The following is a 112,899-nucleotide window of genomic DNA, read 5'->3' on the forward strand; positions in this document are numbered from 1 at the left end:
CCCCCCCCCCCCCCCCCCCCCCCCCCCCCCCCCCCCCCCCCCCCCCCCCCCCCCCCCCCCCCCCCCCCCCCCCCGCCACACTTTCCGGACAAGACCCATGAATGCGCCGGTGACACGGCGGGATGCCATCCTCGGCATCGCCGCCGCGGCCACATCATTCGCCGTCCCTTCGATCCTGCGCGCGCAATCGGCGGGCCGCGTCGTCGTGGTCGGCGGCGGTTTTGGCGGCGCCGCGTGCGCCCGCGCGCTGAAGCGCGCGCAGGCAAACTTGCAAATCATCCTGATCGAACCCAATGCGGTCTTCACCTCCTGCCCCTTCAGCAACGAGGTGATTGCCGGCCTGCGCGACATCGAATCTCAGCAATTTGGCTATGACAAGGTCGCCGCCGAGGGCGTCACGGTGATCAGCCAGGCCGTAACCACAATCGAGCCGCAACTGCGCAGCGTCGTGACGGCCGATGGCGTAGCGCTACCCTATGACCGTCTCGTCCTCTCTCCTGGCATCGACTTCCATTTCGAAGCCCTGCCCGGCTACGACGACGCGGCATCAGAAAAAATGCCGCACGCCTGGAAGGCCGGCGCACAGACGCTGCTGCTGCGTCGCCAATTGGAGGCAATGCCGGACGGCGGCACCGTCGCCATTGCGATCCCCGCCAATCCCTCGCGCTGTCCGCCGGCGCCTTACGAGCGCGCCAGCCTGATCGCGCATTACCTGAAAACGAAGAAGCCACGCTCAAAGGTCTTGATCCTCGACGCCAAGGACAGCTTCTCCCAGCAGCGACTGTTCGAGAGGGCGTGGAAAGAGCTGTACGGCGATATGATCGAACGCATCGGGCTGTCGCAAGGCGGCCGCGTGACCTCGATCGATCCCGCGACAAAGACCATCGTCACCGAGTTCGGCAATTACACGCCTGACGTCGCCAACGTCGTCCCGCCGCAGCGAGCGGGACGCATCGCCGAGATCGCGGGCGCTGCGGATGCCACCGGCTGGTGCCCGATCGATCCCGTTACCTTCGAATCGAAACTTGTCCAGAACATCCACGTCATCGGCGATGCCTGCCTCGGCGGGGGCATTCCCAAGTCGGCATCCGCGGCAAGCGCACAGGGCAAGGCCTGCGCTGCCGCGATCGTGAACCTCCTTGCCGGCCGCGCACCAGACACGCCGCGACTGACAGGCGTCTGCTACAACATCGTCGCACCCGGCTACGGCTTTTCACTCGCGGGCAAGTACCAGCCCAGGGGCGACATCTTCGCCGAGGTCGAGGGCGGAGCGACCAGCCCCGTCGATGCGCCGCGCGAATTGCGCGCCCGCGAGGCGGCTGAAGCCGAGCGCTGGTTTCAAACCATTACGGCGGACACCTTTGGCTAGAGCATTGGTCCATATCGCAGCGCTGATCGCCGCAAGTGTTGCCGGCGCTGCTAACGCGGACGAGCTTGTGCCCTACAACGTCGTCGGCGACGGCATCGCGGAATCGCTCACCGGCGCGCCCGGCGATGCCGCGCGCGGGCGCGCGCTCGTGCTCGCGCGCACGACGACCTGCATCCTCTGCCATTCCGGTCCCTTCCCCGAAACCCGGTTCCAGGGCGACCTCGCGCCAGACCTCTCGGGTGCGGGGAACCGCTGGACGGTGAGCCAGTTGCGGCTTCGACTGGTCGATGCGGCGCGCTTCAACCCTGAGACCATCATGCCGTCCTATTATCGCACCGACCACCTCGTGCGGGTCGGGCGAAATTTCGCCGGCAAACCGATCTTGTCCGCCGCCGAGATCGAGGACATCGTGGCTTTTCTTGCAACGCTTCGGGACTAGGACTGTTCATGCCAACCACGCGACGACGATTCGTGACTCTTGCCGGAAGCGTGACGTTCGCCGGGACGATCCCGATCCTCACGCTGCGGCCGCTCGAGGCGACACCGGCGATGCTCACCGCCGCGATCCGCAACGTCGTCGGCGAAGCACCTGTCCGCACCGGCAAGGTGAAGCTCGACATTCCGCCGCTGGTCGAGAACGGCAACACGGTGCCGCTGACCGTGAGCGTCGCGAGCCCAATGACGGCGGACGACTACGTCAAGAGCATTCACGTCTTCAACGAGAAGAACCCGCAGCCGAACATCGGCAACTTCCATCTCGGCCCCTCCTCCGGCCGCGCCCAAATCTCGACCCGGATTCGGCTCGCCGACACCCAGAAGGTGGTGGCGATCGCGCGCCTTTCCGACGACACGTTCTGGCAGGTCACGACCGAAATCGTCGTGACGCTGGCCGCCTGCACCGAGGAGATGAATTGATGGCTGCGCTCATCAACGTTCCCACGAAAGCCAGACGCGGCGAAATCATCGAGATCCGCACGTTGACCTCGCACATCATGGAGACCGGCTTCCGCCACACCGCGGATGGGGCGCTGGTACCGCGCGACATCATCACGAGCTTTACGTGCCGCTATAACGGCACCGAGATTTTTCGCGCCGATCTCTTTCCGGCGATTGCGGCCAATCCCTATCTGTCGTTCTTCACGGTCGCGAAGGAGAGCGGCAAGTTCGAGTTCGAGTGGATCGGCGATAACGGTTATTCGTCCAGCGCATCGGCGTCGATCACGGTCGAATGAGTTTTTGGCGCACGATATCGGCCGCGGCGCTCCTCGCCACCGGCCCTGCCCTGCTCGCCGGCGAGATTCTGCCGGACGCGCGCCGCTCCGGCTATTCGTTCATGGGGCCCGACACCCGCGCGATGCAGGATGACGACACCTCAAATCCCGGGATGCTGTTCGTGCTCGATGGTGAGGCGTTGTGGACGAAGAGGACCGGCAGCGCCGACAAGGCCTGTGCGGATTGCCATGGCGATGCACGCGGCAGCATGAAAGGCGTCGCCGCGCGCTATCCGGCTTTCGACAAGGCGCTGGCGCGCCCCGTCACGCTCGACCAGCGCATTAATCTGTGCCGCAGCAATCATCAGCAGGCATCGGCGCTCCCCTACGAGAGCCGCGACCTGCTGGCCCTGTCCGCCTTCGTCGCGCACCAATCGCGCGGCGCTGCGATCACGGCTGGCGACGACCCGCAACTGAAGCCATTCGTCGAACAGGGCCGCGACCTCTTCATGCAGCGCGAGGGCCAGCTCAACCTTGCCTGCACCAATTGCCACGACGACAATTTCGACAAGCGACTTGCCGGCGCGCCGATCACGCAGGGACAGCCGACCGGCTATCCGCTTTATCGCCTGGAATGGCAGACGCTGGGATCGCTGGAGCGCCGGCTACGCAGCTGCATGACAGGTGTCCGCGCCCAGGCCTATGATTTCGGCGCGCCCGAGCTGGTCGCGCTCGAACTCTATCTGATGTCGCGAGCGCATGGCTTGCCGATGGAAACGCCGGCCGTGCGGCCCTGAATTCCACAGATTAGGGCTAGGCAGACGCGGAACGGCCGCTAGTATCCGCCCAAATTGAGTCACAGGGAGGGACCTAAAGTGGTCAACCACAAAATCTCGCGTCGTACGCTCTTGACCGGCACGGCCGCAGCTGGAGCGCTCGGCCTGACGGGAATGCCGGCGCGCGCCGAGGTGAACTGGAAGAAATACGCAGGGACCAAGCTTGAGGTGATCCTCGCCAAGGGGCCCCGCGGCGACAACCTGCAAAAATACGTCAAGGAGTTCACCGAGCTCACCGGCATCCAGGTCGAAGCGGAGCAGATTCCCGAGCAGCAGCAGCGCCAGAAGGTGGTGATCGAGTTCACCTCGGGCCGTCCGAGCTTCGACGTCGTCCATCTCAGCTACCACGTGCAGAAGCGGCAGTTCGAGAAGGCCGGCTGGCTCGCCGACTTGACCCCCTTCATGAAGGACCCGGCGCTGACCGCCCCCGATCTCGTCGAGAGCGACTTCTCGGCCGCGGGCCTGCAATACGCCAGGAACGACAAGGGCCAGATGCTGTCGCTGCCGTGGTCGGTCGATTATTTCATCCTCTATTACAACAAGGAGCTGTTCGAGAAGAAGGGCGTCGCCGTTCCCAAGACCCTCGATGAGATGGCTGCGGCGGCCGAGAAGCTCACCGATACCAAGGAAGGCATCTACGGCTTTGTCGGGCGCGGCTTGCGCAACGCCAACATGGCGATGTGGAGCAACTTCTTCCTCAACTATGGCGGAGAATTCCTCGACGCCAAGGGCAACATCCTGACCGACGGTCCGGAAGCCATTGCCGCGACCAAGCTGTATCAGACGCTCCTGACCAAATCGGCACCTCCAGGCGTCGCCGGCTTTAACTGGATGGAGTCGATGGCCTCGTTCACGCAAGGCCGATCCGCGATGTGGATCGACGGCGTCGGCTGGGCGCCGCCGCTGGAAGATCCGGCTGCCTCGCGCGTTGTCGGCAAAGTCGGCTACACCGTCGTGCCCGCCGGCCCCAAGGGACAATATTCCTCGACCTATGGCGACGGCATCGGCGTTGCCGCTGCGAGCAAGAACAAGGAAGCCGCCTATCTGCTCTGCCAATGGGTGGTCTCGAAAACGCAAGGAGCGCGGCTGCTGCAGGCCGGCGGCGGCGTCCCGTTCCGCAACTCGATCCTTGGCGATGCCGAGGTCCAGAAGGGCGTCAAGACCAAGGAGTGGCTGCAATCGGTGATCGATTCCGGCAAGATCAGCAAGCTGGGCCTGCCCGTCGTGATCCCGGTCGCCGAATTCCGCGACATCGTCGGCGCGGCCGTCACTGCGACCTTGTCCGGCGCCGATCCTGCCGCCGAGCTGAAGAAGGCCAACGATCAGTACCGGCCGATCCTGGAGCGTAGCGAGAAGGCGTGAGTGCGTTGACACAATCGACTCCGGGCGCGGCACAGTCTGATGTCGCGCCGGAGAAAGAGTTGCGGCCGCCGTCGTACTGGCCGTTCGTGGTGCCGGCGCTGGTCGTCGTGATCGCGATCATCATCTTCCCGTGGGTCTTCACGATCTGGATGAGCCTGAACGAGTGGAAGGTCGGCTCCTCGACCACCTTCGTCGGGTTGTCCAATTATCTGCGGCTGACGAGCGATCCCCGCTTCATCGAGGCCGTCGGACATACACTGGTCTACACCATATTGTCCGTGCTGCTGCCGCTCGTGCTCGGCACGTTTGCGGCCGTGGTGTTTCACCAGAAATTTCCCGGCCGCGGCTTTCTGCGCGGCGTCTTCATCATGCCGATGATGGCGACGCCGGTGGCGATCGCGCTGGTCTGGACCATGATGTTCCACCCGCAACTCGGCGTGCTGAACTATCTGCTGTCACTGGTCGGAATCCCTGCGCAGCTCTGGGTATTCCATCCCGCGACCGTCATTCCTTCGCTGGTACTGGTCGAGACCTGGCAATGGACGCCGCTGGTCATGCTGATCGTGCTCGGCGGCCTCGCCGCGATCCCGACCGAGCCTTATGAAAGCGCACAGATCGACGGCGCCAGCATCTGGCAGGTGTTCCGCTTCATCACCCTGCCGCTGATCATGCCGTTCCTGTTCATCGCCGGCATGATCCGCATGATCGACGCCGTGAAGAGCTTCGACATCATTTTCGCAATCACCCAGGGCGGACCGGGATCGGCGTCGGAGACGATCAACATCTATCTCTACAGCGTCGCCTTCTCCTACTACGACCTCGGCTACGGCTCGGCGATTGCTGTCGTGTTCTTCCTGCTGATCGTCCTGCTTGCGGCGGTGATGCTCTACGCGCGCCAGCGCATGCTGTGGACCGAGATCGCGAGCGGCACATGACTCCAAGGCAAATCGTCGGCAAGATCGGCCTGTGGTTCTCGGTGTTCGTCATCGTGTCGCCGGCGATCCTGTTCTTTCTCTGGATGCTGTCGCTGTCGCTCAAATTCGAGATCGACAACGCCGCCTACCCGCCGGTGTTCTTCCCCGAGCATGTCGCCTGGAAGAACTATGCCGACGTGCTCGCCTCCAACCGCTTCCTGACCTATTTCATCAACAGCCTGATCGTGACCGGCAGCGCGACGTTGCTTGCGCTGCTCGTCGGCGTTCCCGCCGGCTACGGCATCGCGCGGATGGCCGCGCACAAATCTGCGATCGTGATCCTGATCGCCCGTATCACGCCGGGATTGTCCTATCTGATCCCGCTGTTTCTCATGTTTCAATGGCTGGGACTGCTCGGCACGCTGGTGCCGCAGATCATCATCCACCTCGTGGTCACGGTGCCGATCGTGATCTGGATCATGATCGGCTATTTCGAAACGACGCCGATGGAGCTGGAAGAAGCAGCCCTCATCGACGGCGCCACGCGCTGGCAGGTCTTTCGGCACGTTGCCCTGCCGATCGCCAAGCCCGGCATCGCCGTCGCCTTCATCCTGGCCGTGATCTTCTCCTGGAACAACTTTGTGTTCGGCATCGTGCTGGCCGGACGCGAGACCCGCACCCTGCCGGTCGCCGTCTACAACATGATTTCGTTCGACCAGTTGAGCTGGGGGCCGCTCGCGGCCGCCGCGCTGATCGTCACCCTCCCGGTGCTGCTGCTGACGGTGTTCGCCCAGCGACAGATCGTCGCCGGGCTCACCGCTGGTGCCGTCAAGGGCGGGTAGCTACTCCGCCGGTGCCGCGCGCATGTCCGCGTGCGGCATGTAAGGCTCGCTCGCGCCGAGCCTGCTGGCCGCGAACAGACCGGCGGCCATCACGGCATAGGCGAACGCGACCGCGGGCGTGACGCCAAATCCGCCGCCGACGCCGACGGCTTCGCCGTGCATGAAGCCGAAGTAAGTCAGGACCGCACCAACCAGCGCGAATGCCGAGGCTTTCTCGAAGTCGCGCTCGATGATGAAGACGCCGATCGCACCCAGGATCAGGCCGCCGAGGATGGAGCCGCCGCCCATCACTTCGAGTCCGTGATAGAACACGCCCTGCTGCGGCAACGCGGCGATCGCGGCAGCCTTGACCGCGTCGGCCTTGTCGGCGGCCATTCCGCCGACGGTCGCAGCCGCGTTCATGGTCGAGCCCAGCATGGTGTCGATCTGGAGCTTGGCCCAGGCGGCCAAATGCGGCGTCAGCGCCAGCACGATCGCGGGCGCGTGCTTGACCGGCGTGGTCTGGAACGCCTGCGCGCCAATGAGCATGCCGATATAGAGCAGGATCGGCGAGATCGCGACGACCGGGACCAGCGCCAGCAGCACCGAGATGATGCCGAACCAGGCCAGCACCACCACCATGATGCCGGTCGCGGCCGAATAGCCGATGCGGCCGCCCATCGCCTTCCAGCCGGGATGGCCGATATAGACGGCGTTGATAAAGGGGTTGCCCATCAGGCAGCCGATCAGGCTGACGATTCCGTCGGCGGTGAGCACGCGCGTGGTCGGATATTCGTCGCCGGCGGCTTCCGCGCTCTCGACATTGTCCATGGCCTCGACGAGATCATAGATGCCGAACGGAATGGCAGTGACCAGGATGACGCCAAGGAATTCGAATCCGGAGAAGACGTAGCCCACCGCCGGGATCGGCACCGAGAAGCCGAAATTCGCGAAGGCATCACTGACGCCCTTGACGCTGAGCCCGCCGAGACCAAGGCCGAACAGGTTCGAGCCCCAGGCGATAACCATGCCCACCGCGATCGCAACGAGACCGGCGGGAATGCCGCGCCAATATTTCACGCCGCCGAACCAGCTCACCAGGATGATGGCGAAGCAGACCAGGCCGATCTGTGGCGTCATGTACATTTCGAGCGCCGGTCGCATCGAGATGAAGGTGACGGAGACGCCGGCGAGCGTACCGAGCAGCGCCGCGCGCGGCGTGATTTTTCGAATGAAAGGCGCAATGAACCCGCCGATCATCAGGATGAAGCTCTGGAAGAACACCCAGACCAGGCCGGCCGACCAGCCCTTGAGCGGATCGCCGGTCTTGATCGTGATCGGCAGCATGATCACGAAGGTGACGATGAACATATGCGGCACGCTGACGCCTGACGGCAACGCACAGACGTCGTTGCGACCGGTCTTCTGCGCGAGACGATAGGCGAGGTACGCGTAGTAGAAGGTGGAAAGGCACATCATCAACCCGAGTGCGGGAAGGATGCGGCCGAACACGAGACTGTCAGGCATCTTCAGGACGAAGCGCAGCAGGCCCGTGAGCACCAGCATGTTGACGAGGATGTTGGTGCCGAAGCCGAAAAACGCGTTCCAGTCGCCCGGTGTCCATAGTGCCGGCTTGAACTCGAAGGTGCCGGCCGTCCCCGTCGTGCTTGTGCTCATGGTGATGCCCCTACGCTGATGTGGAAATCTTCATCGCCTCCAGAACCGCGGCTGAGCTTGCGACCCAGCCGAAGATGCCGCCCTGGGCCTTGATCATCTTCAGGCCCATCTCGTGAAATTCGGGGAAGTAGGACGCGCAGCCGTCCGAGATGACGACGCAGCGATAGCCGCGGTCGTTGGCCTCGCGCACGGTGGTGTTGACACACACTTCGGTGGTGACGCCGCACACCAGCAGATTTTCGATGCCGTATTTCTCCAGCACGTCGGTGAGCTCGGTGGCGTAGAATGCGCCCTTGCCGGGCTTGTCGATCACGATCTCGCTGTCGAGCGGATAGAGTTCCGGGATGATGTCGTGGCCGGCCTCGCCGCGAATGAGAATGCGTCCCATGGGACCGGGGTCGCCGATGCGAAGGGATGGCGCGCCGCGCTCGACTTTCGCCGGCGGCGCGTCGGAGAGATCGGGCAGATGGCCCTCGCGCGTGTGGATCACCAGCATGCCGGTATCCCGCGCGGCCTTCAGCACGGCACCGATCGGCTTCACCGCACGCGCGAGCTGGCTGACGTCGTTGCCCAGCGTCTCGCCGAAACCGCCGGGCTCCATGAAGTCGCGCTGCATGTCGATGATGAGAAGCGCGGTGGCCGGCCAGTCGAGCTTGACCGGCTCCGGTTCGGCGCTGATGACACCCAGTGTCGGCTTGGTTGAGTTCAACATGACTCAAGGCCCCCGCGAGAACTCTCTCTGCAGGAGTTCTGCAAGCGCCATGCCATTGTGTACAATTGCGATTAAGCCGACGGCGCAGGAAAATTTACTGCGCTGTCAGAATGTTATTAGGAAAGCCGGGGTCTGCTTATTCGCTGTGCGGCGGCTTTGCGGCGTGCATTTGCCCAAAGGATGAGCGCTCTCCGTCGTTATTCCGGGGCGATGCGTAACGTCGAACCCGGAATCCATCGGGCGGCTAAACACGCGCTGAAATCGATCCGGGCTCGCGCGACGCGCGCCCCGGAACGACGAAGGTGGCGCTAGCGACCCGCTCCATACAGCCCCCGATGCTCCTCCCCATGGTGCGCGCAAGAGGCCTTCAGCGTCGTCATGTAGAGCGACCTTCAGGTCTTGAGGATCATGGGGTCGCCAGCGGCATGAGTTCGCGAAGACGTCGAGGGCTGTCGGCGCAGCAACGATATCGGCCGTACCGCGCAATACCTCTGCTTGGAGCATCTGGCGCGGGTGGCGCCATGGCCCGATCGGAGCCTCAGCTGTCTCCGTGATCTCAGTGTCGAGCGCGCTTGCAGTCACGATGTCCTCCGCAAGCAAGCCATGACCAGCAGGAGCGCCACGGATGCGGCCAGCGATATTGACTTCGCCTGTGCATGCCTTTGACTGTCACAATTCGCGTCGCGCAGCCGCTCCTCCCTCCCGCAGCGCAAACCCCAAGTCGAAGAAAAGCCAAACAAGAGACGAGGACTTCCGAATGACGCTGATGCAGGTCGAGCTGGACGACAAATACCGGCTCGAATCGAAGCGGATCTTCCTGTCTGGCACGCAGGCGCTGGTCCGCCTGCCCATGTTGCAGCGCGAACGCGACCGGCTTCAGGGCCTCAACACCGGCGGCTTCATCTCGGGCTATCGCGGTTCCCCGCTCGGCATGTACGACCACGCATTGTGGCGCGCGAAGTCACACCTCCAGCAGCACGACATCGCCTTCGTTCCCGGCTTGAACGAGGACCTCGCGGCGACCGCCGTCTGGGGCAGCCAGCAGGTCGGCCTGTTTCCCGGCGCGAAGGTCGATGGCGTGTTCGGCATTTGGTACGGCAAGGGGCCGGGCGTTGATCGCTCGGTCGACGCGCTCAAGCATGCGAATGCCGCCGGCACCTCGCTCAACGGCGGCGTGCTCGCGCTCGCCGGCGACGACCACGGCTGCCAGTCCTCGACACTGGCGCACCAGAGCGAGCAGGTCTTCGCAGCGGCGCTGATCCCTGTGATCAACCCAGCGACACTGCAGGACTATCTTGACCTCGGCCTCTACGGCTTTGCGCTGTCGCGCTTCTCCGGCTGCTGGGTCGGCTTCAAGGCGATCAGCGAGACCGTGGAGAGTTCGGCCTCGATTGACAGCGATCCCGAACGCATCCAGATCAAGCTCCCCAACGATTTCGAGATGCCGCCCGGCGGCCTCAACATCCGCTGGCCCGATCCGCCGCTGGACGCCGAGAGGCGCCTGTTCGGCCCGAAGATGGCGGCGGTGCAGGCCTTTGCGCGTGCCAACCAGCTCGATCGCATCGTGCTCGACTCCAGGCCGGCACGGCTCGGCATCGTCGCGACCGGCAAGGCTTATCTCGATCTGCGGCAGGCGCTGGCCGATCTGGGCATCACCGACAAGGATGCGCAGGATTTGGGCCTGCGCATCTACAAGGTCGCACTGACCTGGCCGCTCGAGGAAACCGGCGCCAAGCGCTTCGCCGAAGGGCTTCAGGACGTGCTGGTGGTCGAGGAGAAGCGCGGTTTCATCGAAGACCAGCTGATGCGCATCCTCTACAACATCGATGCGTCCCGGCGCCCGACCGTGACGGGAAAACGCGACGAGCGAGGCGCGCCGCTATTGCCGAGCGAGGGCGAACTGACGCCGACCGTCGTTGCAGCCGCACTGGTGGCGCGGCTGCGCAAGCTCGGCCACCACAGCCCGGTGCTTGAGCAGCGCCTCGCCCGGCTCGAGGCCTTCGACACTCCTGTTCCGGCCTCCCAGCAAATCAAACTGGCGCGCACGCCATTCTTCTGCTCGGGCTGCCCGCACAACACCTCGACGCGCGTGCCCGAGGGAAGCCGCGCCATGGCCGGCATCGGCTGCCACGGCATGGCCCTGAGCATGCCGACCCGCCGCACCGATCTGATCTCGCATATGGGCGCCGAGGGCGTGAACTGGATCGGACAAGCGCCCTTCACCACCGAGCAGCACATCTTCCAGAACCTCGGCGACGGCACCTACACCCATTCCGGACTGCTTGCCCTTCGCGCGGCATCGGCCGCCGGCATCAGCATCACCTACAAGATCCTCTACAACGACGCCGTCGCGATGACCGGCGGCCAGCCGGCCGAGGGCGGCTTCAACGTTGCCCAGATCGCTCAACAGGTCTGGGCCGAGGGCGTCAAGCGCCTCGCGATCGTCTCCGACGATCCCACCAAGTACCCTGACGGCAATTACTTCCCGCAAGGCGCGACCATCCATCATCGCCGCGAGCTTGACGCCGTTCAGCGCGAGCTGCGCGACATCAAGGGCCTTACGGTCATCGTCTACGACCAGACCTGCGCCGCGGAAAAGCGCCGCCGCCGCAAGCGCGGGCTGTATCCGGATCCCGCCAAGCGCGCCTTCATCAACGAGCTGGTCTGCGAAGGCTGCGGCGACTGCTCGCAAGCCTCGAACTGTGTCTCGGTGCAGCCGCTGGAGACCGAGTTCGGCCGCAAGCGCCAGATCGACCAGTCGAACTGCAACAAGGACTTTTCCTGCGTCGAGGGCTTTTGTCCGAGTTTTGTCACCGTGCATGGCGGCACGCTCAAGCGGATCAAGACATCGACAGTCGACTCAGGTCAGCTGTTTGTCGACCTGCCGCTGCCACCCGCGCGTGAGCTGGACGCCCCCTACAACATCCTTGTCACCGGCATCGGCGGCACCGGTGTCATCACCATCGGCGCGCTGCTCGGCATGGCCGCCCATGTTGACGGCCGCGGCTGCTCGGCGCTGGATTTCACCGGTCTGTCGCAGAAGAACGGCGCGGTGATGAGCCATGTGCGCATCGCCGCGAAGCCGGAAGACATCTCCGCGGTCCGGATCACCACCGGCGGCGCGGACGTCATCCTCGGCTGCGACATGATCGTCTCGGCAGGTCCCTCGGCGCTCAGCCGCGCCGAACGCGGAACCACGAAAGCGTATATCAATGCCGATCTCCAGCCGACCGCGAGCTTCGTGCAAAACCCCGATCTCGATTTCGAGATGGGCACGATGCAGACCGTGCTGCGCGACGCCGTCGGCGACAACAACCTCGACATCATCGACGCCACAGGTATTGCCTCCGCGCTGATGGGCGATTCGATCGCGACAAATCCCTTCATGCTCGGCTTCGCCTTCCAGAAGGGCGCGATCCCGCTGTCGCTGGAAGCGCTGCTCCGCGCCATCGAGATCAACGGCGCCGCGATCGAGATGAACAAGCTCGCCTTCACCTGGGGACGTCTCGCCGCCCACGACATGTCGCGGGTGCGCAGCGTTCTGCAGTTCAGGAGCCGGGCCTCCACGCCGGCGAAGTCGCTCGACGACATCATCGCGACGCGCGCCGAGTTTTTGACCGGCTATCAGGACAAGGCCTACGCGGACCGCTACCTCGCGGCCGTTGCCAAGGTGCGGAAGGCGGAGAAGGCGGTCTCGCCGTCATCCACGGAGTTGACCGAAGCTGTCGCGAAAAACCTGTTCAAGCTGATGTCCTACAAGGACGAGTACGAGGTCGCGCGGCTCTACACCGACGGCAGCTTCTCCAAGAAGGTCTCGGAGAAATTCGACGGCGACTTCAAGCTGAAGTTCTATCTGGCCCCGCCGATCTTCGCACAGCGCGACAAGACCACCGGACATCTCCAGAAGAAGGAATTCGGCGGCTGGATGATCCACGCCTTCCGCGTGCTGGCCAAACTGAAATTCCTCCGCGGCGGCGCGTTCGATCCGTTCGGCCGCACCGAGGAGCGCCGGACCGAGCGGAAGCTGGTCGCGGATTATCTCGACATGATCGATCAGCGGATCGCCGGGCTGAAAGCGGAGCAGATCCCGCTATTGGCGAGGCTCGCGCGGCTGCCGGAGACGATCCGCGGCTTCGGGCATATCAAAGAAGCCAACATCAAGGTGGCGGCGGCGGAGAAGGCGCGGCTGGAAGCGGAACTGGAGAACAGCCGCTTTGCGGTGGCGGCGGAGTAGCGGAAGACTGGTGCTACATTCTCGGTGTCATCGCCCGCGAAGGCGGGCGATCCAGTACTCCGAGGCGGTTGTGATTAGTCCGATGGGCTGCGGCGTACTGGATGCCCCGCCTTCGCGGGGCATGACAGCGGTGGGGATGGTTAAACTGAGGCTGTGGCCGTGCCCATCGCTGCCACACTCCCCTCCGCCAGATGCCTTCCCGCGATGTAGCCGAATGTCAGCGCCGGCCCGAGCGCGATGCCCGGCCCGGGGCAATTGCCGTTCATGATCGAGCCCATGTCGTTGCCGCAGGCGTAGAGGCCCGTAACCGGCGTGCCATCCTCGCGCAACACGCGCGCCTGGGCATCGACCTTCATGCCGATCGCCGTGCCGAGATCGGCTGGATAGATGCGCATCGCAAAGAACGGCGCGCAGAGGATGGGCGCGACGCAGGGGTTCGGCTTATGGCTGATATCGCCGAGATATCGCTGATAGATGGTGCTGCCGCGACCGAATTCCGGATCTCGGCCGTCCTTCGCATCGGAATTGTAGTTTGCGATCGTCGCCGCGAGTGTCGACGGCTTGATGCCGATCCTCGCTGCGAGCTGCGCGATATCAGCGGCCTCGATTAACTCGCCGCCCGCCGCATAGCGCCTGATATTGCGCGTGAACGGCCTGATACGGCCTAGGCCGTAGCTCCACAGGAACGGACGGTCGCAGATCAGATAGAACGGCCGGTCCGGGTCGCCATTGCCATCGCGCAGCATGGCGAGCACGAACTCGTGGTACGACAGCGCCTCGTTGACGAAGCGCCGGCCGGCTGCATTGACCGCGATCACGCCGGGCTTGGCGCGGTCGGTCACAATGTGCGGGAAAACGCCTCGGCTCCCATCGGCGCGCCGGAACAGCGAGGCCGGCACCCAATAGGCCGGGCTCGTCGCATCCGTATTGAGCGCGGCGCCGGTTGCAGTCGCAAGGCGGAGCCCGTCGCCAGTAGCGGACGTGTGGGTCGCCGAGATGAATCCGGCCGCGGGTGGGAAGAAGTGTTTTCGCAAGGTCGCGTCGTGCGAAAAGCCGCCGGTCGCGAGCACCACACCGCGCCGCGCGGCGATCAGGCGATCGCGCGAGCCATGACGGATAATTACACCGCCGACGCGCTCGCCCTGCATAGACAGGCCTTCGACGTCCGCGCTAAAGAGGATCTCAACCTGCCGCGCCAGCAGCGAGGCATACAGCCGTGCGGCGAGCGCATTGCCGAGATGCAGCGTCGTGCCGCGCGAGCTCCGCAGCCGCTGCCACGCATACTCCGAAACCAGCCGCATCGCGCGAACAGTCGAGCGCAGCGATCTTCCGGCCCGGCGCAGATGCGGGATGTCGAGGCGGTTGACCATCATCCCGCCGAATCGCGTGAACTCCGGCAGCGGTGCGCGCAGCCGCGCGAAATGCGCGCCCAGCCGCGTGCCGTCGAAGACGACCGGCTCGAGCACGCGCCCGCCCGCGGTCGCGCCCAGCCGCTCCAGATAATAGTCCGGACAGGCTTTCACCGGCTGGAGGCGCACTTGCGTGTTGGCTTCGAGATAGGCGACCGCCTCCGGTCCGCGCGCGAGGAAGGCGGCGCGCAGGCCCGCATGGGCGAGCTCGGGCACTGTGCTCGACAAATATTGCACGGCGTCCGTGACGCTGTCGGCGAGCCCCGCCTCTTTCATCTTGGCATTGGCGGGAATCCAGACCATGCCATCGGACCACGCGGTGGTGCCGCCGACGAAGGCGGTCTTCTCGATCACCAACACGCGCAGGCCTTCGGCGGCGGCGACGGCCGCGGCCGGTATGCCCCCGGCGCCGGCGCCGACGACAATGACATCGTAGGTCTCATGCGCCGGCATCATGCGGCGGGGTTCCCGAAGCGAGCCATGACACCGTCATACCCCGCTTGGGCGCCCGCACGCTAGCGCGCCGGCTTGCGCTCGACCGGGTCGATCTCGATCGCCCGCAGGCGGCCGAGCCGCAGCACGTCCATAGCCAGCCGCCGGCCGATCCGGTCGCGGTCGAGCACACGGATCAGATCGTCCACGCCGTTGATCTCGACGCCGTCGAGGCCGATCACGACATCGCCGGACAACAGGCCCGCCTTCGCCGCCGGCCCGTCCGGCTCGATCTGCGCCAGCAGCGCGCCCATTTTGTTCTCGACGCCGGCCAGCACCGCGTGCCGCCGCGGGATCGGCGCGGTCTGGCCGGCCACGCCGATATAGGCGCGACGGACATAGCCGTGGCGGATGATCTCCGACAGCACGAACTGCGCGGTGTTGCTGGCGACCGCAAAGCAGATCCCTTGCGCGCCATTGATGATCGCGGTGTTGATGCCGATCACCTCGGCATTCGACGACACCAGCGGCCCGCCCGAATTTCCGGGATTGAGCGCAGCATCGGTCTGGATCACGTCCTCGATGGTGCGGCCACTGACCGAGCGGATCGAGCGCCCGAGCGCCGAGACCACGCCGGCAGTGACGGTCGATTCAAAGCCGAGCGGATTGCCGATCGCGATGACGAGCTGGCCGCGCCGCAAGGTCTTGGAGTTGCCGAGCGCCGCATAGGGCAAGTCCCGCACACCGTTGGCGCGAAGCAACGCAAGATCAGTGTCGGGATCGACGCCGAGCACCCGGGCGTCGCCGACATGGCCCTCAACGTCGCGTAGCCGGATCTCCTTCGACGAGCCGACCACGTGGCTATTGGTGAGAACGAGCCCGTCCGGCGAGATCACGATGCCCGAGCCGAGCCCGCCGCGCTCGCGGCCGTTCGGCACTTTTGGTCCCGTCTCGACGCGCACGACGGCTGGACCGACGCGCTCGGTCACGTCGATTACGGCATTGGAATAGGCGTCCAGCAGGGCCCGGTCATCGACCGGAGCGGCCGCTTCCGTTCGCGATGACGCGGCGCCATCGACGATATCTGAGGTGAAATCCAGCATGATAGGAGTCCTTGAGGCTCACACAGATGGTGGCCTGCTCCGTCAGGCGCAAGGGACCCGTCCGGGGCGCAAGGCTGGACTGCCCAGGTGGCTAGGGCACTCGCCGCAGCGTGCCTGCCCTTGCCTTGACCGGATCGAGCAGCGACCAGTCGCCGTCCGGGAGCACGTAGCCCTTGGGAAAAGGTGCGCGCAGTTCGAGACCGAGCGAGCGCAGCACCCGATCGTCGCGGTAGTAGCATTGCAGCACCACGCGGACGAGCGTGGCCGCAGCCGCACCGCCGGAACTGCGAAACTCCTGCGCCACCGCATCGCGCTTCGCCGCATCGAGCTCAGTCAACGGCTGGCCCGCGAGCCGCGCCAGATAGTCCAGCGCCGCCACCACCAATTTGGCGTCACGTCCGAGCGTCGCCAGCATGTCGGCCTGGATCGCGGGGTCGTCGGCGCCCGGCACCTTGTACTCATCGCTCGCGGGAACGATCATCGCGGCGATGGTGCGGAGGTCGTCGCGCTGGGCGCGTGTCAGTTGATTGTCTGCGGACATGACGGCCTCAGTCAAAGAGGTTGGCGAGGCGCTGCTTCATCTGGTCGGCGATGTAGAGCGCGAGGGCCTGAATGGTGGACGTTGGATTCACGCCGCCCGAGGTGACGAAGATGCTGCCGTCGACGATGAAGAGGTTCTTCACGTCGTGCGTGCGGCCCCATTCGTTGACGACGGAGCGTTCGGGATCGGTGCCCATGCGTGCCGTGCCGAGCAGGTGCCAGCCGCCCCAGGGGATCGGCGAGTTGACGCAGATGTCGGTCGCTCCCGCCGTTTCGAGAATCTCGCGGCCGCGCGCCAGCGCATGCTCCATCATCTTGCGGCTGTTCTCGCTGATCGTGTAATTGATCTTCGGCGCGGGAATGCCGTGGCCATCCTTCAAGACCGGATCGAGCGTGACTTGGTTGTGCTCCTCCGGCAGGTCCTCGCAAATCGCGGAAAAGCCGAGCCGGTGGCCGTTGAGCTTGCGGAAGATGCGGTGATGATCGGCGCCCCACGGCAAAATGCCCTTCTGCTCGCTGACGACAGCCTCGAACACCGGCCCGGCGCCGCGCACGAACTGGACGCCGTAGCCGCGCACGAAGCCGCGCGAGAGGTCCGTGTCATACCATTCCTTGCTCCACAGGCAGGTCGGCGGCGCGCGGTTGCTATCGGTCGGCTCCTTCACATAGCCGTAGATCTGCGCATAGGGATGGAACATCAGGTTCTTGCCGACGAGGCCCGACGAATTGGCAAGCCCGTTCGGAAAGCGGTTCGACGCCGAGTTCAGCAGCAGTCGCGGCGTGCCGACGCCGTTGCAGGCGATGATGACGACATGCGCCGGCTGGAACTGCTCGACGCCGTCCTTGTCGTAGTAGACCACGCCGGTGGCCATGCCGTTCTCGTCCGTGGTGATCTCGCGCACCCGGCAGTGCGTACGCAGCTCGACGCCAGCGCGGACCGCGTGCGGCCAATAGGTGATGTCCGTCGAGGATTTAGCGCCTTGCGCGCAGGCCGGCGTGCAATGGCCGAGATTGATGCAGCGCGCGCGGCCCTCGTAGTCCATGGTCGCGACCGTCGTGTCCGAGGGCCACCAGTGCCAGCCGAGCTTGTTCATGGCCTTGCCGATGATCGCACCGGACAATCCGAGCGGCTGTTGCGGCATCGGCGGATGCGTCAGCGGTGACAGCGGGTCACCCGACAGGCCGGACGTGCCCATCATCCGGTCGTTCTCTTCGAAGAACGGGGTCAGTGCGTCGTAGTCGATCGGCCAGTCGTCCGCGACGCCGTCGAGCGTCCTCACCTTGAAATCGGAAGGATGCAACCGCGGCCAGTGCGCGGTGTACATCACCGTCGAGCCGCCGACCGCATTGTAGTTGACGACCTTGATCGGCGAATTGTCGTCGTTGATCGGATAGTCCTCGGGCCGGCCGCGGACGTTGGGGCTGGACGACCACTCGCCGTAGAACTTGGCCTCCCAGTCCCGGCCCGTGCTGGGATATTCCGCCGGGTTCATCCAGCCGCCCTGCTCCAGGCAGAGAATGTGCATCTTGGTCTCGGCCAGTGACCACGCCACCGCCGCGCCTGAAGCGCCGGCGCCGATGATCAGGACGTCCACGGGGTCTTTCATCGCGAAATTTTCCTCCCTTCGCCGCTTCCCGGGCGATTCGGCCTCCGCTCTGCAAGGCCGGCGAACGATAGGATCAGAGCTACGGCCGAGTAAAGCCACGAGGCCGGAATGTCGCACTTCGCGGGGCGCAGACCATTGGTATCGCCACATCCGGATGCTAGGAACAAGGCGCACGAGCCATCGATAGCGAGACCTTATGTCCTTCCGAAACTCCTTTGCCAGCGCCCGCGCTTTTGCGTTCGTTTCCTTTCTCGCCCTGTCCGGATTTCTGGGCACCACCGGCCCCGCCTCCGCGCTGACCGCCGCAGCGACGGTCCGCGACGGCAACGCCATTCAGCTCGGCGACGTCACCTATCGTCTCGACGGCGTCGACGCACCCGAGCTGGACCAGGTCTGCATCGACGATCACGCCGATCCCTGGACCTGCGGCATCGAGGCCCGAGATCAGCTCGCCAAGCTGATTGGCAAGCGATCGGTGCGTTGCGACGATGTCGGACCGGAAAAGAGTTTCGGCAAGCGGCACCGCGCGATCTGCACGGCCGAAGGCGACAAGACCAGCTTGAACGAGCAGCTGGTCAAGCTCGGCTATGCCATTGCCCGCGAGCCGGTCAAGGCGAACGTCAAGTCGGCCGCGGCCGACGCAAAATCGACCTCGGCCGGAATTTGGAAGGGCTGCTTTGTCGCACCGCAAGAATTCCGCACCGGCAAGAAGGATGGCGCGCTGCTGGGCGCCGCCTGCCGCGCCGACCGCGACAAGGAGATTCGCGCGGCGTTATTTCCCGAGGATCTGACGATGCCGCCGAGCTGTGGCATCAAGGGCAAGCTTGCGGTGCGCGCGCGCGTGACCGGCAATATCGGCATCTACCATTTACGGGGCTGCCCGAGCTACCCCGCGACCACCAAGCCGGATCGCTGGTTCTGCTCGGAAGACGACGCCCAGGCTGCGGGCTTCCGCAAGGCCTACAATTGCCGACGGCCGAAATGACGAAGCTCATCACGCAGCCGTGAGCGCAAGCCGGAGACAGTATTCATCCGGAATTGAACTCCATCGAGAGTTTCTGCATTTGTAAGCGTACGCGAGCGCTTTGCGCGAGCGTTTCCTTGGCGGCAATCCGGCTCTGGCCCGATTGCTTTGCTCGGGCGTTTCCTCCCTAGACTTGGGCCGCTTGTCACAACAAGCGGCTCTTCTTTTTTGCATAATGCGCTAGCGGCGCATTGGCATGATCTGATCCATGGCTGGCATGTTCGCATTCAGATGCGCCATGATCCAGACGGTGCCACCGACCACCAGGAACACGACCAGCAGCCCGAAGGCGAGCGCCAGCACGTTGTTGGTGTTATCGGGGCCGGTGGTGATGTGCAGGAAGAACACAAGGTGCACGCCCATTTGCGCGATCGCCAGCACGATCAGCGCGACGGGAATGGAAGGCTGCCAGACCAGATCCGTGCCGGCGATGAAGAACGAGGTCGCCGTCAGCAGCAGCGCAAGCACGAGACCGACCACATAGCCGAGAATCCTGGTGCCGACACTGTGTTGCTCTTCCTCGCCCGGCGCGAGGTCGTGTTCGGTCCGCATATGTGCCTGATCGCTCATACGCCACTCCCAAGCAAATAGACGACGGAGAAGACCCCGACCCAGACAATGTCGAGTGCATGCCAGAACAACGCAAAGCACATCATCCGGCGCAGCACGTCGGCACGAAAACCCTTTGCGAAGACCTGGGCCATCATGGTGAGGAGCCACAATATGCCGGCCGAGACGTGGAGGCCGTGGCAGCCGACCAGGGAGAAAAACGCAGTCAGGAACGCGCTGCGCGATGGGCCATAGCCTCGCGCGACGAGATCGGCGAACTCGCGAAACTCGATGACCAGAAAGATGAGGCCGAGCAAACACGTCACGGCCATCCCGAGATAGAACCAGAGCCGGTTGCGCACATCGGCCGCGATACTTGCCATGCCACAGGTGAAGCTCGACAGCAGCAGGCAGACCGTCTCGATCGCGACGTTTCGCTGCTCGAATATCTCCGAACCCTTCGGGCCGCCGGCGGTCTGGTCGGCCAGCACCGCATAGGCCGCGAAAAAGCAGGAGAACATCACGATGTCGGAGAGCAGGAAGACCCAGAAGCCATAGGCGGTCACGATGCGCTTCGGCGCCGGGCCGGGATGCTCGATGACGAGCCCGATGTGGTGGGGATCGGCGTGCGCACGGCCGGCGGTCGCGGTCATTGACATCAGACTGTCCCCGCCATGCTGACAAGACTGCGCCGCTCCTCGAGATTGACGCGGTCTATCGCTGCGACTTCCTCGGCCGGAATGACGTATTCGTCATGGTCGCGCCAGGCGAACACGACGAAGGTCGCGAACGCTCCGATACCGCCCAAAATCACCATCCACCAGATGTGCCAGATCAGCGCAAAGCCCATGACCGTGGCGAAGAACGCGCAGACGAACCCGGTCGGCGAGTTCCTGGGCATCTCGATGTCATGATACTCGGGCGCATCATGCTGGAGCGATTGCTGCTTGGCATGGGCCTTCAGATCCCAATAGGCATCCTCGCCGCGCACATCGGGATTGAAAGCGAAGTTGAAGACCGGCGGCGGCGACGACGTCGCCCATTCCAGCGAGCGGCCGTCCCAGGGATCGCCAGTGTGGTCGCGCAGGGCCTCGCGGTTGCGGATGCTGACCACGAGCTGCATGATCTGGCAGATCACGCCGATCGTCAGCACGGCCATGCCAACGGCTGCAACCAGCATCCAGGGCCGCCACGCCGCGACGTCATAGTGCTGCATGCGCCGCGTCATGCCCAGCATGCCGGCGACGTAGAGCGGGATGAAGGTGACATAGAAGCCGAGGAAAGTGAACCAGAACGCGAGCTTGCCCCAGCGGTCGTTGAGGCGAAAGCCGAACGCCTTCGGAAACCAGTATTCGAAGCCGGCGAAAGCGCCGAACAGCACGCCGCCGATGATGACGTTGTGGAAGTGCGCGACCAGGAACATGCTGTTGTGGAGGATGAAATCGGCCGGCGGCACCGCGACCAGCACGCCCGTCAATCCGCCGATAATGAAGGTGACCATGAAGCCTATCGACCACAGCATCGGCGTCTCGAAGCGGATGCGGCCGCCATACATCGTGAACAGCCAGTTGTAGATCTTCACCCCGGTCGGTATCGCGATGATCATGCTGGCGATGCCGAAGATGGCGTTGACGTCGGGGCCCGCGCCCATCGTGAAGAAGTGATGCAGCCAGACCATGAAGGAGATGACGCAGATCGCCATGGTCGCCAGCACCATCGAACGATAGCCGAACAGCGCCTTGCCGGAGAAGGTCGAAACCACCTCGGAGAAGATGCCGAAGGCCGGCAACACCAGGATATAGACCTCGGGATGTCCCCAGGCCCAGATCAGGTTCATGAACATCATGACATTGCCGCCGGCCTCGTTGGTGAAGAAGTGGAAGCCGAGATAGCGGTCGAGCAGCAGCATCGCGAGGGTGGCGGTCAAAATCGGGAAGGCCGCGACGATGAGAAGATTCGAGGCCAACGTGGTCCAGCAAAACATCGGCATGCGCAGATAGTTCATGCCTTTGGTGCGCAGCTTCAGCACCGTCGTCACGAGATTGATACCGGCCACCAGCGTGCCGACGCCGGATATCTGCAGCGACCACGCGTAATAGTCGACACCGACGCCCGGCGAGTAGGACAGTTCCGACAGCGGTGGAAACGCGAGCCAGCCGGTGCGGGCGAACTCGCCAATCACGAGCGAGAGATTGACCAGCAGCGCACCGGTCGCTGTCAGCCAGAAGCCGACCGAATTGAGCGTCGGGAAAGCGACATCCCGCACGCCAAGCTGGAGCGGCACGATGAGATTCATCAGCCCGATGACGAACGGCATCGCCACGAAGAAGATCATGATGGTGCCGTGCGCGGAGAATATCTGGTTGTAGTGCTCCGGCGGCAGATAGCCCTGTGACTGGTACGCGACAGCCTGCTGAATCCGCATCATGATGGCGTCGCTGCCGCCGCGCAGCAGCATCACCGAGGCCAGCAGGATGTACATCACGCCGATTCGCTTGTGATCGACGCTGGTGATCCACTCGTGCCAGAGATAGGGCAGATGCCCCTTCACCACGACCCAGGCCAGCACCGCGAGAATCCCGACCAACACCACCGCGCCAGCGATCAGGGGGATCGGCTGATCGAACGGAATGGCCGACCAATCGAGCTTACCGAGCATCATGGCCTCCACTTTGCGACCGGCCTGCTTCGGATGCGAGCTCTGGGCCCGGCCCCGGCGGAATGTGCTGGGTCGCGATCAGGTCGAACAGCCGGGGATCGTCGAGCCGGTAGGTCGGCCTGCCCTTCTCGACGCCCTGCTGCATCAGCTTCTTGTAGCTGTCCTCATTGAGGACGGCATCGCTTTTCGCCGTGGTCGCCACCCAATCCGGAAAGGCGAGCGGCGAGATCACGTTGACGTCGAACATCATGTCCGGAAACCCGTCGCCGGAGAAATGGGCCGACAGGCCCTGCAGCTTGCCCTCGTTGTCGGCGCGCAGGTTCAGCTTCGTCACCATTCCGTTCATGGTGTAGATCATGCTGCCGAGCTGCGGGATGAAGAACGTGTTCATCACGCTTGACGACGTCAGCTGGAAATTCAGTTCGGCGCCCGCCGGCACCGTCAGGGTGTTGACGGTGGCGATGCGCTGGTCCGGATAGATGAACAACCATTTCCAGTCGAGCGAGACGGCCTGAATGCGGACCGGGCTGCCGGTGCCAGGCACGGGTGCTGCGGGATCGAGCTGATGCGAGCCGATCCAGGCGACGCCGCCGAGCAGGATCACGGTGAGCGCGGGGATCGCCCACACCACCATTTCCACCCGCCCGGAATAGACGAAGTCCGGCTGAAATTTTGCTTTCGGATTCGAGGCGCGAAACCAGAATGCAAAAGCCAGGATCGCGAAAATGGTCGGCACCACGATCGCGAGCATGATGAAGACGGAATCGACCAGGATGGTGCTGTTGGCCGCAGCCACAGGCCCTTGTGGATCGAGCAGATTCATCGGCAAGCCACTGGCGGTTGGGAAGCCCCGGGACAGAGCCTAACGTGGGAACGGCTCCGGCAGCAAACGCGATCGTGTGAGGTCGGTTCCTAACGGGGCAGGTCGATCGTTCGCCCTTCTCGCGCGGCGGCATGCAATTCCATGCGATGTCAATGACATGAAAGCTGGAGCCCGGCCCTTCTCTCCGCTCGGGGCGATTGCTAGAGTGCACGAAAATATTCGGGATGAACGACATGCAGGGGCTCGAGGACGATCCCGGTCTCGCCGGCAAGGTGGCGCTGGTCACCGGCGGCGGCGCTGCGGGCGACGGCATTGGCAACGGCCGCGCGGCCGCAATTCTGCTGGCCCGCGCCGGCGCCAAAGTTCTGGTGGCCGATCGCGAGCTCAAGCTCGCTGAACGAACCGTCGAGATGATCGCAGCCGAAGGCGGCACGGCCGCGGCGCATGGCGGTGACGTCACCAGCGAGAGCGATTGCAGGACGCTGGTCGAAGCCACGCTTGACCATTGGGGCCGGCTCGATTTCCTCGACAACAATGTGGGCATCGGCAGCCGCGGCAGCGTGGTGGACGAAGCGCCCGAGCAGTATCGCCGCGTCATGCAGGTCAATGTCGAGAGCATGTTCCTGCTCTCCAAACACGCTATCCCTGCGATGATCAAGACCGCGCGGGGCGGCGCGATCGTCAACATCTCGTCGATCTCGGCGCTGCGGCCGCGCGGGCTCACGAGCTACACGACATCGAAGGCCGCCATCATCGGTCTCACCCGCGCGATGGCGGTCGATCACGGCCGCGACAACATCCGCGTCAACTGCATCTGCCCCGGGCCGATGTACACGCCGATGGTCTATGGCCGCGGCATGAGCGAACAGGCGCGCGCTCAGCGGGCCAAGGCGTCTTTGCTGAAAACGGAAGGCACCGGCTGGGACGTCGGCCACGCCGTCAAATTCCTGCTCAGCAATTTTGCGCGCTATATCACCGGACAGGTGCTGGTGGTGGACGGCGGGGTGACGCTGCAAGCGCCCGAACGCGAGTCACAAGAACACTAGCAAGGAAGGAAACACAGGGATGGCCCGCCTGCCCTATCTCGAGGCCGACCAGGTCGCGCCCGAATATCGCGACATGCTCAAGCGCAACACCAATTTGCACAAGCTGTTGGTCAACTCGCCGGAGATGGCGCGCGCCTTCAACGGCATCGGCGGATACATTCGCTTCAAGAGCAAGCTCGACCCGCGCCTGCGGGAGCTTGCGATCCTCCAGGTCGGCTGGATGGAGAAATCGGAATACGAGTTCACTCACCACGTGAAGATCGGCAAGGAGTTCGGCGTCACCGACGATGACATCGCCGGCCTGATGGCTGAGACCGACGGCAAACCCTCGACGCTCGAGCCACAGGCGAAGGCGATCCTGAAAGGTGCCCGCGAGATGGTACGCGAGCTCGCGATGTCGGACGCAACCTTTACCGAGATCAGGCAGCATCTCTCGGACGAGCACATGGTCGACCTCGTGCTGACCATCGCCTTCTATTGCGGCGTGGTGCGCGTGCTCGCCACCATGAAGATCGACAACGAGCCATATTACAAAGAGGTACTCCAGCAGTACCCGATCCCGGGAGTGAACTGACATGCGCGTGAAGGACAAGGTTGCGATCATCGTCGGCGCCGGCCAGAGCCCCGGCGAAGGCATGGGCAACGGCCGCGCCACCGCACTGACCTTCGCGCGCGAGGGCGCCAAGGTGCTGTGCGTCGATCATCATCTGGAATCGGCACAGGAAACCGCCGCCATGATCGCCGCGAAGCATGGCACCGCCGCGGCGTTCAAGGCCGACGTGACCAAGATCGCCGACATCGAGGCGATGGTCGCGGACGCGCAGGCGCGCTGGGGCCGGATCGACGTGCTGCACAACAACGTCGGCGTCGGCCTGTCCGGCGGCGACGCCGAGTTGCTTCAGATCACCGAGGAAGCCTTCGACCGTATCGTCGCGATCAATCTGAAGAGCTGCATTTGGGCGGCGAAAGAGGTGATCCCGATCATGCGCGCGCAAGGAAGCGGCGCGATTATCAACATCTCCTCGATGGCGGCGATCACCACCTATCCCTATGTCGCCTACAAGGCGACGAAGTCGGCGATGATCGCCTTCACCGAACAGCTCGCCTACCAGAACGCGGAACACGGCATCCGCGCCAACGTCATCCTGCCGGGCCTGATGAACACGCCGATGGCCGTCGACACCCGCGCCCGCGAATGGCACAAGACCCGCGCCGAAGTCGAAGCCGAGCGCGACAGCAAGGTGCCGCTGCGCAGGAAGATGGGCACGGGGTGGGACGTCGCGAATGCCGCGCTGTTCCTGGCGTCGGACGAGGCCAATTTCATCACGGGCGTGACATTGCCGGTGGATGGCGGGGCGAGTGTGAGACGGGGGTAGGCGCCGCAAGCGCAGTGCCTCTTCCTTCTCCCCTTGCGGGAGAAGGTGGCGCGAAGCGCCGGATGAGGGGTTCTCTCCGCACATGCACAAGGAGTTCGCGGATAGAACCCCTCACTCGTCTCGCCGCTATGCGGCGAGCCACCCTCTTCCCGCAAGGGGCGAGGGTACACCTCCACCGCGGCTCAGCGCACGCTTGTCACCCGCCAGATTGTCCCGTTGCCATCCTCCGACACCAGCAGCGATCCATCCTTCGCCACAGCAACACCGACCGGCCGCCCCCACACCTCGGTGTCGCTCACCACGAATCCCGTGACGAAATCCTCGTACTCGCCGGTCGGCTTGCCGTCCTTCATCCGGATGCGGATCACCTTGTAGCCGGTGCGCTTCGACCGGTTCCAGGAGCCGTGCTCGGCCGCGAAAGCATCGCCCTGGTATTCGGATGGAAACTGCGTGCCCTGATAAAAGGTCATGCCGAGCGAGGCCGAGTGCGGTTGCACCAGCACATCGGGTATCGTCACCTTGTCCTTGAGGTCCGGCCGCGCGCCGGCATGGCGCGGGTCTTCGTTGCCGCCGATATAGAACCACGGCCAGCCGTAGAACGCGCCTTCCTTCACGCTGGTCACATAGTCAGGCACGAGATCGTCGCCGAGCCCGTCGCGTTCGTTGGTCGAGCACCACGGCAGCCCGGTCTGTGGCTGGACCGCGAGTCCGACGCAGTTGCGGATACCAGTGGCGTAGATCTTCCGCTCCTTGCCATCAGGATTGAAGGCCAGCACGGCGGCGCGCTCGGTCTCGCTCGCCCACGCCGCACCAAGCGGATGGGTTTTCGACCACACATCCAATCCGCCCGGCGGCGTACCCATGCCCTCGGCGACGTTGCTGAGCGAGCCGACCGACACCAGCATGCGCTTGTTGTCAGGTGTGAAGACGATGTCGCGGGTGGAATGACCGCCGTCATGCGGCAGGCCCGCCACGATCGTCTCCGCCTTGCCGCGCGCCTTGAGATCGCCGGCCTGGTACGGAAAGCGGACCACGCTGTCGGTGTTGGCGACATAGACCCATTGCGGATTATCGCCGTTCGGAAAGAAGGCGATGCCGAAGGGCTGCCGCAGTCCGGCAGCGAACACCTCATTGGTCGCGGCCTTGCCGTTTTCGCCGGCGCGCATCACGCGGATGTTGCCCGCGCGCGTCTCGGCGACGAAGATATCGCCTTTCGGCGCCACGCGCACGATGCGCGGAGCCCGCAGGCCCTCGGCGAACAGCTCGATCTTGAAGCCGGTTGGCACCTGAAGCGCACCCTCCGGTGGGCGCGGCACCACGCGCGACGACCTCGCAACCGACCGCGTGGCCCCGGGCCTGACCAGATCCTGCGGCCGGATCAACCTGACCGTGCCGGGCTTGTCGGCCTGCCAATCGCCGTAGGCGTCCTTGCCCTGCAGCACCGGCTCAGCCTGTGCGCAGGTCACGACCGCGATCAGCCACCCGGCGGACATCGCTACGAACGAAATCCTGTTCCTCACGTCGTTTCCTCCCGGCCGTCACGTCTGGCGCATCAACGACGCGCAAACGTTCTGCGACAGGACAAATGCCTGCCGAATCCCACGTCAGCTCATGCCCGCACGATGTGCATCAGCCGCAGCCCATCGTACTGGAAAATGCGGCTGATCGGTGCGACACATTGTAAGGGCGGGCCGCCGGTTGCGGTCATCAAGGCTGCGGCATTGGGGTCGCATCTGTTGGGGTGATCATGTGGGGATCCATCATATCGGAATGGGCTAGCCTGCTGCTCCGCTGGCTCCACGTGGTCGCAGCGATCGCCTGGATCGGAAGCTCCTTCTATTTCATCGCCCTCGACCTCAGCCTCAAGCCTGACAGCGATCTGCCGGACGGCGTGCAGGGCGAGGCCTGGCAGGTCCATGGCGGCGGGTTCTATCGGATCATGAAATATCTGGTCGCGCCGGCCCAGATGCCGGACGAGCTGACCTGGTTCAAATGGGAGGCCTACACCACCTGGCTGTCCGGCTTCGCGCTGATGGTTGTGGTGTATTATCTCGAGGCCGATTTGTTCCTGGTCGACAAGTCGATCCTCGACCTCACGCCATTCCAGGCCGGCCTATTCAGCCTCTGCAGCCTCGCGCTGGCATGGCTGCTCTATGAAGGCGCCTGCCGTACCGGGCTCGCGCAGCGCGAGCTCCCCTTCGCCATCGGCGGCTATCTGTTCCTGGTGGCATTGACCTATGCTTTCACCCACGTGCTGAGCGGGCGCGGCGCCTTCAACCAGATCGGGGCGATCATCGGCACCATCATGGTCGCCAACGTCTTCACGCTGATCATCCCGAACCAGAAGAAGATCGTGGCCGCCCTGCTCGCGGGCCAGGCGCCCGATCCAAAGCTCGGCAAGGCCAGCAAGGAACGCTCGGTCCACAACAACTATTTGACGCTGCCTGTCGTCGTGCTGATGATCAGCAACCACTATCCCCTACTCTATGCCACCCGCTACAACTGGATCATCGTCGCCATCATCCTGGCGCTCGGCCCCGTGATCCGGCACTTCTTCAACGAGGGGCATGCCGGGCGCAAATCGCCATGGTGGGTGTGGGGCGTTGCAGCGGCCGGCGTGATCGCAATCCTCTTTCTCTCGGCGGCCGGCCCGCGCGAGGTCAAGACAAGCGCGCTGTCAGCGCAGCCGACCCTCGCCAATGTCGAGGAGATCGTGATGTCCCGCTGCAGCATGTGCCACGCCGCCGAGCCGGTCTGGGCCGGCATCGTCACCGCGCCGAAGGGCATCTTGCTCGACGCGCCCGAGCACATCCATCGCAACATCCGCTTGATCGGCCGCGTCGCCGCCTGGTCCAATGCCATGCCGCCGGGCAACATCACCGAAATGACCAGCGAGGAGCGCGCCATTCTCGCCGCCTATATCGAGCAGGCGCGCTGACGCCGTCGCGCGTCGATATCGCCTTTCGCGGAATGAAATTTCCGCATGTCCCGCCGATTTGAAAATGACTTGACCGCCTATCCAGCGTAGACAGGATTTGTGGCTGCCAACGGCGGTCCAGTCAGTTTGCATTCGGGGAAAGAACAGTGGCTCTCAAGAACGTCATCGGCATCGACCACGCCGTGGTCATGGTTCAGGACCTCGACAAAGCCGCCGAGAATTACCGGCAGCTCGGCTTCACCCTCTCGCCGCGCGGCACTCACAGCGCACATATGGGCACCGGCAACTACACCATCATGTTCGACCCGGATTATATGGAGCTGCTCGGCGTGCTCGCCGCGACCGAGCACAATGCACCCGCGCGTGCTTTCCTGGACCAGCGCGGCGAAGGCATCGAGCGCATCGCCTTCACTGCGGTCGATTCCGCTGCCGGCGCAGAGGAAATCCGCGCACGCGGCCTGGAGCCGATCGGCCCGACCGATTTCGAAAGGCCCGTGACGCTGCCCGATGGCACGATCTCGGCGGCGAAATTCCGCACCTTCATGTGGCCGACCGCGGAAGCGCCCGGCGGCGTGCGCATTTTCGCTTGCCAGCACAAGACGCGGGAGACGGTGTGGATTCCCGAGCTGATGAAGCACGCCAATGCGGCCAAGCGGATCAAGCAGACATTGATCGCGACGCCCGAACCCGCGAAGGAGGCCGCGCATCTGGGACGGCTGATCGACCGCGAGCCGAAGAATGAAACCGACGACGCTGTGACCGTGGCCTCCGGTGGCGATCGGGCCGATTTCGTTTACTTGACGCTGGAGCAGCTCGGCAAACGCTATCCCGGCGTGCCGCTCGCGGGTCTTTCCGAACGCGGAGGCGCTGCCCTGGTGCTCGTGAGCGGCGATCTCGCGGCCACCGAGAAGGCGCTTGGTTCGGCAGCGGTGCGCAGCGGGTCTGCGATCTGCGTGCCGCCGGCCAAGGCGAACGGCACTCTGCTCGCCTTTGTTGCCGGCTGATTTGAACTAATTCTTTAACAAGCGTTTTACCGGGCCGCCCTAGGCTTCTGGGCTACCCGCGCCTTCAGGGGCCAAGCGCATGTTCAAAGAGAAATCGCCGATCGCCTATGACGCGCCGGCCGAACTGAAGAAGTGGCCGTCGCTGAAAGGCGAGAGGCAGAAGGATCGAGGTCCGCCCTATCTCGTCTACGACGGCACGCTCGCCGACTGCGTCCGCGAGCTCATGGGCAAGCCGATCAAAGGCATCTCGCTTTACGACATCATGACGAGGCCGCAAGCAGCGTTCGACCAGACCGTGCTATCGCCCGGCGATGCCGCCGAGATCGCGATGCGCAAGGACTTTCCCAAAGACTAGTTCGAGGCGCGCCTGCCGACGGACTTCCGCCGCTGCTCGGACGAGGAGTCCGTCGGCGCATCCAGGAAGACCACCGGTGTGCCGCGCTTGACGTGCTCGCCCAGCGCGCGCACGTCCCAATTGGTCAGCCTGACGCAGCCATGCGACGCCGACTTGCTGACCCTGTCGGGCTCCGCCGTTCCGTGGATGCCGTAACCCTGCGCGGACAAGCCGATCCAGTATGCTCCTACCGGATTGTTCGGGCCCGGCTGAACGTCGAACGGCTTTTTCGATTTGACGCTTCTGAACTTGTAGTCGGGGTTGTAGTGATAGACCGGATTCTCGTGGGCGCTGGTGACCTTGAGCGTACCGCTCGGCGTCGGACGATCCGGACTTCCGATTGACGCAGGATAGAATGCGATGAGGGTGCCGCCCTCGTCGAATGCTTTCAGCGTGCCGTTTTCTTGTCGATGTCGAGCCGCGCGATGTGCGGCAGCTCTCGCCGCGCCGGAACGTTTGCAACGACGATGGTCACTCCGGCCTGTCGAAGGCCTTGTCCGGGTTGAGCGCCCTGAGCAGATCTGCGCTCATGTGGAATTTCTCGGCAAGCCCTTCGAGCGGACTGGTGTAGCTCAGCGCCTTCAGCGGCTTCATGTCATCAAGCTTGCCGGGCAGCTCCTTCAGAAACGGCCCCTTCACATCCGCATCCGTGATCTTGTATTCGATCAGGACCGGGCCTTCGCTCGCGGCGTTCAACTTATCCCAAAGCTCCGGTGCGATCGTTTTGTCGGATGCAACGCCGTTCTGCTCGGCGAATGCCTCCAGCGCCTTCTGCGCGTTCTCCCCGAGCTTGCCGTCGATCTCCCCCGGCGAGAACCGCGCACGGTCGAGCAAAATCTCAAGCTTCACGATCGATGCGTTGAGCTTATCGGCAGCAATTTGCTTTGCGGGACGCGCAGCGTCGTTCACCGCTGCTGGATCAAGATTGCCTGCAAGCGCCGCAGAGATCACCGACAGCGAAATCACCGCGCCAAGCATCCATCGCATCATCTTGCTCGTCCCAATTCGCCATGCCCGCAAATTCGCGGAGAAAAGAGTTTCCTGGCGGGAACACCGTAGTAATACCGGCGGAACCGGTGAGACCGCAGCTTTGCCGCAATCGCACGGTTAAGAACTCCTTATCGCCGGCGCACCGCTGGCCGTTCACCCACAGTTCGAGGTTGCTCCAGCAAATGCGATTTGTCGTCGCGGCTTGCGCCGCGTTCATGATTCTGATGTGCGACTTCGATCCGTCGGTGTCCCGCCAAACGTCAGCCTTCGATCACACCGTTCTTCAAAACACTCAGGCCTCGCCACTTGTTCCGGTGGTCGAACTGTTCCTCGCAAGCGTGCAGGCGCTTGAGCTCGCCAATGCGCGTGCGTCCTATGAGGAGACGTCCGAGCCGCCGGATACGGTCGAACCCGTCGCGCAGGCGCCGGTTTCGCCGACGGAGCGCTTCTGCCACGCGCTTCGTGGAGCGGCCGAGGCCAGCGGGATTCCAGTCCCGTTCTTTGCGCGCCTGATCTGGCAGGAGAGCCGCTTCAAGTCGAACGAGGTCAGCCAGGCCGGCGCGCAAGGCGTCGCACAGTTCATGCCGCAAACGGCAGCGGAGGTCGGGCTGGATGATCCGTTCGATGCGATGAAGGCGCTGCCGGCGTCGGCCAAATTCCTGCGCAAGCTACGCGACGATTTCGGCAATCTCGGACTTGCCGCAGCCGCCTACAACGCAGGCCCCGGCCGGATCCAGAAATGGCTTGCCAAAGAGAGCGAGCTGCCGCGTGAGACACGCGACTATGTCCGCACCATCACCGGCACCAGGGCCGAGGACTGGACCGAGCGCGCGGAAGCCCTCGCGATCCGGATCGACCTGCCGCGCGAAGCTCCCTGCGAGGGCATCGGCAGCCTGTCCAAGACGAAAGACGTCGCCTGGGTTCCGGTGAACCTGACGCCCTCGGTCACGACCATCATTCGCAAGGCGGAGCAGCTGGCGGCGCGATTGACGGCCAGCCGCGCACGCAAGCGGCTCGCGTCCCTGATCCGGAAGAGCACCCACGGTAAGGCACGCAACATGATCGCCGCGCGCGCGGCGGGAAAGAGCGCGAGGGCCCGCGCCATCCGTTTTGCGGCGCGCGAACGATCTTCGGGCTGATGCGAAATCCGGAAGCTGCTCGATGGAGCGGCTTCCGGTGGTCCGCGAACTAGTCGATCTCCTCGATGATGCGGCGTTCGCTGGGCTCGACGACATAGGTCCGCGTATCGCGGTGGATGTAGCGGTACTCGCGCAGGTCGGGCGCGTCCCGGTAGACGCTGCTCGGGAATTCCTCGACCTCGACACTCTCGGGAACGCGGTCACCAACATGGATTTCGGACCGCGCAGTGCTGCCGGTGGTCTGTCGTTCGCTCCGTCCCTCGGTGCGGGTCTTCGCATGCTTGCGGATCACTTCGCGATCGCGATCCGAAAACTTGCTGGCGCTGCGCTCGCGCGTGGTCGTCGTTGTCGCGGTGGATTGTCCCGAGTAAGGCAGCACCGTCACGATCTTGTATGTCGCCGGATCGACCACCACGATCTCATCCTTCACCAGCGCAAAGCTGTAGCCGCGATATTGCGGCACGATCTCGACCACGTCGGGCGGCAGCGTCGACAGCTGGACATCGCGCGGCACCACCGTGCCGACGTTGAGCGAGAAATTGACGCTGGTCAGCGGCCGCACGTTGAGATGGGAGATGGACGCGCTGATCTTGGTCTCCTGCTGCTTGTCGAGGTTGACGTTAGTGCGGGCGGCGGTCTGTGAATTGGCGCCGGTCCGCTCGCCCTGCGCCTGATTGCTGCTCGGCGCGTTTGGCGATTGCTGGGCCTGGTTGGTTCCAGATGCACCGGGCGCCTGCTGTGCCTGATTGGTATTGTTCGACGGAGGATTGGAGCGATCCTGCGTCTGGTTCGCGTTCGCCGCCGGCGGATTGGCGCTCTGCTGCGAGGCGGGCTGGTTGCCGGCCGCGTTCGAGTTTGCCGTACCGCTGGATGGCCGGGACGACGTGTCCGCGCTGTTGGTGGCATTGGTCCCGGAGCCGGAATTGGCAGACCCGGAAGACGGTGTGGTCGCCTGGGTATTCTGCGTCGACGCTGCCGGCGTTGATGATTGCTGCGGCTGCGACGTGGTCTGTTGCGTTTGTGCCGCGCCAGAGGGCGACGTGTTGGACGGAGCTGCGGAATTCGACTGGGATTGCGGCGTCTGCTCGGATTTGGTGTTCGTGCTTGGCGATTGCGCAAAGGCGGCGTTCGCCAGCACCAGCCCTAAGGCTGTCGTTGCCAACAGGCGGATCATGGTTCACTCCCTTGTTCGGTCAAAGCGTTGGCTATTAACCTGCGCTAAAACCGTCTGTTCCACTTTTTCCCGAGCGAATGCGCCGCCTGCAGGGAACCTGCGATGCCATCGAAAAGCGCCGGGATCATTGCCTATCGGGAACGCGGGGAGCTCGAGGTCCTGCTCGTTCATCCCGGAGGACCGTTCTGGCGCAACAAGGACCTCGGTGCATGGTCGATCCCGAAGGGCGAGTATGCGGACGGAGAAGACGCAGATATCGCCGCGCGACGGGAGTTTGCCGAGGAGCTTGGACTTGAGCTGTCCACGCCGCTGACTTCGCTTGGTCAGGTCAAGCAGCGCGGCGGCAAGATCGTCACCGCGTTCGCAGCCGAGTTCGACATCGATTTGCGCAGCATTCGCAGCAACAGTTTCGAGATGGAATGGCCGCCGCGCAGCGGCAAACGTCAGACCTTCCCGGAGGTCGATCGTGCCGAATGGTTCACGCTCGCAGCAGCGCACGGGAAGATCAACACAGGACAGCGCCCGCTGCTCGAGCGGCTGGCTGAGGTGGTCGGCAGCACACCAAGCAGACGCCCTACTCCGCCTTGATGTTTGCCGCCGCCACGACTTCGGCAAGCTCCTTGGTCTCCTTCGCGATCTTGGCGGCATACTCGGCCGGACTGAGCACGCTGACGACGCCCTGCGTCTCCAGCCGCTCACGTAACACGGGATCGTTGGCGGCGGCGACGATCTCCCGGTGCAGCATCTCGAGCGTCGGCGCGGGCGTTGCCTTCGGCATGAAGAAGCCGACCCAGAACGAGATGTCGAAGCCGGGATAGCCGGCTTCCGCGACGGTCGGCACATCAGGCAGCGCCGGCAGCCGCTCGGCTGAGGACACCGCGAGCGCGCGCAGCTTACCGGCCTTCACCAGCGGCACGGCGGACAAGGGATCGAACACCGCCAGGACCTCCTGCGCGAGGATGCCGACCTCGGACGCCGCACCACCGCGATAAGGCACGTGGATCATCCTGACGCCGGCTTTCTGGCTGAGCAGCTCCATGGCGAGATGGGCGAGGTTGCCGTTGCCGCCCGAGCCGTAGGCAAGCGCGCCGGGCGCAGCCTTTGCCGCGGCGACGAGATCAGCGACGGTGTTGATGTTGGCCGTCTTGGGATTCTCCGGGTTGACCACGAGCACGAGCGGCGCCGACACGACGGTGGTGAGCGGCGCAAAATCCTTTTCCGGGTCGTAGCGGATATCCCTAAACAGCATCTTGTTGAGCGTGATGGTGGAAGAGTTGCAGGCCAGCATCGTGTAGCCGTCGCCTTCCGCATGCGCGACGCCTTCGGCCGCGATCATGCCGTTGGCGCCGGCGCGGTTCTCGACCACGAAGGCTTGTCCGAGCTTGTTACTCAGCCGATCGGCGACGATGCGCGCGACGACGTCGACCGGGCCGCCCGCGCTGAAGCCGACCATGATCTTGACCGGCCGCACCGGATATTTTTGCGCGAGGGCCTCCGTCGTCACGCACAATCCGGCGACGATCGCCAGCAGGCGAAGCGTTCGTTGCATTCGTTCTCTCCCCAGACAAATCGCAGCCGCTTTGCATGATGCGGCGCATTCGCGGATCATGATGAGCGGCGGCGGCGGATTTCGCAATCGCGTTTGCACGCTGGCATTCCGTCGCGCGGCAGGTTGGAGCCGCTTCGAAACAAAAAACGCGAAAACAACCCCATGCACAGTAGCCGGCACCTGCAAGAACAAGGACTTGCACGAACGAGGATTTGTACGAACGAGGATTGCGCGCTTCGCAATCTTCGTTTGACTCGTCGGGCAAAACACCGGCAGAATGCCATCATCGCAACAATCGTCAGCGTCCACGCCGCCCGTCCACGGGGCACCTCGCGGCGATTGCGCGTAAGCCCTTCATCAACATCCTGAAAATCCCACAGGCGCGCGAGCCGAGCGATCGATGTCGCGCGCAATGAGCCCGCACGGGCAGAGGACACAGCACATGACGACATCTGCGAAACGCCACAGCACGCTGCCAGTTGCGGCAAACGATCGCAGCGGCCCGCCGCGAGCCCGCGGGTCAAGCTCTACAAGCGGCGGATTGCGATCCTCCATGCCGACCGCCAAGCCGGCGAACGGCTGCTGGCCGAGGCGCTCGGCGCCGCCGACTGCGACGCGCTGCATGGTCTCCTCAAGCAATTGGTGAAGGCCAGCATGACCGGACGGAAGCCCGATGAAGCCAATCTCGCCTTCATGATCTCGCTGGTGAAGAGCATCGCGCCGAAGGATTCGATCGAGGCCATGCTCGCCGTGCAGATGGTGTCCGTTCACGCCGCAGCGATGCGCTCTGCCTGCCGCCTCGCTCTCACCGACGACATTCCGCAGCAGGAGAGCCTCACGCGCGCATTGACGCGGCTGAGCCGCACCTTCGCAGCCCAGATCGAGGCACTCAGCCGTCACCGCAACAACGGCGAGCGTGCGATCACGGTCCGGAATTTGTCGGTGCAGGATGGCGGCAGGGCGATCGTGGGCAACGTCACGCAACACGCCAGCATGATCGTCGCGGAGCCGAACGTTGACGTAGAGGACGGCGCCATCGCATGAGCAGCGATCACGTTCGCAACACCAGCCCGATGCAAGCGAGCCGCCGCTGCGGCGCAAGGGCTCGTAGTGGTACCCCCTGTTGCGCGCCGGCGGTGCGCGGCAAGAGTCGATGTCGCATGCATGGCGGCGCCGCAAGGACAGGCGCGCCGCCCGGCAACCGCAATGCGCGGAAGCATGGGATGTTCACGGGGGAAGCGGTCGCGGAGCGGAACAACGTTCGGACACTGCTGGATCAGGCAGGCGAACTGCTTCGCGAACTAAGCCGCGCCAGTCCGTCGGCGGAATGACAGCGAACGGCTGTTGCGCGTAGCGTCGATTGCGACCGTGGATATCCGGAGGTCACGGCGACCATCGATCGTGCTCCTCGCGGTAGGCATGCTCGTTGAGACGGTCGGCGATCTCCTCCGCCACCGGCTCGCTTTCGGCGTCCGCAAGCGGTTCGCCCTTGTTGGTCTTGACGGTCGTCTTGCTGGTCTCAACCGGGAAGTCATCTGGATGGATCGCGGGCTTTTTCAGGGCTCGTCCTTCGGTGGCGGTTCGTCAACCAATTCAAACATCGGCTCGAGATCGTCTCTCGCCTGCCTCAAGACGCTGGCCGCGCGCTGCACATCGGCGCCGCCGCTGTCGACGAGATTCGCGTGCCAAGTCCTTCCCACGCCGGTGATCTCAACCGGCGTGATCGCGATCTCCTTCACGAGCTTCGCAGTCTGGATGCGCATGGACAATGGCAAGCACCCCGGCCGTGAGGTCTCGAACGGTGATCGCGGTTCTGGACATCGACGTATTTGCTCTCCGGTCAATCGCTGCGGCAAGCCTGGCTCTCGGCAGGATCCGCCCGGCTCAATCCGACGCCGTCCTTGCCGAATCCGCGCGACTGGTACGGGTTCCTTCGCCGGTATCCAGACGATAAAGCGCAGCAGCACCGCCAGCGAGGATGAGCACGATGATCAGGATCGCAATTGCGTTCGTTCGCCTCAAGGCTGCCTCCTTCAATCGTGGTGCTGCTCCTCAATCGAGCACGCCGGCGCCGGGTTCCGTGAAGTTTCCATGACTTGCGGCGCCCCTAATCGCCAGCCGCTTTGAAATGCTCGCAGCATCGGAACTTCCCGCGGGTGCGCCACTTTGAATGGGCAACGGAAAGATCCAGCCATGAATGCAGAAACGGAACTGAAATTCCGGATTTCACCGCACAAACTGTCGTCGATTTTGCGGAGCGGCGCTGCGGGCCAGCGCCGCGACAAATCCGAGCAGACGCTGGTGTCGACCTACTACGATACGAACAGGCACAAGCTGAGGCGCCACGGCCTAACGCTACGCGTTCGCAAGATCGAGGACCGCTACGTGCAAACCGTCAAAGCAGGCAGCGCGGGCGGCGTAAGGCGCGGAGAATGGGAGCACGAGGTCTCCGGCGCAAATCCCGATCTTGCCAAGACCAGCCATACACCGCTCCGGCGCCTTGCTACGGGGAAACTTCCCCGCAAGCTGAAGCCGGTATTCCAGACCGACATCCGTCGGATGGCGCAGGCCCGCCGCGTACGAAAGAGCCAGATCGAACTCGCCGTCGACCGGGGCCGCATCAGCGCCGGGCGGCGGTCACGGCCCGTTGCCGAACTGGAGCTGGAACTCAAATCCGGACATGTCGCGGACCTGTTCCGCCTCGCGCGCCATCTCGAACGCCGAACGGGGGCCGAGCTTGATCTGCGCTCCAAGGCCGAGCGCGGTTACCAGCTCGTCGCGAACAGCGGCGGCGGCGCGCAACATGCCGAGGCGATCGAGCTCATTCCCGAGCAATCGCCGCACGAGGCATTCCGCGTGATCGCGCATTCGACGCTGCGTCACATCACGGCGAACGCCGATCCTGTGCGTGACCTCGATGCCGAGGGCGTTCATCAGATGCGCGTCGGGCTGCGGCGCCTGCGCGCGGCGATTTCGCTGTTCGGCGACATCCTGCCGCGAGCAAGCACGGCGCGGATCAAGGCCGAGCTGAAATGGCTCACCGACGAACTGGCGCCTGCGCGTGAAATCGACGTGTTTCTGAAGGAGAGCATACAGCCGATCACCAGGCACGGCGTCCCGGCACGCGGCGCACGGGCGATCCGCGAGAGGTTCTCAAGGCAAAGGATGGCGGCTTTCAAGCGCGCCCGCGACGCGGTCGCGGCGGCGCGTTACCGCCGCCTGCTGATCGATACGATCGAGTGGATCGAAGCCGGACGGCCTCGCGTCGATGACGACCGCTCGATCGCCGCCTACGCCGCGGAGGTGCTGGATCGGCGCATCAGGAAGGCGCGAAAGCAAGGCAAGCGACTGAATAATCTCGATCCGGTGCAACGCCACAAGCTGCGGATCAAGATCAAGAAGATTCGCTATGCAACCGACTTCTTCAGCAGCCTTTACGGCGATCGCGGCCAGAGGGAGCTTGCAGCTCTTTCCGGCCGGCTGAAGCAGATTCAATCGGCCCTGGGATCGCTGAACGACTTCATGACACACCGCAAACTGGCGACCGAGGCTGCGCTGGCGGCGCCGCCTGCACACCGCCGCGCCCAGGCTTTCACATCGGGGGTCATCGTCGGCCAGGAACGCGAGGCCGCCGATGGCCTGATGAAGGACGCGGCAAAGGAGCTGCACCGGTTGCGCCGGCTGCGCGCCGTGCCCAGCGGCTGAGCTGAGGCTCCCATGGATTTCCTGATCCGCCGGGATCATCGCTGACAGACTGACCGCCGAGCAATCCCCATGTCCGATCTCGCACTCAACGATGCACGTCCGGCCGCGCAAGCCGCCGCCAAACCCGACCTCCACAAGAAACCCCATGTCAGCATGGTGGCGGTCTTCCTGCTCTTCCTCGTCAGCGGCATCGGCTATGCCGCCTACGGCATCTTCACCGATACGCAAAGCGTCGGCGAGCCACTCGCGATCAGTGCGCTGCTGCTGCTGGGCGTCGCCCTCATGATCGCACTCGGCTTCGAATTCGTGAACGGCTTCCATGACACCGCCAATGCAGTCGCGACCGTCATCTACACCCACAGCCTGCCGCCGCTGACCGCGGTGATCTGGTCGGGCGTGTTCAACTTTCTCGGCGTGCTCGTTTCCACCGGCGCGGTGGCCTACAGCGTGATCACGCTGTTGCCGGTCGACCTGATCCTCCAGGTCGGCAGCGCCGCCGGCTACGCCATGATCTTCGCCCTGCTGATCGCGGCAATCATCTGGAATCTCGCGACCTGGTCGATGGGCATCCCGAACAGCTCGTCGCACTGTCTGATCGGATCGATCATGGGCGTCGGGCTTACCAACGAGCTTCTATTCGAGCACGCCGGCGTTCGTCGACATCACCAGCAAGGCGAAGTGGGTGTTCGCGGCGCATGCACAAGGCGCTCAGCAGGTCAGTCCGAACGATGCACGCGGCCTGATCGGGACCGCGCTCAAGACCCGGAACCTGAACCGGCCGGACGTGTTCGCAGCGCTCGCAAGCCTGTCCGACGAGGTCGCCAATGACGTGAAGAGCTACGGATCGATCAGCCGGGTTCCGGCGGCGGCGACGCCCAATATGCGCAACGACATGTACCTGGCGGCCGACGCCATCCGTCTGCTGCCCGAGGCGGGCGCCAAGCTCGAGCCGGGCGATGCCGCGATCCTGAAGAACTATCGCACCAGCCTGGAAGACGGCACGCGCTTCATTCCCACCTGGGTCAAGGTCTCGGTCGCGATCGCGCTTGGCCTCGGCACCATGGTCGGCTGGCGGCGGATCGTCGTGACGGTCGGTGAGCGCATCGGCAAGCAGCACCTGACCTACGCGCAAGGTGCTTCGGCCGAGCTGGTGGCCGCCGGCACCATCCTCGGGGCTGAGGTTTACGGCATGCCGGTGTCGACCACGCATATCTTGTCCAGCGGCGTCGCCGGTACCATGGCGGCCAACGGCTCGGGGCTGCAGACGGGCACGATCAGGAACATCGTGTTGGCATGGGTTCTGACATTGCCCGCGGCCATGCTGATCGCCGGCCTGCTGTATATGATGTTCCACGCCGTGATCTGACCGTTCGCCATCTGCAACGATGGTCTGTCGGCGCGCCACTTGGGCACGGGCCGCCCGATCGTGTAACGCCACCGAAAAGCTGATCGGGACGGGACGCTGATGGGGACCGCGCCACCAACGACGCGGGCGGTGCCCGCGCGCTGATCCTTGCGTTGCTCGCATTGGAGCGAGATCAAAATAGCTGTCTTCTCACCCGCCGTGCACGGCGAGTCTCGCTGCCGCATGCACGGCGGCGCACGGAGATCAGGCGCGCCGAAAGGAAATCAGAATGCGCAAACGCACGGCGCATTCACGCGTGATGCGGCCGCTGAACGAAGGCAGCTTCACGAGGTGCTGGATGATGCGTTGAAGCTACTTGGGGAGCTGTCGCGAGTTGCCGAATAGATTCTCAAGCCAGCGTAGATCGCAATTGTTGTTGACGAGGACGCTTGCAGAGACCCGCAACAGATGCCCTGCAGACTTGCACCGTGGGTCATTTTCTTAGAGTCCCTGAGGGCTTTGCTCGGCTACGCCGTCACGAGCGGACAAGCTCGGCGCCAGCCTCGAGATCGGCTAAGGGTTGAAAAGCAGCAGTGGGCGCCAAGCAAATGCTGTTGGTCCACGCCTGGGCGCGGGCTAACGCTGCGCTGGCGCGCCAGAAAGCCCTTGACGCAACAGAACACCATGGATTTGGATCGGTCGGAGGGCCTTGATTAGTCGATGGACGGAGCCGACCCTTGGGATTTTTGCTGAGAATTATGCTCGCAACCGCTTTCGTGAACCTTGCTCCAGCCGTTGTACAAGCGAAGAAAGCCGTCGCTTCTCCTGCCTTGCAGAAGGAATTCGATGCCTTCATCGAGAGGTTTCGCGCGGCGCTGAGGACAAACGATTCCGCCGCCGTCGCCGGTATGACACGATTGCCGTTCATGAACGACAGCGCAATTCGTGACGCCGCGCAATTTCGCGCCAAGACCTATCCGACCTCGTTCACGGCGAAAAACCGCGCGTGTATCCAGCGCGGCAAGGCCGTCTACGACCGCGATCAAGAGAACAATGACACTTACTTCGTCTTCTGCGGCGAGGTCATCTTCGTCTTTACCAAGACGCCGGCGGGGTTCCTTTTTACCGATGTCGGCGCGAATGACTGATCAGGCAACAATATAAAGCGCATCCGCGCGACCAGCGACGGAAGGCCCGCTCGCCCGCGGGTGCGGCAACTCCTGCTAACCACTCAACGGGAGTTCACTGGTGCCTGCGCCCGCTCGGCGTCGGCGGTCGCGGTGCCCATGTATTTCGATTGGAAATGAGCAACCCGCTCGCGCCACATTCCGACGAACGCCTCCGACGTCAGCTTCTCCACGGATTTCCACGCCTCTTTGACGGCCGGAAGCGTATTGCCCCAGATCGCGCGCCTGCACCATTTTTCGCCCTTCTCCCTGCCTTCGCCAGTGGCGCACATCGATTTCCAGGCGATGCGATTGGGTTGGCTGAGGTGCTCCGCGGCGCCTTCCCAGCCCTGCTGATGGATCAGGTAAAGATCGTTCAAGTCCGGCTTCCTGTGCGTCACCCACTGGAATAGAATGCCTTCCGTGATGACCTTGTAGGCTGCCGCAACGGCATTATCGCGGGGACTAAGAATGTCTCCGGAGCCGAATTTTCTGAACTCGTATTTGCTCAGCTGGAACAGCCCGATATATGACCCGGTGCGCTGCTTGGGATCGAAACCGGACTCGACCTTGGCCACGGCCTTCATGAAAGTGAAATCCAGACCGAAAGCGTCGGACGCGCGCTTGATCTCTTCCACCGGCGTTCCGACCGGGATGTCCTTGAACGAACGCAAGACGATCGCCGCCGGCTTCTCGGCAGGCGGCAGTTCGGACCAGACATAACAAATGAGATACCGGAAATCCTGCGGCCCCGTGCTGGAGGCACCGCCGGATGCACCGCACGTGGTCGGCGCCAGCTGGGCGACATCGTGGTGGCCCAAGTCCACCGAGTCCTGCGCAGGCGGTAAATCGGCCGACAGCGTTTGCGACGAATCGGGCAACGCGGCCACGACGATCGATTCCGATTTATCCGAGGCCGCCGTGGTGTCGGTGGCCGTCCCCGCCGCGGGCTCAGCGGCCGTCGCCACTTCGGCGCTAGCAACAGCGGCGTTCGCGGGTCCGGTGTTGCCCATTGCGATTGCCTGCGGTTCATCCGCGAGCATCGCGGTGGCGGCGAGAGATGCTGCGCGGTCCTGGATGGTCACTGCGCGGGCGTTCTCGGTGCCGGCCGGACCCAAGCCAGCCAGCCAGCCAGCGATCCACCCCGCGAGAACGACCGTTCCGCAAAACGTCGGCGCCACTATCGCAAATCGCCGCGGGTCCATGATGCCGTCGCCCCCATACGCTCCACCGGAGCCGTGTAGAAAAGCCAAGCATGCGAAGAGGCTCATTCTTGGGTTCAATGTGGGTCGCGCAATGGCGCAAACGGCCGCTCGTCAATTTTTCCGAAACGTGTTGCCCGATTGCAACGCGTCGATCACAAGCAATCGCGCCCGTCTCAGCGGCAACTCCCACGGTAATTGTGAGTACGGTCCAATTTTCGACCCACTGCGACCAGATTTGGAGGAGAGGCTTGGTGCGCTGTCAGGATGACGCATCAGGCTTCGGCTTCGCGCATCGTCTCGAAACGATGGAATCGCGCCTACGGGACCGGGCGATGCTCGTTAAGGAATTACCAGCAATGCAGCGCGCGATAACAACCGCTGTACTCGCCATTTTCATGCTCCCTGCGGGGATCGCACACGCTCAATTTCTGTTTGGACCCCAACACACGTTCTGGCGAAGCCCATACGCTCCGTACAAAGACAAGCACCACCACCGGCAGACAAACTCTGAAACGGCCAAGAGCGTTCGGCCCGAGCCCCTTCCGAAGGGCCCGCTCCAGATCATCATCTCGCTCGCAGACCAACGGGTCTCGCTTTTTGACAACGGGGCCCTGATTGCACGCTCTTCGGTGTCCACGGGAATGGAGGGGCATCCGACTCCCCTCGGCGTGTTCAGCGTCATCAGCAAAGAACGATGGCACCGTTCAAATATTTATAGCGCCGCCCCCATGCCCTACATGCAACGCATCACCTGGTCAGGGATAGCGTTGCACGCCGGTGTCGTGCCCGGGCATCCAGCGTCACACGGCTGCATCCGTTTGAAAAATGATTTTGCCGTTCGACTCTGGCATCTCACGAAGCGCGGCACGCGCGTGATCATTGCGCATGGTGATGTCCAGCCGGTCGAGATAACCAATCCGCATCTTTTTCAACCGAAAGCCGCGTCCGGTTCGTCCGAATTCCAGAGTGCCACCGTCGCAACCAAGAGCATCGGTGCAGCCGCGGCAACGCAGGGATCACTGGTGTCAAGCGCCGAGACTCCAGAAGCCGCCAGTCTCCAGGAGCCGGGCTCGGCTCCCGCTGCAAGCGTGCCTAAAAAGATCGTCCCGATCTCCATCTTCGTCAGTCGTAAGTTGAGCAAGCTGTTCGTGCGTCAGGGCTTCACGCCGTTGTTTGATGTCCCGGTCAAGATCGAAAATCCGGAGGAGCCGCTGGGAACGCACGTGTTTACCGCAATGGAATTCCAGAACGAGGGAACGGCTATTCGCTGGAGCGTCGTGTCGATTCCAGAGGAATTGCCCCGTATGTCCGAAGCTGCCACGAAACGGCGAGAAGCGCCCGCGAAGCAAACCGCGCCGGAACCGTTACCCGACAAAGCCAACGCGGCGCTCAACCGCATCGAAATGCCCCAGGATACGGTTGAGAAGATCTCTGAACTCCTGACGCCGGCCTCTTCGTTGATTGTTTCCGACAACGGAATTAGCCAGGAGACGGGAAAAGACACGGATTTCATCGTGGTAACGCATTGACGCGGCGGCGCACCCCACCAACACACGATGTCGCTGAGCAAGCCGGTGGAATTGTCCGATCGCAATTCTGGTGCAACTTGATGTCCGCACCTGAGCCAAAGCGGCGCGAGGTCGGCTAAGGGTCACAAACGGTCATGGACCGGCTGCGCGGGACAGGTCAGCTATGGGCCAGAAGGCGACATTACAGGCCACCGGCTATCAACTCGTCCGCGATTCTGACAAAATACCTACGCTTGGCTGAATACATCTGACGCAACGATGGGGCAGCAATGGTGCAATGCGTTTTAGGCCGGCCTGGCCCGGTAGGCGACCCTTCGGTCGTCCGATCGCTGGGTCTTGATCGGATAGCCGGCTGTGTTGCTGTGCACATGCGTGCCCTGTTTCTCGTGCTCGCACTACTGGTCGCGGGCACATCCGCCCAAGCGGATCCGCAGCGCTTTCGCGCTGGCATCACGCGCATCACCGTGCAGGACGCCGTCCCGTTCGATGCATTGGTTGCGTATCCGACAGACGCGGCCGAAGTCTCCTTTCAGGATGGGCCATTCACAATCACTGCCAGTCGCGATGCGCAGATCGCTTCCGGGACGCGCTCTCCAGTTATCCTCTTCTCGCATGGTGGTGGGGGAACGATCAAAGCGGGGGGCAGTCCGTTCCCTTATGCCGCTCTTCTCACGTCCTTGGCGCGCGAAGGTTTTGTGGTGATCGCGCCGTTTCATCCTGGATCCAAGCGCCCTCGCGAAGCTCTCGAAGATCGACCACGTCAGATCCACAAGGCTCTTGATGCTATGTTGGCCGATCCACGCTTCGCGACGCATGCCGATCCTAATCGTCTTGGCATGATGGGATTTTCTTACGGCGGAGCCGTCGCGCTGATCGTCGCGGGCGGGGCTCCTAGCCTAGCTCACCTAGCGGCCTATTGCCGAGACCGGACAGACGATCCGATGGCCTGCGACGGCGTGCCGACCGATGGCTCCTTGGCCAACGCGGTCGGCAAGAGATCGGCGGATGCGCTCGCCGTGAAAACTCTCGTCCTGTTGGAACCGTTTGGTTCCTTGTTCGGTCGGGACGGGTTAACATCGGTCGACATGCCGACGCTCCTCTATCGCGCGGAAAGCAGCGCTCTCAAAGCTGAGGGCAATATCATCGCTCTCGCGGCGGCATTGCCCCATCCGCCTCGACAGGAGACCGTACCGGGCGGCCATTTCATATTCTTCGGTCCATGCCCTCCCGCGGTGGAAGCTGAGGCGCCTGCGGCCTGCAAGGATGCTCCCCGCGTCGACCGTGCATCGGTCCATCGACGTATCGAGGGTGAGATTGGATACTTCCTGCGTCGGAATCTATAGCAGCGCAGTATAGACCCCGGTGTCCGCTTTGGATCACAAGCTGAACTGGTGCATTGAAAGCCAGGGGCCCGCTTCGTGTCGAAAAGCGGACGTCGGGTGGTTGAGTCTGCGGGTATGATTAGGGACAGGATTTGAACCTGCGACCTCAAGATCATGAGCCTAACGAGAGCGCGGTCGACCCAGCCCCGGTCAAACGCTGCATGCCGAGCTAGCACCACGCCACGCAAGCCGGCCAGCGCCACATCCGGCGCCGGCCGTCTCGCGCCCGCTACTGCGACCGGTCCGAGGTCCAGCCCTTGTACTCGCCGACATTGTCGCGCGTCACGAGTTTCGACGGCAGCAGCTCGACCGTGGACGCCGGCTTCTGGCCGTTGAGGATGTTGACGCCGACCTGCACGGCGCGGCGGGCCATGAAGAACGGGTCCTGCGAGGCGGAGGCCTGGATCTGCGCCGCCTGCGGATCCTTGAGGGCTGCTTCGATGTCCGGTGCGCCGTCGACCGCGGTGATGATGATGCCGGTGCGCTGCTGCTGGCGCGCGGCAAGGTCGGTGCCGATCGCCTGCGGATCGTTGATGGCGAAGATGGCGTCGATCTTGGCGAAGCGGGTCAGATAGCCCTGCGCCACCGTGAGGCCGCCTTCGCGCGAGCCCTTGCCGTCCTGGTCGTTGGACAGGACCTTGATGCCGGGGTTCTTGCCGAGCACGTTCTTGCAGCCGACGACGCGGTCGATCACCGCGGAGACCTGCGGGCCGTTCTCGATGATGACGTCGCCTTTGCCTCCCAGCTTGTCGACGATGTACTGGCAGGAGATCTCGCCGGCCTGGACGTTGTTGGTGGTCACCGTGGCGTCGGCGCCTTCGGCCGCGGTGTCGACGGCAACGACGACGATGCCGGCGGCCTGCGCCTTCTTGATCGCCGGGCCGACCGCCTTGGGATCGCCGGGGTTGAGCAGGATCAGGTCGACGCCGGCGGCGATGAAATTGTCGATCTGGGTGACCTGCTTGCCGAGGTCATATTCGAAGCCGACGGTGGTGATCTTCACGTTGGGGTTGGTCTTCTTGGCCTCGAATTCGGCGCCCTTCGACAATGCGACGAAGAACGGATTGCCGAGCGAGCCCAAGGAAACGCCGATCGACTTGAGCTCCTTCGCGAAAGACGGCGCGGAGCTCAGGACGAGCGCCATCGCGGCGCCGGCAAACGAGATCGACTTCAACATTGGCTTCCTCCCTGGTCTGTTTGAAGCTCCGGCACGGCGACCAGTTGCCGTGACGAAATGAACATGACGCTGCAGCGCCCACGGCATTTTTTCCGCGCTCACGTGCGGGCCGAGCCCTGCAGCCGATAGCGGTCCAGCGCGACCGCGCCGATGATCACCAGGCCCTTGATCACGTATTGCCAGACGTCGGATACGCCGATCAGGATCAGGCCGTTCGACAACACAGCAATGATCAGCGCGCCGACCAGCGTTCCCCAGATCGAGCCGATGCCGCCGACGAAGGAGGTGCCGCCCAGGATCACGGCGGTGATGGCGTCGAGCTCGTAGGACTGGCCGAGCTGCAGGCCATTGGCGGCGTAGAGCCGCGCCGCCTGCATCGCGCCGCCGAGGCCCGCGAGCAGGCCGGACACGCCATAGACGAAGATCAGCACGGCCCAGACCTTGATGCCGGCGAGTCGCGCCGCGCTCTCGTTGCCGCCGACCGCGTAGATGTGGACGCCGAGCACGGTGCGCTTGAGCACCAGCCACGACACCAGGATGACCAGCAACGCGATCACCCAGAGCCAGGGAATCGACAATACGCCGGGAATGAGGGTCAAGGCGCCGTTGCCGATGAAAGCATAGGGGATCGACGGATTGAACACCGTGGTGTCGGCGCCGAGCAGCCGCGCCGCGCCGCGCACGGCGGTCAACGACCCCAGCGTGACGATGAAGGGCGGCAGGCGCAACAGCGCAATCAAGCCGCCATTGAGAATGCCGAAGACGGCGCCGGTGAGCACCGCGGCCGGCAACCACAGCACCCCGAGATCGGGGAATTTGGAGATGATCAGCCCGGCCATCGCCGACGCCGCCAGGATGGAGCCGACCGACAGGTCGATGCCGCCGGTGAGGATGACGAAGGTCATGCCTGCGGCCAGTACGGTATTGACCGCGGACTGCTGCACCACGATGCCGATGTTCTGGCCGGTGAAGAAGCGGCCGTCCGACAGCACGTGAAAACCGATGCACAGCAGCAGCAGCACCGGCAGCATGCCGACCGCGCGAATGATCATCCGCGTCCGCTGCCGCTTCGTCTCCTGCGCGGCGGCAAGACCGGGCGCGACGGGGACGGCTTTGGCGGGGGCGGTGCTGGAGGAAGCGCCGTTCTCAGGCATCGAGCTGCTCCGTTCCGGTGGCGAGGGCCATGATGTCCTCCTGGCTGAGCGGCGATGTCGCGTTGCGCCGGATCTGCCCGGCGATATGTCCCGCGCGCATCACGATGACGCGGTCGCAGATGCCGATGATCTCGGGCAGGTCGGACGAGATGACGAGAACCGCGGTGCCCGACTTCGCGAGATTGTCGATGATCGAATAGATCTCGGACTTGGCGCCGACGTCGACGCCGCGCGTCGGCTCGTCGAGGATCAGGATTTTCGGGCCGATCGCGAGCAGCCGCGACAGCAGCACTTTCTGCTGGTTGCCGCCGGAGAGCCCGCCGGCGGGAACAGCGACATTCGCAGCACGGATGCCGAGCCCCGCAAACGCGCGTTTGGCGCGGTCGCGGGCCTTGTCGCGGTCGAGGATGCCGCCGAATTTCGCATCCCGGCCGAGCACCGCGAGATTGATGTTGTCGAGGCAGGACATGTCGAGGAACAGGCCGAGCGCCTTCCTGTCCTCGGTGAGATAGGCAATGCCGGCATCCAGCGCCTCACCGGGCGTGCGGATCGAGACCGTGCGCCCCTCGATCTCGACATGACCGGAGATCATCGGCGCGGCGCCGATGATGAGGTGCGCAAGCTCGGTGCGGCCGGCGCCGACCAGGCCGGCAAGGCCGACGACCTCGCCCGCATGCACCGTCAGCGAACATCCCTTGACGCGCCTGCCGTCGGCGATGTCGACGGCCGCGAGCACGGGAGCTCCCGACCGCGCATCATTCCTGGGATCATGCTCCTTCTTGTAGAAGGAGGAGACGTCGCGACCCACCATCATCCGGACGATGGTGTCGGCGCGGATGTCGCCCTTGTCGAGCGAACCGACCAGCGTGCCGTCACGCAGCACCGTGACGCGGTCGCCGAGCGCATAGACCTCATCCATGCGATGCGAGATGTAGATGATGGCGAGCCCTTCGGCACGCAGCTGGCGGATCAGCGCGAACAACCTTTCGCTCTCACCGGCTGACAGCGCGGTGGTCGGCTCGTCCATGATCAGGATCCTGGAGCGGGCGTGCAGCGCGCGCGCGATCTCGACCAGTTGGCGCTGGCCCATCGAGAGATTGGCGACCTGCGTCTGCGGCGTGAAATCCGCGCCGAGCCGCGCCAGGATCGGACCGACGCCGGCCTGCATCGCCTCGCGCGCCAGCAAGCCGCCGCGGGAGACCTCGCGACCGAGATAGATGTTCTCCGCGACGCTCAGATTGGGGGCGAGCGAGAGTTCCTGATAGATGATCGCGATGCCGGCCGCGCGGCCGCCGAGCGGACCGCTGATCTGCACGGGCTGGCCGTCGATGCGGATTTCGCTGCCCGGGTCCGGCCGGTAGGCGCCCGACAGGATCTTCATCAGGGTGGATTTGCCGGCGCCGTTCTCGCCCATCAAAGCGTGGATCTCGCCCGCGTAGACGGTGAGGTCGACGTCGCGCAGCGCCTTGATGCTGAAGAACGATTTAGAGACCCGGCGCATCTCGAGGATGGGCTCGCTCATCACACCTCCCCGATGCGCCGACGGCGGCATCGCAATCTCACCCGCGTCTCGTTGGTCCCTGGCGCGGGTGCAAGCATTAAACAAAAGGTTGTGGCGCAGGGCAATACCTCACGCATGCCGACGAACGGTCCGGCGCTGCTTTTATCTTTTGCAGACGGAACCGATCCCGCGCGTGATGCCTTTTCTTCGCCACATCATCGCGTATCGCGATCAGCGCCGCGGCCGGTACAGGCGGCGCCATTGCGGAAGCCGCTCGGCATAGGCCTGCGCAAGCGCGGGCTCAGGCTCGAAGGTCTCGACGCGCCGTGGTGCAGTGCAGACGGCATCAATCGCCTCCCCGGTGACGGCGAGGCGGCCAAGCCGCGCCGCACCAAACGCCGCGCCCGTCTCGCCGTCGGCAAAGCGGTGCACCGGCACGTTCAGGACATTGGCCAGCACTGCAAGCCAGAACCGCGACCGCGAGCCGCCGCCGATGACATCCGCCTCCGCGATCGCCAATCCGGTCTCGGCAAGGACGTCCCGGCAATCCGCCAGCGCGAAGGCGACGCCTTCGAGCACGGCTTGCACGATCGCATCACGATCGGTGGCGTGACTGAGCCCGTCGAGCATGCCGCGCACATCCGGATCATCGTGCGGGGTGCGTTCGCCGGAGAGGTACGGCAGGAAGCTGACCTGCGACGGCGCCCGCGGGCGGCACCCGAGCGGCGCCAGCAGGTCGGCCTCGGAAGTCCCCAACAGCCGCGCGATCCAGGCCAGGCACGAGGCCGCCGAGAGGATCGCGCCGGCTTGTATCCACCTGTCGGGGACGGCGTGACAGAACGTGTGCACGACCCGCTCCGGATTGGCCGCGATCGTCTCGGTGGGCACCAGCAATGCGCCGGAGGTTCCGAGCGAAATGAAGGCTGCGCCGGGATTGATGGCGCCGATGCCGACGGCTCCCGCCGGATTGTCGCCGGCCCCGCCGGCGAGCATCGGCCGCCCGGTCATGCCCCAGCGCTGCGCCAACTCGCCTCGCAGCCGTGCCGCCGGCGCGCAGCCCTCGACCAGACGCGGCATCTGCCGGCGCGACAGCGCGGTCGTGGCAAGCCCCTCATCCGACCAATCGCGGCTGACAACATCGAGCCACAGCGAACCCGAGGCGTCCGAGACATCCTCGATCGCCTCGCCCGTCAGCACCAGGCGCAGATAGGCTTTTGGTTGCAGCACGAGTTTTGTCGCCGCGAAGATCTCCGGTTCATGCCGCGCGACCCACAGCAATTTTGGCGCCGTGAATCCCGGCATCGCCTTGTTGCCTGTCGTCATTCGCAAGGCGGGCCAGCGCCGCTCCAGCTCAGCGCATTCCGCAAACGACCGTCCGTCATTCCAGAGAATGCAGGGCCGCAACGGCGTGTGGCTGGCGTCGAGCAGCGTCGCGCCGTGCATCTGGCCGGACAGGCCGATGCCCTCGACCGCGGCCAGTTCGCGCGCGTGATCTGCCTTCAGCGCGTCCAGCGTCGCAAATGTGGCCTCGATCCACTGCGCCGGGTCCTGCTCGCAATGGCCGGAACGCGGCGAAGAGACCGTCAGCGACCGGCTGCGGCTCGCCACCACGCGCTGCGCGTCGTCGACCAGAACGGTTTTGACGGCAGAGGTGCCGAGGTCGATGCCGAGATACATGATGTCACTTGCCTTGTGCATCCATGACATTGCGGCCATGGCGTTCCCGATGTTGGCACGCACCCGTCAATCATGTAACCCCACCCGAAACCTTCTCGGGACGCAACGCCCATGACCACCGCCGCCACCAACGACGCGGGAGCCACCCGCGCGCTGATCTTTGCGCTGCTTGCGCTCGCCTGCGGGCACATGCTCTCGACCTTACTGCGCACCATTCCGGCGGTCAGCCTCGATTTGATGGCGGCGGATTTCGGCATCGAACCGCAGGCGCTGGCGAGCCTCACCTCGGTCTACCCGTTCGCGTTTGCGGCCGCGCAGATCCCGGTCGGTGCGGCGATGGACCGCTTTGGCGTGCGGCCGGTGTCGCTGAGCCTGCTCGCGGGAACCGTGGTCGGCGCCATCGCATCGGGATTCGCAACGGGCCCCGAAAGCTTCGCGGTCGGTCAGGTGCTGCTGGGCGTTGCCACCTCCGGCATGCTGATGTGCCCGATGACATTGGCGGCCAAGCAATTGTCGGCCGCCCGCTTCGGGCTTTGGTCGGGCGCGATCCTCTCGATCGGCAATATCGGCATGCTGTTGTCGTCGAGCCCGCTCGCCTTCGTGGTCGACACCTACGGCTGGCGCGCCGGGTTCTGGATCTCGGCGCTCGGCGGCGTCGCCGTGGCGCTCGCGGTGTTCCTGCTGGTGCCGAACCAGCCGGCCGAGCACAAGGACGAATCCTCGCCGCTGTCGCAGATGATCGAGGTGCTCAGGCTCGGATTGTCGCGCCCCTTGCGCGGCCTGATCGCGCTGGCGCTGGTGTCGCTTGCGACCTCGCTGGTGCTGCGCGGCCTGTGGGGCGGGCCGTGGCTGATGCAGGTCAAGGGATTGTCGCGGGTCGAGGCCGGCAACCAGCTCGGCGCGTTCACGCTGGCGATGATTGCAGGTCCGCTTCTCGTCGGCATGATCGACCGCAGGCTCGGACGCCGCCGCGCGCTGGTGGCGGGAACACACCTGGCCGGCGCATTGCTGCTAGCGCTGATGGCGTTAGGGGCGCCGCACTATGCCGTCTCGATGCTGCTCGGCCTTCCCGTGATGCCGCCGCAATACGACCTCGTACTGTTCGTGCTCATTGGCTTGGCGACCTCGGCACAGCCGCTGCTGTTCGGCATGTCGCGGCAGCTCGTCGATGCGCAAGTGGCAGGCAAGGCGCTCTCGGCGATCAATCTCGCCTTCTTCCTCGGCGCGGCGCTGATGCAGTCGATCACCGGCGCGGTGGCCGCGTTCGCGGGACTGCCGGCGGTGCTGTTGTTCATGGCAGCCATGCTTCTGTTCGGTACGCTCATCTTTCTGGCCTATACGCGGACCGTCCAAAACCGGTAGGCTCGGAGTTCCTGGTCTTCTGGAGGGACGAATGGACGTGCAGCGGATCGCCGCTTTTTCGCAAGGAGAGAACGGGGGCAACCCTGCCGGGGTCGTACTCTGCGACGCGCTGCCTCCGGCCGACCGGATGCTGGCGATCGCGGCGGAGGTCGGGTATTCGGAGACGGTCTTCGCCGCGCCAAACCAGGATGGCTGGCGGGTACGCTACTTCGCCCCCGAGATCGAGGTGCCGTTCTGCGGCCATGCAACGATCGCGCTCGGGGCCGCGCTCGCCCTTGCCCATGGCGAAGGCACCTTCGCGCTCCAGCTCAACGACACAGCGATCACGGTGACAGGCTGGCGGAAGCAGTCCGCACTGATGGCGGCGCTGCAATCGCCGCGCACGCGCAGCGCGCAGGCGCCCGACGCACTGGTCGCGGCCGCGCTGGGCCTGTTTTCGTACAGCGTTGCCGATCTCGACCCGCGCCTACCTCCCGCGATCGCCGAGGCCGGCGCCCTGCATCTCGTCCTGGCCCTGGCGAGCCGGCAGAAGCTGGCCGCGATGCATTATGACTTGGAGCAAGGGCGGCAGTTGATGACTGCAGCCGGCCTCGTCACCATCAGCCTCGTCCATGCCGAGACCGACACGCTGTTCCACGCCCGCAATCCATTCGCAGCCGGCGGGGTCTACGAGGATGCCGCGACAGGCGCCGCGGCCGCGGCCCTCGCCGGATATCTGCGGGACCTTGGCTGGCCTCATGGCGGCACGATTGATATCGTTCAGGGCGAGGACATGGGCGTGCCGTCGCGGCTGCGTGCCGAGATCAGCGCCGAACCCGGCGCGAGCATCCGGGTCTCCGGGGCGGCCCGGCAGATGTAGCCGGCGAAGTCCCGGCAGGAGGATGTCAATTCGCAGACATCCGGTGCGGAAGGCGTGCTGATGTCGTAGATGCAGACGTGGGAAATCGTTTTGATCAGGAAAAGCGTCATGTCCGGCTATCCTTTTGAGGACAGCTACGGCTATGCGCGTGCCGTCCGTGTCGGGGACCATGTCTTCGTCTCCGGAACGACGGCTCGTCCTCCAGCACTCGAAGGGGATGCGTACATACAGATGCTGGGCGCAATCGCGATAGTCGCCGAGGCGCTTGCAGATGCTGGAGCGGAGCTGCGGCACGTGGTGAGAACAGTCGTCTACGTTCTCGATATGGCGGACACACACCAAGTCGCTCGCGCCCATCGCGAAACATTCGGGGCGACGCGTCCGGCAAGCACGCTCGTTCAGGTAGCCGCTTTAACCCCCGCCCGGGCTCGTGTCGAAATAGAGGCGACGGCCATCGTGCACGACTGATCGGACGGGAATAGCGGTTGGTTCTGGGACCATGCGCGCACAGCAACGCGGCGCCACAGTTCATGCGTTGAGGCCGCCTTGCGAAACAAGTTGCCGCAGGGGATGCTGGCAGGCACCGTGCATCAAAGGGACATCTCATGCCTGTCGACACCAAAGCCGCCACCGACCGCCTCATGCGCTTTCTCGCCGTCGAGGGCGTCACCGGACAGGAGGCGGCGATCGGGCGTGAGCTCACGGCTGCGCTGAAGGAAAGCGGCGTACCGGCGAAGGCGATCCGGCTCGATGACGCCAATACGCGCATTCCGGTGCCGACCGAGACCGGCAACCTCATCGTCGATCTGCCCGGCCGCGGCGCGCTGCACAACCAGCCGCGCATCATGTTCATGACCCACATGGACACCGTACCGCTCTGCGCCGGCGCCAGGCCGAAGAAGTCGGGTCGCAAGATCGTCAACGAGGCCAAGACCGCACTCGGCGGCGACAATCGCTGCGGCTGCGGCGTGCTGGTGACGCTGGCGGCCGAGCTCGAGAAGCAGCAGCTCGATCATCCGCCGATCACGTTGCTGTTCTGCGTGCGCGAGGAGAGCGGGCTCTACGGCGCGCGCCACGTCAATCTCGACGAGCTCGGCTCGCCGGTGATGGCGTTCAACTATGACGGCGGCTCGGCCTCCAACGTCGTCATCGGCGCTGTGGGTGCCGACCGCTGGACCGTCGAGATCTTCGGCCGCGCCTCGCATGCCGGCGTCGCGCCGGAGCGCGGCATTTCATCGACCATGATCATGGCCCTCGCGCTCGCCGACGTGAAGGCCGGCGGCTGGTTCGGCAAGGTGGTCAAGCGCAAGCAGCAAGGCACCAGCAATGTCGGCCCCGTCACCGGCGGCGAGGGGCGGCCTGCGGGCGACGCCACCAATGTCGTCACCGACTACGTGCATGTGCGCGGCGAAAGCCGCAGCCACGACGGAAAGTTCTTCAAGGAGATCACGAAAGCCTACAAAGCCGCGTTCGAGAAGGCCGCCAAGAGAGTCACCAATGCGCAAGGCAAGTCCGGCAAGGTCAAGTTCAAGGCCGAGACCGATTATTTCCCGTTCCGCATGAAGGACAACCTTCCCGTCGTCAAACGCGCGGTCGAGGCCGTGTCCGCCATCGGCGGCACCCCGAACGTGCGCACCGCCAATGGCGGCCTCGATGCCAACTGGATGGTCCGCCACGGCGTTCCAACCGTGACCTTCGGCGCCGGCCAGAACGAGGCGCACACCATCGACGAGTGGATCAATCTCGACGAATACGATCGCGCCTGCGCGCTGGCCGTGCAGCTCGCAACGATGCGGTGAGCTAACTTCGTAGGATGGGTAGAGCGCAGCGAAACCCATCGCTACTTGCGAAGATGACGATGATGGGTTTCGCTGCGCTCTACCCATCCTACAAGAAAAAAATAAGGGAGGCTGCATGCCGCGCATTTCGACCATCGAGACCGGATTCTACCGGATCCCCCTCCCCGTCATGCTCTCCGACTCGACCCATGGCGACATCGCCGCGTTCGAGCTGATCACCTGCCGCATCCGCGATGCCGATGGCGCCGAGGGCGTCGGCTACACCTACACGGTCGGGCGCAATGGCGGCGCCGTCGCCGACATCCTCAAGCGCGAAATCCCGCCGCTGGTCGAGGGCCGCGAAGCCGATGATACCGAAGCGATCTGGCATCAGGTCTGGTGGGCGCTGCATTATGGCGGGCGCGGCGGGCCGGCGGTGCTGGCACTCTCGGCGCTCGACATCGCGCTGTGGGATTTGAAGGCGCGGCGCGCGAAATTGCCGCTGTATCGATTGCTCGGCGGCTTCGATGCGCGCGTGCCCTGCTATGCCGGCGGCATCGACCTCGATCTCTCGGTCGAGGCTCTGCTCAAGCAGACCGACGGCAATCTCGCCAAGGGCTTTCGCGCCATCAAGATGAAGGCCGGCCGCCCCGATCTCAAATCAGATGTCGCCCGGGTCGCGGCGATGCGGCAGCATCTCGGCGACGGCTTTCCGCTGATGGTGGATGCCAACATGAAATGGACGGTCGAGGAAGCGATCCGCGCCGCCCGCGCGTTCCAACCCTACGACCTCACCTGGCTCGAGGAGCCGATCATTCCCGACGACGTCGCGGGCCACGCCCGCATCATGCAGGCCGGCGGCGTGCCGATCGCGGCGGGCGAGAATTTGCGTTCGCTGTGGGAGTTCAAGAACTACATCGTCGCAGGCGCGGTGTCCTATCCCGAGCCTGACGTCATTGCGGTGGCGTCTCCGCCTTCATGAAGATCGCGCGGCTGGCGGAAGCGTTCAACCTGCCCGTCACCAGCCACGGCGCGCACGACATCACCGTGCACCTGCTCGCAGCCTGCCCGAACCGGTCGTATCTGGAGGCGCACGGTTTTGGGCTCGACAAATATATCGAGCATCCGCTGATGCTGCAGGACGGGCTGGCGCTCGCGCCGGACCGTATCGGCCACGGCATCAGCTTCGACTGGGATGGGCTGGCGAAGCTGTCGGCGTAGCGCGGAGCCACGGCCGCGAGTGCGACCCCTCTGCCGCTTGCGGGAGAGGGTTGGGGAGAGGGTGTCTCCGCAGTGAGATCCCCAATGACGATCGAGCCCTCTCCCGGCCTCTCCCGCAAGCGGGAGAGGTGAAGTGGAGCGCAGTCGATCTGCCCCGGCAATCACTAACGCGTTGCTGCACGCGAGGCATTCGCTGACGCTTGATGCAAGCTGCGGTTATTCGGCTATGGTGTCGATGCCGACACACAAGCCGAGAGATTCCCGCCTTGACCCCCGAGCTGCACCAGAAACTGACGGCGTGGCGCCGGCATTTGCATGCGCATCCCGAACTGTCCCTCCAGGAGAAAGCCACCGCCGCTTTCGTGCAAGACAAGCTCACCGAACTTGGCATTCCCTTTGTGTCAGGCGTTGGCGGTCACGGCATCGTCGCGACCCTCACGCGAGGGGCTGCACAGGGCCGCGTCGGCCTGCGCGCCGACATGGATGCGCTGCCGATCACCGAAGATACGGGGCTAGCTTACGCTTCGCAAAATCCCGGTGTGATGCATGCCTGCGGCCATGACGGACATACCGCTTCGCTGCTCGGCGCCGCCGCGCTGCTTGCCGCCGACACCAGCTGGAGCGGGACGGTTGATTTCATCTTCCAGCCGGCCGAGGAAGGTTATGGCGGCTCGCGTGCGATGGTCGCGGCCGGGCTGTTCGAGCGCTTTCCAATGGAGCGGGTGTTCGGTTTTCACAACTGGCCGGGGCTTGCCGCCGGCACCATCGCGGTCCATGACGGCGTCGTCATGGCCTCCGGCGGGCGCATCACCATCACCATCGATGGCCATGCCGGTCACGCCGGCATGCCGCATTTGACGCGCGATCCGGTGATGGCGGCCGGCCATTTGATCGTGGCGCTGCAATCGATCGTCTCGCGCAGCGTCGATCCGCTCGACACCGCCGTGCTCTCGCTCTGTACGCTCGAAGGCGGCACGGCACGCAACCAAATCGCCGGACGCGTCTCGATCGGCGGCACGCTGCGCTACCATCGCGATGCGGTGAAGGACACCGTCGTGGCGCGGATCGAACAGATCTGCGCCGGGATTGCCACGAGCTTCGGCGTCAAGGTGACGCCCGAGATCGTCATGGGCGTCGGCGTCGTGATCAACACGCCGGCCGAGGCGGATCTCGCCCGCCTCGCCGCGGACAAGGTACGGGCCGAGCTGCGGCGCGACCTCGCGCCCAGCATGGCAGGCGAGGATTTCGCCCACTTTCTCTCGCGGCGCCCCGGCGCCTTCGTCTGGATCGGCAATGGCGAATTGCGCGACGGCGCCGAGCTGCACGGCCCGCGCTATGATTTCAACGACGCGATCCTGCCGGTCGCATCGGGCTGGATGGCGGAAGTCGCCAAGGCGGCGCTGGCTTCGAACTAGACTGTGCATCCGTGAATGATACTGCACTTGATGCCCGCCATGCTTCCGACGGGTCAAAGGCGGCGGTCTGCAACGGGCAACGGCTTCTGCCCTACCCCGACTCCACACCTGCCGCTGCAATGCGCCAACCGACGGCGATGGGCGACTTCAGACTTCAGCGCTGCCTCCGGCCGCGCCAGCAGCCTCATTCTAGATCGTGAAGGTCCTTGCCGAGCGGCGCCGTCATCCGAAACTCCGAAAAAGCCACTTCCAGCCCGGCCCGCTCCGGCGTGCAAGCCATCGGTCCAACAAGATAGGAAGATTTCTTGGCAAACGGCGCAAGCCTCATGAGAGGCCAAACCTTGCCATCGTTCGAAGCTTGCACACGAAGAACGCCATGAGCAACGGTTACCCGCAATCGGAAGTCACGTGCGTCGTGCTCATAGGGTGCTGTTGCCCAGTCCGACCGCCCATCCGTCAATACGCTCGAAAGCATGGCCCGTCCGTCCGCAAATTCGATTCCGGCCTTAAGCCAGCGATTAGCGTCTACGCGCACCATGATGCCGGCTTGATCGTAGAGCGCTTGGAAATTACCTCGCACCCGCAACTCGGCCGTGAAGGCATCCCCGGCCAGAAACCCGAGAAAATGTCCGTTGTCGCGGATAAAGCCGTAATGAGTCTCGCGCCAGAAGTCGGTGGCATTGTCAGTGACCACTTCAAGGCTGTTGCCCTCCTCGGTCCATTGTTTCGGCTCATTCAGCCAAATGCCGTCAGATCTGCCAAGTATCATTTCAACCTCGATGCAAACCATGTGATGGTCTCGACGAGCTTTCGGGTTTCGGCCCGACATCGCGATAGCGGCATCGAAGAACTGAACCTGAGCAAATCCAAATCCGTCATGCCTCGCTGAACGGGCCTCAACGAGGTGCGCCACTTACTTCGTCGACGGACCAATTTCGAAAGTCGGCGATCAGCCGCCGCGGCGGATCATCTTGAGGCCCGACCGTCTTGCCGTGCTTCAAGCGATAACGAACTCACCGGGTCTTGCGCATTCATCCGGCTAAGCCTGGCTGCGCGTAGTAAGCTCACCGCCCTGCGAACACGCGCCCGCTCACGAGATCTCGCGCGGTAGCTTCCAGCCGGGCTTCGGCTCGAACGTCTCCTCGACCTGCGCGACGTGATAGCCGGCGGGCAGAAGGCGGCCGCCCTCCTCGTCCGCGACCGGCACGTCGGTCACCAGCCCCTCGATCAAGGCGGCTTCCCACACTTCCTTCTCGGAGGGAAAGGGGTCGCCGATCTGCTTATTTCCTTCGAACAGCGCGTACATCGGTTCCGGTCCTGCGTTGATCAAGCTCACGAGCAACGTATCGGCCGCACGGACGTTCCCATCCGGCAAATCGCAACGGATGGACACGTCAAACATGGCGCGCGTTCTGATCGGAACTTCCGGCTGGCATTACGCCTCCTGGCGAGGCCCGTTCTTTCCCGAGGGCGTGACGCTGAAGCAGCAGCTGAGCTACTACGCCGGGCAGTTCGACACCACCGAGCTGAACGGCGTGTTCTACCGCACCCCGACGCCGGAGGCCGTCGAGGGTTGGCGGGCGCAGACCGGCCGCGATTTCGTCTTCGCCTGGAAGGCCTCGAAATTCATCACGCATTGGAAGCGCCTCTCGGATCGCTCGGTGAACAGCCTCGAGCTGCTCGAGGATCGCATCTCACGGCTCGGCGGCAAGGCCGGCCCGATCCTGTTCCAGCTGCCGCCGCAATTCGAGGCCGACGCGGACCGCCTCGCCAGCTTCTTCAAGCTGCTGTCGCGGAAGCGGCGTTACAGTTTCGAATTCCGTCATCCGAGCTGGTATCAACCGCGCATCTTGCGGATGCTGGCCGACGAGAACATTTCGCTGTGCCTGTCCGACCATCACGACGCGCCGGCGCCGTGGAAGCGCACCGCGGATTTCGTCTATGTGCGCGGACACGGACCAAGCGGGCGCTATCACGGGCACTATACGAAACCCACGCTGGCGCAATGGGCGCGGCGCATCACGTCCTGGAAGCGGCAGGGCTGCGACGTCTACGTCTATTTCGACAATGACCAGAAGAGCGCGGCGCCGGCCGATGCACAGGCGTTGAAGCAATTGCTCAACGTGCGGCAAAGCGCGGCGATCACGACGGCAAGCCGCCGTGCAGGCGCCGTTGTTCACCGCTAGACGATGCCGCCCTGCCGGAGCGCCGCGGTCGCGGCCTTGTCGTAGCCGAGCTCGCTCAGGATAAGGTCGGTATGCTCGCCGAGCGTGGGCGGGCGCGTCGCGATTTCACCGGGCGTTTCCGACAGGCGGACGGCGGCGCGCGCCACCGGTGCGGGCTTCGGCAAGCCGGGATAGTCGACGTCCTGCATGAATCCGGCGGCGCGGATGTGCGGATGATCCAGCGCCTGCTGCGGGCTCAGCACGGGGCCGGTCGGAATCATGGCCTTGCCCAGGGTGTCGACGGCCTCCTGCGTGGTGCGCTCGGCGCACCAGCGCGCCATCCGCTCGCTGATGACAGGGCCGTTGTTGCCGCGGCTGATGTCGTCGGTAAAGCGCGGATCGTTCAGCCAGACCTCCTCCTCGCCCATCAGTTTCGCCCAGCGCTTGAACAGCGGATGCCCCGTGACCTGGCACAGCACCCAGCCGTCCCTCGTGCGATAGATGTCGGCGGGTGCCGCGGTCTGGCCGAGATTGCCTGTCGGCACCCGATTGACGTTGATGACGGCCTGCTCGATCAGCGTGGCATTGGTGAAGGACAAGGCGGTGGCGAGCAATGCGCCCTCGACGATCTGCCCGCGCCCGGATTTGCCGCGCTCGATCAGCGCGGCGAGCGTGCCGAACGCGCAATGCAGCGCGGTCCCGAAATCGACCCAGTTGACCGCAGCCCGGTAGGGCGGATCGCCGGCGCCCGTCATGTACACCGCGCCCGACATGACCTGCCCGACGCCGTCGAAGCCGACGCGGTCGGACCATGGCCCCGGTCCGCCGAACGCGGTTGCCGTCGTCAGGATGATGTCCGGCTTGATCGCCTTCAGCGAGTCGTAATCGAGCTTCATCGCGCGCAAGGTCTGCGGCGGCAGATTGGCGACGACCACGTCCGCGGTCGCAACCAGCCGGCGCATCACCTCCTGCCCTTCCTGCTTCATCGGATCGAGCGTGAGGCACTTCTTGTTGCGGTTGACCTGAAGGAACAGCGCGCCTTCGCCATTTTCGCCGACCGGCGCCACGAAGCGATCCTCGCTGCCGTCGCGCTTTTCCACGCGAATGACCTCGGCGCCGAATTCGGCCAGCAAGGTCGCGCAATAGGGCCCCGCGATATAGCGCCCGAAATCGAGAACCCGGACGCCGTCCAGAACCCCTCCCATCGATCTCTTTCCTTTGTGCTGTTCGTCAGCTTACAGGGATTGGCATTTGCGGCAAGGTGGCAACGGACGCCATGCCCCACCCTCGAGATGTGATCGGCGAATCATTTCGACTGGCGGAAATTGTGCTCTAGTATGGACCTCCCTCCCCAATCAGAGCCCCGTCCATGCCGCAACAATTCGATCGATCCAAAGAAGATCTCGGCAACGCGATCCATTTCGAGCACGTCAACATCCAGGTCCCGGACCAGCGCCTCGCCACACTGTTCTATGTCGCAGGCCTCGGGCTCACCCGCGATCCCTTTCTGATGGTGTCCGACACCAACATGTGGATCAACGCTGGACGGAGCCAGTTTCATTTGCCGAGCGGCCGGCCGCAAGTGCTGCGCGGTCATGTCGGGTTGGTCATCGCAGGCCGCGAGGCGCTGCTGGCGCGATTGGCGTCAGTCGCGAAGAAGCTCGAGGGCACGGCGTTCGCCTTCGCCGAGCGTAACGACCATGTCGAAGCGATTTGTCCGTGGGGCAACCGGCTACGCTGTTACGAGCCCGACGCCGCGCGCTTCGGTCGCGTCGCGCTCGGCATTCCCTATGTCGAGTTCGACGTGCCGGTGGGATCCGCCGCGCGCATCTGCACCTTCTACCCCGAGATCATGGGCATGCCATCCGAGTTGCGGAACGGCGACGGCACGGTTGCCGCCGTGAAGACCGGCCGCGACCAGCATCTGTTGTTCCGCGAGACCGATCAGCCGCAAGGCGACTATGACGGCCACCACGTGCAGATGTACATCACCGATTTCTCCGGCCCGTATCGCAAGCTGCTGGCGCGCGATTTGATCTCGCGCGAGGACAATCAGTACCAGTACCGCTTCTGCGACATCGTCGATCTCGACAGCGGCAAGCCGCTGTTCACGGTCGAGCACGAGGTTCGCAGCGCCACCCACCCGATGTTCATGCGGCCGATGGTCAATCGCAATCCGGCGCTGAACAATCGCAATTACGCATCCGGCCACGATCAATCGCTTTGGGCGATGGGGCCGGATCAATACGAGGGATAGGTGATAACCAAGTCCCGCGCCTAGCCGCAGCAACGTCGGAATGACCGAAGTCGCGGCCGGGGGGGGGGGGGGGGGGGGGGGGCGCGCGCGGCCGGGGGGGGGGGGGGGGGGGGGGGGGCGCGCGGGCGGCGGGGGGGGGCGGGCCCGGCGGGGTGGGGGGGGGGGCCCCGACAAAATCCGTGGCTCAGGAACAACCCACCCCCCCCCCCCCCCCCCCCCCCCCGCGCCCCCCCCGCGGGCGGGGGGGGGCGGCCCCGCGGCCCCCCCCCGCCACATGTTGCGTGCGCTCCGGTGGGACGGGCATGCCCCACCTTTCGCATCAGACGGGTGAGCGTCCCGTCAGAAGTGGACCTCGGTGCGCATGCCAAGAACCACGGCATTGTCGGTCTTCACGCCCACCCCGTTATAGCCGCGCCCGCCGGGATTGATGACATACTGGGCGTCGAACTTGAGGTTCAGCCAGCCGGTCGCCTGCCATCCGTACCAGACTTCGAGCGGCACTTCGTTGCCGCCGGCGTTGGGACTGAGGGCAGCCGTGTTCACGTGGGTCGTGCCCACCGCGAAGCCGACTTCGTCCTGGGGACGCCAGGAGAACGTTCCGGTATGCCGGAAGCCCAGGGCGATCTGGTAATCCTGGTACGACGTCCGGTGATCGGCGACGGTCGTGTTGAGGAATGTGTACCAGCCTACCGCACCGGGACCGTCAACAGTCAATCGTTGCAGGATCGACTCGTAGACGCCGAAGCGGCCGCGTTGATCGCTGATATTTTGATCCGGCACGCCACCGACGCCCGGGATGGTGCTGATGACACCCGGAAGGCCGCCATCAATAGACGAGGCGCTGTCGTACCAGCCGCCAAGTCTCCAGGTCCCGGTCAAGGGCCCCTTCGGCGTCCAAACCAATTCCACCGGCACCATCACGCCACTGGCGCGATTCGAGGCGGGAATGCCGGGCAAGAAGTAGACGCCTGGGTCCGACGTCGTCAGGTAACCCGGATTGGCGTCGTAGACACCGACCGACACTGTGAATTCCGGCGCGATCTTGTAGTGGACGACCCCGGCCCATTGGCTCACCGGCCAATTGTAGATGTAGCCGCCCTGGATGTTGCCGGGCTGGCCGCCGCAGAAGGTCAGGTTGATGAACTCGCACAGGCCGAAGAAGAAGTCCGAGCCGACCGGAAGACGGCCGCCTTTGAGTTCAAGGCGGTCATCGAAAAGCTTCTGCGAGTAGTAGAGCTGCGTCAGGCGCAGAATATTGCCGCGGCCGAACACTTCGTTCGTCAGCTGCAGGGCGGGAATGTCCGCTTCGGTATTCAGATTCTTGCCGAAGCGGTCGACCAGCGTGAGACCGACGGTGCCGCCGGGGATGCCGGCGAGTTTCCCCATGTCCAGCTTCGCGCCAAACCACAACTGACCGGCGTTGGCTGCGGTGTTCCTGCTTCCACCGGAGAGATTGCCGACGGATTCGTTACCGAGCGTCAGGCCGATATCGATGCCCTGCTCCTTCAGCCTGGTCCTGCCGAGATCGCCGAACAGATACGGTCTCGTCCAGAAATCGTCAGCCGCATAAGGAACAGGTGCAGCTTTCGTCGAAAAATCGGCCGCATATACTCCACCGCAAAACAGCGATGAGAAAGCAATCCCCACACCGCACACCCCTGCGGTGTTTATAAACCTGCGCAACATTTGTCTCGTCCTCCCGCCGTCTCAGGCTTTGCTTGTTTCGCCTCACGCCCCTGCCCAAAGCCCTCGAGCCTGGAACGCGCTCCCTCCCCCAGCGGCCGCCGACCAGGCGGCCTTGTGTCAACTGGAGCGTGGATCTGTCATGCCCGATCACCCGTTCTCGCCGGCAATGCATCCGCGGGGCGCGGTGACGCGCCTTGGACTTGCTCGGCCAATGTCGATTTCGGCGCCGCACGGGCGAGGCCGGCCAGCGCCAGCTTGCGGCGCCGTCGTGCCTGCAATTGCTGATCCGCCAACACGCCGATCAGAATGACCGTGCCCATCACCGCGAAGTTCAGCGAGTTGGGAATGCCCAGGATGTTCACGAGGTTCTGCAACACCTGCAGCAGCGCCGTGCCCAGCACGATACCGAGAATAGACCCCTCGCCGCCGCGCAGGCTGCACCCGCCCAGGACGGCGGCCGCGATCGCGTAGAGCTCGTAGAAATTTCCGAACGAGCTCGGCGAGACCGAGTTCGTGTAGAACACGAACAAGACTGTTGAAACTCCGGCGAGCCCGCCGCTGATGATATAGGCGGTTGCGATCACGACGTTTGTGCTGATGCCCGAGAAGCGCGCCGCCTCCTCGTTCTTGCCGACGGCATAAAGCCAGCGCCCGTAGACCGAGCGGTGCAGCAGCACAGCGAGGATCAGCGCAAGGACGATCAGCAGGATGAAGGTGTTCGGGATTCCCGCCACATTGCCCGAGGCGATGTTGCTCAGTGTCGCCGCCTCGTCGCCATAACCGAAGCCGCGGGTCGAATCGCTCGTGTAGTAGCGGGCGGCGCCGCGATAGATCAGCAACCCACACAGCGTCACGATGAAGGGCTGCATCTTCAGCCGGGTGATCAGGAACCCCTGGATGCCGCCAAGCACCAGCCCGCCCAGCAGCACGGCCGCCAGCGCCAGAGGCCACGGCACGTCGTAGGTCGTCAGAAGGTCGACGAACACGACGCCGAGCAGCGCAAACATCGAGCCGAGCGACAGGTCGATGCCGCCGGTGATGATCACGAGCCCCTCGCCGAGCGCGAACACACCGAACAGGCCGATCAGATTGGCCATGTTCAAGAGGTTCACCAGCGACAGGAAGGCGGGATTGATCGCACCCGTGATGGCGGCGATCACCACCAGCAGCAATCCCAGACCGAGCTCTTTCCTGATCATGGCGCGGCCGCTTCCGCGGTTTCCAGCGCCTGGCCCATGGCCAGTCGCAATACGTTGTATTCGCTGAACTGCTCCCGCTCGAGCACGCCGCTGACGCTGCCTTCATGCATCACCGCCACCCGGTCGGAGACGCCGATGACTTCCTCCATGTCCGACGAGATCATCACGATCGCGACGCCATGGTTGGCGAGGTCGCGCATCAGCGCGTAGATCTCGCTCTTGGCACCGACATCGATGCCGCGGGTGGGCTCGTCGAAGAACATCACGCGCGGCTGCATGGACAGCCATTTGCCGAGCACGACCTTCTGCTGGTTGCCGCCGGAGAGCGTCACCACCTCCATGTCGATGCTCGGCGCCTTGATGGAGAGGCGCCTGACCTGCTCTTTCGCGACCTTGCGTTCGGCCGCGCCGCTGACCAGCCACATCCGCGCATGATCCAACAGGCTCGCCAGCGTCATGTTCTCGCGAATCGGCAGCTCCAGCACGAGCCCGGATTTCTTGCGATCCTCCGGCACCAGATAGATGCCTTGGCTGATCGCGTCGCGCGGCGATGCGATTGCGATCGGCGCGTTGTCGATCCTGATCTCGCCGCCCAGCAGCGGGTCAACCCCGAAGGCCGCGCGGGCAAGAGAGGTGCGGCCGGCGCCTACCAGCCCCGCCAGGCCCAGGATCTCGCCATGCCGCACGGAAAGATCAACCTGCCGGTCGGGAAAAGCCGATGTCACGACGCCGACGATGTCGCAGCCGCCCGGCTGCGGCGGGTATTTCGGCGGAGTATGCAGCGCTTTCAGGTCGCGGCCGATCATCAGCCGGATCATCGCGGCATGGCTTAGCTCGTTCCGCGCCAGCTCTCCCACCGTGCGGCCGTCGCGCAGCACCACGACGCGGTCGGCGCAGGTCATGATCTCGCCGAGCCGGTGGGAGATATAGATCACCGAGATGCCGTGTGCCTTCAGGTCGGCAATCACCTCGAGCAGCCGTTCCGTCTCCGAAATCGTCAGGCTGGAGGTCGGCTCGTCCATGATGATCACGCGGGCGTCGATCGAGAGCGCCTTGGCGATCTCCACCATCTGACGCTCGGCGATGGACAGGTCTTCGACCAGCGTATCCGGCGCGAAATCCGCACCCAGCCGCTCCAGCAGCGGCGTCACGCGGGCGCGCATCTGCGCGCTGTCCACCAGTTTCAGCGGCCCGCCCATCAGCTTCTCGCGCCCGATGAAGACGTTCGCGGCGACGTCGAGATTCTCGAACAGGTTCAATTCCTGATGCACGAAGGCGATGCCGGCCTGCGTCGCCTCGTTCACCGTTATCCGCGCGTAGTCGTTACCGCCGATGCGGATCACACCCTCGCTCGGCGCGATCACGCCGCCGAGCACGCGCATCAGCGTCGACTTGCCGGCGCCGTTCTCGCCGATCAGGCCCAACACCTCGCCGCGGTACACCCGCAGGCTGACGTCATCGAGGGCCATGACACCGGGATAGGATTTGCTGATCCCGGCGAGTTCGAACAGGATTTCCGCCATTCATTTCCTCCCGCACGACGCCCGGCGGACGTGCCGCCGGGCGCCTGATACTCACTTCTTGAGGAGGTTCTTCATGTCTGCGGTGAATGCCGCGACGTTGGCCTTGCTGATTACCTTGGTCGGCACGATCAGCTTGCCGCCCGCCGGGATCCAGGACTTGTCGCCGTTCAGCGTCTTGATGATGTTGGTGGCGGAGAGATAACCGAACTCGTAGGGCTGCTGCACCACCGTCGATTCGATCGTGCCGTCGGAAACGCCCCGCAGCGTGCGCTGGTCCTCGTCGAAGCCGACGATCTTCACCTTGCCGGCCTTGCCCGCCGCCTTGACGGCGTCGTAGATCAGCGGTGTCTCGTAGCTCCAAAGGCCGGACAACAGCGCGATGTCGGGATATTTGACGAGCACGTTCTCCATGTTCGCCTTGGCCTTGGCGAAGTCCACCTGGTCGGTGAACACGTCGACCAGCTCGACCTTGGTGCCGGCGATCGCGTCCTTGATACCCTGCACCCGCTCGCGGGCATTGTCCGCATCCATCGTGCCGACGAACAGCGCGATCTTGCCGCCGTTCGGCAGCGCCTTCTTGATCTCCTCGCCTGCTTGGCGTCCGGCCGCGACGTTGTCGGTGCCGATATAGGCAAGGCGATTGCTCTGCGGCGCGTCGCTGTCCGTCGTGATCAGCACGGTCTTGGCCGCAACCTTGTTGAGCTCTTCGGTTGCGTGCGGCGCATCATCCACCGAGATGGAAATGCCGGCGACGCCGCGCACCAGCAGGTCGTCCAGCTCGCGCCGCTGGCCGGCCGCGGTGGCCTCGTTGGTGACGATCAACTGGATGTCGTATTCCGGGTGCTCCTTCTGAGCCTTCTCGAGCCCACGGCCCGCGATGGTCCAGAAATCGGCCGCGGCATTGGTGACCAGCGCAATGGTCTTTTTCTGCTGAGCCTGCGCCATCCCCGTGGCCATCGCGAGCGCGGCGGCGGTCGCGAGCAGCGGCACTATCAATTTCTTGATTGATCCGTTCATGTGTATCTCCCTTTGTTCACCCACTCCGGGGCTTCACAGCGCTTTTGCGCCCTTATTTTATTTACGCCGCGAAGAAATGACGCAGCGTAAAGTGTCAAGATCAGGATGTACGAGCGTCTTATTCAAGCGTAAATAGTACATAAGGTACGATATTAGTAAACATGGCGCCCAAAGACGTTTCCCGAATGTGCTTTTTACGCCACAGTACTGCACCGCGCGCATATTAAATTCACCAATAGAATTAAAGGGGCAACATGGTTGACCAGACTGAGCCGCCGAGACGCGTTTCAACCGTGGCCCGCGGCTCGAACCGTGGCCGCCTGGTCGAAGTCTTGCGACGCCAAGGGCCGTTGCCGCGTGTGGAGCTCGCCCGGAACACGGGATTGAGCTTCCCGGCCGTTTCAGGCCTGACGTCGCGGCTGATCGCGGAAGAGATGCTGTGCGAGACCGAGACAGCGGCAACCGCATGGTCCGACGATCCCGACGAAGAGGATGCGGACGGGCCGAATGGCCGTCGCCGCGGCCGGCCGGCCGTGCTGCTGACCTTGAACCCGGAGTTCGGGCGCATCGTCGCGATCTCCGTGCGTATGAACCTGATCGAGACGCTGATCGCGGATTTCCGGGGCTCCGGCGTGGCGCAGTCGCGACTTGCACTGTCGACGCGCGCGCTCGATGCAGGCGCGCTGCGCGATCTCGTGATCGCGCAGATCAATGCGCTGCTCGATGCGACGGCGACGCCGCGCCATCGGCTATTGGGAATCGGGATTGCGCTGCAAGGCATCGTGAACGTCGACACCGGCACGACGCTGTGGAGTCCCGCGCTGTCGATCACCGAAGTCGATCTGGCGACGCCGATACGTCAGGCGTTCGGGGTCGAGGTCGTGATGGCGAACGACGCTGTCGCGGTCGCGCTCGCCCTCACGTCCGCCGAACCGGCATTGGCGCAAGGCCTCTCGGCCACGATCATGGTCGGTCACGGCATCGGGATGGGCGTCGTTGCCGATGGTGAAGCACGCTGGGGCGCCGGCAGCGAGATCGGCCATGTCAAGCTGGCGCCGGACGGCCCGCAATGCCGCTGCGGCCAGCGCGGCTGCATCGAGGCTTATCTTGCCGATTATGCGCTCTACCGCGACGCCCGCACCTTTCTCGATCTGCCGCCGGCGGACTCGCAGCAGCCGTCCGAAGGACAGATGGCTCTGTTGCGCGAGCGTGCGCTGGGCGGCGATCCACGTCTCGAGCAGCTGTTCCTGCAGGCAGGTCGCGCCCTCGCCGAGGCGGTCGCCGCAACGATATCGGTGCTGCGCCCACACCATGTCATCCTGGCGGGTCCAGGCCTGATGGCATTCGACATGATGCGCCACGCCTATGAAGAGCGGCTCGAGCAGTCGGTGTTGCCATGGCTGCTCAGGTCCACGGCGATCCATCTGCGTCCAAGCGAATCGACGGTCATTGTCGAGGGCATGGTGCGGCGGACGCTGCGGGTCGTGGACCAAAACCACATGGAAGCGACCGAGTAAGCGCCGCGAGCTAAGCGCTGGCTGGGGCGGGAGGGATCGAACCTCCGAATGGCGGAATCAAAATCCGCTGCCTTACCACTTGGCTACGCCCCATCAGGCCCGTGGGAACGGCGGCGACACGAGCGCCCGCGGATTCCCTCGAGTGGTGCCGGTCTATAGGGAGAGGCGCGGCATTTCAACCGCCCGGAGGGGCAAAATACCACAGGCGCCGGCGGCGCCGCGCCATGCCTGATAGGGGCGCTACGCCACCCCGCTCTCGACGGCCGCTCCGCCACCCCTCCTGACAGTTGAGACCTCCCCCGTTTCATGGGAATACGGCGGCAAGAACTGTCTCCCCGGGAGTGAGCCATGACCTACCGCGCGCCGATCTCTGACATGCTGCTGTCGCTCAACCACGGCGCCGGCCTGAAGGCTGCCATGGAGGCCGGCCATTACGGCGATTTCGACGGCGATATCGTGAGCGCCGTGCTGGAGGAAGCCGGCAAGTTCGCAACCGATGTGCTGGCGCCGCTCAACAAGGTCGGCGACGAGCACGGCATCAAGCTCAGCGACGGCAAGGTCACGACCGCGCCGGGCTGGCCGGATGCCTACAAGCGCTGGACCGAGGGCGGCTGGAACGCGGTCTCCGGCCCCGAGGATTTTGGCGGCCAGGGCCTGCCGCTCGCGATCAACGCCGCCTGCACCGAGATCTGGAGCGCCGCCAACGTCGCCTTCGGCCTCTGCCCGCTGCTGACGGCGTCGGCGATGGAGGCGCTGGACGCGCATGGCAGCGACGAGTTGAAGAAAATCTATCTCGAGAAGCTCGTCTCCGGCGAATGGACCGGCACGATGCAGCTGACCGAGCCGCAGGCCGGCTCCGACGTCGGCGCGCTGCGCACCCGCGCCGAGAAGCAGGCCGACGGCACCTATCGCATCAAGGGGACGAAGATCTTCATCACCTATGGCGAGCACGACATGACCGACAACATCGTGCATTTCGTGCTGGCGCGCCTGCCGGACGCGCCGGCCGGCACCAAGGGGATATCGCTGTTCCTTGTGCCGAAATTCATGGTCAACGAAGACGGCTCGCTGGGTGCGCGCAACGACATTTTCGCAAGCGGCGTCGAGCACAAGCTCGGCATGCATGCCTCGCCCACTTGCACCATGACAATGGGCGATCATGGCGGCGCCATCGGCTTCCTGGTCGGCGAAGAGAACCAGGGCATGCGCTGCATGTTCACGATGATGAACCAGGCCCGCCTCGGCGTCGGCCTCGAAGGCGTCGGTGTTGCCGACCGCGCCTATCAGCAGGCATTGTCTTACGCACAGGAGCGCAAGCAGGGCCGCGCTCTCGGCAAGAAGGGTGACGGCTCCGATGCGATCTTCGTGCATCCCGACGTCAAGCGCATGCTGATGCGGATGCGGGCGCAGACCGCGGCGGCGCGTACCATCTGCTATGCGACCGCCGTGGCGATCGACGTCTCGACACGCGCCAGCGATCCGAAGGTCCGCGCGGACGCTGCCGCGCGCGCGGCGCTGCTGACGCCGATGGCCAAGGGCTATTCCACCGATGTCGGCAACGAGGTCGCCTATCTCGGCGTGCAGGTGCATGGCGGCATGGGCTTCATCGAGGAGACCGGCGCGGCACAACACTATCGCGATGCCCGCATCACCGCGATCTACGAGGGCACCAACGGCATCCAGGCCATCGACCTCGTCACGCGAAAGCTCGCGGCCAACGGCGGCGCATCGGTGTGGGCACTGCTCGACGAACTCTCGGCCATCGTGAAGCAGGTCGAAGCTTCCAACGATCCCGCCTTCGGCACCACGGGCGTGAAGTTGCGCGAGGCACTGGAGGCGCTGACGCGCACCAGCAAATGGCTGCTGGAGCGGGTTGCGTCCGCGCCGAACGAGGCGCTGGCCGGCGCGACGCCGTATCTGCAACAGTTCGCCGCCACGCTCGGCGGCTGCATGCTGGCATCCGAAGCGCTCGCCGCGAAATCCGATGGCATCACGGACGCCGCGCGCTACGTCTCGCTGGCGCGCTTCTTCGCCGAGAACATCGCCGTGCAGGCCGGCGCGCTCGAGCGCACCGTGACGGAAAGCGCGGAGTCGGTCGCGGCGGCGGATGCGGTATTGTTGGGGTAGCTGGGACGGCGTAGTCTGGATGAAGCGCAGCGTAATCCGGCGCTGTCATTGCTTGTGGCACGAATCCCGGATTGCGCTGCGCTCCATCCTACGAAGCCGCGAGCTTGGTACGTCGCCCCGGCCGCCACAGCACCACGCCCGCCGCCAACAGGTCGAGCACCACGCACATCGCAAATGCCGTCGTGTAATCGCCGGTTACGCTGCGCACGAGACCGACGATGCCGGGGCCGAAGGCACTGACGATGCCGCTGATCGACGTGCCCAGTCCCATCGCGGCGGCGAAGGCGCTCGCGCCGATCTCGCGCTGGATGATCAAGGGCGGGAACGTGATCATGTTGCCGATCGAGAAGCCGTAGACGGCGCAGCACACGAGCAGCACGGTCGGGTTCGTGCTTTGCAGAAGCACGAACAGAGCCGCCGCCTGGCTCGTCATCGATGCCGCGCAGGCGAGCCGCGGATCGAGCCGGTCGACGAACAGGCCGAGCGACAGGCGCCCGAGCACCGCCATCGCCGCCATGATGGTGACCGCAAGGCCCGCACTGGCGCGGCCGATCAGCGGTTCGAGAAACGTCACCTGGTGGATGATGAATCCCATCTGCGCCAGCAGCGCGACCGCGATCGGCAGCACCATGGTCCAGAACGCCGCGTTGGCGAGCAGCGTCTTGCGCGAGTGAACCGCAGGCAAGGCAGTGCCGCCAGCGGATGAATCCCCACCCGACGTCGGCGGCATTTCGGTCCGCCAGCCGGTGAAGATGACCACCACCGGCAGCACCAGCACCACCATCGCGAGCGTGGCTGCCAGCATCGCGGAACGGAAGCCGATGCTGGCGCTCAGCGACAGCAGCAGCGGCACGAGGACGATGCCGCCGCAGGTCGCGCCGTTGTAGGCGAGGCTGAGCGCGAGCCCGCGGCGCCGTTCGAACCAGGAGTTCAGCACGGTCGCGATCACCACCGTGCCCATGCCGGTCCAGCCGACCGACATCAGCGCATAGGCGAGATAGAGCTGCCAGGGCGTCTGCAGCAGCGCCAGCAGCACCGTCGAAGCGCCGAGCGCCGACAGGCCGCACAGGATCAGCGACCGAAGCCCGATGCGGGCGAGCAGATCGTCGGTGAAGATGACGAGGACGGCAGTCAGGAGAAAGGAGAAGGTGCTGGCCGCGGAGACCAGCGTGCCCGGCCAGCCATGGGCGCGCTGGAGTTCGGCGAGATAGACGCCCTGGCCGTAGAGGCCGAAGCCGAACATGAAGAAAGCCATCAGGAAGCAGGCCAGCACGACGCGCCAGCCGCGATAGTGCAGCGAGGATTCGTCAACACGAGTGGCGGCAATCATCAATCAGGCAATCGGCCAAATGGAGCGGCGCGAGGCGATCGTGCACCACAACCAGGGGTTTTTCAATCGAAAATGGCAGCTGATTATTGCAACGCGTCACACGGCGGGAGCGTGATGCGCCCGTCTCGGGCGAATTCGACCTCCAAAAGGTTGAGCGAGCGCATTGGCACGCCTGCAAGATGATGTAGGCTGACGTTTCGCGAGTCTAGCCAATGTCAGTATCGCGGCGACCGCAGGGGCCCCCTCATGCCGAATGGCAATATCGTCGTCACCGAAGAGCGCGGAACACGCGTGATCACCCTGCGTCGCCCGAGCAAGAAGAACGCGATCACGCAGGACATGTATCGGGAGATGAGCCGCGCGATCGACACCGCGCAGAACAATCCCGACATCCGCTGCATGATCATCACCGGAGGCTCCGGCGTGTTCACCGCCGGCGATGATATCGACGATTTCATGCACGCCGACACGTCGCGCCCCGAGACGCTGTCCGACGGCGCCAAGTTTCTCTATTCGCTCGCCCTCAACGCCAAGCCGGTGATCGCGGCCGTGGACGGTGCATCGATCGGCATGGGCACCGTGATGCTGTTCCATTGCGACTATGTGCTGGCCTCGAACGCGGCAACCTTCTCCGCGCCCTACATCCATCTCGGGCTCGTGCCGGTCGGCGCGTCCAGCCTCTTGATGCCGAACACGATGGGCTACCAGCGCGCCTTCGCCATGCTGGTGATGGGGCGGACTTTTACGGCCGCGGAAGCGCATGCCGCCGGCTTCGTCAACACCGTGGTCTCGCCGGGACATACCGAGGTCGAGGCGCGCAAGGTGGCGCGCGATATCTGCCGGCTGCCCGCCGAAGCGGTCGCGACCTCGCGCAAACTGCTCCGCGTCGCATCCGAGGAGCTCACCCGCCGTATCGACCAGGAGGCCCATTTGTTCGGCGAGCGGCTGAAGTCGGAAGAAGCCACCGCCGCGTTCAACGCGTTCGCGAGCAGAAAGAAGAAAAAGTAGGCTGTCGTCCGGCGCAGCGCCGCGGAATGACGGCGAGAACTTTCGTGAAATCTTCGTGCGGACCGACTAGTCTGGTTTCATGCAACATGTTCTCCGCCTGACCGTCTTCGCGCTCGCGCTCGCCGCCCTGCCCGCGTCCGCCCAAACCGCCGCACCCGTCGAGCTGCGCATCCTCGCGATCAACGATTTCCACGGCAATCTGCGCCCACCGCCGGGCGGCATCCGGATCAGTGATCCCGAGGACAAGTCCAGGAAGGTGATGGTGGCGGCCGGCGGTGCCGAATACATGGCGACGCTGGTGAAGCAGCTGCGCGAGGGACACAAGAACACGATCTTCGTCGCCGCCGGCGACCTGATCGGCGCAAGCCCGTTCCTGTCGGCGATGTTCCACGACGAGCCTTCGATCGAGTCGCTCTCGATGATGGGGCTCGCGATCACCTCGGTCGGCAATCACGAATTCGACGAGGGCAAGACCGAGCTGTTGCGGATGCAGAACGGGGGCTGTCATCCCGTCGACGGCTGCCAGGGGCCGCACCCCTTCACGGGCGCCAAATTCCGCTATCTCGCGGCGTCCACCATCGAGACGGCGACGGGCAAGAGCGTGCTGCCGCCTTACGAGATCAGGGAGTTCGAAGGCATCCCCATAGCCTTCATCGGGCTGACCTTGAAGGACACCGCGGGCATCGTCTCGCCATCGGGCATCACGGGTCTTGAATTCCGCGACGAAGCCGAGACGGTGAACGCGCTGGTGCCGCAGCTGAAGGCGCGTGGGGTCGAGGCGATCGTGGTGCTGATCCACCAGGGCGGCGAGCCGGCTGGCGACTACAACGAATGCCCTGCCATCACGGGGCCGATCGTCGACATCGTGAAAAAATTCGAGCGCGCCGTCGACGTCGTCGTCAGCGGCCACACCCATCGTGCTTATGTCTGCGATATTGACGGGCGGCTCGTCACCAGCGGCGACAAATACGGTACGCTGGTCACCGCGATCGACCTCAAGCTCGATCCGGTAACCCGCGACGTCGTCAGCGCCCGGGCCGAGAACGTCCTCGTCGCCAACGCCTCGCTGCCCAGGGATCCCGAGCAGACCGCACTGATCGACGCCTACGACAGGCTTTCGGCGCCGATCGCCAATCGCCCGGCTGGATCGGTGACGCAGGCGCTGTCACGCGTGCCGAACGACGCCGGCGAAAGCCCGCTCGGCGACGTCATTGCGGACGCGCAGCTCGCCGCGACCAGGGACGCCAAGGACGGCAGCGCCGTCATCGCGCTCACCAATCCCGGCGGTATCCGCACCGACATCGTCCCGAAGGAGAACGGCGCGATCACCTTCGGCGACGTTTTCGCCAGCCAGCCGTTCCGCAACCGGCTCGTCACCATGACGCTCACGGGCAGCCAGCTCAAGGACATGCTGGAGCAGCAATGGCTCGATCCGAAGCGGCCGCGGATTCTCCAGGTCTCGAACGGGTTCAGTTACGCCTGGGATGCGGCGAAGCCATTCGGCGAGCGCGTGATCAACGAGAAGATGACGCTCAATGGCAGGCTGATCGAAGCCGGAAGCGGCTACCGCGTCACCCTCAACGATTACCTCGCAGTTGGCGGCGACGGCTTTACGGTCGCCAAACAAGGCACGGGGCCGCAATATGGCGGCTACGACGCCGACGCGCTGTTCGCGTTCTTCAGGGCGCACGGACCGATCGGGCCGCTGCCGCTGAGCCGCATCCTGCGCGTGAATTGATCCGGATCAAACGGGCCGGTTCGGGACACCCTTTGCCATTCCCGGGGGAACGCATAGATTGGGTTTTGCATTTGCGTTTTGGCGCCGGATGCGCCAAGCGACGTCGAGAGCCCGCATCCCATGAGGCCGACTGATGAGTACGCTTCTCCTCTCCCACAAGGCCTGCCTCGACCACGTCACGCCGCCGGGACACCCTGAAAGGCCGGACCGCCTGCGCGCGGTGGAGGAGGCGCTGTCGCATGAGCGCTTCCAGTTCCTGGTGCGCGACCAGGCGCCGGAGGGCGATCTCGATCTCGTCACGCTCTGCCACAACGAGCACTACGTCACGGAGCTGCGCCACATCGCGCCGACCAGCGGACAGGTCTATATCGATGGCGACACCTCGATGTCGCCGGGCACGTGGGAAGCGGTGATGCGCGGCGTTGGTGGCGCGGTCGCGGCGACCGAAGCGGTGATGGCGGGCGAGCATCGCAACGCATTCGTCGCGGTGCGCCCGCCCGGCCACCACGCCGAGATCGGCAAGCCGATGGGTTTCTGCTTCTTCGACAATGTCGCCATCGCCGCGCGCCACGCGCAGCGCAAATACGGCATCAAGCGCGCGGCCATCGTCGATTTCGACGTGCATCACGGCAACGGCACGCAGGACATCTTCTGGTCGGACCCGACCGTGATGTACTGCTCGACGCACCAGATGCCGCTGTTTCCGGGCACCGGTGCCAAGAGCGAGCGCGGCGACCATGACACCATCGTCAACGCGCCGCTCGCCTCCGAGGACGGCGGGCCGGAATTCCGCATCGCGTTCGAAAGTTTGATCCTGCCGCAGCTCGAAAAATTCAGCCCGGAGCTGCTCGTCATCTCTGCCGGCTTCGACGCGCATTATCGCGATCCGCTGGCGTCGCTGAATTTGCGCGCGGAGGATTATGCCTGGGTGACGCGCAAGCTGATGGACCTCGCCGACAAGACCGCCGGGGGGCGCGTTGTTTCTGTGCTCGAGGGCGGCTACGACCTGCAAGGACTGAAAGAATCTGTTACGGCGCATGTCGGCGCCCTGATGGGCGCCTGACACACCCGCCACATTGCGCCCGCAAAACTTTGCTTTCTCCGACATGAAGCGAATCGGGCAATCGGAAACTTATATGGCCGAAAATACCCAAATCGACATCTCCAGGCTGACCTTCGAACGCGCCATCGAGGAGCTCGAAACCATCGTGAAGCGGCTCGAGGACGGCAAGGTGCCGCTCGAGGAATCCGTGACGATCTACGAGCGCGGCGAGGCCCTGAAGCGCCGCTGCGAGGAGTTGCTGCGCCAGGCCGAGGCGCGCGTCGACAAGATCACCACCGATGCCAGTGGCCAGGCCACCGGCACCGCGCCGCTTGACGTCCAGTAAGGGCCGCCTTCAAAGCCGCCTATCTCACGCAGCGGGCACCGGCAATTTTTCATGATCGCACGCCGCCGTCGGCGTTGCTGCTGCTTGATTCAAGCGAACCGGCACTCTGGAGATCACGGAACCTCCCGCAGAGGGCCCCTCGCCCTCCCAAATCCGTCTAAAAATAGCTTCCGCACGCCAAAAACCTTGCCGAGGAACCGGGCAAGCTTGGAACCCTTCCGCTGGCGCTGGGATTAACCACTCTGGCCCGGGGGTTGCAGGTGCATGCCCGTAATCGGCCCAGCGGGTTGGCTTTGGCCCAAGCTTTGGTGTAAAGCTGCGCGGAGTGTGGCTTTTTGTAAGCCTTGCGTAGGCACTGATTACCGACGACAAGCGCTTCAAACTGCTGATGAATTGGCTGGGATGGACGAAGCCGATCTAAGTGACAGGGATCACAGAGACTGAACCGGAGAGCACTTAAGCTCACCTAAGCTTGAAGACGGGGCTTTGCCCCATGCAGGTGGCTCCGACGGTTTAAGGACTCGCGCTGCGCCGATATTGAGCAAACCCATCGCGCACCGGAACAATCTTCCGGCGCTGACAAATTGGAAATCGCCGTGAACGCATATAGTAAAACGCCGCTTCTCGACACCATCCGGACGCCGGACGACCTGCGCAAGCTCAAGGTCGAGCAGGTTCGCCAGGTCGCCGACGAGCTGCGTCAGGAGACCATCGATGCCGTCTCGGTGACCGGCGGTCACTTCGGCGCAGGCCTCGGCGTGGTCGAGCTCACCACTGCGATTCATTACGTCTTCGACACCCCGCGCGACCGTCTGATCTGGGACGTCGGCCACCAGGCCTATCCGCACAAGATCCTCACCGGCCGGCGCGATCGCATCCGTACCCTGCGCACCGGCGGCGGCCTGTCCGGCTTCACCAAGCGCAGCGAGAGCGATTACGATCCGTTCGGCGCCGCGCATTCCTCGACCTCGATCTCCGCCGGCCTCGGCATGGCCGTCGCGCGCGACCTCTCCGGCGGCAAGAACAACGTTATCGCCGTCATCGGTGACGGCGCGATGTCGGCGGGCATGGCCTACGAGGCCATGAACAATGCGGGGGCGATGAACTCGCGCCTGATCGTCATCCTCAACGACAACGACATGTCGATCGCACCGCCGGTCGGCGCGATGAGCGCCTATCTGTCGCGGCTCTACTCCGGCAAGACCTATCGCACGCTGCGCGATGTGGCCAAGCAGATCAACCAGCGCCTGCCCAAGATCCTCGCCAACCGCGCCAATCGCGTCGAGGAATATTCCCGCGGCTTCATGATGGACGGCGGCACGCTGTTCGAGGAGCTCGGCTTCTATTACGTCGGCCCGATCGACGGCCACAACCTCGACCATCTCCTGCCCGTGCTGAAGAACGTGCGCGACATGGAGACCGGCCCGATCCTGCTCCACGTCGTGACGCAGAAGGGCAAGGGCTACGGCCCGGCGGAAGCCTCCGCCGACAAGTACCACGCCGTGGTCAAGTTCGACGTCGCGACCGGCACCCAGGCCAAGTCCAAGCCGAACGCGCCGGCCTATCAGAACGTGTTCGGCCAGAGCCTCGTCAAGGAAGCGGAGAAGGACGACAAGATCGTCGCCATCACCGCGGCGATGCCCTCCGGCACCGGCGTCGACATCTTCAACAAGGCGTTCCCGGACCGCACCTTCGACGTCGGCATTGCCGAGCAACACGCGGTGACGTTCGCCGCCGGTCTCGCCACCGAAGGCTACAAGCCTTTCTGCGCGATCTACTCGACCTTCCTGCAGCGTGGCTACGACCAGATCGTGCATGACGTCGCGATCCAGAGCCTGCCCGTGCGCTTCGCCATCGACCGCGCCGGCCTCGTCGGCGCCGACGGCGCCACCCATGCCGGCTCGTTCGACAACGCCTATCTCGGCTGTCTGCCGAACATGGTGATCATGGCGGCGGCCGACGAAGCCGAGCTGGTGCACATGGTCGCAACCCAGGTCGCGATCAACGATCGTCCGAGTTCCCTGCGCTATCCGCGCGGCGAAGGCCGCGGCATCGAGATGCCCGAAATCGGCGTTCCGCTCGAGATCGGCAAGGGCCGCATCGTCCGCGAGGGCAGCAAGATCGCCCTGCTCTCCTTCGGCACGCGCCTTGCCGAATGCGAGAAGGCCGCCGACGAGCTCGCGGCCCACGGCCTTTCGACCACGATCGCGGATGCGCGCTTCATGAAGCCGCTGGACACCGAGCTGGTGCTCAAGCTCGCGCGCGACCACGAGATCCTGATCACGATCGAGGAAGGCTCGGTCGGCGGTTTCGGCTCGCATGTCGCGCAATACCTGACCGACCAGGGCGCGCTCGACAGCGGCCTGGTGCGGTTCCGCACCATGGTGCTGCCCGACGTGTTCCAGGACCACGACACCCCGGCGGCGATGTACGGTCGTGCCGGTCTCGACGCCAAGGGCATCGTCGCCAAGGTGTTCGAGGCGCTCGGCAAGGACGTCAAGGCCGAGACGGTCAAGCTCGCCTAACAGCGAGCTTCGACCTTCCGCGAAGCAGCTCTGATGAAAATCTATCTGGCAGGCCCCGACGTGTTCCTGCCAGATGCGGTCGAGATCGGCCGGCAGAAGGTCGCGATCTGTGCCGCGAACGGCCTCACCGGCCTCTATCCCCTCGACAACGAGATCGATCTCGCCGCTCCCGACGCCTCGCGGCAGATCTTCTGCGGCAACGAGGCGATGATGGACGGCGCCGATGCGATCATCGCCAACCTCACGCCGTTCCGCGGCGCCGGCGCCGATCCGGGCACGGTCTACGAGCTCGGCTACATGGCCGGCCGCCGCAAGTTCTGCCTCGCCTATTCCAATGATGGCGCCGCCTATGCCGACCGCCTCAGTCGCTTCATGGACGTGACGTCCGAGGACGGGCGGCTGATCGATGCGCAGGGGCTGACGGTCGAGGATTTCGGCCTCGTCGACAATCTCATGATGATCCACGCGCTGGAGCTGCATGGCTGCCCGCTGGTGACGCCGGCGCAAATGCCGATCGACGTCTGGCACGATCTTGCCGCGTTCGAGGCTTGCGTCCGGATGGCGGCCGCGCGATTGATCGCTACATAAGCGCCTCTGGCGTCTTCGGAGAGATGATGTCCCCTGCCCGCAAGCGCGCGGATGTTCTGCTGGTCGAGCGCGGCCTGTTCGAGAGCCGGGCGCGGGCGCGCGCGGCGATCGAGGCCGGCCTCGTCACCGCCGACGACAAGCAGGTCGCAAAGCCGTCGGAGACCATCGCCGAGGACGCCGTGATCCAGGCCGAGCCCGCGCACCCCTACGTCTCCCGCGGCGGCGTCAAGCTCGCCGGCGCGCTGGAGCGCTACCCGATCGAGATCGAGGACCATGTCTGCCTCGACGTCGGCGCGTCCACCGGCGGATTTACCGAGGTGCTGCTGGCGAACGGCGCGAGTCTCGTCTTTGCCGTCGACGTCGGCTCTAGTCAGCTGCATCCCTCGCTGCGCGGTCACTCCAAAATCGTGTCGATGGAAGAGACCGACATCCGCGCCTATGACGGCAAGCGCCTGCCGGCGCGGCCCGATGTCGTCGTGATCGACGTCAGCTTCATCTCGCTCAAGACGGTGCTGCCCGTGGCGCTGTCGCTGGCGGCCGCGCCGATGAGCCTGCTGGCGCTGATCAAGCCGCAATTCGAGGCGGAGCGGAAGCACAACAAGAAGGGCATCGTCCGCGACGCCGCCGTGCACCGCGAGATCTGCGACGACATCGCAGCCTTTGCGGCCTCGCTCGGCTGCACCGATATCGAGGTGTTCCCGTCGGCGATCACCGGCGGCGACGGCAACATCGAATTCTTCCTGGGCGCGCGCCGTGGTTGAGCGCGTGACGATCGATCACGTCGGCCATCGCGGCGACGGCGTCTCGCTCGACGCTGGTGAAGCCATCTATGTGCCCTATACGCTCGGCGGCGAGACCGTCGAGGTCGATCACGTCGTCGGCAACCATCCTGATCGCCGCAAGCTGCTGGCGGTGGATGTCGCCAACCCCGAGCGCGTCGCGCCGTTCTGTCCGCATTTCGGCGTCTGTGGCGGCTGCGCGATCCAGCACTGGGCGACCGAACCGTATCACGCCTGGAAGCGCGGCATCGTGGTCGAGACCCTGGCCCAGGCCGGCATCGACTGTGAGGTAGCGCCGCTGGTCGATGCCCACGGTGCGGGACGCAGGCGCATGACGCTGCACGGCCGGTTCGGCACCCATGACATCCTCAAGGTCGGCTTCTCGGCTGCGAGCTCGCACGACGTCATCCCGATCGATCGCTGCCCGATCCTCGATCCCGGGCTCGAGGGCGCGCTCGATGCCGGTTGGGCGCTCGCCGAACTGCTGACGTCCAAAATGTCAGTGACGAAGCCGCTGGACATCCAGGTGACCGCGACCGCCAACGGTCTCGACGTGGACGTGCGCGGCTCCGGCCCGCTGCCAACGCCGCTCGTGACGGCGCTGTCGCGCGTCGCCGAGCAGCATCGCCTGGCACGGCTGACACGGCACGGCGAACTGGTGCTGCAACGCCTGCCACCGACCCTGCAGATGGGCCGCGCCGAGGTGACGCTGCCGCCGGGCTCGTTCCTGCAGGCCACCGTCGCCGGCGAAGAGACGCTTGCGTCGCTGGTCGCGGAGCGCGTCGGCAAGGCCAAGAACGTTCTCGATCTCTTCTGCGGCGTCGGGCCGTTTGCGTTGCGGCTCGCCGAGAAGACCCGCATCAGCGCCCATGACAACGACGTCGGCGCCATTGCAGCGCTCGAAAAAGCAGCACGCACGCCGGGCCTCAAGCCGATCAAGGCCGAGCCGCGCGACCTGTTCCGCCGTCCCCTGGTGGCGCCGGAGCTGCGCGATTTTGACGCTGTCGTGTTCGACCCGCCGCGCCAGGGCGCACAGGCGCAGGCCTTGAAGCTCGCCGCGAGCAAGGTGCCGGTGGTGGTCGCGGTCTCCTGCAATGTCGCGACCTTTGCTCGCGATGCGCGGCTGCTGATCGATGGCGGCTACAAGATTGACGTAGTCGTGCCGGTGGATCAGTTCCGCCACACGCCGCATGTCGAGCTGGTTGCGAAGTTCACGCGCTAGTTAGCGCCGAAGGCCACTCAACGCCGGCGACTCGCCGGGCAGCATGTTCGATCTGAGATCGCTATCCATGCGGCCCGAGTCCTGCTGGGTGAAGCCGGCGCCGAACGACAGGCTGAGGTTGGAGGTCGGCTTGAACTCGACACCCGCAAATGCGCCGTAGCCGGGCGAGGCGCTGGAGGTGAGCGGCGCAAGCGAGCTGCCGATGCCGTTGCCGTATTTCAGGGTGTCGAAACCGGCAAAGAACGTGACGGGCATGCCGCCCGCGGTCTTGGTGTTGTAGCCGAATTGCGTGCTGTCGTAGGAGAGCGCGCTGAAATTGCCGCTCAGTCCGGCCGGGCTGAGGCCGCTCCAATTGAGATTGCCATGCTGGCTGCCGACAAAGAAGCCGTTCGCAAAATTGCTGCGGCCGCTTGCGTCGGCGCCATTGAAGCTCGGGAAATTGCCGTAGCTGTCGGCGCTCTGGCCGGCAACGCCGCCGAAGCCGAAAGGTCCGCCGGGGATCCAATATTGCAGGGGTGCGCCTTGCGCATGAGCCGGCGCTTCGCCGAGGCAGAGCAGGGCAAGAAAAACCGCGAGACCGCAAGAGCGTGTAAGCCTGGACATCCAAATAACCGTCGAAAAGCTTGCGAATTATACCCACCAGACAGCATGAATGCCAGCATAGCGGCACCAGTCTTCCCTTGAGTTCCGGCATCACGTTTTCCTGCCGATTTGAACTTCCCGCATGCCGGATTGACCCACCTAAGGGGGCGCGTCAGCACGGAGGCTGTCATGGAGGTCAATTCCGACAGGTTGAATGCCTTTATGGGCAAGATGGTCACCGAATTCGGGGCAGCGATGAATGCGTCGCTGGTCCTGCTCGGGGACAAGCTCGGTCTCTACCGTACCCTTGCCGCCAAGGGACCGATGAACTCGTCCGAGCTCGCAAGCGCCACCGGGACGGCGGAGCGCTACGTCCGCGAATGGCTCGCGAGCCAGGCGGCATCCGGCTACATCGAATACGATTCCGCTTCGGCAAAATTCTCGATGCTGCCGGAGCAGGCGATGGCGCTTGCCGATGAGGACAGTCCGGTGTTCCTCGGCGCGTTCGGCAATGTCATTGCCTCGGCGTTTCTCGACGAGCCGAAGGTCTCGGACGCATTCAAATCCGGCAAGGGCGTCGGTTGGAACCGGCGCAGCGAGTGCCTGTTCTGCGGCACCGCCCGCTTCTTCCGGACCGGGTACATGCATCATCTGGTGCAGGAATGGCTGCCCGCGCTCGACGGCGTCGTGGACAAGCTGAAGCGCGGCGCCAAGGTCGCCGATGTCGGCTGCGGGCACGGCGTCTCGACACGGCTGATGGCGGAAGCCTTCCCGAACTCCCGCTTCTACGGCTTCGACTATCACGAGGGTTCGATCGAGGCCGCGCGAAAGGCGGCCACCGAAGCCAGATTGGGCGACCGGGTCAGCTTCGCTGTTCATTCCGCCAAGACCTATCCGGCCGAGGGCTATGATCTCGTCTGCTTCTTCGATTGCCTGCATGACATGGGCGATCCCGTCGGCGCCATCGGCCACGTGCGCGAGACCATGGCAAAGGACGGCACCTGCATGCTGGTCGAGCCGTTCGCAGGCGACCGCCTCGAGGACAATCTCAACCCGGTCGGGCGGGTCTATTATGCGGCGTCGACCATGATCTGCACGCCGGCCTCGCTCGACCAGGAGGTGGGCCTCGCACTGGGCGCGCAAGCCGGCGAGGCAAGGCTGCGCAAGGTCGCGCGAGAGGGCGGACTGACGCGCTTCCGCCGCGCAGCTGAAACGCCCTTCAATCTGATTCTGGAGGCGCGGATCTGATCTTTGCCCATTCCGGCGCGTGGCTGCGGTATATGGCCATGCCGATGCTGCAGCCACGCGCCGACATCCTTGCCTCGCTCGCGCGGCAACGTAAGCTGGCCGCCGCAAATGATCGGTAATGGCGCTTTGGCGCCCGCGTGCGACGTCTTGCGTCAGATCGACCGGCACTTGAAGGCGCTGACGCGGTCCAGCGAGCAGCAGCCGTGATCTGCTATGCCGTCCTGTCCACCGTGGACGACGTATCCGCCGGCGGATATTTCGTCACGGGCACCATGAATGACTTGTTGCCGACCTGGTAGATGATCTTGCCGTTCTGCCCGTCGTCGGTCGCAATCTGCGCCTGCCCGAACATGATGACGTTCTTGTAGACGGTGCCGGTGCCCTGACGGGTGACGCCATCGGTGGTGACGCTGACCTGCGCTTCGTTGCCGTTGACGCCGAGCACCCTGAAGCTCGCGCTCTTGCCATTGTCACTTGAATAGCCACCCCAGCTTCCCATCAGACGGCTGTCCGAGGCCGGCGGCGCCTGCTTGTCCAGCGTCGCGGTCTGCTTGCCAGCGCCCGCGGAGGATAACAGCACCAAACTCTTGCCGTCTTTGGTGCCGACCGTGATGTTACCGAAGGTGAGAAGCGAACCGGCGACCTCGCCAAAGCCGCGCTCGGTGTGCCCGTTATGGGTGTACTCGACCTGCGCCCGGGCACCGCGGATGTTCACGACCTTGAAGCCGACGGGCTGGTTGTTGCCCGCCCAATTGCCCTTCCAGTCACCGAGCAGGGCGCTCTGGTGATACACCCGCTCGTTGGCGGGCGAAATCTGGCTGGTGCTCGATGAGACGATGGCCATTGGATTGCTCGGCGGATTTGTCTGACAGGCCCGCTTGGTTCGCGCCCCGACAGGAACGTCAGAACAGTATCCGGAAACAATTGGAAGCAGCCGATTAGGGCCACGCAACAGTTAACGCATGGTTAAAATTCCATCGCGGGCAAATAGGGCAAAAGGTCTCGTCCGGGGGCCGCGCTCAGCGACCCCAGCGGTCTGACCAGATCTTCTCGCCGATCATGCAGTTCACACGCGGCTCCCTGTCCTTCTCCGCAACGCGCATCACCGGGCGCTCCGGCATACGGCCTGCAACCTCCATCAAGAGCTTGGTGCGGATGGCTTCCTTGAACTTCTCGCGATCCTTGATCGTGATGACAAAGGAACCGGGGCCGCCGATGACACAATCTTCATAGTAGAAGTCGAGATTGTCGATATCCATGGTCGAATAGGACGGCTCCTTGACCATGATCGGGAGGCCGTTGATCACGATGCCCTTCTCGATCGCCGCGTCGCGCGCAATCGTGACCGGAGTGCCATTGTTGTTGGGACCGTCGCCGGAAATATCGATCACACGGCGCAAGCCTCGATAGGGATCCTCGTCGAACAGCGGCATCGCGAAACTGATCGCGCCGGAGATCGAGGTGCGCGAGGCGCGCCGGATCGGCGTCTTCAGGATTTCGGCGGCGACGGCATCGGCGGTCTCCGGTCCGTCGATCAGGCGCCAGGGGATGATGATCTTCTGGTCGGTCGAGGCGGCCCACTCGAAATAGGTCACCGCGATCCGGCCGTTCGGGCCCAGCTTCAGCGCCTGCAGGAATTCCTTCGACTGGATCGCCTGCGCATAGCCTTCACGCTGGATTGCGAGTTCGTCCATGTCCATGGAGTAGGAGACGTCGACAGCGAGGATCAGCTCGACATCGACCGTCTGCGCGTCCCTGTCGGCTGCTTGCCGTTGCGGCTGAATTTTAGGCGACTCAAATTTGGGTCCTGGTGCCGCGATGCCCGCGACGTCCCCTCCGGCAAACATGCCGGTCACCAGCACAGCCCCGATCGAGAACAGCAAGCGCATCGCAGCCTCCCGTCGTATGACGCGATGGTGACATGCAATCGCCTTGCCGCAAAGTCCGAAGATCGCTTGCGCTTCACATTCCAGTTAGGGATTTGCGCGTTGGGATCTGCGGGTCGGGAATTGCGAAGCATTACGCAAAGCTGCCGCCATGTTGCCGCGCTCGCGCCGCTGACTGCGCGATCGCTGGCACGGGTATGCCGTCATGCGCCATGCGCCCCGGAAGAACGGGCCACTAGACTGAGCACCCTCGCCCATTTGTCCGGCGCCATTTCCATGCTAGGCTGGCGACACAGATGGGGATGGAGTCCCCCGACAACCGCCCGGCGGCCTGTGACCGTAATGGGCTGATGACTCCTGCTTGAGGAGGGGCAATTTCTAAGCCTTTGCCTTCGGTGGGAGCATGGACAAACCCGCCGCTGGCGGGTTTTTTGTTGCCTGGACGCGAAGGCCAAGGAGAGGTCAAGCAGAGGTCAAGCAGAGGCCGAGGAGAAGTCCTGGACGTGACGACGACAACACCGAATGCTGCACGTGCGGGGCTGCCCAGGGGAATCTGGGTGCTCGGTTTCGTCTCGATGCTGATGGACGTCTCTTCCGAGATGATCCACGCGCTGCTGCCGGTCTATCTCGTCACCGTGCTCGGCGCCTCCACGCTCACCGTCGGCTTCATCGAGGGCATTGCCGAGGCGACCGCCTCGATCACGAAGATCTTCTCCGGCGCGTTGTCCGACTGGCTAGGCCGGCGCAAATTGCTCGCCGCGCTGGGCTACGGACTCGCCGCGCTGACAAAACCGCTATTCCCGCTTGCCCCCAGCGTCGGATGGCTGGTTGCCGGGCGCTTCATCGACCGCGTCGGCAAGGGCATTCGCGGCGCGCCGCGCGATGCGCTGATCGCCGATATCGCACCCATCGGCCTGCGTGGCGCGAGCTTCGGCCTGCGGCAGTCGCTCGACACCATCGGTGCCTTCGTCGGGCCGCTCATGGCGATCGGCCTGATGTGGTGGACGGCGGACAATTTTACGATGGTGTTCTGGGTGGCCGTGCTGCCGGGCTTCCTGTCGTTCGGACTGATCGCGTTCGCGGTGAGCGAGCCGGAGCCGGACCCTGGCCGGGAGCCCTCAAGGAATCCACTGAATACCGCCGCGGTGCGCCAGCTCGGGTCCGTATACTGGCGCGTGGTCGCGGTTGGCGTCGTGTTCACGCTGGCGCGCTTCAGCGAGGCCTTCCTGATCCTGCGCGCGCAGAACATCGGGCTCAATGCGATGTGGGTGCCGGCCGTGCTGGTGCTGATGAACATCGTCTATGCGTTGTCGGCCTATCCGGCCGGCGTGCTCTCGGACCGGATCAACCGCACCGGCCTGCTCGCGCTCGGCCTCGTCTTCCTCGCCGGCGCCGATCTTGCGCTCGCGCTGCTGCCAAACCTTGGGGGCCTCGCCCTCGGCGTCGTGCTGTGGGGACTGCATATGGGGTTGACGCAAGGCCTGCTCTCGGCCCTCGTCGCCGACGCGGCGCCACCGAGCCTGCGCGGCACCGCGTTCGGCTATTTCAACCTGTTCACCGGCCTTGCCTTGCTGGCCGCAAGCGTGATCGCCGGCGCCTTGTGGGATGCCTATGGTCCGGCCGGCACGTTCCTGGCGGGGCTCGGCTTCGCGCTGGTCGCGCTCGTGGGACTATTCGCCGTCGGCGGCGGGCTGGCAACGGAGGAGAAACGATGACGGGGGGCTGTTCGCCGTGCTGAGCGGAGTGCTTGCGATCATGATCGGCAGCATGCTCGGCGGCTGCGCGCGCTATTTCATCTCCGGCGCGATCGCCCGGCGGCTGGGCGAGACGTTTCCGTGGGGCACCGTGACCATCAACGTCACTGGCGCCTTTCTGATCGGCATTTTTGGCGCATTGGCGACCCATCCCGGCTCGGCCTTCGCCGCGCCCGATCCATGGCTGTTCGCGGTCACCGGCTTTCTTGGCTGCTACACCACGGTGTCCTCGTTCAGTCTGCAAACGCTGACGCTGGCGCGCAACGGCGAGGCGATGCACGCGCTCGGGAATGTCGCGGTCTCGGTCGTGCTCTGCCTCGCGGCCGTCAGTTGCGGCTTCCTCCTCACGGACACTCTGGCAGGCTAGAGGCAGATGAAGTCCCCCTCCTTTGCCGATCGCTGGCGCACCGCGACGCTCTATGCCTGGATTGCCGCCGGCAGCATGGTCGGCGGGCTGGCGCGCTATCTGGTCGGGCTTGCGCTCGACACCGGCCCCGGCTTCCCGGTCGCGACGCTGTTCATCAACGCCACGGGCTCACTGATCATCGGCTTCTACGCGACGCTGACTGGGCCCGACGGCCGCCTGCTGGCCCGGCCCGAGCACCGGCAGTTCGTCATGACCGGGTTCTGCGGCGGCTACACGACCTTTTCGACCTTCAGCCTGGAGACTTTCCGCCTGCTCCACGGCGGCATGAAATATACGGCGCTCGCCTATATCGCGGCATCCGTCATTTGCTGGCTGGTGTCGGTATGGGCAGGCCATATGATAGCCAGCGGCACCAACCGCTTGCGAAGGAGCTAATCATGCAAATCCCCAATCAGGCAGTTTCGCTCCGGATCTTCATTGGCGAGAACGACCATTTCGACGGCAAGCCGCTCTATGAAGCGATCGTGATGACGGCGCGCGAGCGGCATCTGGCCGGCGCCACCGTGCTGCGCGGCCCCATGGGCTTCGGCAAGTCGAGCCGCCTCCACACGTCCAAAATCCTGCGGCTCTCGGAAGACCTGCCGCTGCTGATCGAGATCGTCGACAGCGAGGACAACATCAATGCATTCCTGCCCATCCTGGATGGCATGATGTCGAGCGGCCTGATCACCTTGGAGAAGGTGCAGGTCCTGCAATATGGTGAGAAGGCCGCGCGCTGAGCGCGCCGGCAGGAACCCGAGCCCGCCATATCCGGGAGGCGGAATGAACGATACCGTTGCCAAACCGAAAACCAGGACGAAGACCAAGGTCGAGCGGCCGAAGCTTCATAAGGTCATCCTGATCAACGACGACTTCACGCCGCGCGAATTCGTCACGATGATCCTCAAGGCCGAGTTCCGGATGACCGAGGATCAGGCCTACAAGGTGATGATCACCGCCCACAAGCTCGGCGCCTGCGTGGTCGCAGTTTTCACCAAGGACGTCGCCGAGACCAAGGCTACCCGCGCAACGGATGCCGGCCGCACCAAGGGCTATCCGCTGCTGTTCACGACGGAGCCGGAGGAGTAGCGCTCAGCGACCAGCGCCGGTGCTTCATCCGTCAGCCCATACACGCGCTGCGCCTTTGAAAAGCCCGCGATCGGGAATTCGCCGAGCTCGTGCCAGTCGCGGCGGCAGACACTGGCGAACATTTCCGAGGCCACGACGGTCCGCCCCAGGCGACCGGTGATCTTCTCGAGCCTGGCGGCAAGGTTCACGGCGGGACCGATGCAGGTGAAGTCGAGGCGATTGCCGCCACCGATATTGCCGTAGAGGATGTTGCCGACGTGGAGCGCAACGCCGAAGCGGAAGCGCTCGACGACATCGCCGACAGGGTACGCGAGCGCCTCGACGCTGGCGCGGGACTCGCGCGCCGCCTCCAGCACCCGCGTGCAGACATGCGCGGCATCGCCGACATATTCGTCGATGGGGAATACCGCGAGCAGGCCGTCGCCCATGAATTTCAGCACCTCGCCGCCATGGCCGCGGATCGCGGCGACCTGGCAGTCGAAATAATGGTTGAGGATCTCGACCACGGTCTCGGCCGGCAGCCGGTCCGACAGTGCGGTGAAGCCGCGCAGATCGGAGAGCCAGATCGCAGCCTGCATGGTGTCGTTGTGGCCGCGGCGGATCTGACCGCCAAGGATGCGCGCGCCGGCACGATTGCCGACATAGGTGTCGAGCAGCATCTCGGCGGTGCGGCGCAGGCTGATGATCTCAGTGATGCGCGCGAGCGGTTTGATGATGCTGTGAATCGCCGCGATGTGTTCATCGGTGAATCCGCCTGGATGGCGCGTGGTCCAGCTCGTCGCGTGGACCGAGCCGTCGAGAAACGGCATTGGCGTCGCGACGTAGTCGGTTACGCCTTCGGCACGCATATCGTCGAAAAAAGGGAAATGCTTGCTGCCGGGATCGTCCATGCGTCCGCGCACCTCAAGTCCCTGCTCGAACACGACCCGCAGCGGACTTCTGGCGAATTCCGGCGTCTCCAGGATCTCGAAATCGACCGTGCCGATCTCGACCTCCTCGCCCTCCCGCCAGATGAAGTTGCGACCGAAAATTTCGGGATGCAGCGTGCGGATGAAGATGCCGAACCGCCATAGCGGCAGACCGGCTGCGACCATCCGTTCGCAGGCTTCCGCCGTCATCTCGGCCGGGGTCTTCGACGACCAGGCGCCGTCGATCAGCCAGCTGGTGATGCGTTGGAGCTCGGAACTTTCCATGCGCGCATTTGCGGACGAAGTTGTGGGATCGTCAAGCTGCGCGGTGGGCTAGTGGCGCGATACAAGCGCCTCGCGCAGCGCTAGCGCCCGACTTGGCCGCGGTCGCGCAGGAAATGATCCGCCAGCACGCAGGCCATCATGGCTTCGCCGACTGGGACGGCGCGGATGCCGACGCAGGGATCGTGGCGGCCCTTGGTCATGATCTCGGTGTCGGCGCCGTTGCGATCGACGGTGAGACGCGGCTGCAGGATCGACGAGGTCGGTTTGACCGCGAAACGCACCACCACCGGCTGCCCTGTGGAGATGCCGCCCAGCACGCCGCCGGCGTGGTTGGAGAGAAAACGCGTGCCGTCATTGCCGGTGCGCATCTCGTCGGCGTTCTCTTCGCCGGTGAGTTCGGCCGCGGCAAAGCCGGCGCCGATCTCGACGCCCTTCACCGCATTGATGCTCATCATTGCGGAGGCGAGCTCGGCGTCGAGCTTGGCGTAGATCGGCGCGCCAAGGCCAGCCGGCACACCTTCGGCGACGACCTCGATCACCGCGCCGATCGAGGAGCCGCTCTTGCGGATGCCGTCGAGATAGGTCTCGAAGAATGCGGCCTTGTCCTTGTCCGGACAGAAGAATGGATTCTTCGCGATCTCGTCCCAGTCCCACTTCGCGCGGTCGATCTTGTGCGGCCCCATCTGCACCAACGCGCCGCGCACCTTCACATCGGGCAGCACCTTTCGCGCGATCGCGCCGGCGGCAACGCGCGTCGCCGTTTCGCGCGCCGACGAGCGGCCGCCGCCGCGATAATCGCGCAGGCCGTACTTTGCTTCATAGGTGAAGTCGGCATGACCGGGGCGAAACTTGTCTTTGATCTCGGAATAGTCCTTGGAGCGCTGGTCGGTGTTCTCGATCAGGAGCCCGATCGGCGTGCCCGTCGTCACCTGCACGCCGGTCTCCGGATGCGCCATCACGCCGGAGAGGATCTTGACCTGATCCGGCTCCTGGCGCTGGGTCGTGAAGCGCGACTGGCCTGGCCGCCGCCGGTCGAGATCGCCCTGGATATCGGCCTCGACGAGCGGGATCATGGGCGGGCAGCCGTCGACCACGCAGCCGATCGCCACCCCATGGCTCTCGCCGAAGGTCGTGACGCGGAACATGTGGCCGAAGGTGTTGAAGGACATCGCTGCTCGCTGGCTCGGTTCCCGCGTGTGGTAACGCGCGGGGCGCCGGTGGTCAAACCCGCAGCCCCCACGGAGACGGCGAGCCGGCTTAACTGAACTTCTCGAGCCGCCCATCCCGGAACACGTAGACGGCGCCCTGCTCGATATAGAGTTCGGCGGCGCTCGCCGGCGTCTCCAGGCCGAGTGAAACCATCAGGGCCCGGCAGGTCCCACCATGGGCGACTGCGACGGTGTCGGTCCGGAGCTGGTCGTACCAGGCGCGCACGCGCACCTGGACATCGGCGTAGGTCTCCCCGCCCGCGGGGCCCACAGTCCATTTGTCGGCGAGGCGCCGGGCGTAGATGTCGGGATCGGAGGCCTCGCTCTCGGCCAGCGTCAGTCCCTCCCAGGTGCCGTAGCCGATCTCACGCAGGCGATCATCGAGCGTATAGTCCGCAATCGGCAGTTCGAGCTTGCTCCGCGCCAGTTCCATGGTCTCTCGCGCGCGGCCAAGCGGACTCGACACATAGGGTAATGCGGCCTTGTCGCGGCCCTCGCGCTTGAAGAGATCGGCGAGAATGCCGCCGGCCTGCACGGCCTGACCGCGACCGCGTGCGTTCAGCGGAATGTCCTTGATGCCCTGAAGCCTCCCGAGCGCATTCCACTCGGTCTCGCCGTGGCGCAGATAATAGATCGTGGGCACGGGCATTGCTGGGTAAAAAGTTAGTCCTTCCCGCCGAACGAAATGTCCGGCGCGTCCGGGCGCTTCATGCCGAGCACGTGATAGCCGGAATCGACGTGATGCACCTCGCCGGTGACGCCGCGCGAGAGGTCGGAGAGGAAATACAGCGCGCTGCCACCGACGTCTTCCGTGGAGACGTTGCGCCGCAGCGGCGCGTTGGCCTCGTTCCACTTCAGGATATAGCGGAAATCGCCGATGCCGGACGCCGCGAGCGTCTTGATCGGCCCCGCGGAGATCGCGTTGACGCGGATGTTCTTCTCGCCGAGATCGGCGGCGAGATAACGCACGCTTGCTTCGAGCGCCGCTTTCGCGACGCCCATGACGTTGTAATGCGGCATCCACTTCTCGGCGCCGTAATAGCTGAGCGTGATCAGCGAGCCGCCGTCGGTCATCAGCTTCTCGGCGCGCTGCGCCACGGCTGTGAACGAGTAGCAGGAGATCAGCATGGACTTCGAAAAATTCTCCTGCGTGGTGTCGACGTAGCGGCCGTCGAGCTGCTCGCCATAGGCGATCGCATGCACCAGGAAGTCGATCTTGCCCCACTTCTCCTTCAGCACCGCGAACGCCGCATCGATGGTCGCGGCATCGGTGACGTCGCAATGGCCGAGTACGAGCCCGCCGATCTCGGCGGCAAGCGGCTCGACGCGCTTCTTCAGCGCATCGCCCTGATAGGTGAAGGCAAGCTCGGCGCCGGCCGCGTGGCATGCCTTGGCAATGCCCCAGGCGATCGAGCGGTTGTTGGCAACGCCGAGGACCACGCCCCGCTTGCCCTGCATCAGACCTGAATTCTGCGCCATTTTGCTAACGTCCCGTCGGGCTCCCGGTGAGGTTTGGAGGTACACCAGCCCTCTGTTGCGGTACAGTCCTAATACGCGGCGTTAACGCTGTTTCAAGCGCCGGAATAGCCGTTCCGCTCGGGTGTTATGATCGTTGTGGCGCTCGCGCCGGACATCAGGACGTCAAGATCGCAATGAGTGCGTTTCGCCAGAGCGTTGAAGCCATGATCCCGGCGTTGCGCCGCTACGCCCGCGCGCTCACGCGCGAGGCGGATGCGGCCGACGATCTGGTGCAGGATACGCTGGTGCGGGCGCTGCGTTCGGAGCGCCTGTTCCTCGGGGGCGACGTCAGGAGCTGGCTCTATACGATCCTGACCAACCTCAACAAGAACCGGCGGCGCTCGCTGGCACGGCGCCCGCAATTCATGCAGCTGACGGAGAACAACCCGGACGCCAGCGGGACCGAAGCCGAAGGGCGCGATATCGAGAGGGCGCTGGCGACGCTCGTCGAGGAGCAACGCTCGGTGCTGCTCCTGGTGATGCTGGAGGGCATGAGCTACCGCGAGGTCGCCGACATCCAGGGCGTGCCGATCGGCACCGTGATGTCGCGCCTGGCACGCGCCCGCGCCCACGTTAAAGCCTCGCTGGAGGGTGAGCGCCCGGCGCTCAGGCGGGTGAAATGATGGCAGGATTGATGCATCGCGCCGGTCGTTTCTCCTGCATGGCATGGGAAGCGGCGCAGTTGAACCACGAAGAACATTTTGGGCCGCAGAGCCAGAGACGATCGATATGAACGACCGCAAGATCCCAGTGACCGAGGACGAACTGCACGCCTATGTCGACGGCGAGTTGCCGGCCGAGCGCCGCGCCGACGTCGAAGCCTGGCTTGCCGCGCAGCCTGAGGATGGCGAGCGCGTGCAGTCCTGGCGCGCCATGGCCGAGATGCTGCACGCCCGCTACGATTCCGTCGCCCAGGAGCCGGTGCCGGCGCGGCTGGAGCTCGAACGGCTGGAGCGCCGCCCGCGGCACTGGCTCTATGGCGCCGCCGCGGCCGTGCTGGTGGCCTTCGTCGCCGGCGGCACCGCCGGCTGGCTGGCGCATGGCGCCGCCAACGCGCCCTCGACCTTCCAGAGTTTTACGACTGACGCACTCGACGCCCACCGCCTCTATGTCGTCGAGGTTCGCCATCCCGTCGAGGTCGGCGGCAACGAGCGCGACCACCTCCAGGCCTGGCTGACCCGGCGCTGCGGCTGGACCGTGTTTGCACCGAACCTGGAGGCGAGTGGACTAAAGCTCGTCGGTGGCCGGCTTTTGCCGGGGCCGAACGGGCCGGCGTCGTTCCTGATGTATGAGGGTGCCTCGGGCGAGCGGTACACGATTTACACCGCCAAGACCGAGAATGGTGCAACGCAGATGCGCTACGCCCGAACGGACAAGGACGGGGCGCTGTTCTGGTCGGAGCGCGGCGTCGGCTACGTCGTCAGCGGTGGCGGCGACCGGGATCGGCTGACCAAAGTGGCGCAGGCGGTCTACGACCAAGCAGAGAAAAGCGGCACCTAGACAACCACGCAAGCGCGGTGCCTCGATTCCGACATTGAAAATTTGGAATGAAGACATCGGCGCGTCTCATTATCGCACCGGATGATCACGCGAAAATGAGCAGCGTTCGATCCGCCGATCGACGCGGGCGGCCTCGATTGGGGTTTTTGGTACCGCGCTGGTCCCCCTCTCGAGGCCGCACCTTTTTATCGGCTGCCCCGCCGGACAGCCGACACGTCGAGCACGTGAGCCAAGAAGAGCTACCACGCCTCGGGCATATGATGAGCATCATCTCGATGGACGACGCTCTCAGTCGTTAGGAGAACCCCTTCACACTTTCTGGATCACGCTTAGCCAAGCCCGCTACGTGGATTGTAGGGGCGTTGGTCCCGCCACTTCTCCATCAATGCTTCAAGCTCGGCGTCGTTCCCGTCCGGTAGCATAATCCTGACAGTGACGAAGAGATCCCCGGTTCCGCCAGCTTTTGGCAGTCCCTTGCCCTTAAGCCGGAAGGTCCGGCCGCTAGAGGTGTTTTGCGGGACCGAAAGCTCCACGGCATTGCCGAGAGTGGGCACGCGGACCTTGCCGCCAAGCACCGCCTCATAAAGCGTGACCGGCAGGTCAATCCTGAGATCGGCGCCCTCGATCTTGAAGAACGGATGCGGCGCGATGCTGATCGTGATCAGGAGATCGCCCGGCGGGTGGCCCTGAGCGCTCTCGCCCTGTCCCCGCAATCGGATCTGCTGGCCCTCGGTCACGCCGGACGGAACCTTGACATTGAGTTCCTTGCCATTCGGCAGCCGGACTCGCTTCTCGCCGCCCTTGACCGCCTCCTCCAGCGAGACGGTCATGGCGACATTGACGTCGAGATCGAGCCCGATCCCGCCGGTGTCGAATTCGAACTGGGCACCGCCGCCGGCCCCGGGGCGCGGACGCGGCCCACCGCCGAACATGCTGTTGAGGATGTCCTCGAACGCGCCGCCGCCCGGACCAGGGCCCGCGCCGCCACCGCGGAACGTATAGCTCTCGAACCCGCCGGGGCCCGCGCGACCGCGCGGCCCGCCGCCGCCGGGAAAGCCCTGGAAGCGCGGCTTGCCGTCGGCGTCGATCTCGCCGCGGTCGAATTGCTTGCGCTTGTCCTCGTCGCCGAGGATCTCGTTGGCCGAATTGAGCTCAGCGAAGCGCTCGGCCGCCTTCGGGTCGTTCTTGTTGCTGTCAGGATGGTGCTTCTTAGCAAGCTTGCGATAGGCGCTCTTGATCGCGGCAGCGTTGGCGCTCCGCGGCACCCCCAAGACCTCATAGGGGTCGCGCATCCGTCACGTCTCCTTCAAGAAATCGAATTGTTCAAAGGGCTCCCCGCCCCCAACTGAGCCTCATGTGGGGGGCGAGTGGTATTTTTGCAACTAGCCTGGTGAAGCGATTCCTAGCTCCGCCACGGCTTTAGCGTATGAATCTCCCAACTGCCACGGCTGCTTTGGCAGCCCGCGCCCTGGAGCCAGCTTTCGGTGCTGCCGTTGACGTAGCTCGCCAGGAAGTCGCGGCACTTGCGGCCGTCCTCGGCGGCATAGGATTGCGCGATCGGAGTGACCGAACCGCGCGCCCCGGTTTCCGGATTCTCCCAATGCTGGCTGGAATCCTTGTCGTTCTTGCTGAGGACGTCGGAGGCGGCGTTGCGGGCGAAGGCGAGATCGGTCTCGGTCGGTGCCGCCGCCCTGGCCGGCATTGCGATCGAGCCGGTGAGGTCGCTGTCCTCGGCCTTGGCGTAGGCGCTCTTGTCGTTGCGGGAGAAGCTGCAACCGCCGGTGCCGAGCCCGATCAGAATGATCGTCATGACGAAGCCGGACGGCCGGATCGCCGATAGGCCAACGCGTCCCCATACCCTATATAGGGCGGTAGCAGACAACAGCGCGTTTTGGACCGCAGGACGCAACTCGGACCCCAGACATGACCGACACGACCTCGATGAAACACCAGACACCCTTAACATCCGGTGATTTCACCGCCGCCGACGAGCCGTTTGCGCTGTTCGAGGCCTGGATGAACGAAGCCATCAAGAGCGAGCCGAACGATCCGAACGCCATGGCGCTCGCAACCGTCGATCCCGATGGCCTGCCGGATGTGCGCATGGTGCTGATGAAGGGCTTCGATACCGATGGTTTCGTCTTCTACAGCCACATCGCCAGCCAGAAGGGCCGCGAACTCGCCGCAAATCCTAAGGCGGCGTTACTTTTTCACTGGAAGTCGCTGCGCCGGCAGGTCCGCATCCGCGGCAACGTGACGCCGGTGACCGAGGCCGAAGCCGACGCCTATTTCGCCACCCGCCCGAAACAGGCGCAGATCGGTGCCTGGGCGAGCAAGCAGTCGCAGGAGCTGGAGAGCCGCTTCGCCTTCGAGCAGGCGATCGCCAAGGTCGCCGCCAAGCACATGATCGGCGAGGTGCCGCGGCCGCCGGGCTGGAGCGGCTGGCGCATCACGCCGTCGCGTATCGAATTCTGGCATGACCGCCCATTCCGCCTGCACGACCGCATCGAATTTCGCCGTGACGCGGCCGGCCAGAAATGGTCCAAGACGCGGATGTATCCTTAGTATTTTGTTCGAGCATGATCCCTTCGGAAAACCGCTGCACGCTTTGCGCTAACGCGGCCCTCCGGGTCCGGATCATGCTCCAACCTGAAAGACCTTCATGCCGCAGCCTTCCAACGCGCCGCGCCGCACGCTGCTCCTGACCGGGGCGAGCCGCGGCATCGGCCATGCCACCGTGATCCGTTTCTCCTCGGCCGGCTGGCGCGTGATCACCTGCTCGCGACATCCGTTCCCGGAGGATTGTCCGTGGGATGCAGGCCCTGAGGACCATATCCAGGTCGACCTCGCCACGCCCGCCGATACCACCCGCGCAATCTCCGACATCCGCGACCGTCTCGAAGGCGGGATGCTGCATGCGCTGGTCAACAATGCCGCGATCTCACCGAAGGGCGCCGGCGGCTCCAGGCTCGGCTCGATCGACACCGACCTCGACACCTGGACGCATGTGTTCAACGTCAACTTCTTCGCGCCGATCATGATGGCGCGCGGGCTGCTCGAGGAACTGAAGACGGCCAAGGGCTCTGTCGTGAACGTCACTTCGATCGCGGGCTCGCGCGTGCATCCCTTCGCAGGCGCCGCCTACGCCACCTCGAAGGCCGCGCTGGCATCCCTGACGCGCGAGATGGCCTCCGACTTCGGCCGCGTCGGCGTGCGCGTCAATGCGATCGCGCCGGGCGAGATCGACACCTCGATCCTGTCGCCGGGCACCGAGAAGATCGTCGACCAGCAGATCCCGATGCACCGGCTCGGCACGCCCGACGAGGTCGCCAAGATCATCTACGTGCTGTGTACGGACACCAGTTCTTACGTCAACGGCGCCGAGATCCACATCAACGGCGGCCAGCACGTGTAGGCGAAGCATGGGTCGGTTCGCTAGCACTGCGGCACTTTACAAGCATTTGCGACCGCCGTACCCGAGCGAATTCTTTCGCAGCGTCGCGGAAAAGCTCGGCCTCTCCACGCAAAGCAGCTTGATCGACCTCGGCACCGGACCTGGGCTGCTGGCGCTCGGCTTTGCGCCCTATGTCGGCCGCATCGTGGGCGTCGACCCAGAACCTGCCATGCTCGATGCGGCGCGACGCGCGGCTGCGAGCGCAGGCCACGCACTCACGCTGATCGAAGGCAAGGTCGAGACGCTCAGCCCCGACATCAGCTTCGACGTCGTGACGATCGGCCGCGCGCTGCATTGGATGGATCGTGAGCCGACGCTTGCACGGCTCGATCGGCTGGTTGCGCGCGGTGGCGCAATTCTGATCTGCGCCTCGTTCTCGGTCACCGACGGCAGAAACCCGTGGCTCGATGGCTACAACGACGTACGCCGCCGCTGGTCGCCGGCCAAGCTCTGGGAGGAGGCAGGCAGGGGCACGCGCACCCATCGCGACTTGCCGGCGTTCTTTCGCGGCAGCGCCTTTCAGCCCACCGAACTCGTCACGGTCGAGACCAGCCACGTAGTTGGCGTGGAGGACCTGACGCGGCGCACGCTGACCTATTCGTCGTCATCACCAGATGCGCTGGGCGACAATGTCGAGGCGATGCTACGCGACGTCCGGGAGCACCTGGCTTCTTTCAGCGGCAACGGGGTCGTGGCCGAGACCATCGTCTCGACGGCGCAGATCGTGAAGCGCTAGCTGATTTGCCGAAGGGCGGGAGCAAGGCGATCCAGACAACGCCGCCGCAAGACCTGGATCGCCCTTGGCTTCCGTTCCTCAATCGAGTCGAATCCGACGTGACCTCTCGCGTGGCTGCGGAGCGGCCGTGCTGATTGCAGTCGAACAATCGTCGTCGTTCTCACCGTCGAGCAGCGGAGCACCACAGTGTCGGCACATGCGTGCCGACATCGACGACGCCTTGCCGCTCGTCACGACGTGGCGATAGCTCGCCAGATCGATGACGTTGGGGGGCGTCGTTATGTGTTTTTCAACCATGGCTGTTCCTCGCGGCTTACCTGCTCCTTATCGCAGACAAGTTTCGCGTAAACGTTCAGCCCACCGCTCAAATTTTACCGGAGGAATTGGGGCGGCGAGCACACATCGCCGTGCGGCCGCAATCCCGCTCTATTCTGCGACACCAGACACTGTGTCTCTGCGTCCCGCGTAAGGTCTCGGTAGCTATTACAGCCACTTCTTCCACTTGAAGATCCAGTACGGAACGATCGCCGCAATCAGCATCAGCACCAGCGCGAACGGATAGCCGTGCGCCCATTCGAGTTCCGGCATCGACTTGAAGTTCATGCCGTAGATCGAGGCGATCAGCGTCGGCGGCATCAGGACAACCGCCATGACCGAAAACAGCTTGATGATGTTGTTCTGCTCGAGATTGACGACGCCGAGCATGGCGTCGAGCACGAAGGTGATCTTGCTAGAAAGATAGGAGGCATGATCGGTCAGCGAGACGACGTCGCGCTGCATGGTCTTGAGCTGCTCGCGCATGTCCTTCGACCATTTCACGCCCTCCACCACCGCCGAGAGGAAGGCGACGACACGGCCGATCGAGACCAGGCTCTCGCGAACCTTGGAGGTCAGGTCGCCCTTGCGGCCGATCGAGATCAGGATTTGCGAATATTGCTTGGCATGACCGTGGCGCTCGCTCTCCGGCTCGAAGATGTCATGCGAGACCTGGTCGATCTCGGCGCCGCAGCGCTCCAGGATGTCGGCGCAGCGGTCGATCACGGCATCGAGCAGTTCCATCAGCACCATCTCGCCGGTGATGGCCGGCGTGCAGGAACGGGCCAGCTTGGCCTCGACCAGCGCAAAGGGCTTGGGCTGGTCATAGCGCACCGTCACCAGGCGGTGGTCGCCGAGAATGAAGGTCACCGCCGTGGTTCGGGGCATGTCGGTATCGGAGTGGCACATCAGCGTCGCGGTCATGTAGCGCGCGCCGTTCTCCATATAGAGGCGGCTCGAGATCTCGATCTCCTGCATGTCCTCCCGGGTCGGGATTGCGATCCCCGAGAGCTTCTCGACGGCTTTGTCCTCGGCCGCGGTCGGGTTGACCAGGTCGATCCAGACCGCATGCTCCGGTACTGCCGCGAGATCCTCGACGATGGCCTTCTTGAGGGAGGACTCGGAGGGAACAAACACAGAAAACATGCACAACTCCAGGAGGGGCCTGCGATAGACTGACAGCCCTTAGCGCGATTCTGACAAGTTGATGATGACAAGCACATTAACGGAGCGTTTGCATTTGTGGCGGCGCCGTGGCCCAACTGTGGCACGGAATCGACAGATGTGCCCGTTTTGCCCAGAAACCGACTCGGGCCCGCAAAACTTGCGGCAGAAAAGCCACAGGTAAGGTCTTGCAGCGCGGGAGAAGCTTCGTAAGGCTGGAATTGTGGCAGATTTCAACGATAATGGGGCCAACGGAATCGTGGAATTGGGCCTGCTCAAGCCCCACGAAAGCTTGTTGTTGTCGATTGGAACCAAATCATGTCGTTGCTGAAAGTTACGCTGGGTATTTTGGCCGCTGGCCTGATGCTGTCGGGCTGCATGCAGGCCACGCATTTTGAAGCGACCGACACCAAGGCATTCAAGCCGAAGGACAAGGAACTCCTTGCCAAGGTTCGGTACGAGAACACCCCGGTCGCAGAGCCGTTCCGCCGCGCCATCGTCGAGTACCACCGCAAGGAATCGCCCGGCTCGATCGTGGTCGATTCCGACAACCATTACCTCTACTACGTCCTGGATGGCGGCAAGGCGATCCGCTACGGCATCACCGTCGGTGAAGAAGCCATGGCCTGGTCCGGCATTGCCAAGGTCGGCAGCATGACCGAATGGCCGGCCTGGCACCCGACCCCCGGCGAGATTTCGCGCCTGGGCGTGCCCACCTTCGTCGCCCCCGGTCCGGACAATCCGATGGGTTCGCGGGCGATGTATCTGTATTCGGGCGGCAAGGACACATTGTTCCGCATTCACGGCACAAATCAGCCGGAATATATCGGCGCCTCAATCTCGTCGGGCTGCATCCGCCTGACCAACGAGGACGCGATCGACCTCTATGGCCGCGTCAAGGTCGGCACCATCGTCGTGGTGCTCGAACCGAAGCATGGCGACTCGCCGTACAATTCGCGCCTTGCGCTCGGCGGCGGCGGAACTGGCCAGGCGGGCAGCTACTGATTGCCTCCTGATCTCTGACATTCAAAAGCGCCGGTTTCACCGGCGCTTTTTTGTTGCCGGCTTGTGCGGCTGGGCTTTGTGGCCCTCGGCCCCCGACTTGTCCGCAGGCGCGGGAGATGCCTCCGCCGCCTCGTCATCAACGCTTTGCTTCGTCTCGGGCTTGGCCTCGGGCTTCGCTTCAGGTTTGGCCGCGACCTCACGCGGCGGCGCCTCCTCGGGCCGTTCCGCGGGCAGCAGCGGGGCGACCTGCGGCAGGGGATCCCAGACGTTCCACTGGCAGATCCGGTAGTCGTTGCGCCGCTGCGCGAGGTCGAGATGGATATGGTCCTCATGGTACCAATCCGAGCCGGGGCCGAGCACGGTCGAAAAGCGCGAGCAGACCGAATGCAGCACGCGCTCGCGCACCTCGCGCGACATGGTGCGGTCGGTCAGGCCGATCGACTGCCCGTTAGCGAGCTTGATGGCGCGGACATCGATCGCGTTGGCCTTGCCGTGCTCGGACAGCATGGCGCCGGCAACGCGGTTGCGGCCGCGGCACTCGAAGCTGTCGAAATTGTCGAGATCGCTGATGGTCGAGCCGAGGCTCGCGGCCAAGGGCACCACGTCCTTGCGCACCCAATCGGCGATCGCGGACGCCATGGTGCAGCGGAGGATCGCCGCCGGCTTGACCGCCACTTTGCGCTTGTCCGGCAGCACGATGGCTTCGAGCCGCACCAGATCCTCACCGCCGCAGGCGCCGGGGCCGCGGATATCCGGGATCGAGGGCGCGATAGCGATCTCCTCGGTCAGCGCGAGACGGCACGCCGAGGCCTGCTTCTCGGGCGGGGGGGCCTCCTCGGCGGGCTTGGTGCTGCCAGGTTTGTCCACGGAAGGCTTGCCGGGAGACGGCGTTTCCGCTGAAGGCTTGCCGCCGGTCTCCGGAGGAGCCTCGTCCGACGCCTTGGCCGATGCCTTGGGGGCCTCCTCGGGGCGAGGCCTTGGGAGCGGGATCCTGCCGGAGATATTGGTAGAACGAACCGTCGCGCGCGGCCGTGGTGCAGCAATACCAAAGATGTCCAGCGGGGACCCATATTTGCGCGCCTCAGCCCGATCCGCGAGCCCGAGCGCGACGGTAACCATGGCCGCGCCGACGGACATATAGCCGCGACAAGACCATTTGCGGCGAAAGGCGGGCAGGCTAAAACTCATGACAATTCTTTGGCCCAACGCTGAGAGCGACAATCCGCCCAGCGGCTTCTCGGAGGAACGACCGAATGCTTGGTTTGATGCAAGACTGGCCCCTGCTCTGCCACCGGATCATCGAACACGCCGCCAAGATTCATGGCAAGCAGGAGGTTGTGACGCGCTCGGTCGAGGGACCGATCCATCGCACCACCTATGCCGATATCCACAAGCGGGCGCTCAAGGTCTCGCAGATGCTGGAGCGCGACGGCATCAAGCTCGGCGACCGTGTCGCAACGATCGCCTGGAACACCTGGCGCCATCTCGAGGTCTGGTACGGCATCATGGGGATCGGCGCCATCTGCCATACCGTCAATCCCCGCCTTTTCCCCGAGCAGATCGCCTGGATCATCAACCATGCGCAGGACCGCATCGTGATGACCGACATCACGTTCATTCCGGTCCTGGAGAAGATCGCCGACAAGCTGACAAGCGTGGAACGCTACGTCGTGCTCACCGACAAGGCGCACATGCCGCAGACGACGCTGAAGAACGTGGTCGCCTACGAGGACTGGATTGCGGAGGCCGACGGCAAGTTTAAATGGAAGGACTTTGACGAGAACACGGCGGCCGCGATGTGCTACACATCAGGCACCACCGGCGACCCCAAGGGCGTGCTGTATTCGCATCGCTCCAACGTGCTGCACGCGCTGATGGCCAACAATGTCGATGCGCTCGGCACCAGCGCCTCCGAGACCATGCTTCCCGTGGTGCCGCTCTTCCACGCCAACAGCTGGGGCATCGCCTTCTCCGCGCCTTCGCAGGGCACCAAGCTCGTGATGCCCGGCGCCAAGCTCGACGGCGCCTCGGTGTATGAGCTGCTCTCGACCGAGAGGGTGACGCATACCGCCGGCGTGCCCACGGTGTGGCTGATGCTGCTCCAGCACATGACCGCGAACAATCTGAAACTGCCGGACCTGAAGATGGTGATCTGCGGCGGCTCGGCGATGCCGCGCTCGATGATCAAGGCCTTCCTCGACATGGGCTCGAACGTCCGCCACGCCTGGGGCATGACCGAGATGAGCCCGATCGGCAGCGTCGCGGCGCTGAAGCCGCCGTTCCAGAATGCGACGGGCGAGGCACGGCTCGACGTGCTGCAGATGCAGGGCTACGCGCCGTTCGCCGTCGAGATGAAGATCACCGACGATGCCGGCAAGGAACTGCCGTGGGACGGCACGACCTTCGGCCGCCTCAAGGTCGCCGGCCCGGCCGTCGCCAAGGCCTATTACCGGGTCGACACTGACATCCTCGACGAGGACGGCTTCTTCGACACCGGCGACGTCGCGACCATCGACGAGGCCGGCTATATGCGGATCACCGACCGTTCCAAGGACGTGATCAAGTCCGGCGGCGAATGGATCTCCTCGATCGAGCTGGAAAACCTCGCAGTCGGTCATCCCGCAGTGGCGGAAGCCGCCGTGATCGGCGTGTTCCACCCCAAATGGGACGAGCGTCCGCTGCTGATCGTGCAGCTGAAGCAGGGCCAGCAGGCCAGCCGCGAGGACATCCTGAAGTTCATGGACGGCAAGATCGCCAAATGGTGGATGCCCGACGACGTTGCCTTCGTCGAAGGCATCCCGCATACGGCGACGGGCAAGATCCTGAAGACCGCGCTGCGCGACCAGTTTAGGGAGTACCGCTTCCCGAACGCGGCGGCGTAGGCGGCCACCACCGTCATGGCCGGGTCAAGCTCGGCCATGACGATGCAGCCTTCTGCGGAACGCTTGAATTTGCCCGCGGGCCGTGGTCTCAACGGCCCATCGTCGTGCCAGATCGGCCGGCACCGTCCCTAAGACCCCGGCAGAGCTCACCCGATGGCCCGCAGGTTTTCCGCTCCCTATCAGTCGGAGCCCGTGTCCAGCCTCGCGAGCTGGGCGCGCAATCTGGCCGTGTTCGCAGTGGTGGCGGTGGTGGTCTCGATCATCATCGTCCGGTTCGGCTTCCTGGAGATGAAGCCGGCACTCGCGACCTTCTTCGGCGGGCTCGGGATTGCGGCGCTCTCGATCCTGTTCGGGCTCGCCGGCTTCGCTGCGATCTGGCAGAACGGCTCGCGCGGCATGGCGCGCATCCTGCTTGCCTTCCTGATCGACGGCGCGATCCTCGCCTATCCAGCTTATCTCGGCCTGCAATACCGCAAGCTGCCGGCGATCCACGACATCACCACCGACCCGATCGACCCGCCGCGCTTCGACGCACTGGCCCGCCTGCGCACCGGCGATGGTGCCAATACCGCGGTGTATGCCGGCCTCTATTCGGCCGAGCAGCAGCGTCAATTCTATCCCGATATCGAGCCGATCGAGCTCGAGATTTCAGTCGACCGCGCCTATGCGATCGCGCTTCAGCTCGTCAACAAGCGCAAATGGCTTGTCATCGACGAGCGCGCGCCGCAGCCGCCGCGCCGCATCGGCCGCATCGAGGCGGTGGCGCGCTCGCCGATCATGGGGTTCCGCGAGGACATCGCGATCCGCGTCGTGCCCGACGGCGAGGATTCCCGCGTCGATATCCGCTCCGCCTCGCGCTATTTCGAGAGCGACCTCGGCAGCAACGCCGCGCGTGTGAAGAAATTCATCGACGATCTCAACACCGCCGCCGATGCCGACGCACTCAAGCCGGTGAAGAAGACGCCGGTGGCGCCGCCGAAGGCGCCGGCCAAGACGGTGAAGAAGTAGGATTCTGTGATTCCGGGTTCGCGCTAACGCGCGCCCCGGAATGACGAGGGACTAGTTCGCCATCCGATAGGTCCCGCCAATCACGGGATCGCCGTCCGTCGCCACCACGCCGCGGGCGACCAGATCCTCCAGATGCGCCAGCACGGAATAACCCGCTGCCGTGGTGAGCCTCGGATCGATGCCGATATAGATCGCCCGGACCATGGTCGGGATGTCGGTCTCGCCCTTGGCCAGGCGGTGCAGGATAGAGGCCTCGCGCGCCTTGCGGTGACGGATCAGGAAACGCACGAAGCGCGGACCGTCGGGAATTTCGGGACCGTGACCGGAGAAATACACATCCTCCTCGCGCGCGGCGAGGCGATCCAGCGATTCCATGTAGTCGATCATCGAGCCGTCGGGCGGCGCCACGATCGAGGTCGACCATCCCATCACGTGATCGCCGACGAAGTTGAACTTCCGCTCGGGCCAGGCGAACGCGAGGTGATTGGCGGTATGGCCGGGTGTCGCCACGGCCTCGAGCCGCCAGCCGTCTCCTTCGACGACGTCGCCATGGCCGATCCTGATATCGGGCGCGAAGTCGCGGTCGGCGCCGGATTCCGGGTTGTGCTTCTCGCTCTCGAAACGCGGGCGCGAGGCGCGGTGCGGGCCCTCGGCGTAAACAGGCGCGCCGGTCGCTTGCTTGATCCGCGCGGTGTTCGGCGAATGGTCGCGGTGGGTGTGGGTGACGAAGATATGGCTCACCGTCTCGCCGCCGACAGCATCAAGCAGCGCCGCCGCATGCGCCTCGTCGTCCGGACCGGGATCGATGATCGCGACGTTGCCCCGGCCCACGATGTAGCTGACCGTGCCGGTGAAAGTGAACGGGCTCGGATTGTTACAGAGCACCCGCCGCACGCCGGGGCGGACTTCCTCGACGATGCCGGGCTTCAGCGGAAAGTCGCGGTTGAACGGGACGTCGTCATTGTCGGACATGGGACTTCCTGTAGCCAAACTCTCTGCCGTCATACCCCGCGAAAGCGGGGTATCCAGTACGCCGCGGCGGTCGAGACGAAGACGAGGTCTCTGGGATACTGGATCGTCCGCCCCAGTGCGCAATGCGCACAAGGCGGACGATGACAGCGGAGCAAGGCAACTGCCATGGAACACATGGCGCTCAGAAAAACGCCTGAATACCCGTGATCGCGCGGCCCAGGATCAGGGCGTGGACGTCGTGGGTGCCCTCGTAGGTGTTGACGGTCTCGAGGTTATGGACGTGGCGCATCACGTGATACTCGATCGAGATGCCGTTGCCGCCGTGCATGTCGCGCGCGACGCGGGCGATGTCGAGGGCCTTGCCGCAATTGTTGCGCTTCATGATCGAGATCATCTCGGGCGCGAACTTGCCCTCGTCCATCAGGCGGCCGACGCGAAGCGAGCCCTGAAGGCCCAGCGCGATCTCGGTCTGCATGTCCGCGAGCTTCTTCTGCACGAGCTGGGTCGCAGCCAGCGGCTTGCCGAACTGCTTGCGGTCGAGCGTGTACTGGCGGGCGCGGTGCATGCAGTCCTCGGCCGCGCCGAGCACGCCCCAGGAAATGCCGTAGCGGGCGCGGTTGAGGCAGCCGAACGGGCCCTTCAGGCCGGAGACGTTGGGCAGCAGCGCGTCTTCCGGAACCACGACGCCGTCCATCACGACCTCGCCGGTGATGGAGGCGCGAAGCGACAGCTTGCCGCCGATCTTCGGTGCCGACAGGCCCTTCATGCCCTTCTCCAGCACGAAGCCGCGGATCTGGTTGTCGTGCGCGGCCGACTTGGCCCAGACCACGAACACGTCGGCGATCGGCGCGTTCGAGATCCACATCTTGCTGCCGGTCAGGCGATAGCCGTCCGAAACTTTCTCGGCGCGGGTTTTCATGCCGGCCGGATCGGAGCCGGCGTCAGGCTCGGTCAGCCCGAAGCAGCCGACCCACTCGCCGCTGGCGAGCTTCGGCAGGTACTTCTTGCGCTGGTTCTCGTCGCCATAGGCGTAGATCGGATACATCACCAGCGAGGACTGTACCGAGTTCATCGAGCGGTAGCCGGAATCGACCCGCTCGATCTCGCGCGCGACCAGACCATAGGCGACATAGCCTGCATTGGCGCAGCCATATTCCTCCGGCAACGTGATGCCGATCAGGCCGAGCTCGCCCATCTCGTTGAAGATCTCGCGATCTGTCTTCTCTTCGAGATAGGCCTTGGCAACGCGCGGCAGCAGCTTGTCCTGGGCGTAGGCGCGCGCGGTGTCGCGCACCATGCGCTCGTCTTCGGTGAGCTGCTCGTCGAGCAGGAACGGATCGTCCCATTGGAAAGAAGCCGAAGCCGGCTTGTCCTTGGCCTGAGGGCGCGCGGTCATGAAACGTCCTTTCGTCTGGTTCCGTCAAAATTTGCCCGACAACGTAAAGCGCCGCGGCAACAAGTGCAATTGCGTTGCAGATGATCGGGTCTGCGTGAATCCCGGGGACGAGCGAGGCTCACCTCGGGGGATGCGCTTCGCGCCCCCCGGGGGATGCGCTTCGCGCACCCTGAGATGACAGCGCTAGCTTTCGAGCTGCTCGTTGGCGACGATCTCGATGCCGAAGCCCGAAAGGCCCTTGTAGTCGTGCACCGAGGAGGTGAGATGCCGGATCGAGGTGACGCCGAGATCGCGCAGGATCTGCGCACCGACGCCGACTTCACGCCACTGGCGGTTGCGGTCGGCCTCGGTCGCGCTCTCATCGGGCAGCGGCGCCACGGGGACACCGGCCGCACCGTCGCGCAGATAGACCAGAACGCCACGGCCGGATTTCTTGAAGTGCTCGAGCACCGCCGCCATGCGCTTGTGGCCGGTGAAGATGTCCTTGACGATGTTCGGCTTGTGGAAGCGTGTCAGGACGTTCTTGCCGTCGCCGACGCCGTTGTAGACGAAGGCGACGTGGGCGATGGAATCGAACGGCGAGCGGTAGGCATAGCCCTGCAGCGGCCCGATCGGGCTCTCGGTGACGAAGGTCGAGACCCGCTCGATCAGCTTCTCGCGAACCTGGCGGTAGGCGATCATGTCGGCGATGGTGACGTGCTTGAGCTTGTGCTGGGCGGCGAAGCGGGCGACCTGCTCGCCCTTCATCACGCTGCCGTCGTCGTTCATCAACTCGCTGATGACGCCGACCGGCGGCAGGCCGGAGAGCTTGCACAGATCGACCGCGGCCTCGGTATGGCCGGAGCGCAGCAGCACGCCGCCATCCTTGGCGATCAGCGGGAAGATATGGCCGGGACGGGCGAAATCGTTGGCGCCGGCGTTGGGATTGGACAGCGCGCGGCAGCACGAGGCGCGCTCCTCGGCCGAGATGCCGGTGCCGCCGTCGGGCTTGTAGTCGATCGAAACCGTGAATGCGGTGGTGTGCGCGGAATCGTTGTGGGCCACCATCGGATCGAGCCGCAGGCGGCGCGCATCTTCGGTGGTGATCGGCGCGCAAACGATGCCGGAGGTGTGGCGGATGATGAACGCCATCTTCTCCGCGGTGCAGAACGAGGCGGCGACGATCAGATCGCCCTCACCCTCGCGGTCATCGTCGTCGGTGACGACCACGAGCTCACCCCGGGCAAAGGCCTGCAAGACTTCCTGGACGTTATCCGGCATTTCCCAATCTCTATCGGTTATGGCCCGGAGGCTTAGCCGGACTTGGCCCGGGGCGCTAGTGTCCCCGGCGCAACCACATATGCCGGACCGCAGCCCTGCCCGGCGGGCGGCTTGCACGGGCATACCAGGGATATGGGCGCGGAAAAGCCCAGTGAGAAGCCGGCCGGGCGCGGTCAGGGCAGCACTTCGCGCCGCTCGCCGAGCCGCTGATCGAGCTCGGCACGCTTGTCGGCCAACAGGCCGGCTTGGGCGGCCTCGATCACGGTGAACAACTCATGAGCGTCGCTGAGCCGGGTCACGGTGACATAGCTGGCGCCGGCCGCGTAGAGTTCGCCTACATCCGACAACAGATCGGCCGTGGCAACGATCATGGCGGTCGGGTTGAGGGTGCGAACGTGGCGGACCAGCTTCTCGTTGCTGGCACCCTTCAGAAGCGCATCCGGTACGCTGAGGATGATCATCTCGGACTTGCCGACGCCAGCATGGAGCAGCGTGTCGGCGCTGCTGATATCGCCATAGATCACGTGCAGGCCGCGCGAAAGCAGCGTCTGGTACACATTGGGGTTGAAGTCGATCACGGTGATCTGCTCGAGCAGCACCGGGGCCTGCCGTTCGATCTCGGCCAGCAGCGCGCTCGCCGCACGGAAAAAGCCGAGGATGACGATGCGGCGCGCCTCGCCATGGCCTTCGTGCCCTTCCTCGCCATGGCCGTTGCCGTGGTCGAGATCGCGCAGGCCGATCCGCTTGAGGGGGCCGATCGCCCAGCGGGTGATCTCGTCGCTGCGGGTCATCACGAAGGTCGAGAGCACGGCCAGCACCACGAAGGCGAAGGAGGCCGCATTCGCCGTCTGGGCTGCGATGTGGTGGTCGGCGACGCCGGTCTGGATCACCACCAGCGAGAACTCGGAGATCTGCGCGAGATTCAGGGCCGGCAACAGGCTAGCGCGCAGGCCCTGCTTCATCAGATAGAGCGGGGCGAAAGTGGTGACGAGGCGGCTCACCACCGTGAACGCCGCGATCATCAGGGCAAGCCCGATCACGGAGAGCCCGGGCACGGGAATGGTCATGCCGAGCGCGACGAAGAACAGCGTGATGAAGAAATCGCGTAGCGTCGTGACCTTAGCCGTGACGTCGAGCGCGTAGGGAAAGGTCGAGAGCGAGACGCCGGCGATCAGGGCGCCCATCTCGCGGGACAGCGACAGCCGCTCGGCTGTCTCGGCGACCAGGAAGCACCAGGCGAGCGCGCCGAGCAGGATCAGCTCGGGGCGGCGGGCGATCTGGTGAAACAGACGCGGCAGCACGTAGCGGCTCACCAGCAGGGCGGCGGCGACCAGCACCGCGACCCGGCCGATCGAGAGCAGGATGACGCTGATTTCCAGATTGGCAAGGCTCGGCTGCACCGCCAGGAACAGGATGGCGAAGATGTCCTGGAGCACCAGCAGGCCGAGGGTGATGCGGCCCGGCAGCGTGTCGAGCTCGCGCTTCTCGTAGAGCACCTTGACGATGATGACGGTGCTCGACAGCGCGCAGGCGACGCAGAGGTAAACAGCATCGAACTGCCCGCCGCCGAGCGACAGGCCGATGCCGACGAAGAACAGCACCCCGAGCAGACAGCCGCCGAGGAGCTGGCCGCCCGCCGCGAACAGGATGACCTTTCCGGCCCGCACGATCTTCTTCAGGTCGATCTCCAGGCCGATCATGAACAGCATGAAGATCAGGCCGAGCTCGGAGATGACGCTGATCGATTCCTGCGACTTGACCCAGCCGGCGCCAAATGGACCAATGCAGAAGCCGGCGATAAGATAGGCCAGGATCAGCGGCTGCCTGGAGAAGTGGGCAAGCAAGCCCAGCATCCAGGCAAACAGGATACAGAGAGTGATGTCGCGAATGAGCTCGTGCATGCCAGATTGGTCCGTTTTGCCGCACCCTAGTGATCGAGTGCGGCGCGGCAAGCGAGCAATTCGTCACATGCGGATGGGGCTCGCCATTGCAATGCTGCTATGCCCCCTCGCCTCCTCCATCCCCGCAGACGCTCAATCCAAGGTCAATATCGAACAAAGCTTTGCCGATTCCCTCACCGCGCTGCCGAAGGAAGAACTCGCCGTCTCCGGCGGGTTCTACGTGCCCGCCTATTCCAGCGTCGCGATGAGCCAGGGCAAGCTGCGCGTCGACTTCTCCGTGACCCTGAGCGTGCACAACGCCTCCGAGACGCAAGCACTGGTGGTCAAACGCATCGGCTATTTCGATACCTCAGGCAAGCAGGTCGAGAGCTATCTGAAGGCACCCGTCGCGTTGAAGCCCCTCGCCACCGTCTCGATCTTCATTCCGACCGACGACGTACGCGGCGGGACGGGAGCCAATTTCCTCGTCGATTGGGCCGCAACAAGCGAGATCGCCGAGCCTGCCGTCGAGGCCTTGATGGTTGGCGGCGTCGCCAATGCGCATTACGCTTTCATCAGCCAGGGCCGTCCGACCCGGACGGTCGGCAAGAAATAAGGCCGTCTGTCCCACCGGACGCTGGCAAAAGAAATAGGCATGGCCGGCGCAACGCCGGCTGGCTCAACAAGAAAACAACGAGGAACGCTCCCATGACGTCCAGCTTCGATTTTGCGCCCCTGTTTCCCGCAGGGCTGCCGGCCCCCTCTGCGCGCTGGACGGGTCTCGCCAAATACAGTTTTGTCGGCGGCAACAACGATTCCGAGCAGCTGCCGCTCGATCATCTGATCGAGGCGGCCAACATGGCTCTGCAACGCGAAGGCCGCTCGCTCGCCACTTACGGGCTGGCCCATGGTCCCCAGGGCTATCTGCCCTTGCGCGAATTCCTGGTGACGAAACTCAAGCGCGATGCCGGCATCAACTGCACGGTCGACGATCTCCTGATCGTCTCCGGCTCGCTGCAGGCGCTCGACCTCGTCAACGCCACGCTGCTGACGCGCGGCGATACCGTGATCTTCGAGCAGGATAGCTATCAGGGCTCGCTGACCCGTTTGGCGCGGCTCGGGGTCAATGTGGTTGGCATCCCCCTCGACAAGGACGGCATGCGCATGGACGTGCTGGCCACGATGCTTGCCGACCTCAAGGGCCGCGGCATCCGGCCGAAGTACATCTACACCATTCCGACCGTGCAGAACCCGACCGGCAGCATCATGCCGGAGGGCCGCCGCACGGAGCTGTTGCGGCTGTCGGCAGACTACGGCGTGCCCATCTTCGAAGACGATTGCTATGCCGATCTGGTCTGGTCAGGACAGCGGCCGCCGGCGATCCATGCGATGAGCCGGAACGGCGGCGTGATCCATATCGGCTCGTTCTCGAAGTCGATCGCGCCCGCGCTGCGCGTCGGCTTCATCGTCGCGCCCTGGGATGTGATGTCGCGGATGCTGGCGCTGAAGACGGACGCCGGCTCCGGCGCACTGGAGCAGATGGTGCTCGCCGCCTATTGCAAGCCGCATTTCTCGACCCACGTGCCGGCGCTGACGAAGGCACTGCGCACCAAGCTCGACACGCTGATGGAGGCCGTCAACGAGCAGTTCGGGACGGCCGCCGAATTCGAGGAGCCGAAGGGCGGCATCTTCCTTTGGGTGAAGCTGCCCGATCAGGTCGATACGCTGAAGCTGTATCAGGCCGCGCTTGCCGCCGGCGTATCGATCAATCCGGGGCCGGAATGGTCGACTGACAAAAACCACTCCAGATCGCGACTGCGGCTGTGCTTTGCGAGCCCCTCGCATCAGCAGATCCGCGAGGGCGTCGCCGTGCTGGCCGAGATCTGCCGCAAGGAGTTCGGCGTGCCGGCCCGCAGCGCCAATGTGGAGAAGCGGGCCTGAGCCTTCAGACGATCTGGGGCTGGCTGCCGTGGATCGCGGAGGCCAGCCGCAGCAGCAGCACGATCGAGACGTTGCCCTTGCCGGCCTCGATCTGAGCGATGTAGCGCTCGGAAATCCCGGAGCGGCGGGCCAGCTCCCGGCGCGATAGGACGCAGCGCATGCGTGAGGACTTCAAGCGGTCGCCCAGCTCGGCCAGAAACGCGGTCTCGGAATAAGGCGGCACGGCACAGCTCCCCGGCAGCACCTCGCCTGCGAAATCCCTGACTTGATTCAGCATCGGTCTATCCAATTTCGCCTTCGGGAACGCCATCCTACTCCGGAAGCGGCCGGCCTCATTGACGCGGATCAAGTTCGCGCGCGAATGGCGGTCAGCGTGGACGATCGCGCGTGGGATGCTACACTTCGGAATTATTCGGAGGTGGGGCTCATCAGGACATGACGAGTTGTTTGAGCCGCTGGATTGCGGCAGCAGTGCTGTGGGTTGCGTTCACGCCCGCGGCCGGTGCCGAATCGCTTGCGACGACCGTCGAGCAATGGGGCCTGCTCGGCTCATGGGCGGTCGACTGCGCGGCCCGGCCCGACCGCGACAAGGGCGCGCTCTTGATTTACGAGATCCGGAAGGACGGAAGGGTGATGTACCGGCGCAATTTCGGCGAGGCCAAAGACGAAAACGAAGTGGTATCGGCGATGGTCAACGCCGACGGCCTGCTCAATGTGATGGTGTACTTCCCCTTGCTGCAGCAGACGCGCGAGTTTGGCCTGCTCCTTTCGAAGCAAGGCAGCTTGCGCGCGGTCTACAATCGCAGCGAGCGCGGCGAGTACACGATCAGGGACGGCAAATACGTCGCGACCGGCGCGCCAACGCCTGCACAACAGCGCTGCGATTAACCCACCTGAACAGGCGTTCAGAATTCTCCTGCGATTCCTCCGGAACGTTCCCGCGAATGCGCCGTTTAGATTTGCATTCCATTGGAGGAGGACATCATGAAGAAGTTTGGTTATGTGCTTGCCGCTGTCGGCGCGCTCGCGGTTGCACTGCCGACGCTCGCCAGCGCGGAGACGGTG

102 protein-coding genes, 1 tRNA gene, 4 pseudogenes and 1 riboswitch (1 of these 108 only partly in view) are annotated in these 112,899 nt (G+C 64.5%); of the genes and pseudogenes, 63 read left to right on the top strand and 44 right to left on the bottom strand.

The window, feature by feature from the left end; genetic code table 11:
* Positions 1 to 97: 97 nt before the first annotated feature.
* The 8 genes from AC0L3K_RS15255 (at position 98) to AC0L3K_RS15290 (ending at position 6,534) form a co-directional block, all read left to right on the top strand.
* Complete coding sequence (locus AC0L3K_RS15255; RefSeq protein WP_473254291.1) at positions 98 to 1,369, top strand: FCSD flavin-binding domain-containing protein; 1,272 nt, start codon at positions 98 to 100, stop codon at positions 1,367 to 1,369.
* On the top strand, positions 1,362 to 1,808 hold the full coding sequence (soxX, locus tag AC0L3K_RS15260) for a sulfur oxidation c-type cytochrome SoxX (RefSeq protein WP_007594053.1): 447 nt from the start codon (positions 1,362 to 1,364) through the stop codon (positions 1,806 to 1,808). The genes AC0L3K_RS15255 and soxX overlap by 8 nt, the downstream gene beginning before the upstream one ends.
* 8 nt (positions 1,809 to 1,816) lie before the next feature.
* Entirely contained in the window at positions 1,817 to 2,284 is a 468-nt protein-coding gene (locus tag AC0L3K_RS15265) for a SoxY-related AACIE arm protein (RefSeq protein WP_473254292.1), read from the top strand.
* Positions 2,284 to 2,601, top strand: coding sequence for a thiosulfate oxidation carrier complex protein SoxZ (gene soxZ / locus AC0L3K_RS15270; protein WP_219682779.1), 318 nt, complete (start codon positions 2,284 to 2,286; stop codon positions 2,599 to 2,601). The genes AC0L3K_RS15265 and soxZ overlap by 1 nt, the downstream gene beginning before the upstream one ends.
* On the top strand, positions 2,598 to 3,377 hold the full coding sequence (soxA, locus tag AC0L3K_RS15275; RefSeq protein ID WP_473254293.1) for a sulfur oxidation c-type cytochrome SoxA: 780 nt from the start codon (positions 2,598 to 2,600) through the stop codon (positions 3,375 to 3,377). Before soxZ ends, soxA begins: the two co-directional genes overlap by 4 nt.
* Before the next feature lie 78 nt (positions 3,378 to 3,455).
* Positions 3,456 to 4,778: an ABC transporter substrate-binding protein gene (locus tag AC0L3K_RS15280; RefSeq protein WP_219682781.1), complete on the top strand. Its 1,323-nt coding sequence runs from the start codon at positions 3,456 to 3,458 to the stop codon at positions 4,776 to 4,778.
* A complete protein-coding gene (locus AC0L3K_RS15285; protein ID WP_473254294.1) occupies positions 4,775 to 5,713 on the top strand; it encodes a carbohydrate ABC transporter permease in 939 nt (312 codons plus the stop codon). Before AC0L3K_RS15280 ends, AC0L3K_RS15285 begins: the two co-directional genes overlap by 4 nt.
* Complete coding sequence (locus AC0L3K_RS15290) at positions 5,710 to 6,534, top strand: carbohydrate ABC transporter permease (protein ID WP_219682782.1); 825 nt, start codon at positions 5,710 to 5,712, stop codon at positions 6,532 to 6,534. The genes AC0L3K_RS15285 and AC0L3K_RS15290 overlap by 4 nt, the downstream gene beginning before the upstream one ends.
* Here AC0L3K_RS15290 and AC0L3K_RS15295 read toward each other — a convergent pair whose 3' ends face one another.
* The gene (locus AC0L3K_RS15295; RefSeq protein WP_473254295.1) at positions 6,535 to 8,190 is read right to left on the bottom strand and encodes a regulator; all 1,656 of its coding nucleotides are present in this window, start codon (positions 8,188 to 8,190) and stop codon (positions 6,535 to 6,537) included.
* Positions 8,191 to 8,200: 10 nt separating this feature from the next.
* A complete protein-coding gene (locus AC0L3K_RS15300; RefSeq protein ID WP_007594065.1) occupies positions 8,201 to 8,902 on the bottom strand; it encodes a cysteine hydrolase family protein in 702 nt (233 codons plus the stop codon).
* A 757-nt stretch (positions 8,903 to 9,659) separates the two neighbouring features.
* Here AC0L3K_RS15300 and AC0L3K_RS15305 point away from each other — a divergent pair.
* On the top strand, positions 9,660 to 13,136 hold the full coding sequence (locus tag AC0L3K_RS15305; protein ID WP_473254296.1) for an indolepyruvate ferredoxin oxidoreductase family protein: 3,477 nt from the start codon (positions 9,660 to 9,662) through the stop codon (positions 13,134 to 13,136).
* A gap of 140 nt (positions 13,137 to 13,276) precedes the next feature.
* On the opposite strand, the gene AC0L3K_RS15310 is transcribed toward AC0L3K_RS15305, so the two are convergent.
* From AC0L3K_RS15310 to AC0L3K_RS15325, 4 genes are all read right to left on the bottom strand, one after another.
* Positions 13,277 to 15,001, bottom strand: coding sequence for an FAD-dependent oxidoreductase (locus AC0L3K_RS15310; protein WP_473366296.1), 1,725 nt, complete (start codon positions 14,999 to 15,001; stop codon positions 13,277 to 13,279).
* 59 nt (positions 15,002 to 15,060) lie between these two features.
* Positions 15,061 to 16,080: a S1C family serine protease gene (locus tag AC0L3K_RS15315; protein ID WP_354129412.1), complete on the bottom strand. Its 1,020-nt coding sequence runs from the start codon at positions 16,078 to 16,080 to the stop codon at positions 15,061 to 15,063.
* A gap of 91 nt (positions 16,081 to 16,171) precedes the next feature.
* Positions 16,172 to 16,621: a hypothetical protein gene (locus AC0L3K_RS15320; RefSeq protein WP_354129413.1), complete on the bottom strand. Its 450-nt coding sequence runs from the start codon at positions 16,619 to 16,621 to the stop codon at positions 16,172 to 16,174.
* Positions 16,622 to 16,628: 7 nt separating this feature from the next.
* Positions 16,629 to 18,227 (bottom strand): GMC family oxidoreductase, encoded by a 1,599-nt coding sequence (locus AC0L3K_RS15325; protein ID WP_354129414.1) that lies wholly within the window; start codon positions 18,225 to 18,227, stop codon positions 16,629 to 16,631.
* 196 nt (positions 18,228 to 18,423) lie between these two features.
* Between AC0L3K_RS15325 and AC0L3K_RS15330 the strand changes: the two genes are divergently transcribed.
* On the top strand, positions 18,424 to 19,212 hold the full coding sequence (locus tag AC0L3K_RS15330) for a thermonuclease family protein (RefSeq protein WP_007594078.1): 789 nt from the start codon (positions 18,424 to 18,426) through the stop codon (positions 19,210 to 19,212).
* Positions 19,213 to 19,431: 219 nt separating this feature from the next.
* Here AC0L3K_RS15330 and cyoD read toward each other — a convergent pair whose 3' ends face one another.
* The 4 genes from cyoD to AC0L3K_RS15350 are packed head-to-tail and all read right to left on the bottom strand — an operon-like array spanning position 19,432 to position 23,282.
* Complete coding sequence (gene cyoD / locus AC0L3K_RS15335; protein WP_007594086.1) at positions 19,432 to 19,821, bottom strand: cytochrome o ubiquinol oxidase subunit IV; 390 nt, start codon at positions 19,819 to 19,821, stop codon at positions 19,432 to 19,434.
* On the bottom strand, positions 19,818 to 20,459 hold the full coding sequence (locus AC0L3K_RS15340) for a cytochrome (ubi)quinol oxidase subunit III (protein WP_007594087.1): 642 nt from the start codon (positions 20,457 to 20,459) through the stop codon (positions 19,818 to 19,820). The genes cyoD and AC0L3K_RS15340 overlap by 4 nt, the downstream gene beginning before the upstream one ends.
* The gene (gene cyoB, locus AC0L3K_RS15345) at positions 20,459 to 22,459 is read right to left on the bottom strand and encodes a cytochrome o ubiquinol oxidase subunit I (RefSeq protein ID WP_007594088.1); all 2,001 of its coding nucleotides are present in this window, start codon (positions 22,457 to 22,459) and stop codon (positions 20,459 to 20,461) included. Before cyoB ends, AC0L3K_RS15340 begins: the two co-directional genes overlap by 1 nt.
* Positions 22,449 to 23,282 (bottom strand): cytochrome ubiquinol oxidase subunit II family protein, encoded by an 834-nt coding sequence (locus AC0L3K_RS15350; protein ID WP_007594089.1) that lies wholly within the window; start codon positions 23,280 to 23,282, stop codon positions 22,449 to 22,451. The genes cyoB and AC0L3K_RS15350 overlap by 11 nt, the downstream gene beginning before the upstream one ends.
* 224 nt (positions 23,283 to 23,506) lie before the next feature.
* Here AC0L3K_RS15350 and AC0L3K_RS15355 point away from each other — a divergent pair, with 224 nt between their 5' ends.
* The 3 genes from AC0L3K_RS15355 to AC0L3K_RS15365 are packed head-to-tail and all read left to right on the top strand — an operon-like array spanning position 23,507 to position 25,704.
* Positions 23,507 to 24,328 (top strand): SDR family NAD(P)-dependent oxidoreductase, encoded by an 822-nt coding sequence (locus AC0L3K_RS15355; RefSeq protein WP_473366297.1) that lies wholly within the window; start codon positions 23,507 to 23,509, stop codon positions 24,326 to 24,328.
* Between the two features lie 19 nt (positions 24,329 to 24,347).
* Complete coding sequence (locus tag AC0L3K_RS15360) at positions 24,348 to 24,902, top strand: carboxymuconolactone decarboxylase family protein (protein WP_007594091.1); 555 nt, start codon at positions 24,348 to 24,350, stop codon at positions 24,900 to 24,902.
* 1 nt (position 24,903) lies between these two features.
* Complete coding sequence (locus tag AC0L3K_RS15365) at positions 24,904 to 25,704, top strand: SDR family NAD(P)-dependent oxidoreductase (protein WP_473366298.1); 801 nt, start codon at positions 24,904 to 24,906, stop codon at positions 25,702 to 25,704.
* A gap of 182 nt (positions 25,705 to 25,886) precedes the next feature.
* Here the strand turns inward: AC0L3K_RS15365 and AC0L3K_RS15370 are convergent, their stop codons facing one another.
* Positions 25,887 to 27,224, bottom strand: coding sequence for a PQQ-dependent sugar dehydrogenase (locus tag AC0L3K_RS15370; RefSeq protein WP_473366299.1), 1,338 nt, complete (start codon positions 27,222 to 27,224; stop codon positions 25,887 to 25,889).
* Positions 27,225 to 27,451: 227 nt separating this feature from the next.
* Between AC0L3K_RS15370 and AC0L3K_RS15375 the strand changes: the two genes are divergently transcribed.
* From AC0L3K_RS15375 to AC0L3K_RS15385, 3 genes are all read left to right on the top strand, one after another.
* Entirely contained in the window at positions 27,452 to 28,642 is a 1,191-nt protein-coding gene (locus AC0L3K_RS15375; RefSeq protein WP_473366300.1) for a urate hydroxylase PuuD, read from the top strand.
* Between the two features lie 146 nt (positions 28,643 to 28,788).
* Positions 28,789 to 29,646 carry a VOC family protein gene (locus tag AC0L3K_RS15380; RefSeq protein WP_354129420.1) on the top strand — a complete coding sequence of 286 codons (858 nt, stop codon included), beginning with the start codon at positions 28,789 to 28,791 and terminating at the stop codon, positions 29,644 to 29,646.
* A gap of 79 nt (positions 29,647 to 29,725) precedes the next feature.
* Positions 29,726 to 30,001: a hypothetical protein gene (locus tag AC0L3K_RS15385; protein ID WP_007594098.1), complete on the top strand. Its 276-nt coding sequence runs from the start codon at positions 29,726 to 29,728 to the stop codon at positions 29,999 to 30,001.
* Here the strand turns inward: AC0L3K_RS15385 and AC0L3K_RS15390 are convergent.
* Positions 29,998 to 31,030: pseudogene (locus AC0L3K_RS15390) on the bottom strand (L,D-transpeptidase). The gene AC0L3K_RS15385 and the pseudogene AC0L3K_RS15390 sit on opposite strands and share 4 nt — an antisense overlap.
* A 182-nt stretch (positions 31,031 to 31,212) precedes the next feature.
* On the opposite strand from AC0L3K_RS15390, the gene AC0L3K_RS15395 reads away from it, so the two are divergent.
* On the top strand, positions 31,213 to 32,169 hold the full coding sequence (locus tag AC0L3K_RS15395) for a lytic transglycosylase domain-containing protein (RefSeq protein WP_473366301.1): 957 nt from the start codon (positions 31,213 to 31,215) through the stop codon (positions 32,167 to 32,169).
* Positions 32,170 to 32,218: 49 nt separating this feature from the next.
* On the opposite strand, the gene AC0L3K_RS15400 is transcribed toward AC0L3K_RS15395, so the two are convergent.
* The gene (locus tag AC0L3K_RS15400; RefSeq protein ID WP_007594104.1) at positions 32,219 to 33,343 is read right to left on the bottom strand and encodes a DUF1236 domain-containing protein; all 1,125 of its coding nucleotides are present in this window, start codon (positions 33,341 to 33,343) and stop codon (positions 32,219 to 32,221) included.
* Positions 33,344 to 33,445: 102 nt separating this feature from the next.
* On the opposite strand from AC0L3K_RS15400, the gene AC0L3K_RS15405 reads away from it, so the two are divergent.
* The gene (locus tag AC0L3K_RS15405; protein ID WP_473366302.1) at positions 33,446 to 33,931 is read left to right on the top strand and encodes an NUDIX hydrolase; all 486 of its coding nucleotides are present in this window, start codon (positions 33,446 to 33,448) and stop codon (positions 33,929 to 33,931) included.
* Here AC0L3K_RS15405 and AC0L3K_RS15410 read toward each other — a convergent pair.
* The gene (locus AC0L3K_RS15410) at positions 33,918 to 34,892 is read right to left on the bottom strand and encodes a Bug family tripartite tricarboxylate transporter substrate binding protein (RefSeq protein WP_473366303.1); all 975 of its coding nucleotides are present in this window, start codon (positions 34,890 to 34,892) and stop codon (positions 33,918 to 33,920) included. The genes AC0L3K_RS15405 and AC0L3K_RS15410 overlap by 14 nt on opposite strands.
* Positions 34,893 to 35,334: 442 nt before the next feature.
* Here AC0L3K_RS15410 and AC0L3K_RS15415 point away from each other — a divergent pair.
* From AC0L3K_RS15415 to AC0L3K_RS15440, 6 genes and pseudogenes are all read left to right on the top strand, one after another.
* Positions 35,335 to 35,936, top strand: a pseudogene (locus tag AC0L3K_RS15415) (hypothetical protein).
* Positions 35,937 to 35,965: 29 nt separating this feature from the next.
* The gene (locus tag AC0L3K_RS15420; protein ID WP_007594111.1) at positions 35,966 to 36,223 is read left to right on the top strand and encodes an HGGxSTG domain-containing protein; all 258 of its coding nucleotides are present in this window, start codon (positions 35,966 to 35,968) and stop codon (positions 36,221 to 36,223) included.
* A gap of 88 nt (positions 36,224 to 36,311) precedes the next feature.
* Positions 36,312 to 37,019, top strand: a complete 708-nt coding sequence (locus tag AC0L3K_RS15425) for a hypothetical protein (protein WP_473366304.1) — start codon at positions 36,312 to 36,314, stop codon at positions 37,017 to 37,019.
* Positions 37,020 to 37,085: 66 nt separating this feature from the next.
* Positions 37,086 to 38,597, top strand: a complete 1,512-nt coding sequence (locus AC0L3K_RS15430; protein ID WP_473254309.1) for a CYTH and CHAD domain-containing protein — start codon at positions 37,086 to 37,088, stop codon at positions 38,595 to 38,597.
* 69 nt (positions 38,598 to 38,666) lie between these two features.
* A pseudogene (locus tag AC0L3K_RS15435) lies at positions 38,667 to 39,963 on the top strand (inorganic phosphate transporter).
* Between the two features lie 716 nt (positions 39,964 to 40,679).
* The gene (locus AC0L3K_RS15440) at positions 40,680 to 41,090 is read left to right on the top strand and encodes a hypothetical protein (protein ID WP_007594128.1); all 411 of its coding nucleotides are present in this window, start codon (positions 40,680 to 40,682) and stop codon (positions 41,088 to 41,090) included.
* An 83-nt stretch (positions 41,091 to 41,173) separates the two neighbouring features.
* Here AC0L3K_RS15440 and AC0L3K_RS15445 read toward each other — a convergent pair whose 3' ends face one another.
* Positions 41,174 to 42,313, bottom strand: coding sequence for a lysozyme family protein (locus AC0L3K_RS15445; RefSeq protein ID WP_473254311.1), 1,140 nt, complete (start codon positions 42,311 to 42,313; stop codon positions 41,174 to 41,176).
* Positions 42,314 to 42,564: 251 nt separating this feature from the next.
* On the opposite strand from AC0L3K_RS15445, the gene AC0L3K_RS15450 reads away from it, so the two are divergent.
* Both AC0L3K_RS15450 and AC0L3K_RS15455 read left to right on the top strand, forming a co-directional pair.
* Positions 42,565 to 43,842 (top strand): L,D-transpeptidase, encoded by a 1,278-nt coding sequence (locus AC0L3K_RS15450; protein ID WP_245286082.1) that lies wholly within the window; start codon positions 42,565 to 42,567, stop codon positions 43,840 to 43,842.
* A 368-nt stretch (positions 43,843 to 44,210) separates the two neighbouring features.
* Positions 44,211 to 45,185, top strand: coding sequence for an alpha/beta hydrolase family protein (locus AC0L3K_RS15455; RefSeq protein WP_219685132.1), 975 nt, complete (start codon positions 44,211 to 44,213; stop codon positions 45,183 to 45,185).
* A gap of 268 nt (positions 45,186 to 45,453) precedes the next feature.
* Here AC0L3K_RS15455 and AC0L3K_RS15460 read toward each other — a convergent pair whose 3' ends face one another.
* The 4 genes from AC0L3K_RS15460 to xylB all read right to left on the bottom strand — a co-directional run bounded on the left by AC0L3K_RS15460 (position 45,454) and on the right by xylB (position 50,733).
* Positions 45,454 to 46,401 (bottom strand): ABC transporter substrate-binding protein, encoded by a 948-nt coding sequence (locus AC0L3K_RS15460; protein ID WP_473254312.1) that lies wholly within the window; start codon positions 46,399 to 46,401, stop codon positions 45,454 to 45,456.
* A 98-nt stretch (positions 46,402 to 46,499) separates the two neighbouring features.
* On the bottom strand, positions 46,500 to 47,555 hold the full coding sequence (locus tag AC0L3K_RS15465) for an ABC transporter permease subunit (RefSeq protein ID WP_354127295.1): 1,056 nt from the start codon (positions 47,553 to 47,555) through the stop codon (positions 46,500 to 46,502).
* The gene (locus tag AC0L3K_RS15470; protein ID WP_219685135.1) at positions 47,548 to 49,077 is read right to left on the bottom strand and encodes a sugar ABC transporter ATP-binding protein; all 1,530 of its coding nucleotides are present in this window, start codon (positions 49,075 to 49,077) and stop codon (positions 47,548 to 47,550) included. Before AC0L3K_RS15470 ends, AC0L3K_RS15465 begins: the two co-directional genes overlap by 8 nt.
* 210 nt (positions 49,078 to 49,287) lie before the next feature.
* Positions 49,288 to 50,733, bottom strand: coding sequence for a xylulokinase (gene xylB, locus AC0L3K_RS15475; protein WP_473366351.1), 1,446 nt, complete (start codon positions 50,731 to 50,733; stop codon positions 49,288 to 49,290).
* 111 nt (positions 50,734 to 50,844) lie between these two features.
* Between xylB and AC0L3K_RS15480 the strand changes: the two genes are divergently transcribed.
* The 6 genes and pseudogenes from AC0L3K_RS15480 to AC0L3K_RS15505 all read left to right on the top strand — a co-directional run bounded on the left by AC0L3K_RS15480 (position 50,845) and on the right by AC0L3K_RS15505 (position 57,368).
* Complete coding sequence (locus AC0L3K_RS15480; RefSeq protein WP_473366305.1) at positions 50,845 to 52,095, top strand: MFS transporter; 1,251 nt, start codon at positions 50,845 to 50,847, stop codon at positions 52,093 to 52,095.
* Between the two features lie 31 nt (positions 52,096 to 52,126).
* The gene (locus AC0L3K_RS15485; RefSeq protein ID WP_473254313.1) at positions 52,127 to 52,954 is read left to right on the top strand and encodes a PhzF family phenazine biosynthesis protein; all 828 of its coding nucleotides are present in this window, start codon (positions 52,127 to 52,129) and stop codon (positions 52,952 to 52,954) included.
* A gap of 108 nt (positions 52,955 to 53,062) precedes the next feature.
* A complete protein-coding gene (locus tag AC0L3K_RS15490; RefSeq protein ID WP_246649460.1) occupies positions 53,063 to 53,422 on the top strand; it encodes a Rid family hydrolase in 360 nt (119 codons plus the stop codon).
* A 137-nt stretch (positions 53,423 to 53,559) separates the two neighbouring features.
* Positions 53,560 to 54,753, top strand: a complete 1,194-nt coding sequence (locus AC0L3K_RS15495) for a M20/M25/M40 family metallo-hydrolase (RefSeq protein WP_007594165.1) — start codon at positions 53,560 to 53,562, stop codon at positions 54,751 to 54,753.
* Positions 54,754 to 54,868: 115 nt separating this feature from the next.
* Positions 54,869 to 55,953 (top strand): annotated as a pseudogene (locus tag AC0L3K_RS15500) (mandelate racemase/muconate lactonizing enzyme family protein).
* A gap of 266 nt (positions 55,954 to 56,219) precedes the next feature.
* Positions 56,220 to 57,368: an amidohydrolase gene (locus tag AC0L3K_RS15505; RefSeq protein WP_219685140.1), complete on the top strand. Its 1,149-nt coding sequence runs from the start codon at positions 56,220 to 56,222 to the stop codon at positions 57,366 to 57,368.
* 184 nt (positions 57,369 to 57,552) lie between these two features.
* Here AC0L3K_RS15505 and AC0L3K_RS15510 read toward each other — a convergent pair whose 3' ends face one another.
* Positions 57,553 to 58,137: a DUF1349 domain-containing protein gene (locus AC0L3K_RS15510; RefSeq protein ID WP_473254362.1), complete on the bottom strand. Its 585-nt coding sequence runs from the start codon at positions 58,135 to 58,137 to the stop codon at positions 57,553 to 57,555.
* Positions 58,138 to 58,458: 321 nt separating this feature from the next.
* A complete protein-coding gene (locus AC0L3K_RS15515) occupies positions 58,459 to 58,770 on the bottom strand; it encodes a hypothetical protein (protein ID WP_231171106.1) in 312 nt (103 codons plus the stop codon).
* Here AC0L3K_RS15515 and AC0L3K_RS15520 point away from each other — a divergent pair.
* Positions 58,769 to 59,554 (top strand): DUF72 domain-containing protein, encoded by a 786-nt coding sequence (locus AC0L3K_RS15520; protein WP_354127302.1) that lies wholly within the window; start codon positions 58,769 to 58,771, stop codon positions 59,552 to 59,554. The genes AC0L3K_RS15515 and AC0L3K_RS15520 overlap by 2 nt on opposite strands.
* On the opposite strand, the gene AC0L3K_RS15525 is transcribed toward AC0L3K_RS15520, so the two are convergent.
* Entirely contained in the window at positions 59,551 to 60,738 is a 1,188-nt protein-coding gene (locus tag AC0L3K_RS15525; protein WP_473366306.1) for a CaiB/BaiF CoA transferase family protein, read from the bottom strand. The two genes, AC0L3K_RS15520 and AC0L3K_RS15525, sit on opposite strands and share 4 nt — an antisense overlap.
* Positions 60,739 to 60,902: 164 nt before the next feature.
* On the opposite strand from AC0L3K_RS15525, the gene AC0L3K_RS15530 reads away from it, so the two are divergent.
* Positions 60,903 to 61,790, top strand: coding sequence for a VOC family protein (locus tag AC0L3K_RS15530; RefSeq protein WP_007594178.1), 888 nt, complete (start codon positions 60,903 to 60,905; stop codon positions 61,788 to 61,790).
* 339 nt (positions 61,791 to 62,129) lie between these two features.
* Here AC0L3K_RS15530 and AC0L3K_RS15535 read toward each other — a convergent pair whose 3' ends face one another.
* From AC0L3K_RS15535 to AC0L3K_RS15550, 4 genes are all read right to left on the bottom strand, one after another.
* Positions 62,130 to 63,476: a carbohydrate porin gene (locus AC0L3K_RS15535; RefSeq protein WP_219685144.1), complete on the bottom strand. Its 1,347-nt coding sequence runs from the start codon at positions 63,474 to 63,476 to the stop codon at positions 62,130 to 62,132.
* 137 nt (positions 63,477 to 63,613) lie between these two features.
* A complete protein-coding gene (locus tag AC0L3K_RS15540) occupies positions 63,614 to 64,675 on the bottom strand; it encodes an ABC transporter permease (protein WP_007594180.1) in 1,062 nt (353 codons plus the stop codon).
* The gene (locus tag AC0L3K_RS15545) at positions 64,672 to 66,198 is read right to left on the bottom strand and encodes a sugar ABC transporter ATP-binding protein (protein ID WP_354127304.1); all 1,527 of its coding nucleotides are present in this window, start codon (positions 66,196 to 66,198) and stop codon (positions 64,672 to 64,674) included. Before AC0L3K_RS15545 ends, AC0L3K_RS15540 begins: the two co-directional genes overlap by 4 nt.
* A gap of 51 nt (positions 66,199 to 66,249) precedes the next feature.
* Entirely contained in the window at positions 66,250 to 67,215 is a 966-nt protein-coding gene (locus AC0L3K_RS15550; protein ID WP_007594182.1) for a sugar-binding protein, read from the bottom strand.
* A 254-nt stretch (positions 67,216 to 67,469) separates the two neighbouring features.
* On the opposite strand from AC0L3K_RS15550, the gene AC0L3K_RS15555 reads away from it, so the two are divergent.
* Positions 67,470 to 68,732 carry an ROK family protein gene (locus AC0L3K_RS15555; RefSeq protein ID WP_219685146.1) on the top strand — a complete coding sequence of 421 codons (1,263 nt, stop codon included), beginning with the start codon at positions 67,470 to 67,472 and terminating at the stop codon, positions 68,730 to 68,732.
* A gap of 18 nt (positions 68,733 to 68,750) precedes the next feature.
* Here the strand turns inward: AC0L3K_RS15555 and AC0L3K_RS15560 are convergent.
* Positions 68,751 to 68,825 (bottom strand) — tRNA-Gln (locus AC0L3K_RS15560).
* 255 nt (positions 68,826 to 69,080) lie between these two features.
* Between AC0L3K_RS15560 and AC0L3K_RS15565 the strand changes: the two genes are divergently transcribed.
* Positions 69,081 to 70,859 carry an acyl-CoA dehydrogenase gene (locus tag AC0L3K_RS15565; RefSeq protein ID WP_473254317.1) on the top strand — a complete coding sequence of 593 codons (1,779 nt, stop codon included), beginning with the start codon at positions 69,081 to 69,083 and terminating at the stop codon, positions 70,857 to 70,859.
* 88 nt (positions 70,860 to 70,947) lie between these two features.
* On the opposite strand, the gene AC0L3K_RS15570 is transcribed toward AC0L3K_RS15565, so the two are convergent.
* Positions 70,948 to 72,189, bottom strand: coding sequence for an MFS transporter (locus AC0L3K_RS15570; protein WP_473254318.1), 1,242 nt, complete (start codon positions 72,187 to 72,189; stop codon positions 70,948 to 70,950).
* Here AC0L3K_RS15570 and AC0L3K_RS15575 point away from each other — a divergent pair.
* From AC0L3K_RS15575 to AC0L3K_RS15615, 9 genes are all read left to right on the top strand, one after another.
* On the top strand, positions 72,176 to 72,304 hold the full coding sequence (locus AC0L3K_RS15575; RefSeq protein ID WP_256375804.1) for a hypothetical protein: 129 nt from the start codon (positions 72,176 to 72,178) through the stop codon (positions 72,302 to 72,304). The two genes, AC0L3K_RS15570 and AC0L3K_RS15575, sit on opposite strands and share 14 nt — an antisense overlap.
* A 131-nt stretch (positions 72,305 to 72,435) precedes the next feature.
* Complete coding sequence (locus AC0L3K_RS15580; RefSeq protein ID WP_007594643.1) at positions 72,436 to 73,197, top strand: enoyl-CoA hydratase-related protein; 762 nt, start codon at positions 72,436 to 72,438, stop codon at positions 73,195 to 73,197.
* A 79-nt stretch (positions 73,198 to 73,276) separates the two neighbouring features.
* Positions 73,277 to 74,935, top strand: a complete 1,659-nt coding sequence (locus AC0L3K_RS15585) for a bifunctional metallophosphatase/5'-nucleotidase (RefSeq protein ID WP_219678552.1) — start codon at positions 73,277 to 73,279, stop codon at positions 74,933 to 74,935.
* Positions 74,936 to 75,068: 133 nt separating this feature from the next.
* On the top strand, positions 75,069 to 75,998 hold the full coding sequence (locus AC0L3K_RS15590; protein ID WP_219678554.1) for a histone deacetylase family protein: 930 nt from the start codon (positions 75,069 to 75,071) through the stop codon (positions 75,996 to 75,998).
* A 73-nt stretch (positions 75,999 to 76,071) separates the two neighbouring features.
* A complete protein-coding gene (locus tag AC0L3K_RS15595; protein ID WP_007594646.1) occupies positions 76,072 to 76,323 on the top strand; it encodes an exodeoxyribonuclease VII small subunit in 252 nt (83 codons plus the stop codon).
* A gap of 596 nt (positions 76,324 to 76,919) precedes the next feature.
* Positions 76,920 to 78,848 (top strand): 1-deoxy-D-xylulose-5-phosphate synthase, encoded by a 1,929-nt coding sequence (gene dxs / locus AC0L3K_RS15600; protein ID WP_007594649.1) that lies wholly within the window; start codon positions 76,920 to 76,922, stop codon positions 78,846 to 78,848.
* Positions 78,849 to 78,881: 33 nt separating this feature from the next.
* Entirely contained in the window at positions 78,882 to 79,436 is a 555-nt protein-coding gene (locus AC0L3K_RS15605; RefSeq protein WP_354161873.1) for a nucleoside 2-deoxyribosyltransferase, read from the top strand.
* Positions 79,437 to 79,462: 26 nt separating this feature from the next.
* Positions 79,463 to 80,197 carry a TlyA family RNA methyltransferase gene (locus tag AC0L3K_RS15610; protein ID WP_473366352.1) on the top strand — a complete coding sequence of 245 codons (735 nt, stop codon included), beginning with the start codon at positions 79,463 to 79,465 and terminating at the stop codon, positions 80,195 to 80,197.
* Complete coding sequence (locus AC0L3K_RS15615; protein ID WP_473366307.1) at positions 80,190 to 81,437, top strand: class I SAM-dependent RNA methyltransferase; 1,248 nt, start codon at positions 80,190 to 80,192, stop codon at positions 81,435 to 81,437. The genes AC0L3K_RS15610 and AC0L3K_RS15615 overlap by 8 nt, the downstream gene beginning before the upstream one ends.
* Here AC0L3K_RS15615 and AC0L3K_RS15620 read toward each other — a convergent pair whose 3' ends face one another.
* Positions 81,438 to 82,040: a hypothetical protein gene (locus AC0L3K_RS15620; RefSeq protein WP_007594657.1), complete on the bottom strand. Its 603-nt coding sequence runs from the start codon at positions 82,038 to 82,040 to the stop codon at positions 81,438 to 81,440.
* Positions 82,041 to 82,208: 168 nt separating this feature from the next.
* Between AC0L3K_RS15620 and AC0L3K_RS15625 the strand changes: the two genes are divergently transcribed.
* Positions 82,209 to 83,267: a class I SAM-dependent methyltransferase gene (locus tag AC0L3K_RS15625; protein ID WP_027516562.1), complete on the top strand. Its 1,059-nt coding sequence runs from the start codon at positions 82,209 to 82,211 to the stop codon at positions 83,265 to 83,267.
* 211 nt (positions 83,268 to 83,478) lie between these two features.
* Here AC0L3K_RS15625 and AC0L3K_RS15630 read toward each other — a convergent pair whose 3' ends face one another.
* Entirely contained in the window at positions 83,479 to 84,111 is a 633-nt protein-coding gene (locus AC0L3K_RS15630; protein ID WP_007594660.1) for a hypothetical protein, read from the bottom strand.
* Positions 84,112 to 84,286: 175 nt separating this feature from the next.
* Positions 84,287 to 85,156: a DUF1194 domain-containing protein gene (locus tag AC0L3K_RS15635; RefSeq protein WP_007594662.1), complete on the bottom strand. Its 870-nt coding sequence runs from the start codon at positions 85,154 to 85,156 to the stop codon at positions 84,287 to 84,289.
* 286 nt (positions 85,157 to 85,442) lie between these two features.
* Positions 85,443 to 85,520: riboswitch (Fluoride riboswitch) on the top strand.
* A 136-nt stretch (positions 85,521 to 85,656) separates the two neighbouring features.
* Here AC0L3K_RS15635 and AC0L3K_RS15640 point away from each other — a divergent pair.
* The 5 genes from AC0L3K_RS15640 to clpS are packed head-to-tail and all read left to right on the top strand — an operon-like array spanning position 85,657 to position 88,402.
* Positions 85,657 to 86,868, top strand: a complete 1,212-nt coding sequence (locus AC0L3K_RS15640) for an MFS transporter (RefSeq protein WP_473366308.1) — start codon at positions 85,657 to 85,659, stop codon at positions 86,866 to 86,868.
* Between the two features lie 7 nt (positions 86,869 to 86,875).
* A complete protein-coding gene (crcB, locus tag AC0L3K_RS15645; protein ID WP_198288302.1) occupies positions 86,876 to 87,274 on the top strand; it encodes a fluoride efflux transporter CrcB in 399 nt (132 codons plus the stop codon).
* Between the two features lie 6 nt (positions 87,275 to 87,280).
* Positions 87,281 to 87,709: a fluoride efflux transporter CrcB gene (gene crcB / locus AC0L3K_RS15650; protein ID WP_219678574.1), complete on the top strand. Its 429-nt coding sequence runs from the start codon at positions 87,281 to 87,283 to the stop codon at positions 87,707 to 87,709.
* 2 nt (positions 87,710 to 87,711) lie between these two features.
* Positions 87,712 to 88,053, top strand: coding sequence for a DUF190 domain-containing protein (locus AC0L3K_RS15655; protein ID WP_007594670.1), 342 nt, complete (start codon positions 87,712 to 87,714; stop codon positions 88,051 to 88,053).
* Between the two features lie 43 nt (positions 88,054 to 88,096).
* Positions 88,097 to 88,402 carry an ATP-dependent Clp protease adapter ClpS gene (gene clpS / locus AC0L3K_RS15660; RefSeq protein WP_007594672.1) on the top strand — a complete coding sequence of 102 codons (306 nt, stop codon included), beginning with the start codon at positions 88,097 to 88,099 and terminating at the stop codon, positions 88,400 to 88,402.
* On the opposite strand, the gene AC0L3K_RS15665 is transcribed toward clpS, so the two are convergent.
* From AC0L3K_RS15665 to fabI, 4 genes are all read right to left on the bottom strand, one after another.
* Complete coding sequence (locus AC0L3K_RS15665; protein WP_473366309.1) at positions 88,366 to 89,595, bottom strand: adenylate/guanylate cyclase domain-containing protein; 1,230 nt, start codon at positions 89,593 to 89,595, stop codon at positions 88,366 to 88,368. The genes clpS and AC0L3K_RS15665 overlap by 37 nt on opposite strands.
* An 80-nt stretch (positions 89,596 to 89,675) precedes the next feature.
* Positions 89,676 to 90,764 (bottom strand): chorismate synthase, encoded by a 1,089-nt coding sequence (aroC, locus tag AC0L3K_RS15670; protein WP_473366310.1) that lies wholly within the window; start codon positions 90,762 to 90,764, stop codon positions 89,676 to 89,678.
* An 88-nt stretch (positions 90,765 to 90,852) separates the two neighbouring features.
* Positions 90,853 to 91,452, bottom strand: coding sequence for a histidine phosphatase family protein (locus tag AC0L3K_RS15675; protein WP_473366311.1), 600 nt, complete (start codon positions 91,450 to 91,452; stop codon positions 90,853 to 90,855).
* Positions 91,453 to 91,466: 14 nt separating this feature from the next.
* Complete coding sequence (gene fabI / locus AC0L3K_RS15680) at positions 91,467 to 92,282, bottom strand: enoyl-ACP reductase FabI (RefSeq protein WP_007594677.1); 816 nt, start codon at positions 92,280 to 92,282, stop codon at positions 91,467 to 91,469.
* Between the two features lie 173 nt (positions 92,283 to 92,455).
* Between fabI and AC0L3K_RS15685 the strand changes: the two genes are divergently transcribed.
* Both AC0L3K_RS15685 and AC0L3K_RS15690 read left to right on the top strand, forming a co-directional pair.
* Positions 92,456 to 92,944: a sigma-70 family RNA polymerase sigma factor gene (locus AC0L3K_RS15685; RefSeq protein ID WP_007594679.1), complete on the top strand. Its 489-nt coding sequence runs from the start codon at positions 92,456 to 92,458 to the stop codon at positions 92,942 to 92,944.
* Between the two features lie 106 nt (positions 92,945 to 93,050).
* Positions 93,051 to 93,821: an anti-sigma factor family protein gene (locus tag AC0L3K_RS15690; RefSeq protein ID WP_007594681.1), complete on the top strand. Its 771-nt coding sequence runs from the start codon at positions 93,051 to 93,053 to the stop codon at positions 93,819 to 93,821.
* A 329-nt stretch (positions 93,822 to 94,150) separates the two neighbouring features.
* Here the strand turns inward: AC0L3K_RS15690 and AC0L3K_RS15695 are convergent, their stop codons facing one another.
* Both AC0L3K_RS15695 and AC0L3K_RS15700 read right to left on the bottom strand, forming a co-directional pair.
* Complete coding sequence (locus AC0L3K_RS15695; protein WP_473366312.1) at positions 94,151 to 95,113, bottom strand: DnaJ C-terminal domain-containing protein; 963 nt, start codon at positions 95,111 to 95,113, stop codon at positions 94,151 to 94,153.
* 110 nt (positions 95,114 to 95,223) lie between these two features.
* On the bottom strand, positions 95,224 to 95,631 hold the full coding sequence (locus AC0L3K_RS15700) for an RT0821/Lpp0805 family surface protein (protein ID WP_007594695.1): 408 nt from the start codon (positions 95,629 to 95,631) through the stop codon (positions 95,224 to 95,226).
* A 113-nt stretch (positions 95,632 to 95,744) separates the two neighbouring features.
* On the opposite strand from AC0L3K_RS15700, the gene pdxH reads away from it, so the two are divergent.
* The 3 genes from pdxH (at position 95,745) to AC0L3K_RS15715 (ending at position 98,011) form a co-directional block, all read left to right on the top strand.
* Positions 95,745 to 96,386, top strand: a complete 642-nt coding sequence (pdxH, locus tag AC0L3K_RS15705) for a pyridoxamine 5'-phosphate oxidase (protein ID WP_007594697.1) — start codon at positions 95,745 to 95,747, stop codon at positions 96,384 to 96,386.
* Between the two features lie 97 nt (positions 96,387 to 96,483).
* Positions 96,484 to 97,236 carry an SDR family NAD(P)-dependent oxidoreductase gene (locus AC0L3K_RS15710; protein WP_007594703.1) on the top strand — a complete coding sequence of 251 codons (753 nt, stop codon included), beginning with the start codon at positions 96,484 to 96,486 and terminating at the stop codon, positions 97,234 to 97,236.
* 7 nt (positions 97,237 to 97,243) lie between these two features.
* Positions 97,244 to 98,011, top strand: coding sequence for a class I SAM-dependent methyltransferase (locus AC0L3K_RS15715; protein ID WP_473366313.1), 768 nt, complete (start codon positions 97,244 to 97,246; stop codon positions 98,009 to 98,011).
* Positions 98,012 to 98,494: 483 nt separating this feature from the next.
* Here the strand turns inward: AC0L3K_RS15715 and AC0L3K_RS15720 are convergent, their stop codons facing one another.
* A complete protein-coding gene (locus AC0L3K_RS15720) occupies positions 98,495 to 99,472 on the bottom strand; it encodes a magnesium transporter CorA family protein (RefSeq protein ID WP_007594709.1) in 978 nt (325 codons plus the stop codon).
* Between the two features lie 336 nt (positions 99,473 to 99,808).
* On the opposite strand from AC0L3K_RS15720, the gene AC0L3K_RS15725 reads away from it, so the two are divergent.
* Positions 99,809 to 100,495, top strand: coding sequence for a L,D-transpeptidase (locus AC0L3K_RS15725; protein ID WP_007594711.1), 687 nt, complete (start codon positions 99,809 to 99,811; stop codon positions 100,493 to 100,495).
* A 36-nt stretch (positions 100,496 to 100,531) separates the two neighbouring features.
* On the opposite strand, the gene AC0L3K_RS15730 is transcribed toward AC0L3K_RS15725, so the two are convergent.
* Entirely contained in the window at positions 100,532 to 101,683 is a 1,152-nt protein-coding gene (locus AC0L3K_RS15730) for an extensin family protein (protein ID WP_473254325.1), read from the bottom strand.
* Between the two features lie 65 nt (positions 101,684 to 101,748).
* Between AC0L3K_RS15730 and AC0L3K_RS15735 the strand changes: the two genes are divergently transcribed.
* On the top strand, positions 101,749 to 103,377 hold the full coding sequence (locus tag AC0L3K_RS15735; protein ID WP_007594714.1) for a fatty-acid--CoA ligase: 1,629 nt from the start codon (positions 101,749 to 101,751) through the stop codon (positions 103,375 to 103,377).
* Positions 103,378 to 103,530: 153 nt separating this feature from the next.
* Positions 103,531 to 104,385, top strand: coding sequence for a DUF1499 domain-containing protein (locus AC0L3K_RS15740; protein WP_007594716.1), 855 nt, complete (start codon positions 103,531 to 103,533; stop codon positions 104,383 to 104,385).
* 51 nt (positions 104,386 to 104,436) lie between these two features.
* On the opposite strand, the gene AC0L3K_RS15745 is transcribed toward AC0L3K_RS15740, so the two are convergent.
* The 4 genes from AC0L3K_RS15745 to AC0L3K_RS15760 all read right to left on the bottom strand — a co-directional run bounded on the left by AC0L3K_RS15745 (position 104,437) and on the right by AC0L3K_RS15760 (position 109,914).
* Positions 104,437 to 105,357, bottom strand: coding sequence for an MBL fold metallo-hydrolase (locus AC0L3K_RS15745; RefSeq protein WP_473254327.1), 921 nt, complete (start codon positions 105,355 to 105,357; stop codon positions 104,437 to 104,439).
* A gap of 181 nt (positions 105,358 to 105,538) precedes the next feature.
* Positions 105,539 to 106,753, bottom strand: a complete 1,215-nt coding sequence (locus tag AC0L3K_RS15750) for an acyl-CoA dehydrogenase (protein WP_007594720.1) — start codon at positions 106,751 to 106,753, stop codon at positions 105,539 to 105,541.
* Positions 106,754 to 106,936: 183 nt separating this feature from the next.
* Positions 106,937 to 108,013 (bottom strand): 3,4-dihydroxy-2-butanone-4-phosphate synthase, encoded by a 1,077-nt coding sequence (gene ribB / locus AC0L3K_RS15755; protein ID WP_007594722.1) that lies wholly within the window; start codon positions 108,011 to 108,013, stop codon positions 106,937 to 106,939.
* Between the two features lie 173 nt (positions 108,014 to 108,186).
* Entirely contained in the window at positions 108,187 to 109,914 is a 1,728-nt protein-coding gene (locus tag AC0L3K_RS15760) for a cation:proton antiporter domain-containing protein (protein ID WP_473366314.1), read from the bottom strand.
* A 67-nt stretch (positions 109,915 to 109,981) separates the two neighbouring features.
* Here AC0L3K_RS15760 and AC0L3K_RS15765 point away from each other — a divergent pair, with 67 nt between their 5' ends.
* Both AC0L3K_RS15765 and AC0L3K_RS15770 read left to right on the top strand, forming a co-directional pair.
* A complete protein-coding gene (locus AC0L3K_RS15765; protein ID WP_354201593.1) occupies positions 109,982 to 110,509 on the top strand; it encodes a DUF3124 domain-containing protein in 528 nt (175 codons plus the stop codon).
* 92 nt (positions 110,510 to 110,601) lie between these two features.
* Entirely contained in the window at positions 110,602 to 111,834 is a 1,233-nt protein-coding gene (locus AC0L3K_RS15770) for an aminotransferase-like domain-containing protein (protein ID WP_354127324.1), read from the top strand.
* 4 nt (positions 111,835 to 111,838) lie between these two features.
* On the opposite strand, the gene AC0L3K_RS15775 is transcribed toward AC0L3K_RS15770, so the two are convergent.
* A complete protein-coding gene (locus AC0L3K_RS15775) occupies positions 111,839 to 112,111 on the bottom strand; it encodes a helix-turn-helix domain-containing protein (RefSeq protein WP_219678604.1) in 273 nt (90 codons plus the stop codon).
* Between the two features lie 158 nt (positions 112,112 to 112,269).
* Between AC0L3K_RS15775 and AC0L3K_RS15780 the strand changes: the two genes are divergently transcribed.
* Both AC0L3K_RS15780 and AC0L3K_RS15785 read left to right on the top strand, forming a co-directional pair.
* Positions 112,270 to 112,722, top strand: a complete 453-nt coding sequence (locus tag AC0L3K_RS15780) for a hypothetical protein (RefSeq protein WP_473366315.1) — start codon at positions 112,270 to 112,272, stop codon at positions 112,720 to 112,722.
* A gap of 96 nt (positions 112,723 to 112,818) precedes the next feature.
* A protein-coding gene (locus AC0L3K_RS15785) for a hypothetical protein (protein WP_007594737.1) crosses the window boundary here: on the top strand, positions 112,819 to 112,899 show its 5' end (the start). Its footprint extends 147 nt past the window's final position; only the first 81 of its 228 coding nucleotides appear in the window; its start codon is at positions 112,819 to 112,821; its stop codon lies beyond the right edge, outside the window.

The sequence above is a fragment of the Bradyrhizobium sp. MI1.10 genome, from assembly GCF_055811035.1.

Excerpts from the sequence above, each read along its gene's own strand:
- AC0L3K_RS15255 (WP_473254291.1), top strand. The coding sequence starts at position 98 with ATGAATGCGCCGGTGACACGGCGGGATGCCATCCTCGGCATCGCCGCC.
- AC0L3K_RS15265 (WP_473254292.1), top strand. The coding sequence starts at position 1,817 with ATGCCAACCACGCGACGACGATTCGTGACTCTTGCCGGAAGCGTGACG.
- soxZ (WP_219682779.1), top strand. The coding sequence starts at position 2,284 with ATGGCTGCGCTCATCAACGTTCCCACGAAAGCCAGACGCGGCGAAATC.
- soxA (WP_473254293.1), top strand. The coding sequence starts at position 2,598 with ATGAGTTTTTGGCGCACGATATCGGCCGCGGCGCTCCTCGCCACCGGC.
- AC0L3K_RS15290 (WP_219682782.1), top strand. The coding sequence starts at position 5,710 with ATGACTCCAAGGCAAATCGTCGGCAAGATCGGCCTGTGGTTCTCGGTG.
- AC0L3K_RS15295 (WP_473254295.1), bottom strand. The coding sequence starts at position 8,190 with ATGAGCACAAGCACGACGGGGACGGCCGGCACCTTCGAGTTCAAGCCG.
- AC0L3K_RS15300 (WP_007594065.1), bottom strand. The coding sequence starts at position 8,902 with ATGTTGAACTCAACCAAGCCGACACTGGGTGTCATCAGCGCCGAACCG.
- AC0L3K_RS15305 (WP_473254296.1), top strand. The coding sequence starts at position 9,660 with ATGACGCTGATGCAGGTCGAGCTGGACGACAAATACCGGCTCGAATCG.
- AC0L3K_RS15310 (WP_473366296.1), bottom strand. The coding sequence starts at position 15,001 with ATGATGCCGGCGCATGAGACCTACGATGTCATTGTCGTCGGCGCCGGC.
- AC0L3K_RS15315 (WP_354129412.1), bottom strand. The coding sequence starts at position 16,080 with ATGCTGGATTTCACCTCAGATATCGTCGATGGCGCCGCGTCATCGCGA.
- AC0L3K_RS15320 (WP_354129413.1), bottom strand. The coding sequence starts at position 16,621 with ATGTCCGCAGACAATCAACTGACACGCGCCCAGCGCGACGACCTCCGC.
- AC0L3K_RS15325 (WP_354129414.1), bottom strand. The coding sequence starts at position 18,227 with ATGAAAGACCCCGTGGACGTCCTGATCATCGGCGCCGGCGCTTCAGGC.
- AC0L3K_RS15330 (WP_007594078.1), top strand. The coding sequence starts at position 18,424 with ATGTCCTTCCGAAACTCCTTTGCCAGCGCCCGCGCTTTTGCGTTCGTT.
- cyoD (WP_007594086.1), bottom strand. The coding sequence starts at position 19,821 with ATGAGCGATCAGGCACATATGCGGACCGAACACGACCTCGCGCCGGGC.
- AC0L3K_RS15340 (WP_007594087.1), bottom strand. The coding sequence starts at position 20,459 with ATGTCAATGACCGCGACCGCCGGCCGTGCGCACGCCGATCCCCACCAC.
- cyoB (WP_007594088.1), bottom strand. The coding sequence starts at position 22,459 with ATGCTCGGTAAGCTCGATTGGTCGGCCATTCCGTTCGATCAGCCGATC.
- AC0L3K_RS15350 (WP_007594089.1), bottom strand. The coding sequence starts at position 23,282 with ATGAATCTGCTCGATCCACAAGGGCCTGTGGCTGCGGCCAACAGCACC.
- AC0L3K_RS15355 (WP_473366297.1), top strand. The coding sequence starts at position 23,507 with ATGAACGACATGCAGGGGCTCGAGGACGATCCCGGTCTCGCCGGCAAG.
- AC0L3K_RS15360 (WP_007594091.1), top strand. The coding sequence starts at position 24,348 with ATGGCCCGCCTGCCCTATCTCGAGGCCGACCAGGTCGCGCCCGAATAT.
- AC0L3K_RS15365 (WP_473366298.1), top strand. The coding sequence starts at position 24,904 with ATGCGCGTGAAGGACAAGGTTGCGATCATCGTCGGCGCCGGCCAGAGC.
- AC0L3K_RS15375 (WP_473366300.1), top strand. The coding sequence starts at position 27,452 with ATGTGGGGATCCATCATATCGGAATGGGCTAGCCTGCTGCTCCGCTGG.
- AC0L3K_RS15385 (WP_007594098.1), top strand. The coding sequence starts at position 29,726 with ATGTTCAAAGAGAAATCGCCGATCGCCTATGACGCGCCGGCCGAACTG.
- AC0L3K_RS15395 (WP_473366301.1), top strand. The coding sequence starts at position 31,213 with ATGCGATTTGTCGTCGCGGCTTGCGCCGCGTTCATGATTCTGATGTGC.
- AC0L3K_RS15400 (WP_007594104.1), bottom strand. The coding sequence starts at position 33,343 with ATGATCCGCCTGTTGGCAACGACAGCCTTAGGGCTGGTGCTGGCGAAC.
- AC0L3K_RS15405 (WP_473366302.1), top strand. The coding sequence starts at position 33,446 with ATGCCATCGAAAAGCGCCGGGATCATTGCCTATCGGGAACGCGGGGAG.
- AC0L3K_RS15410 (WP_473366303.1), bottom strand. The coding sequence starts at position 34,892 with ATGCAACGAACGCTTCGCCTGCTGGCGATCGTCGCCGGATTGTGCGTG.
- AC0L3K_RS15420 (WP_007594111.1), top strand. The coding sequence starts at position 35,966 with ATGCAAGCGAGCCGCCGCTGCGGCGCAAGGGCTCGTAGTGGTACCCCC.
- AC0L3K_RS15425 (WP_473366304.1), top strand. The coding sequence starts at position 36,312 with ATGCTCGTTGAGACGGTCGGCGATCTCCTCCGCCACCGGCTCGCTTTC.
- AC0L3K_RS15430 (WP_473254309.1), top strand. The coding sequence starts at position 37,086 with ATGAATGCAGAAACGGAACTGAAATTCCGGATTTCACCGCACAAACTG.
- AC0L3K_RS15445 (WP_473254311.1), bottom strand. The coding sequence starts at position 42,313 with ATGGACCCGCGGCGATTTGCGATAGTGGCGCCGACGTTTTGCGGAACG.
- AC0L3K_RS15455 (WP_219685132.1), top strand. The coding sequence starts at position 44,211 with ATGCGTGCCCTGTTTCTCGTGCTCGCACTACTGGTCGCGGGCACATCC.
- AC0L3K_RS15460 (WP_473254312.1), bottom strand. The coding sequence starts at position 46,401 with ATGTTGAAGTCGATCTCGTTTGCCGGCGCCGCGATGGCGCTCGTCCTG.
- AC0L3K_RS15465 (WP_354127295.1), bottom strand. The coding sequence starts at position 47,555 with ATGCCTGAGAACGGCGCTTCCTCCAGCACCGCCCCCGCCAAAGCCGTC.
- AC0L3K_RS15470 (WP_219685135.1), bottom strand. The coding sequence starts at position 49,077 with ATGAGCGAGCCCATCCTCGAGATGCGCCGGGTCTCTAAATCGTTCTTC.
- xylB (WP_473366351.1), bottom strand. The coding sequence starts at position 50,733 with ATGTATCTCGGCATCGACCTCGGCACCTCTGCCGTCAAAACCGTTCTG.
- AC0L3K_RS15480 (WP_473366305.1), top strand. The coding sequence starts at position 50,845 with ATGACCACCGCCGCCACCAACGACGCGGGAGCCACCCGCGCGCTGATC.
- AC0L3K_RS15485 (WP_473254313.1), top strand. The coding sequence starts at position 52,127 with ATGGACGTGCAGCGGATCGCCGCTTTTTCGCAAGGAGAGAACGGGGGC.
- AC0L3K_RS15490 (WP_246649460.1), top strand. The coding sequence starts at position 53,063 with ATGTCCGGCTATCCTTTTGAGGACAGCTACGGCTATGCGCGTGCCGTC.
- AC0L3K_RS15495 (WP_007594165.1), top strand. The coding sequence starts at position 53,560 with ATGCCTGTCGACACCAAAGCCGCCACCGACCGCCTCATGCGCTTTCTC.
- AC0L3K_RS15510 (WP_473254362.1), bottom strand. The coding sequence starts at position 58,137 with ATGATACTTGGCAGATCTGACGGCATTTGGCTGAATGAGCCGAAACAA.
- AC0L3K_RS15520 (WP_354127302.1), top strand. The coding sequence starts at position 58,769 with ATGGCGCGCGTTCTGATCGGAACTTCCGGCTGGCATTACGCCTCCTGG.
- AC0L3K_RS15515 (WP_231171106.1), bottom strand. The coding sequence starts at position 58,770 with ATGTTTGACGTGTCCATCCGTTGCGATTTGCCGGATGGGAACGTCCGT.
- AC0L3K_RS15525 (WP_473366306.1), bottom strand. The coding sequence starts at position 60,738 with ATGGGAGGGGTTCTGGACGGCGTCCGGGTTCTCGATTTCGGGCGCTAT.
- AC0L3K_RS15530 (WP_007594178.1), top strand. The coding sequence starts at position 60,903 with ATGCCGCAACAATTCGATCGATCCAAAGAAGATCTCGGCAACGCGATC.
- AC0L3K_RS15535 (WP_219685144.1), bottom strand. The coding sequence starts at position 63,476 with ATGTTGCGCAGGTTTATAAACACCGCAGGGGTGTGCGGTGTGGGGATT.
- AC0L3K_RS15540 (WP_007594180.1), bottom strand. The coding sequence starts at position 64,675 with ATGATCAGGAAAGAGCTCGGTCTGGGATTGCTGCTGGTGGTGATCGCC.
- AC0L3K_RS15545 (WP_354127304.1), bottom strand. The coding sequence starts at position 66,198 with ATGGCGGAAATCCTGTTCGAACTCGCCGGGATCAGCAAATCCTATCCC.
- AC0L3K_RS15550 (WP_007594182.1), bottom strand. The coding sequence starts at position 67,215 with ATGAACGGATCAATCAAGAAATTGATAGTGCCGCTGCTCGCGACCGCC.
- AC0L3K_RS15555 (WP_219685146.1), top strand. The coding sequence starts at position 67,470 with ATGGTTGACCAGACTGAGCCGCCGAGACGCGTTTCAACCGTGGCCCGC.
- AC0L3K_RS15565 (WP_473254317.1), top strand. The coding sequence starts at position 69,081 with ATGACCTACCGCGCGCCGATCTCTGACATGCTGCTGTCGCTCAACCAC.
- AC0L3K_RS15570 (WP_473254318.1), bottom strand. The coding sequence starts at position 72,189 with ATGATTGCCGCCACTCGTGTTGACGAATCCTCGCTGCACTATCGCGGC.
- AC0L3K_RS15580 (WP_007594643.1), top strand. The coding sequence starts at position 72,436 with ATGCCGAATGGCAATATCGTCGTCACCGAAGAGCGCGGAACACGCGTG.
- AC0L3K_RS15585 (WP_219678552.1), top strand. The coding sequence starts at position 73,277 with ATGCAACATGTTCTCCGCCTGACCGTCTTCGCGCTCGCGCTCGCCGCC.
- AC0L3K_RS15590 (WP_219678554.1), top strand. The coding sequence starts at position 75,069 with ATGAGTACGCTTCTCCTCTCCCACAAGGCCTGCCTCGACCACGTCACG.
- AC0L3K_RS15595 (WP_007594646.1), top strand. The coding sequence starts at position 76,072 with ATGGCCGAAAATACCCAAATCGACATCTCCAGGCTGACCTTCGAACGC.
- AC0L3K_RS15605 (WP_354161873.1), top strand. The coding sequence starts at position 78,882 with ATGAAAATCTATCTGGCAGGCCCCGACGTGTTCCTGCCAGATGCGGTC.
- AC0L3K_RS15610 (WP_473366352.1), top strand. The coding sequence starts at position 79,463 with ATGTCCCCTGCCCGCAAGCGCGCGGATGTTCTGCTGGTCGAGCGCGGC.
- AC0L3K_RS15620 (WP_007594657.1), bottom strand. The coding sequence starts at position 82,040 with ATGTCCAGGCTTACACGCTCTTGCGGTCTCGCGGTTTTTCTTGCCCTG.
- AC0L3K_RS15625 (WP_027516562.1), top strand. The coding sequence starts at position 82,209 with ATGGAGGTCAATTCCGACAGGTTGAATGCCTTTATGGGCAAGATGGTC.
- AC0L3K_RS15630 (WP_007594660.1), bottom strand. The coding sequence starts at position 84,111 with ATGGCCATCGTCTCATCGAGCACCAGCCAGATTTCGCCCGCCAACGAG.
- AC0L3K_RS15635 (WP_007594662.1), bottom strand. The coding sequence starts at position 85,156 with ATGCGCTTGCTGTTCTCGATCGGGGCTGTGCTGGTGACCGGCATGTTT.
- crcB (WP_219678574.1), top strand. The coding sequence starts at position 87,281 with ATGAAGTCCCCCTCCTTTGCCGATCGCTGGCGCACCGCGACGCTCTAT.
- AC0L3K_RS15655 (WP_007594670.1), top strand. The coding sequence starts at position 87,712 with ATGCAAATCCCCAATCAGGCAGTTTCGCTCCGGATCTTCATTGGCGAG.
- clpS (WP_007594672.1), top strand. The coding sequence starts at position 88,097 with ATGAACGATACCGTTGCCAAACCGAAAACCAGGACGAAGACCAAGGTC.
- AC0L3K_RS15665 (WP_473366309.1), bottom strand. The coding sequence starts at position 89,595 with ATGGAAAGTTCCGAGCTCCAACGCATCACCAGCTGGCTGATCGACGGC.
- aroC (WP_473366310.1), bottom strand. The coding sequence starts at position 90,764 with ATGTCCTTCAACACCTTCGGCCACATGTTCCGCGTCACGACCTTCGGC.
- AC0L3K_RS15675 (WP_473366311.1), bottom strand. The coding sequence starts at position 91,452 with ATGCCCGTGCCCACGATCTATTATCTGCGCCACGGCGAGACCGAGTGG.
- fabI (WP_007594677.1), bottom strand. The coding sequence starts at position 92,282 with ATGGCGCAGAATTCAGGTCTGATGCAGGGCAAGCGGGGCGTGGTCCTC.
- AC0L3K_RS15685 (WP_007594679.1), top strand. The coding sequence starts at position 92,456 with ATGAGTGCGTTTCGCCAGAGCGTTGAAGCCATGATCCCGGCGTTGCGC.
- AC0L3K_RS15690 (WP_007594681.1), top strand. The coding sequence starts at position 93,051 with ATGAACGACCGCAAGATCCCAGTGACCGAGGACGAACTGCACGCCTAT.
- AC0L3K_RS15695 (WP_473366312.1), bottom strand. The coding sequence starts at position 95,113 with ATGCGCGACCCCTATGAGGTCTTGGGGGTGCCGCGGAGCGCCAACGCT.
- AC0L3K_RS15700 (WP_007594695.1), bottom strand. The coding sequence starts at position 95,631 with ATGACGATCATTCTGATCGGGCTCGGCACCGGCGGTTGCAGCTTCTCC.
- pdxH (WP_007594697.1), top strand. The coding sequence starts at position 95,745 with ATGACCGACACGACCTCGATGAAACACCAGACACCCTTAACATCCGGT.
- AC0L3K_RS15710 (WP_007594703.1), top strand. The coding sequence starts at position 96,484 with ATGCCGCAGCCTTCCAACGCGCCGCGCCGCACGCTGCTCCTGACCGGG.
- AC0L3K_RS15715 (WP_473366313.1), top strand. The coding sequence starts at position 97,244 with ATGGGTCGGTTCGCTAGCACTGCGGCACTTTACAAGCATTTGCGACCG.
- AC0L3K_RS15720 (WP_007594709.1), bottom strand. The coding sequence starts at position 99,472 with ATGTTTTCTGTGTTTGTTCCCTCCGAGTCCTCCCTCAAGAAGGCCATC.
- AC0L3K_RS15725 (WP_007594711.1), top strand. The coding sequence starts at position 99,809 with ATGTCGTTGCTGAAAGTTACGCTGGGTATTTTGGCCGCTGGCCTGATG.
- AC0L3K_RS15730 (WP_473254325.1), bottom strand. The coding sequence starts at position 101,683 with ATGAGTTTTAGCCTGCCCGCCTTTCGCCGCAAATGGTCTTGTCGCGGC.
- AC0L3K_RS15735 (WP_007594714.1), top strand. The coding sequence starts at position 101,749 with ATGCTTGGTTTGATGCAAGACTGGCCCCTGCTCTGCCACCGGATCATC.
- AC0L3K_RS15740 (WP_007594716.1), top strand. The coding sequence starts at position 103,531 with ATGGCCCGCAGGTTTTCCGCTCCCTATCAGTCGGAGCCCGTGTCCAGC.
- AC0L3K_RS15745 (WP_473254327.1), bottom strand. The coding sequence starts at position 105,357 with ATGTCCGACAATGACGACGTCCCGTTCAACCGCGACTTTCCGCTGAAG.
- AC0L3K_RS15750 (WP_007594720.1), bottom strand. The coding sequence starts at position 106,753 with ATGACCGCGCGCCCTCAGGCCAAGGACAAGCCGGCTTCGGCTTCTTTC.
- ribB (WP_007594722.1), bottom strand. The coding sequence starts at position 108,013 with ATGCCGGATAACGTCCAGGAAGTCTTGCAGGCCTTTGCCCGGGGTGAG.
- AC0L3K_RS15760 (WP_473366314.1), bottom strand. The coding sequence starts at position 109,914 with ATGCACGAGCTCATTCGCGACATCACTCTCTGTATCCTGTTTGCCTGG.
- AC0L3K_RS15765 (WP_354201593.1), top strand. The coding sequence starts at position 109,982 with ATGCGGATGGGGCTCGCCATTGCAATGCTGCTATGCCCCCTCGCCTCC.
- AC0L3K_RS15770 (WP_354127324.1), top strand. The coding sequence starts at position 110,602 with ATGACGTCCAGCTTCGATTTTGCGCCCCTGTTTCCCGCAGGGCTGCCG.
- AC0L3K_RS15775 (WP_219678604.1), bottom strand. The coding sequence starts at position 112,111 with ATGCTGAATCAAGTCAGGGATTTCGCAGGCGAGGTGCTGCCGGGGAGC.
- AC0L3K_RS15780 (WP_473366315.1), top strand. The coding sequence starts at position 112,270 with ATGACGAGTTGTTTGAGCCGCTGGATTGCGGCAGCAGTGCTGTGGGTT.